The 115,343-nt window shown below is 73.6% G+C and carries 88 protein-coding genes and 1 pseudogene (2 of these 89 only partly in view); 52 read left to right on the forward strand and 37 right to left on the reverse strand.

Annotation, left to right across the window (positions count from 1 at the left end; all coding sequences use genetic code 11):
* Nucleotides 1-856: the 5' end (the start) of a dynamin family protein gene (locus WMF17_RS18755; protein WP_437603439.1), read on the reverse strand. 1,850 nt of this gene lie to the left of the window's left edge; 856 of the gene's 2,706 nt are visible here — the first part of the coding sequence; its start codon is at nucleotides 854-856; its stop codon lies beyond the left edge, outside the window.
* Nucleotides 857-1,019: 163 nt separating this feature from the next.
* Between WMF17_RS18755 and WMF17_RS18760 the strand changes: the two genes are divergently transcribed.
* Both WMF17_RS18760 and WMF17_RS18765 read left to right on the forward strand, forming a co-directional pair.
* A complete protein-coding gene (locus WMF17_RS18760) occupies nucleotides 1,020-6,194 on the forward strand; it encodes a pentapeptide repeat-containing protein (RefSeq protein ID WP_437650641.1) in 5,175 nt (1,724 codons plus the stop codon).
* A 406-nt stretch (nucleotides 6,195-6,600) separates the two neighbouring features.
* Nucleotides 6,601-7,368 (forward strand): hypothetical protein, encoded by a 768-nt coding sequence (locus WMF17_RS18765; RefSeq protein WP_437650642.1) that lies wholly within the window; start codon nucleotides 6,601-6,603, stop codon nucleotides 7,366-7,368.
* Nucleotides 7,369-7,631: 263 nt separating this feature from the next.
* Here WMF17_RS18765 and WMF17_RS18770 read toward each other — a convergent pair whose 3' ends face one another.
* Nucleotides 7,632-9,407: a hypothetical protein gene (locus WMF17_RS18770; RefSeq protein ID WP_437650643.1), complete on the reverse strand. Its 1,776-nt coding sequence runs from the start codon at nucleotides 9,405-9,407 to the stop codon at nucleotides 7,632-7,634.
* A gap of 117 nt (nucleotides 9,408-9,524) precedes the next feature.
* Between WMF17_RS18770 and WMF17_RS18775 the strand changes: the two genes are divergently transcribed.
* Complete coding sequence (locus WMF17_RS18775; protein ID WP_437603443.1) at nucleotides 9,525-9,974, forward strand: hypothetical protein; 450 nt, start codon at nucleotides 9,525-9,527, stop codon at nucleotides 9,972-9,974.
* 10 nt (nucleotides 9,975-9,984) lie between these two features.
* Nucleotides 9,985-10,986, forward strand: coding sequence for a hypothetical protein (locus tag WMF17_RS18780; RefSeq protein ID WP_437650644.1), 1,002 nt, complete (start codon nucleotides 9,985-9,987; stop codon nucleotides 10,984-10,986).
* A gap of 525 nt (nucleotides 10,987-11,511) precedes the next feature.
* Here the strand turns inward: WMF17_RS18780 and WMF17_RS18785 are convergent.
* Nucleotides 11,512-14,382 (reverse strand): serine/threonine-protein kinase, encoded by a 2,871-nt coding sequence (locus WMF17_RS18785; RefSeq protein WP_437650645.1) that lies wholly within the window; start codon nucleotides 14,380-14,382, stop codon nucleotides 11,512-11,514.
* A gap of 232 nt (nucleotides 14,383-14,614) precedes the next feature.
* The gene (locus WMF17_RS18790) at nucleotides 14,615-16,093 is read right to left on the reverse strand and encodes a hypothetical protein (RefSeq protein WP_437650646.1); all 1,479 of its coding nucleotides are present in this window, start codon (nucleotides 16,091-16,093) and stop codon (nucleotides 14,615-14,617) included.
* A gap of 436 nt (nucleotides 16,094-16,529) precedes the next feature.
* On the opposite strand from WMF17_RS18790, the gene WMF17_RS18795 reads away from it, so the two are divergent.
* Entirely contained in the window at nucleotides 16,530-17,264 is a 735-nt protein-coding gene (locus WMF17_RS18795) for a hypothetical protein (protein ID WP_437603447.1), read from the forward strand.
* Nucleotides 17,265-17,285: 21 nt separating this feature from the next.
* Here WMF17_RS18795 and WMF17_RS18800 read toward each other — a convergent pair whose 3' ends face one another.
* Together WMF17_RS18800 and WMF17_RS18805 are read right to left on the reverse strand one after the other, a co-directional pair.
* Entirely contained in the window at nucleotides 17,286-18,341 is a 1,056-nt protein-coding gene (locus WMF17_RS18800; RefSeq protein WP_437650647.1) for an outer membrane protein assembly factor BamB family protein, read from the reverse strand.
* 520 nt (nucleotides 18,342-18,861) lie between these two features.
* A complete protein-coding gene (locus WMF17_RS18805) occupies nucleotides 18,862-19,488 on the reverse strand; it encodes a CDP-alcohol phosphatidyltransferase family protein (RefSeq protein ID WP_437650648.1) in 627 nt (208 codons plus the stop codon).
* Nucleotides 19,489-19,720: 232 nt separating this feature from the next.
* On the opposite strand from WMF17_RS18805, the gene WMF17_RS18810 reads away from it, so the two are divergent.
* Nucleotides 19,721-22,141 (forward strand): PQQ-binding-like beta-propeller repeat protein, encoded by a 2,421-nt coding sequence (locus WMF17_RS18810; protein ID WP_437650649.1) that lies wholly within the window; start codon nucleotides 19,721-19,723, stop codon nucleotides 22,139-22,141.
* A 46-nt stretch (nucleotides 22,142-22,187) separates the two neighbouring features.
* On the opposite strand, the gene WMF17_RS18815 is transcribed toward WMF17_RS18810, so the two are convergent.
* A complete protein-coding gene (locus tag WMF17_RS18815) occupies nucleotides 22,188-22,760 on the reverse strand; it encodes a septal ring lytic transglycosylase RlpA family protein (protein WP_437603451.1) in 573 nt (190 codons plus the stop codon).
* Nucleotides 22,760-23,305 carry a hypothetical protein gene (locus WMF17_RS18820; RefSeq protein WP_437603452.1) on the reverse strand — a complete coding sequence of 182 codons (546 nt, stop codon included), beginning with the start codon at nucleotides 23,303-23,305 and terminating at the stop codon, nucleotides 22,760-22,762. Before WMF17_RS18820 ends, WMF17_RS18815 begins: the two co-directional genes overlap by 1 nt.
* 363 nt (nucleotides 23,306-23,668) lie before the next feature.
* Between WMF17_RS18820 and WMF17_RS18825 the strand changes: the two genes are divergently transcribed.
* The 3 genes from WMF17_RS18825 (at nucleotide 23,669) to WMF17_RS18835 (ending at nucleotide 27,733) form a co-directional block, all read left to right on the forward strand.
* Nucleotides 23,669-24,310 carry an RNA polymerase sigma factor gene (locus tag WMF17_RS18825; RefSeq protein ID WP_437603453.1) on the forward strand — a complete coding sequence of 214 codons (642 nt, stop codon included), beginning with the start codon at nucleotides 23,669-23,671 and terminating at the stop codon, nucleotides 24,308-24,310.
* 61 nt (nucleotides 24,311-24,371) lie between these two features.
* Nucleotides 24,372-25,259: a hypothetical protein gene (locus WMF17_RS18830; RefSeq protein WP_437650650.1), complete on the forward strand. Its 888-nt coding sequence runs from the start codon at nucleotides 24,372-24,374 to the stop codon at nucleotides 25,257-25,259.
* Nucleotides 25,247-27,733 carry a hypothetical protein gene (locus WMF17_RS18835; protein WP_437650651.1) on the forward strand — a complete coding sequence of 829 codons (2,487 nt, stop codon included), beginning with the start codon at nucleotides 25,247-25,249 and terminating at the stop codon, nucleotides 27,731-27,733. The genes WMF17_RS18830 and WMF17_RS18835 overlap by 13 nt, the downstream gene beginning before the upstream one ends.
* Here WMF17_RS18835 and WMF17_RS18840 read toward each other — a convergent pair whose 3' ends face one another.
* A complete protein-coding gene (locus WMF17_RS18840) occupies nucleotides 27,734-28,519 on the reverse strand; it encodes a sigma factor-like helix-turn-helix DNA-binding protein (protein WP_437650652.1) in 786 nt (261 codons plus the stop codon). It lies immediately after the preceding gene.
* A gap of 239 nt (nucleotides 28,520-28,758) precedes the next feature.
* Nucleotides 28,759-29,256 (reverse strand): MerR family transcriptional regulator, encoded by a 498-nt coding sequence (locus tag WMF17_RS18845; protein WP_437603457.1) that lies wholly within the window; start codon nucleotides 29,254-29,256, stop codon nucleotides 28,759-28,761.
* Nucleotides 29,257-29,630: 374 nt separating this feature from the next.
* Here WMF17_RS18845 and WMF17_RS18850 point away from each other — a divergent pair, with 374 nt between their 5' ends.
* The 3 genes from WMF17_RS18850 to WMF17_RS18860 are packed head-to-tail and all read left to right on the forward strand — an operon-like array spanning nucleotide 29,631 to nucleotide 34,317.
* Entirely contained in the window at nucleotides 29,631-30,524 is an 894-nt protein-coding gene (locus tag WMF17_RS18850; RefSeq protein WP_437603458.1) for an alpha/beta fold hydrolase, read from the forward strand.
* Nucleotides 30,521-33,211, forward strand: coding sequence for an ABC transporter substrate-binding protein (locus WMF17_RS18855; RefSeq protein ID WP_437650653.1), 2,691 nt, complete (start codon nucleotides 30,521-30,523; stop codon nucleotides 33,209-33,211). Before WMF17_RS18850 ends, WMF17_RS18855 begins: the two co-directional genes overlap by 4 nt.
* Nucleotides 33,212-33,264: 53 nt before the next feature.
* Complete coding sequence (locus WMF17_RS18860; RefSeq protein ID WP_437603460.1) at nucleotides 33,265-34,317, forward strand: ABC transporter permease; 1,053 nt, start codon at nucleotides 33,265-33,267, stop codon at nucleotides 34,315-34,317.
* Nucleotides 34,318-34,336: 19 nt separating this feature from the next.
* Here WMF17_RS18860 and WMF17_RS18865 read toward each other — a convergent pair whose 3' ends face one another.
* The 3 genes from WMF17_RS18865 to WMF17_RS18875 all read right to left on the reverse strand — a co-directional run bounded on the left by WMF17_RS18865 (nucleotide 34,337) and on the right by WMF17_RS18875 (nucleotide 40,582).
* Nucleotides 34,337-37,162 (reverse strand): response regulator, encoded by a 2,826-nt coding sequence (locus WMF17_RS18865; RefSeq protein ID WP_437650654.1) that lies wholly within the window; start codon nucleotides 37,160-37,162, stop codon nucleotides 34,337-34,339.
* Nucleotides 37,163-37,343: 181 nt separating this feature from the next.
* Nucleotides 37,344-38,882: a serine/threonine-protein kinase gene (locus WMF17_RS18870; RefSeq protein ID WP_437603462.1), complete on the reverse strand. Its 1,539-nt coding sequence runs from the start codon at nucleotides 38,880-38,882 to the stop codon at nucleotides 37,344-37,346.
* A gap of 467 nt (nucleotides 38,883-39,349) precedes the next feature.
* Complete coding sequence (locus WMF17_RS18875) at nucleotides 39,350-40,582, reverse strand: SPFH domain-containing protein (protein WP_437603463.1); 1,233 nt, start codon at nucleotides 40,580-40,582, stop codon at nucleotides 39,350-39,352.
* Nucleotides 40,583-40,929: 347 nt separating this feature from the next.
* Between WMF17_RS18875 and WMF17_RS18880 the strand changes: the two genes are divergently transcribed.
* The gene (locus tag WMF17_RS18880) at nucleotides 40,930-42,048 is read left to right on the forward strand and encodes a hypothetical protein (protein WP_437603464.1); all 1,119 of its coding nucleotides are present in this window, start codon (nucleotides 40,930-40,932) and stop codon (nucleotides 42,046-42,048) included.
* A gap of 130 nt (nucleotides 42,049-42,178) precedes the next feature.
* Nucleotides 42,179-42,610, forward strand: a complete 432-nt coding sequence (gene nikR / locus WMF17_RS18885) for a nickel-responsive transcriptional regulator NikR (protein ID WP_437492845.1) — start codon at nucleotides 42,179-42,181, stop codon at nucleotides 42,608-42,610.
* A gap of 29 nt (nucleotides 42,611-42,639) precedes the next feature.
* Here nikR and WMF17_RS18890 read toward each other — a convergent pair whose 3' ends face one another.
* Nucleotides 42,640-43,467, reverse strand: coding sequence for an SPOR domain-containing protein (locus WMF17_RS18890; RefSeq protein WP_437603465.1), 828 nt, complete (start codon nucleotides 43,465-43,467; stop codon nucleotides 42,640-42,642).
* A gap of 333 nt (nucleotides 43,468-43,800) precedes the next feature.
* Here WMF17_RS18890 and WMF17_RS18895 point away from each other — a divergent pair, with 333 nt between their 5' ends.
* The 4 genes from WMF17_RS18895 (at nucleotide 43,801) to WMF17_RS18910 (ending at nucleotide 48,144) form a co-directional block, all read left to right on the forward strand.
* Nucleotides 43,801-45,204, forward strand: coding sequence for a hypothetical protein (locus WMF17_RS18895; protein WP_437603466.1), 1,404 nt, complete (start codon nucleotides 43,801-43,803; stop codon nucleotides 45,202-45,204).
* Between the two features lie 207 nt (nucleotides 45,205-45,411).
* Nucleotides 45,412-46,029 (forward strand): DUF47 domain-containing protein, encoded by a 618-nt coding sequence (locus WMF17_RS18900; RefSeq protein ID WP_437603467.1) that lies wholly within the window; start codon nucleotides 45,412-45,414, stop codon nucleotides 46,027-46,029.
* Nucleotides 46,030-46,121: 92 nt separating this feature from the next.
* Complete coding sequence (locus WMF17_RS18905; protein WP_437603468.1) at nucleotides 46,122-46,466, forward strand: hypothetical protein; 345 nt, start codon at nucleotides 46,122-46,124, stop codon at nucleotides 46,464-46,466.
* Nucleotides 46,351-48,144 carry an amidohydrolase gene (locus WMF17_RS18910; protein ID WP_437650655.1) on the forward strand — a complete coding sequence of 598 codons (1,794 nt, stop codon included), beginning with the start codon at nucleotides 46,351-46,353 and terminating at the stop codon, nucleotides 48,142-48,144. Before WMF17_RS18905 ends, WMF17_RS18910 begins: the two co-directional genes overlap by 116 nt.
* Nucleotides 48,145-48,363: 219 nt before the next feature.
* On the opposite strand, the gene WMF17_RS18915 is transcribed toward WMF17_RS18910, so the two are convergent.
* Nucleotides 48,364-49,413 carry a helix-turn-helix transcriptional regulator gene (locus WMF17_RS18915; protein ID WP_437603470.1) on the reverse strand — a complete coding sequence of 350 codons (1,050 nt, stop codon included), beginning with the start codon at nucleotides 49,411-49,413 and terminating at the stop codon, nucleotides 48,364-48,366.
* Between the two features lie 187 nt (nucleotides 49,414-49,600).
* Here WMF17_RS18915 and WMF17_RS18920 point away from each other — a divergent pair, with 187 nt between their 5' ends.
* Nucleotides 49,601-50,554, forward strand: a complete 954-nt coding sequence (locus WMF17_RS18920; protein WP_437603471.1) for an SDR family oxidoreductase — start codon at nucleotides 49,601-49,603, stop codon at nucleotides 50,552-50,554.
* A 55-nt stretch (nucleotides 50,555-50,609) separates the two neighbouring features.
* Here WMF17_RS18920 and WMF17_RS18925 read toward each other — a convergent pair whose 3' ends face one another.
* Genes WMF17_RS18925 through WMF17_RS18935 form a run of 3 tightly spaced genes read right to left on the reverse strand, consistent with a single transcriptional unit; the run spans nucleotide 50,610 to nucleotide 53,353 of the window.
* Nucleotides 50,610-51,047 (reverse strand): 23S rRNA (pseudouridine(1915)-N(3))-methyltransferase RlmH, encoded by a 438-nt coding sequence (locus tag WMF17_RS18925; protein ID WP_437492872.1) that lies wholly within the window; start codon nucleotides 51,045-51,047, stop codon nucleotides 50,610-50,612.
* A 6-nt stretch (nucleotides 51,048-51,053) separates the two neighbouring features.
* A complete protein-coding gene (rsfS, locus tag WMF17_RS18930) occupies nucleotides 51,054-51,983 on the reverse strand; it encodes a ribosome silencing factor (RefSeq protein WP_437603472.1) in 930 nt (309 codons plus the stop codon).
* Nucleotides 51,984-52,042: 59 nt separating this feature from the next.
* Nucleotides 52,043-53,353: a glutamate-5-semialdehyde dehydrogenase gene (locus tag WMF17_RS18935; protein WP_437603473.1), complete on the reverse strand. Its 1,311-nt coding sequence runs from the start codon at nucleotides 53,351-53,353 to the stop codon at nucleotides 52,043-52,045.
* A 70-nt stretch (nucleotides 53,354-53,423) separates the two neighbouring features.
* Between WMF17_RS18935 and WMF17_RS18940 the strand changes: the two genes are divergently transcribed.
* The 12 genes from WMF17_RS18940 (at nucleotide 53,424) to WMF17_RS18995 (ending at nucleotide 64,963) form a co-directional block, all read left to right on the forward strand.
* A complete protein-coding gene (locus WMF17_RS18940; RefSeq protein ID WP_437603474.1) occupies nucleotides 53,424-53,792 on the forward strand; it encodes a hypothetical protein in 369 nt (122 codons plus the stop codon).
* Entirely contained in the window at nucleotides 53,789-54,061 is a 273-nt protein-coding gene (locus WMF17_RS18945) for a hypothetical protein (protein WP_437603475.1), read from the forward strand. Before WMF17_RS18940 ends, WMF17_RS18945 begins: the two co-directional genes overlap by 4 nt.
* Before the next feature lie 78 nt (nucleotides 54,062-54,139).
* Complete coding sequence (gene guaA / locus WMF17_RS18950; protein ID WP_437603476.1) at nucleotides 54,140-55,714, forward strand: glutamine-hydrolyzing GMP synthase; 1,575 nt, start codon at nucleotides 54,140-54,142, stop codon at nucleotides 55,712-55,714.
* A gap of 2 nt (nucleotides 55,715-55,716) precedes the next feature.
* Entirely contained in the window at nucleotides 55,717-56,034 is a 318-nt protein-coding gene (locus WMF17_RS18955) for a PEGA domain-containing protein (protein WP_437603477.1), read from the forward strand.
* A 187-nt stretch (nucleotides 56,035-56,221) separates the two neighbouring features.
* Nucleotides 56,222-56,644 carry a hypothetical protein gene (locus tag WMF17_RS18960; protein WP_437650656.1) on the forward strand — a complete coding sequence of 141 codons (423 nt, stop codon included), beginning with the start codon at nucleotides 56,222-56,224 and terminating at the stop codon, nucleotides 56,642-56,644.
* A complete protein-coding gene (locus WMF17_RS18965; RefSeq protein WP_437650657.1) occupies nucleotides 56,641-57,597 on the forward strand; it encodes an RNA polymerase sigma factor in 957 nt (318 codons plus the stop codon). The genes WMF17_RS18960 and WMF17_RS18965 overlap by 4 nt, the downstream gene beginning before the upstream one ends.
* Nucleotides 57,598-58,017: 420 nt before the next feature.
* Nucleotides 58,018-59,697, forward strand: a complete 1,680-nt coding sequence (locus WMF17_RS18970) for a serine/threonine-protein kinase (protein WP_437650658.1) — start codon at nucleotides 58,018-58,020, stop codon at nucleotides 59,695-59,697.
* A gap of 66 nt (nucleotides 59,698-59,763) precedes the next feature.
* Nucleotides 59,764-60,747 carry a hypothetical protein gene (locus WMF17_RS18975; protein ID WP_437650659.1) on the forward strand — a complete coding sequence of 328 codons (984 nt, stop codon included), beginning with the start codon at nucleotides 59,764-59,766 and terminating at the stop codon, nucleotides 60,745-60,747.
* A 72-nt stretch (nucleotides 60,748-60,819) separates the two neighbouring features.
* On the forward strand, nucleotides 60,820-62,193 hold the full coding sequence (locus WMF17_RS18980) for a 3-deoxy-7-phosphoheptulonate synthase class II (protein WP_437603483.1): 1,374 nt from the start codon (nucleotides 60,820-60,822) through the stop codon (nucleotides 62,191-62,193).
* A gap of 322 nt (nucleotides 62,194-62,515) precedes the next feature.
* Nucleotides 62,516-63,166 (forward strand): hypothetical protein, encoded by a 651-nt coding sequence (locus WMF17_RS18985; RefSeq protein ID WP_437603484.1) that lies wholly within the window; start codon nucleotides 62,516-62,518, stop codon nucleotides 63,164-63,166.
* Nucleotides 63,167-63,455: 289 nt separating this feature from the next.
* Entirely contained in the window at nucleotides 63,456-63,839 is a 384-nt protein-coding gene (locus tag WMF17_RS18990) for a ribosome-binding factor A (protein ID WP_437650660.1), read from the forward strand.
* Nucleotides 63,836-64,963: an RtcB family protein gene (locus WMF17_RS18995; protein ID WP_437650661.1), complete on the forward strand. Its 1,128-nt coding sequence runs from the start codon at nucleotides 63,836-63,838 to the stop codon at nucleotides 64,961-64,963. Before WMF17_RS18990 ends, WMF17_RS18995 begins: the two co-directional genes overlap by 4 nt.
* Nucleotides 64,964-64,972: 9 nt before the next feature.
* Here the strand turns inward: WMF17_RS18995 and WMF17_RS19000 are convergent, their stop codons facing one another.
* A complete protein-coding gene (locus WMF17_RS19000) occupies nucleotides 64,973-67,582 on the reverse strand; it encodes a S8 family serine peptidase (protein ID WP_437650662.1) in 2,610 nt (869 codons plus the stop codon).
* A gap of 447 nt (nucleotides 67,583-68,029) precedes the next feature.
* On the opposite strand from WMF17_RS19000, the gene WMF17_RS19005 reads away from it, so the two are divergent.
* The 4 genes and pseudogenes from WMF17_RS19005 (at nucleotide 68,030) to WMF17_RS19020 (ending at nucleotide 71,839) form a co-directional block, all read left to right on the forward strand.
* Nucleotides 68,030-68,662 carry a class I SAM-dependent methyltransferase gene (locus tag WMF17_RS19005; protein ID WP_437603488.1) on the forward strand — a complete coding sequence of 211 codons (633 nt, stop codon included), beginning with the start codon at nucleotides 68,030-68,032 and terminating at the stop codon, nucleotides 68,660-68,662.
* Nucleotides 68,659-69,621, forward strand: coding sequence for an NAD-dependent epimerase/dehydratase family protein (locus WMF17_RS19010; RefSeq protein WP_437650663.1), 963 nt, complete (start codon nucleotides 68,659-68,661; stop codon nucleotides 69,619-69,621). The genes WMF17_RS19005 and WMF17_RS19010 overlap by 4 nt, the downstream gene beginning before the upstream one ends.
* Nucleotides 69,622-69,745: 124 nt before the next feature.
* A pseudogene (locus WMF17_RS19015) lies at nucleotides 69,746-69,987 on the forward strand (glutathione S-transferase); the annotation flags it as partial.
* A gap of 103 nt (nucleotides 69,988-70,090) precedes the next feature.
* A complete protein-coding gene (locus WMF17_RS19020; RefSeq protein ID WP_437603490.1) occupies nucleotides 70,091-71,839 on the forward strand; it encodes a cation:proton antiporter in 1,749 nt (582 codons plus the stop codon).
* 27 nt (nucleotides 71,840-71,866) lie between these two features.
* Here the strand turns inward: WMF17_RS19020 and WMF17_RS19025 are convergent, their stop codons facing one another.
* Complete coding sequence (locus tag WMF17_RS19025) at nucleotides 71,867-72,778, reverse strand: DMT family transporter (RefSeq protein ID WP_437604277.1); 912 nt, start codon at nucleotides 72,776-72,778, stop codon at nucleotides 71,867-71,869.
* Between the two features lie 328 nt (nucleotides 72,779-73,106).
* Here WMF17_RS19025 and WMF17_RS19030 point away from each other — a divergent pair, with 328 nt between their 5' ends.
* Nucleotides 73,107-73,982 (forward strand): MlaE family ABC transporter permease, encoded by an 876-nt coding sequence (locus tag WMF17_RS19030; protein WP_437603491.1) that lies wholly within the window; start codon nucleotides 73,107-73,109, stop codon nucleotides 73,980-73,982.
* Nucleotides 73,983-73,997: 15 nt separating this feature from the next.
* Complete coding sequence (locus WMF17_RS19035) at nucleotides 73,998-74,855, forward strand: MlaE family ABC transporter permease (RefSeq protein WP_437603492.1); 858 nt, start codon at nucleotides 73,998-74,000, stop codon at nucleotides 74,853-74,855.
* 39 nt (nucleotides 74,856-74,894) lie between these two features.
* On the opposite strand, the gene WMF17_RS19040 is transcribed toward WMF17_RS19035, so the two are convergent.
* On the reverse strand, nucleotides 74,895-75,635 hold the full coding sequence (locus tag WMF17_RS19040; RefSeq protein ID WP_437603493.1) for an ABC transporter ATP-binding protein: 741 nt from the start codon (nucleotides 75,633-75,635) through the stop codon (nucleotides 74,895-74,897).
* A gap of 147 nt (nucleotides 75,636-75,782) precedes the next feature.
* Here WMF17_RS19040 and WMF17_RS19045 point away from each other — a divergent pair, with 147 nt between their 5' ends.
* Nucleotides 75,783-76,805, forward strand: a complete 1,023-nt coding sequence (locus WMF17_RS19045; protein ID WP_437603494.1) for an MlaD family protein — start codon at nucleotides 75,783-75,785, stop codon at nucleotides 76,803-76,805.
* A 108-nt stretch (nucleotides 76,806-76,913) separates the two neighbouring features.
* Here the strand turns inward: WMF17_RS19045 and WMF17_RS19050 are convergent, their stop codons facing one another.
* A complete protein-coding gene (locus WMF17_RS19050) occupies nucleotides 76,914-77,129 on the reverse strand; it encodes an acetyl-CoA carboxylase biotin carboxyl carrier protein subunit (protein ID WP_437603495.1) in 216 nt (71 codons plus the stop codon).
* Between the two features lie 482 nt (nucleotides 77,130-77,611).
* Between WMF17_RS19050 and WMF17_RS19055 the strand changes: the two genes are divergently transcribed.
* Genes WMF17_RS19055 through WMF17_RS19065 form a run of 3 tightly spaced genes read left to right on the forward strand, consistent with a single transcriptional unit; the run spans nucleotide 77,612 to nucleotide 79,927 of the window.
* Nucleotides 77,612-78,379, forward strand: coding sequence for a hypothetical protein (locus WMF17_RS19055; protein ID WP_437603496.1), 768 nt, complete (start codon nucleotides 77,612-77,614; stop codon nucleotides 78,377-78,379).
* A 19-nt stretch (nucleotides 78,380-78,398) separates the two neighbouring features.
* Nucleotides 78,399-79,178, forward strand: a complete 780-nt coding sequence (gene pyrF, locus WMF17_RS19060) for an orotidine-5'-phosphate decarboxylase (protein WP_437650664.1) — start codon at nucleotides 78,399-78,401, stop codon at nucleotides 79,176-79,178.
* 2 nt (nucleotides 79,179-79,180) lie between these two features.
* Nucleotides 79,181-79,927 carry a TrmH family RNA methyltransferase gene (locus tag WMF17_RS19065; RefSeq protein ID WP_437603498.1) on the forward strand — a complete coding sequence of 249 codons (747 nt, stop codon included), beginning with the start codon at nucleotides 79,181-79,183 and terminating at the stop codon, nucleotides 79,925-79,927.
* A gap of 464 nt (nucleotides 79,928-80,391) precedes the next feature.
* On the opposite strand, the gene WMF17_RS19070 is transcribed toward WMF17_RS19065, so the two are convergent.
* A complete protein-coding gene (locus tag WMF17_RS19070) occupies nucleotides 80,392-81,564 on the reverse strand; it encodes a cysteine desulfurase family protein (protein WP_437650665.1) in 1,173 nt (390 codons plus the stop codon).
* A 28-nt stretch (nucleotides 81,565-81,592) separates the two neighbouring features.
* Nucleotides 81,593-82,864, reverse strand: a complete 1,272-nt coding sequence (locus tag WMF17_RS19075; RefSeq protein WP_437603500.1) for a hybrid sensor histidine kinase/response regulator — start codon at nucleotides 82,862-82,864, stop codon at nucleotides 81,593-81,595.
* A gap of 310 nt (nucleotides 82,865-83,174) precedes the next feature.
* On the opposite strand from WMF17_RS19075, the gene lnt reads away from it, so the two are divergent.
* Entirely contained in the window at nucleotides 83,175-84,860 is a 1,686-nt protein-coding gene (lnt, locus tag WMF17_RS19080) for an apolipoprotein N-acyltransferase (protein WP_437650666.1), read from the forward strand.
* Nucleotides 84,861-84,938: 78 nt separating this feature from the next.
* Here the strand turns inward: lnt and WMF17_RS19085 are convergent, their stop codons facing one another.
* The 3 genes from WMF17_RS19085 to coaE all read right to left on the reverse strand — a co-directional run bounded on the left by WMF17_RS19085 (nucleotide 84,939) and on the right by coaE (nucleotide 87,807).
* A complete protein-coding gene (locus tag WMF17_RS19085) occupies nucleotides 84,939-85,589 on the reverse strand; it encodes a DUF72 domain-containing protein (RefSeq protein ID WP_437603502.1) in 651 nt (216 codons plus the stop codon).
* Nucleotides 85,590-85,692: 103 nt separating this feature from the next.
* Nucleotides 85,693-87,132 carry a ribonuclease H-like domain-containing protein gene (locus tag WMF17_RS19090; RefSeq protein ID WP_437650667.1) on the reverse strand — a complete coding sequence of 480 codons (1,440 nt, stop codon included), beginning with the start codon at nucleotides 87,130-87,132 and terminating at the stop codon, nucleotides 85,693-85,695.
* A 42-nt stretch (nucleotides 87,133-87,174) separates the two neighbouring features.
* Nucleotides 87,175-87,807, reverse strand: coding sequence for a dephospho-CoA kinase (gene coaE, locus WMF17_RS19095; RefSeq protein ID WP_437650668.1), 633 nt, complete (start codon nucleotides 87,805-87,807; stop codon nucleotides 87,175-87,177).
* Nucleotides 87,808-88,126: 319 nt separating this feature from the next.
* On the opposite strand from coaE, the gene WMF17_RS19100 reads away from it, so the two are divergent.
* Nucleotides 88,127-90,118, forward strand: coding sequence for an EAL domain-containing protein (locus WMF17_RS19100; protein WP_437650669.1), 1,992 nt, complete (start codon nucleotides 88,127-88,129; stop codon nucleotides 90,116-90,118).
* A gap of 58 nt (nucleotides 90,119-90,176) precedes the next feature.
* Here the strand turns inward: WMF17_RS19100 and WMF17_RS19105 are convergent, their stop codons facing one another.
* Both WMF17_RS19105 and WMF17_RS19110 read right to left on the reverse strand, forming a co-directional pair.
* Nucleotides 90,177-90,860, reverse strand: coding sequence for a cysteine hydrolase family protein (locus WMF17_RS19105; RefSeq protein WP_437650670.1), 684 nt, complete (start codon nucleotides 90,858-90,860; stop codon nucleotides 90,177-90,179).
* Between the two features lie 71 nt (nucleotides 90,861-90,931).
* Nucleotides 90,932-92,308 (reverse strand): nicotinate phosphoribosyltransferase, encoded by a 1,377-nt coding sequence (locus WMF17_RS19110; RefSeq protein WP_437603507.1) that lies wholly within the window; start codon nucleotides 92,306-92,308, stop codon nucleotides 90,932-90,934.
* Nucleotides 92,309-92,490: 182 nt separating this feature from the next.
* Between WMF17_RS19110 and folD the strand changes: the two genes are divergently transcribed.
* Genes folD through WMF17_RS19125 form a run of 3 tightly spaced genes read left to right on the forward strand, consistent with a single transcriptional unit; the run spans nucleotide 92,491 to nucleotide 94,841 of the window.
* Complete coding sequence (gene folD / locus WMF17_RS19115; protein WP_437650671.1) at nucleotides 92,491-93,360, forward strand: bifunctional methylenetetrahydrofolate dehydrogenase/methenyltetrahydrofolate cyclohydrolase FolD; 870 nt, start codon at nucleotides 92,491-92,493, stop codon at nucleotides 93,358-93,360.
* Nucleotides 93,357-94,100: a class I SAM-dependent methyltransferase gene (locus WMF17_RS19120; RefSeq protein ID WP_437650672.1), complete on the forward strand. Its 744-nt coding sequence runs from the start codon at nucleotides 93,357-93,359 to the stop codon at nucleotides 94,098-94,100. Before folD ends, WMF17_RS19120 begins: the two co-directional genes overlap by 4 nt.
* A 9-nt stretch (nucleotides 94,101-94,109) precedes the next feature.
* Complete coding sequence (locus WMF17_RS19125) at nucleotides 94,110-94,841, forward strand: hypothetical protein (RefSeq protein WP_437650673.1); 732 nt, start codon at nucleotides 94,110-94,112, stop codon at nucleotides 94,839-94,841.
* A gap of 35 nt (nucleotides 94,842-94,876) precedes the next feature.
* Here WMF17_RS19125 and WMF17_RS19130 read toward each other — a convergent pair whose 3' ends face one another.
* Nucleotides 94,877-95,089 carry a hypothetical protein gene (locus WMF17_RS19130; protein ID WP_437603511.1) on the reverse strand — a complete coding sequence of 71 codons (213 nt, stop codon included), beginning with the start codon at nucleotides 95,087-95,089 and terminating at the stop codon, nucleotides 94,877-94,879.
* 177 nt (nucleotides 95,090-95,266) lie between these two features.
* Nucleotides 95,267-98,656: a hypothetical protein gene (locus WMF17_RS19135; RefSeq protein WP_437650674.1), complete on the reverse strand. Its 3,390-nt coding sequence runs from the start codon at nucleotides 98,654-98,656 to the stop codon at nucleotides 95,267-95,269.
* Nucleotides 98,657-98,727: 71 nt separating this feature from the next.
* On the opposite strand from WMF17_RS19135, the gene WMF17_RS19140 reads away from it, so the two are divergent.
* Nucleotides 98,728-98,901: a hypothetical protein gene (locus WMF17_RS19140; protein ID WP_437603513.1), complete on the forward strand. Its 174-nt coding sequence runs from the start codon at nucleotides 98,728-98,730 to the stop codon at nucleotides 98,899-98,901.
* A 28-nt stretch (nucleotides 98,902-98,929) separates the two neighbouring features.
* Here WMF17_RS19140 and WMF17_RS19145 read toward each other — a convergent pair whose 3' ends face one another.
* Nucleotides 98,930-99,070, reverse strand: a complete 141-nt coding sequence (locus WMF17_RS19145) for a hypothetical protein (RefSeq protein WP_437650675.1) — start codon at nucleotides 99,068-99,070, stop codon at nucleotides 98,930-98,932.
* Nucleotides 99,071-99,277: 207 nt separating this feature from the next.
* On the opposite strand from WMF17_RS19145, the gene WMF17_RS19150 reads away from it, so the two are divergent.
* Together WMF17_RS19150 and WMF17_RS19155 are read left to right on the forward strand one after the other, a co-directional pair.
* Entirely contained in the window at nucleotides 99,278-100,357 is a 1,080-nt protein-coding gene (locus WMF17_RS19150) for a DUF72 domain-containing protein (RefSeq protein ID WP_437650676.1), read from the forward strand.
* Between the two features lie 175 nt (nucleotides 100,358-100,532).
* Nucleotides 100,533-102,098 (forward strand): phytoene desaturase family protein, encoded by a 1,566-nt coding sequence (locus WMF17_RS19155; RefSeq protein WP_437603515.1) that lies wholly within the window; start codon nucleotides 100,533-100,535, stop codon nucleotides 102,096-102,098.
* 67 nt (nucleotides 102,099-102,165) lie between these two features.
* On the opposite strand, the gene WMF17_RS19160 is transcribed toward WMF17_RS19155, so the two are convergent.
* Nucleotides 102,166-103,062, reverse strand: a complete 897-nt coding sequence (locus WMF17_RS19160; protein WP_437650677.1) for a sugar phosphate nucleotidyltransferase — start codon at nucleotides 103,060-103,062, stop codon at nucleotides 102,166-102,168.
* Nucleotides 103,063-103,426: 364 nt separating this feature from the next.
* Here WMF17_RS19160 and WMF17_RS19165 point away from each other — a divergent pair, with 364 nt between their 5' ends.
* From WMF17_RS19165 to gyrA, 3 genes are all read left to right on the forward strand, one after another.
* Nucleotides 103,427-104,200: a hypothetical protein gene (locus tag WMF17_RS19165; protein WP_437603517.1), complete on the forward strand. Its 774-nt coding sequence runs from the start codon at nucleotides 103,427-103,429 to the stop codon at nucleotides 104,198-104,200.
* 492 nt (nucleotides 104,201-104,692) lie between these two features.
* A complete protein-coding gene (locus tag WMF17_RS19170) occupies nucleotides 104,693-105,814 on the forward strand; it encodes a hypothetical protein (RefSeq protein ID WP_437650678.1) in 1,122 nt (373 codons plus the stop codon).
* Nucleotides 105,815-106,108: 294 nt separating this feature from the next.
* Complete coding sequence (gene gyrA / locus WMF17_RS19175; protein ID WP_437603519.1) at nucleotides 106,109-108,739, forward strand: DNA gyrase subunit A; 2,631 nt, start codon at nucleotides 106,109-106,111, stop codon at nucleotides 108,737-108,739.
* A 97-nt stretch (nucleotides 108,740-108,836) separates the two neighbouring features.
* Here gyrA and WMF17_RS19180 read toward each other — a convergent pair whose 3' ends face one another.
* The 4 genes from WMF17_RS19180 to WMF17_RS19195 all read right to left on the reverse strand — a co-directional run.
* Nucleotides 108,837-111,788, reverse strand: coding sequence for a serine/threonine-protein kinase (locus WMF17_RS19180; protein ID WP_437603520.1), 2,952 nt, complete (start codon nucleotides 111,786-111,788; stop codon nucleotides 108,837-108,839).
* Between the two features lie 258 nt (nucleotides 111,789-112,046).
* Nucleotides 112,047-113,246, reverse strand: coding sequence for a saccharopine dehydrogenase family protein (locus WMF17_RS19185; protein WP_437650679.1), 1,200 nt, complete (start codon nucleotides 113,244-113,246; stop codon nucleotides 112,047-112,049).
* A 37-nt stretch (nucleotides 113,247-113,283) separates the two neighbouring features.
* Entirely contained in the window at nucleotides 113,284-114,744 is a 1,461-nt protein-coding gene (locus tag WMF17_RS19190; RefSeq protein ID WP_437650680.1) for an amidase, read from the reverse strand.
* 216 nt (nucleotides 114,745-114,960) lie between these two features.
* Nucleotides 114,961-115,343, reverse strand: partial view of a hypothetical protein gene (locus WMF17_RS19195; protein ID WP_437650681.1) — the final stretch only. The gene runs 640 nt beyond the window's last position; only the last 383 of its 1,023 coding nucleotides appear in the window; its start codon lies beyond the right edge, outside the window — the gene reads right to left on this strand; it ends in the stop codon at nucleotides 114,961-114,963.

Here is a 115,343-nt window from a genome sequence, read left to right on the forward strand (position 1 = left end):
CGAAGGCGAACGCGGCGGCCCAGGTCGGCTCGTCGAGCGCGCCCGCGGCGCGGACGACGCGGCGCACGCGGTCGACGACGAGCACGTCGCGGGAGGCGGCGACGAGCGAGGCGCAGAGCTCCGCCGCGCCGGGGACATCGAGCACGAGCGCCCGCAGCCCGAGGTCGAGCGCCCGCGCCACCTCGGCGGGCGACGGCGCGGCCGCGGGGGCGCCCGGCGCGGCGCCCGCCTCGGCCAGCGTGAGGCGGGCCAGCACGAGGGCGGCGCGCCCCTCGATCGCGGTGGGCTCGCCCAGGATCTCCGCGGCCGCGCGCGCGCCATCGAGGTCACCGTGCGCGAGCGCGCACTCGGCGCGGCGGAGGGCGGCGTCGCGGTCGGGCACGGTGGAGAGCGGCGCCGGGATGCGGTCGAGCCAGCGCTGCGCGCGGGCCGGATCGCCGGCGGCGAGGTCGAGGTCGCAGAGGTCGAGCAGCGCGAGCCGCGCCGCGTCGCGCTCCTCGGGCGCCGTGGTGGCCCGCTCGAGCGCGTCGCGCGCGCCGTCCCAGCCGACGCGCCGCCCTGCGCGCCCGAGGCGGAGCCACACGTCGGCGCGCCAGGGCACGCGCTTCGCGAGGTCGGTGAGCGCGGTGACGACCTCCTTGTCGAGCCACGCGTCCTCCGCGGCGTCGGCCCAGAGCGCGAGCCCGACGGCCGAGTCGGGCAGGACGGAGAGGATGCTGCGGGCGTGCTCGCGGGCCTCGAGCGGCATCCCCTTCGCGAGCGCGGCCTCGGCGGCGCTGCGCTCGTTCTCGAGGCCGAGGGCGAGGATCTCGACCCGCCCGAAGAATCGGTTCAGCGCCTCGACGAGCCTCGCCATGGGCGGGATGAGAGCCTTGCGGGAGGGCGCTCGTCCAAGAAAATCGGCCAGGTCGCGGCCCGGGCGGGGGCGTTCGGGGTGCGGCTCGGGTCGCCCGTCGTGCCGGGCGGGACGAGGCCTCGCCCGCGCGAAGGCGCGCGCGCTTGTTTGTTAGAGTGGCCCGGTGCCGCAGGACCTCCCCACAGGGCGCGTCGACGCGCTCGTCGTGACCGCGCTGCAGGACGAGCTCGAGGCGGTGCTCGCGCTCGGCGAGGGCGGCAGGGACGGCTGGCGCGAGGCGCGGGATGCGGCCGGCTTTCCGTACTACGTCCGCGAGCTCCCGAACGACCGCGGCCAGCCGCTCCGCGTCGCCGCGGCGTGGTCGGGGCGGATGGGCGAGAGCGCGGCGGCGGCGAGGGCGCAGGGGCTCATCGAGGAGCTCGATCCGGGGTGCCTCGCGATGTGCGGCATCTGCGCCGGCAAGCGCGGCGAGGTGTCGCTCGGCGACGTCATCGTCGCGGATCGGGTCTACAGCTACGACGAGGGCAAGCGCGTCGCCGCGTCCGCCGGGGGCGGCGACGGCGCGTTCTTCCACGACATCGAGACGTACAACCTCGAGCGGACGTGGAACATGGACGCCGCGCTCTTCGCGCGCGAGTTCGAGCGGCAGGCGCCGCTCGCGGCCGAGCGCCCGCCGTCGAAGGCGTCGCAGGCGTGGTGGCTCCGGCACGCGCTCTACGCGAGCCAGGTCGAGGGGGGGCCGCCGCCTGTCGCGCGGCCGGAACGCGCGCAGCGATGCCCGGGCTGGGCCGAGCGCATCGGCGAGCTGGAGGCGGAGCGCGTGCTCCGCATCGGCGACGGCGGCCTCGAGCTCACGGAGGCGGGCATGGCGCAGGTCCGCCGGGATCGCCTGATCTACCCGGACGGCCCGCCAGAGGCCCGGCCGTTCCGCGTGCACATCGGCCCGATCGCCACCGGCAAGGCGGTGCAGGAGGACGCCGGGCTGTTCGAGCGGCTGAGGCCGATCGGGCGGAAGGTGCTCGGCGTCGAGATGGAGGCCGCCGCGATCGGCTACGTCGCGGAGCGCCTCGGGCGGCGGTCGATCATCGCGAAGGCGGTCTCGGATCACGGCGATCGCGACAAGGACGACAGCTTCCGCGCGTTCGCGTGCCGCGCGTCGGCGGAGTTCCTCTTCGCCTTCCTGCGGCGCTACCAGGAGCCGGCGCGCGGCGAGCAGGCCGGGCGAGGCCGGAGGCTGCGCCGCTTCCCTGCGCGCGCGGCGGGCGGCCAGGCGAATCCGCACGGCGACGACATCCTCTTGCCGGGCGAGGGGCGCAGCGACGACTTCCTCTCGCGCGTCGAGCGCGTGTGCAGGCTGCGCGAGCCCGAGGGCGTGGACATCGAGTGGTTCGACGCGCCCCTCCCCTTCGGCTGCTACCTGCGCGTCTCGGTCAACGAGGGCGGCATCGTCCGGATCGCGCCGCTCGCGGCGCTCGAGAGCGGCATCTCGACCGAGGCGGTCTCCGCGTTCCTGGAGAGCATCGACGCCTCGTACCGGCGCGAGGATCCCGGCCTCGTGTCCACGCTTGTCTACGGCGGTGAGCCCGCGCCGGAGGAGCTCGTCCGTTACGCGAGCGCGCGGCGCGTGCGCCTCGTGCGGTTCCTTGAGTACCAGGGGCTCATCGACTTCCGCGGCTACCTGGCGTGGCAGAGCGCGCGGCTCGAGCGGGACCCCACCTATCCGCCGGCGCTCTACGTCGATCAGCGCATCGCGCTCACGATGGGCCAGGAGGAGGCGCTGCGCGAGCGCGCGCTCGACGCGTTCGCCGAGCTGCTCGACGCGGAGCACAGCCGGTTCGTGCTGGTGCTCGGCGACTTCGGCACGGGCAAGACGTTCCTCTTGCACGAGCTCGCGCGGCGGATGGGCAAGTCGGGCGGCCCGCTGACGCCGGTGCTCATCGAGATGCGCGCGCTGGAGAAGGCGCGCGATCTGAACGCGCTCATCGCGCAGCACCTCGCGCTCGCGGGGCTCGGCAAGATCGATCTCCCCGCGTTCCGGCACATGCTCGCCGAGGGGCGGATCGCGCTCCTGTTCGACGGCTTCGACGAGCTCGCCTTCCGCGTGACGTACGATCGCGCGGTCGAGCACTTCGACACGCTGATCCAGGCGGCGCAGGGCAAGGCGGCGAAGGTGGTTGTCACGAGCCGGAGCCAGCACTTCATCTCGGAGCAGCAGGTGCGCTCGGCGCTCGCGGAGCGGGCCGCCTTGCTGCCCGGCTACCGGCTCGCGCGGCTCTTGCCGTTCACCGGGGCGCAGATCCGCAGGTTCCTCGTGAACCGGCTCGGCACCGAGGAGGTGGCCGACGAGCGCATGCGGCAGCTCGCGGACGTGAAGGACCTGCTCGGCCTGTCGGCGAACCCGCGGATGCTCGGGTTCATCGCCGAGATCGAGGAGGCGCAGCTCCGGCAGGCGCGGGCGGGCGACGGGGAGATCACGTCGGCGGGGCTGTACCGGCTGCTCCTGGATCGGTGGATCGTCTGGGAGTACGAGCGCGCGCACCCGAAGGGCGCGCAGCCGGGGCTGTCGGTGGCGCAGCGGTGGCGGGCGGTGACGGAGCTCGCGACGCGGCTGTGGCAGCGGACGGAGCAGAGCGTGAGCATCCGCGAGCTGCCGGCGGAGCTCATCGCGGCGCTGCAGGCGCTCGGGCGGCACGAGCTCGATCTGGACGTGACGAGGCACCAGATCGGCTCGGGGACGCTGCTCGTGTGGGACGACCAGGAGAACTTCCGGTTCATCCACCAGTCGGTGCTCGAGTGGCTCGTGGCGCGGGAGGCGGCCGAGGAGGTGCAGCGCGCCGGCGAGGCGGCGGCGCTCGCGCAGCGGGAGGTGAGCGACCTGATGGCCGACTTCTTCGGGGCGCTCGCGGGGCGCGAGGCGGCGGCGGCGTGGGCGCGGAGGGCGCTCGGCGGGGCGTTCGGGGCGGTGGCGGCGGGCAACGCGCTGCGGATCGACGGGCGGATGGGGCTCGGGGTGAGCGAGCGGATGAACCTCGCGGGGGCGGATCTGCGGGGGCAGGACCTCTCGGGGAAAGACCTCAGCGGGTGGGACTTGCGGGGGGCTGACCTGAGGGAGGCGAAGCTCGTGGGGGCCAACCTGAGCGGGGCGCGGATGGCGGGGGCGCAGCTCGACGGGGCGGACCTCTCGGGGGCGGCGCTCTGCGGGGCAGATCTGACCGGGGCGACGGCGGTACGGGGGCGTTTCCTGGGCGCGGACCTGACGGGGGCGAAGCTCGCCTCGGTGAGGCTGCGCGGGGCGAAGCTCGTGGGCGCGCGGGGCGCGCATTTCGACGGGTGCGACACGTTCGGCGCGGCGATGCCGGCGACGGCGCGGTTCGAGCCGACCTGGGTGCAAGGCAGTCGATGCAACGCCGTGGCGATCAGCCGCGATGGAACCCTGCTCGCATCCGGTCATGCTGGCTGGATCGTGCTGCGGGAGCTGGCGACCGGCACCGCGCTGCGCGTCCTGACAGGCCATTCCGATTGGATTACGAGCATCGCTTTCAGCCCTGACGGCGACACCCTCGCCTCGGGCTCGGACGATTGCACCATCCGGCTCTGGGACGTATCGACCGGCAACGTGCTCGGCGTGCTCAAGGGGCACTCGCGTCACGTGACCACCGTCGCGTTCAGCCCTGGCGGTGAGCTATTGGCCTCCGGCGCTCACGACGCCACGGTCCGGCTCTGGCAGGTGGCCACCTTCAGGCAGCTCAGCGTGCTCCAGGGTCATCTGGACGGGGTGACGTCGGTGACGTTCAGCCCCGACGGCGAGGTGCTGGCCTCCGGCGCTCACGATGCCACCGTCCGGCTCTGGACGCTCTCGACAGGCGATATGCTTCGCCTGTTGAGCGGTCACCGGGGTGGCGTGCTCAGCGTCGCCTTCAGCCCGGATGGCGAGATGCTGGCCTCCGGTTCCCTGGACTACGACATTGGCCTCTGGCAGGTGTCGACGGGCGAGGCGCTGCACATGCTGAAGGGCCATACGCGGCACGTGAGGAGCGTCGCGTTCAGCCCGGATGGCACGACGCTCGCTTCCGGTTCGGGCGACGGATCGGTGCGGCTGTGGCGCCAGCTCCGCGTCGCGTCGCACGTGCTCGAGGGCCATTCCGCCGGCGTGAGGAGCGTCGCGTTCAGCCCGGATGGCGCGACGCTCGCCTCGGGATCGAAAGACAGGACGGTGCGGCTGTGGCAGGTGTCGACCGGCGGCGCGCTGCGCGTGCTCGAGGGACAGTCGAGGGCAACCATGGCGATGGCCTTGAGCCGCGATGGCGCGACGCTCGCGCTCAGCTCCGACGATCTCGGCATTCATCTCTGGCGAATGTCGCCATGGAGCGCGCTGCCGCCGTTGATGGAGAGAAGCTGCCCCTCGGCGAGGCCCGCCTTCAGCCCTGACGGCGCAACGCTGGCTTTCGCCGCGTACGACCACACGGTCCAGCTCGCGGAGCTCGACGCAAGTCGCACGAAGCGCGTGCTGAAGGGGCACTCCAACGGCATCACCGATATCGCGTTCAGTCGTGACGGGCGAATGATCGCTTCAGGGGCGTTCGACAGGACGGTGCGGATCTGGCGCGCCGAGACGGCGGAGCCGCTTCGCGTGCTGGCGGGTCACGACGATGTTGTCAGGTGCGTGGCCTTCAGCCCGGATGGCGCGACGCTCGCCTCGGGATCGGTCGATCGAACCGTTCGACTCTGGAAGGTGGACGGCGAGGGAGCCGCGCGCGTGCTGGCGGGTCACGACGATGTTGTCAGGTGCGTGGCCTTCAGCCCGGATGGCGCGACGCTCGCCTCGGGCTCCGACGACTCGACCGTGCGGCTCTGTCCGCTCGTCGAGCGCGGTGTTCCGCGCTCGACGAGCGGCCATACCGGCCGGGTGAACGGTGTCGCCTTCAGCCCTGATGGGGCCGTGCTCGCCTCGGCGTCCGATGACCGGCGCGTCCACCTGTGGGAGGTGGCGACAGGCAACCTCGCGCACGTGCTGCAAGGGCACTCCGATTCGGTCTTGAGCGTGGCCTTCACCCCTGACGGCGGCACGCTCCTCTCCAGCTCCATCGACAGCACCGTCCGCTTCTGGGACGTGCGCACCGGCGCGTGCCTCGCCGTGCTCCTCAAGCTCCCCGAGGGCTGGGTTGCCTGCCGCCCCGACGGTCGCTACAAGCTCGGCGGCAACGTCGTCGGTGCCTTCTGGCACGCAGCCAGCCTCTGCCGTTTCGACCCGGGCGAGGTCGATGCGCTGTTTCCCGGCCTGCGCATCCCGGACGACGAGCCGCTGCTCCCGGTGCGGCCGGCGCTCGACCGGAGCTGAGCGCGGAGTTGTCGCGAGCTCGGCGCGATGGCGCCGATGCCGATCGAGGCGCGTACGTCTTCCGGAACCGCAATTCCCAGGGGCATCGATCGACCGGCTGGACCGCGAGCTCCGCCGTCGCATTCGCCGGACGCCAGCTTCCTCGCCGGAGGGTGCCGATTGTTGACCCCGACCTGGACAGGCGTGTAGACGGCGCCCGATGGGCTCGACCCGGACGGCCTGGCACGTGCTGCTCGTCGCGCTGCTCAGCGAGCGCGGCTCGCGTCGGTTCGAGGTGCGCAGCGAGGTGCCGCTCTCGACGGAGCCGCTCCGCGCAGACTACCTGCTGCTGCGCAGGGGCGCGGGGTCGAGCGGGTCGGCCGGCACGCTCAAGAGACTCTGGGACCTGCTCCCCAGGGACACGATCGTGGAGTTCAAGAGCAGCGGCCGGCCCTACCGCCGGCGCAACTTCGACCGGCTGTACAGCTACCTGCATCTGTACTTCGCCGACGAGACGGAACGGATGGAGCAGCGGAGCGATCTGTGCGGTGTGTTGCTCGTCCCGTCGCGCACCCGGTCGCTCGATGCGGATGTCGCGGACCTCGGCCTCGGATGGAGCGACCTCGGCGGCGGCTACTGGCAGCTCAGGGGCGGAGCCTTCGCGTTGTTCGTCGTCGAGATCGACGCGGCGGCCGAGGCGGAGGACGACGATCTGCTACGCTTGTTCGGGCACGGCGAGGCCCGGACCGTCGAGGCCCGCCGGTGGCTTTCGCAGCAGCTTGGAGCCGAGGAGATCGCCATGGAAATGCACGATTTGGAAGGCTTCGACGAGGTGGTCCGGAAGCTCGTGGCCGCCCTCCCGCCCGAGCGGGTGCTGTCGGCGTATGCTCCCGAGCAGCGCATGGCGGGCCTGCCGCCCGAGCAGCGCATGGCGGGCTTGCCGCCCGAGCAGCGCATGGCGGGCTTGCCGCCCGAGCAGCGCATGGCGGGCCTGCCGCCCGAGCAGCGCATGGCGGGCCTGCCGCCCGAGCAGCGCATGGCGGGCTTGCCGCCCGAGCAGCGCATGGCGGGCCTGCCGCCCGAGCAGGTGTTGCTTGCGTTGCCGGATGAAGTGCTGCAGGCCCTGTCCGATTCCTACCTCGATACGCTCTCGGAGGAGACGCGCGCCGCCATCCGCGCGCGCATCGGACGGTAGCGGCTCGAGGTAGGAATCGGAGCCGGTGCCCGGGAACGGCCTACCCGCCGGCTCGGACGCGGCCCCCCAGGCCCGGCCACCGGTTGCCTGTCGCCTCGGAGACGTGTTTGTAAACCAGATTGCGTCTTCACCGGCGCTTCGAGGGCACTCCGGGTAGCTTCCCCGGCCACGTCCCTGGCTGCACACCGCCGGCCAACTCGCGACACGCCCGCCTGCCGCGTCGACCAGCCCCCGGCGATGGATCGTCTCGCCCTCGCCGCCCCTCACCGGTACGGCCCGCCCCGCCGCTCCCCCCGCATCTCGCGCGCGAGCGCCAGCATGGGCCGCTGCACCTCCTGCGCCGCCGCCGGATCCGCGAGCGGCGCCGCCATCACCACGGAGATCTCCCCCGGCGCCACCGCGACCCCCGCCTCCGCGCCCGCGTCCGCGACGCGCCCGAGGCGCGCCGCCTGCTCCAGGATCGTCGCCGCGATCCGCTGCTCGGCCGCCTTCATGGTCCCGCCCGCGCCCGCGATCGGCGGATCCAGCCGCAACACGAGCCGCGTGCCCGTCGGCGCAGCCCCCTTGAACAGCGTCTCCAGCTCGAACCGCCCCCCCTCGAAGGTCCACGCCAGCCGCATCGACCCGACCCCGAGCGCCCCGGCATTCTCCTCCGCGAAGCGGCGCCACGCGGGCAACCACGCCGCCATCGCCGCCGGCGGCGGCAGCGCCGCGCCGGCCTTCGCGATCGCCCGTGCAAGCGCGTCGACCTGCGCCAGGAAGGCCTCCAGCCCCGGCCCGTCCGACGCCCCCGCGGCGCTCCACACCCGCGCCTCCGCGTCGTCCACGTCGGCCAGGTGGAACGCGCTCAGCGCTCCCCGCAGCGCGGGCGTGAGCGCCGCCAGTACCTGTGCCTCTTCCCGCCCCCGCACCCGGAAGCGCCGGTCGAATCCACCCTCCTCGAAGCCACCCTCCCCGGTCGCCATCCCGCCGAGATCCAGCACGCCTCGTGGCCGCACGCCAAGATGCAGCCCCAAGGGCTCCGCGAACCGCACCGTCGCGCTCAGGCCGGCGCTCGACTCCTTCTCGGCGGGCGCCACCTCCACGGCGCACCCCGCACGCACACCGCGGAGTCGCAGCCCCCGTCCCCCCAGGGAGAGCCCGACCCGCTGCCCCACGCTCGCCCAGACCGCGCGCCAACGATCCGCGCCGACCGGGGGCCGCTTGCCCTCGCGCCCGGTCCGCGGCTCGAGCCGGTCGATCACCACCGGCACGGAGTGCAGCACCCGGCCCCCTACGTGCTCGAGCGTCACCTCCAGCCGGTACTCCAGGGAAACTTCCGCGGCGCTGTAAGAAAACGCGAGCTCACGCGGCAGAGCGATGCGGAATGGCACCTCGGCCCCCTCGGCTACCCCCGCGAGATCTTTGAAAAATGAGAGCTGACGGCCCTCGCTGGAGAGGGTGTGCTGGCTCAGCTGGGCCCGCTCGACGGCGATCAGGGAGACATCGAGCGTGAAAGGGCGGCGCCCGCCGAGATCGCCGAAGGCGATGGCGCCGGCCAGGGGCTCGCCCGGGGCGAAGGTCCGGCGCGGCAGCGACACCTCGACGAAGGCGCCGTGCTCCCGGGAGCTCGCGCTGGTGAACGGCTCGTCTTTCGGCGCCGGAACGGTCGGACGCCCGACGAGGATCACCTCGCTCTCCTCGGCATTGAGCCACCACGGAATGGAGACAAGCACGCTGACCCGGCACCGGCAGCTCGCGAGAGAACCGGCGTGCGACGGCGGGAGATCCACCGGCAGCGCGAACGAGACCCGGTAGCGGTGAACCCCCTCGCCGAGCCGCCCCTTCCCGGCAACGTCCTCGCTGAGAAACAGCAGGTCGCGGGAGACGGGGAGCGTCTGGCTCCCCTGGCTCCCTACCTTCTGCGTGTGCTCCAGGGTCACGCGCACGAAGTCGATCGGCGTCTCCGTTGCGCTGTCGAGCGAGAGCCCGACATCGATCGTCTCGCCCGGGAACACGACCCTGGGCACCTGCAGCCGGATGAGAGGGCGGCTCCTCATGACCAACCTCCGAGCGTAACCGATCGCCATCCCGCGGAGGAGCCCTGCCGCTCAGCCGCTCGGTGGACGACAACGCCCCTGCCCTACCCACCCAGCAACGCCCCTCCGCCCCGCGCCATGTACGTCGCGAACAGCGCCGGCGCGAGCCGCTTCATCGCGCGCCGCGCCTCGATCCTCGCCTCCCCGGACCCGCGCGCCTCCCGCGACGAGGCGCCGCGTGCGCGAGAGCGCCTCTCCCTTCCCGGGCGACCACCGCCGCTCCAGAGCTCCCTCCGACGCGGCAGCGTCCCCGGAGCCCAGCTCGCCGAGCGCGATCTCCACGGGCAGCGGCGGGCGGCGGCAGCACGCCGGTCACGCCGCCGGCTCGTCCTCGATCTCGAGCTCGTCGCGCGCGACGTCGGGCAGGTCACGCACCGCCTCGTCGCGCGCCCTGTCCAGCGCGCCGTGGTTGCGCGGGGATCGCCGGCCGACGAGCGCCGTGCGTCGACGATCTCGACGCGGGCTGGATGCCCGGTCCGACCCGCCGGAGGGTGTCGATTGTTGACCCCGACCTGGACAGGCGTGTAGACGGCGCCCGATGGGCTCGACCCGGACGGCCTGGCACGTGCTGCTCGTCGCGCTGCTCAGCGAGCGCGGCTCGGGTCGGTTCGAGGTGCGCAGCGAGGTGCCGCTCTCGACGGAGCCGCTCCGCGCAGACTACCTGCTGCTGCGCAGGGGCGCGGGGTCGAGCGGGTCGGCCGGCACGCTCAAGAGACTCTGGGACCTGCTCCCCAGGGACACGATCGTGGAGTTCAAGAGCAGCGGCCGGCCCTACCGCCGGCGCAACTTCGACCGGCTGTACAGCTACCTGCATCTGTACTTCGCCGACGAGACGGAACGGATGGAGCAGCGGAGCGATCTGTGCGGTGTGTTGCTCGTCCCGTCGCGCACCCGGTCGCTCGATGCGGATGTCGCGGACCTCGGCCTCGGATGGAGCGACCTCGGCGGCGGCTACTGGCAGCTCAGGGGCGGAGCCTTCGCGTTGTTCGTCGTCGAGATCGACGCGGCGGCCGAGGCGGAGGACGACGATCTGCTACGCTTGTTCGGGCACGGCGAGGCCCGGACCGTCGAGGCCCGCCGGTGGCTTTCGCAGCAGCTTGGAGCCGAGGAGATCGCCATGGAAATGCACGATTTGGAAGGCTTCGACGAGGTGGTCCGGAAGCTCGTGGCCGCCCTCCCGCCCGAGCGGGTGCTGTCGGCGTATGCTCCCGAGCAGCGCATGGCGGGCCTGCCGCCCGAGCAGCGCATGGCGGGCTTGCCGCCCGAGCAGCGCATGGCGGGCCTGCCGCCCGAGCAGCGCATGGCGGGCCTGCCGCCCGAGCAGCGCATGGCGGGCCTGCCGCCCGAGCAGCGCATGGCGGGCCTGCCGCCCGAGCAGCGCATGGCGGGCCTGCCCCCCGAGCAGCGCATGGCGGGCCTGCCCCCCGAGCAGGTGTTGCTTGCGTTGCCGGATGAAGTGCTCCAGGCCCTGTCCGATTCCTACCTCGATACGCTCTCGGAGGAGACGCGCGCCGCCATCCGCGCGCGCATCGGACGGTAGGGCGGCAGCTCCACCGCCCAAGCAGAGGCCGGAGAGGTCGTCTGTTGGGCTGGCGCCGTGGCGAGAGAAGCCTGGACTGACGTCGTGCTGAGTATCCGGCGCGCGGTCGAGGTGCTCCGAGGGCGCGCCGACTAGCTCCCCAGACCCTTCCGCGGGCGCACGCACACCCCGGGCCATGTCGCGACATACCCGCCTGCCTCGCCGACCAGCCGCCGGCCATGTGGCGACATACCCGCCTGCCTCGCCGACCAGCCGCCGGCCATGTGGCGACATACCCGCCTGCCTCGCCGACCAGCCGCCGGCCATGTGGCGACATACCCGCCTGCCTCGCCGACCAGCCGCCGGCCATGTGGCGACATACCCGCCTGCCTCGCCGACCAGCCGCCGGCCATGTGGCGACATACCCGCCTGCCTCGCCGACCAGCCGCCGGCCATGTCGGGACCTACCCGCCTGCCTCGCCGACCAGCCGCCGGCCATGTCACAGGAGTCGATTGGCCAACCGACAGGGAATCGCGCGACCTCTCCTACTCGGCCGCCTCGCTCAGCCACGCCCGCACGAGCTCGGTCGTGCGGGCGTCGTCCGCCACACGCTCGATGCGGCCGTCGTCCGCGGCGCGCTCGAGCAAGCGCGCCTCGCTCTCGACGCGACGGAGCTCGTCCACGACGGCGGGCGCCGGATCGCAGGCGATGCCGCGCGCCGCCCGCGCGAGCGCCGCGCCGGGGTCGTCGCCCCGCAGCGCCTGCCGCGCCGCCGCGAGGTGCGCCGTGGCCGCGCGCGCCGGCTCGCCGCCGCGCTCGAAGTGCTCGGCCAGCGCCCTGGGATCGGCCTCGCCGCGCTCCGCGAGGTAGCCGCCCGCGAGCGCGTGGCCGAGGCGCCGGTCGCCCTCGGTCAGCATGCCGTAGGCGGCCTCCCGGAGGAGCGCGTGGCGGAAGCGATACGCGGCGTCGCCGTCCGCGCCCCGCACGCCGAGCCGCACGATCGCCTCGCGCCCCACGAGCTCGTCGAGCTCGCGCGCGAGCTCCGCGCGGCCCACGAGCGCGGCGACCCCCGCCTCGGAGAACGCCTCGCCGAAGACGCTCGCGGCGCGGAGCACCCGCCGCGCCTCCGGCGCGATCGCGTCGAGCCCGGCCTGCACCATCGCGAGCACCGTCTCCGGCGGCGACGAGATCCTGCCGCGGGCAGCGGCGTGGATCTGCTCCTCCAGGTAGAACGCATTGCCGTCGGCGCGCTCCACGAGCGTCCTCACGAGGTCCGCGCTCGCCCCGGCGCCGAGCGCCTCCCGCACGAGCTGCTCGCCGCCCGCCGGCGGCAGCGGCGGGAGGCAGAGCTCCCGCAGCAGATGCGGCTCCCAGAGGCCCGGAAAGCGCTCGCGCACGCCGGGCCGGGCCAGCGCGAGCACCGCGAACGGCCTGCCCCTCAGGCCGCGCAGCGCCGCCTCGACAAGCGCCACGGTCGGCAGATCGCCCCAGTGCAGGTCGTCGAGCACGAGGAGCACCGGCTGCGCGGCGCACTCGGCATCGAGGAAGCCCTCCCAGGCGAGGCGGAGCGCCTCGCTCACGAGGGGCGGACGCCGCCGCGATGCCCCGAGCTGCGCGTCGCCGTCGTCCGGGGACGGCGCGCCCGCGAGCTCGGCGAGCAAGGGCGAGATGCGCGCGCCGGCGGCGGCGCCGCAGCGGCGCTCGACGCGCGCGCGGATCTCGCGGCGCCTCGACGCGATCGGCTCGACGTCGAGCAGGCCGAGCCCGCGGCGGAGCGCGCGCTGGAGCAGGCCGAAGGCGGAGCCCGCGCTCATCGGGTCGGCCTGGCCGATCCACACCTCCAGGGGCTCGCAGCGCGCCCTGAGCGCGCGGACGAGCTCGTAGCCGAGCCGCGACTTGCCCGCCCCGACCGCGCCGGTCACGAGCACCGCCCCCGGGGACCTCCCGCGGATGCAGGCGTCGAGCTCGGCCACGATCAGCCCGAGCTCGCGCTCGCGCCCGACGTACGGCGTCGGCCGGCCGAGGAGCGCGGGCGGCGCCTCGGGCTCCTCGCGGGGGCCGTGCAGCCAGCACCCCGACGCGTCCCGGGTCGCATCGAACCGCGCGCCGAGCAGGCCCGCGGTCATGTCGTCGATCCGGATGGCCGCCGGGCGGAGCGGCTCGCGACCGCCCTGGACGAGCTGCACAAGGCGATCGATCACCGCGCCGACCGGCAGCCGGGCGGCGACCTCGGCCCGGCCGGTGACCAGGGAGAGCCGCGCGCCGCCGAGCAGCTCGCGGAGCGCGAGCGCGCAGCGGGCCGCCTGCGCCGCGAGATCGGTGGGCGCGGCCGACCCCGAGAGCGTGACGAGCTGCCACCGCGCCTCCAGGAGCTCGACCCGGCCGCGGTGGCGCTCGACGATCCCGCGGATCGCCCGCGACCGGCCCTCGTCCGCGGTATCGGAGAGGGTCGCCTCGGCGTCGGCCTCGTCCTCGCGGGCGAGGATGAGGCACATGACCCTCCGCTCGCTGGTCGTGATCTCGCGCGCGCGGTGCGGCGGAGGGTGCGACGACGAGGGCTGCAGCGGGGGCGTCGGACCCGCGTCGAGGCGCGGATCGAGCGCCTCCGAGGCGAGCGCCTCCGCGACCGCGCCGCCGTCGCGCGGCCGGGCCTCGCGGGCCTTCGACAGCATCCGCGCGACGAGCCGATCGAGCCCGGCCGGGCAGTCGCCGCGGAGCTCCCTGAGCCGCGGCGGCTCCTCGAGGAGGACCTTCATGAGCACCGAGAGCGGGTCGCCGCCGGCGAACGCGGCGCGCCCGGTCAGGCACTCGAAGAGCACGCTGCCGAGCGCGAAGACGTCGGCGCGGACGTCGATCCGAGGCTCGCCGCGGGCCTGCTCCGGGGCCATGTACTGCGGCGTGCCGCGGATCTCGCCGAGCGTCGGGAACTCGTCGTCGTCCCCGGAGAAGCGCGCGGCGCCGAAGTCGATCAGCCTGGCGCGCTGGAGGTCGCCGCCCTCGAGGAGGAGGTTGCCCGGCTTCACGTCGCAGTGCACGAACCCGAGCCGGTGGACGGCGGCGAGCGTCTCGGCCACGCGCGCGGCGAGCATCAGGCTCTCGGCGATCGTGAGCGGCGCGCGATCGAGCCGCTCCGAGAGGGTCTCGCCCTCGAGCCACTCCGTCGCGAGATAGAGCCGGCCTCCCGCGGTCACGCCATGCGCGACGTAGCGGACGACGCCGGGGATCGCGAGCGTCGCGAGGGCGAGCGCCTCGCGCGCGAGGGCGCTCAGCGACGGGGTCGCGGCCGTCTGGAGGAGCTTGAGCGCCACCGGCGCGCCGGACCTCCGGTCGCGCGCGCGGTACACCCGCGCCGTCGCGCCGGAGGCAGCGTGCTCCTCGATCTCGAACCGGTCGTCGACGACCTCTCCTGATTGCATCGACCTGACGCGCTCCTTCCGGGCGCTCTGGCGCTTCTACACAGCCTGCCAGCTGCGCGCGTCCGCCGTCCACTGTCGCCTGCGGCGACGCCGCGCGACGTGACGCGGCGCGCATCCGGCTCGCCGTCGCGGCTCCCTGGCGCCCGCGTCGGTGTCGCGAGCACGCCGGCGCACCTCGGCCGCGCCCACGTCAGCGCCGCATGCACGCTGGCGCACCACCACGGCGACCGCGTCAGCGCGGCGCGGCGCCTGCGACCTCCTCCGCGGTGCGCCGCCGCAGCACCACGTAGCGGAGGTGCGGCACGCCGCTCACCGCCGCCGGCGCGAACGCCTCGCCGGCGCCGGGCAGGCGCGCGAGGTGCAGCTCCACCCCGCGCGCGAACCGCGTCGCGGTCCAGGGCGACGCGAGCGCCTGCCCCTCGGCGAGCAGCAGCACGAGCGCGTCCACCCCGCGCGCGTCCAGCAGCGCGCCGGGGATCCGCTTCGTCGTGTGCCCGCCGGGCAGCGCCGCGATGGCCGGATCCGTGACCCCCGCGAGATCCACGAGCGTCGCGCCGGTCGCGGCCCCGAGCCAGCCGATGTCGAGCGCCGCGACGACCTCGGCCCCGGCGAGCGCTCCACGGAGCTCCTCGACGACGCGCAGGCGGTCGACGCCGACGCGCGCGGCGGTGGGCCCGACCCGGATCATCACGAAGAGCTGTCCCGCGAGCGCGAGCGCGATCCGGAGCGCGGTGGCGCGCGCGTCGGCCACCGAGGCGACGTGGGCCGCCGCGAGGGCCACCGCGGGCAGCGCCGGCACGACGAGGCGCGACAGCGGCATCCAGTCGCCGCCGGCCGCCGCGACCGCGAGGAAGTGCACGGCGATCGCCGCGAGCAGCCCGCGTGGCCACGCCGGCAGCGCCCGCCACGCGACCGGCGCGATCAGCGCCACCGGGCCGGTCAGGAGGAAGCACGCGAGCGCGTACCGGGCCCCGAGCGAGGCGTCCGGCGCCTTCGCGAGGGCGGCGAGCGGCGCCGCCCGCCCGAAGATCGCGAGCCGCGTGACGGCCACCGCGGCGAAGGGCCCGCCCGCGAGCGCGAGCGCGGCGAGCGCGCGGGCCCACGTGGGGCGCTCCGGTCGCGGCGGCGCGCCGCCTGCGCCTTCGGCGCGCGGGGCCGCCTGGGCCGCGAGCGCCACGACGAGCGCGAACGGCAGGAGCTCCGGCCGGAGCGCCGCCGCCGCCCCGGCGCAGGCCGCGCCGGCGAGCGCGCCGCCGAGCGCGGGCAGCGCGACCGAGAGGGCCCCGAGCGCCGCGACGACGCCCGTCTCCATGCCCGCCGCGGACCACGCCGCGAGCGGCGCCGACGCGGGCACGAGCGCGAGCGCCGCGAACCGCACGGGTCGGTCGGACGCCCGATCGATCGCGAGCGCCAGCGCTCCGGCGGCGAGCGTCCACGCGACGACGCCGAGCGCCTTCGCGGCCGCGAGCGCGGCGAGCGGGCCTCCGGCCGCGAACGGCGCCAGCACGAACGCCCACCCGAGCGGCGTCACGCCGTCGGTCACCGGCCCGGCCGCGTTGAAGCGGTAGCCCAGCCCCCGCGCGAGGTGGTGCGCGTAGCGCGCCGTGATCAGCGCGTCGTCGACCGTGAACCCCGAGAGGGCGAGCGCCGGGAGCAGCGCCGAGAGGGCGCCGGCGAGCGCGACGAGCAGCGAGCGCCTCCGCCCCGTCACGCGACCCGTGCGTCCGCGCGACACTGGAACGTGCAGGAGGACCGGACGCGCGACCCGGACCGGCTCCCACGCTCCGCCGCGCGCGCTCCATCGAGGACGCATCGGCGGAGGAGCAGGCGCTCGGGTTGCACGGCCGTCACCACGGCCGGCGATCGTGTGGCAGGCGCACGAGGGACGCAATTGCGCTCGTCCATCCGCGACCGCGTGGACGCGCGGAAGCGGGGCACGCGTCACCGCGGGCACGCGTCACCGCGGGCACGCGTCACCGCGGGCACGCGTCACGAGGAGCCGCGGACGTACGGACCCGGGCGCGCGGACGTCGCGAACGCCCGGGTCCGCCGTGTCGCTCGCGCCGTGTCGCTCGCGCCGTGGACGGCGACGACGACACGGCGCCTCGTGGCAGCCATACGCTCTCGTGGCCGGTATAGTTGCGCGCATGGCACTTCCCGCCGCGCTCCTGGCCGCCGTCGAGCGGCATTCCTGTTTCACCGGCTGCTATCGCAGCGAATCGGAGGTCCAGGTCTGCATCGATCCCACGCAGGCGCTCGTGCCGACGGTGCCTGTCTGTTGCAGCGATTGCCTGAACTTCCACCCGGCGGCGCTCGTGAGCCTCCTGCCGCTCGGCATGACGTCGTACGCGCTGGCGAACGCGCTGACCGCCCACGTCCGATCGCTGCGCGGGTACAGATGGGCGACCGGCGGCTACCACACCGCGGGCACCGGCTTCTGGCTCAACGCCGCCTACTACGGCAACGGCCTCTTCCTCGTCGACGCCGCGCGCAACCGCAACGCGCGCACCGACGTCGACATGTTGATCGAGGCCTTCCAGCACGGCATCGTCCAGCCCGAGGACCCGCGCATGCTCGATCCGGCGCTCTACACGGCCGAGCTCGCCTACATCAACATGTCGCGACCCATCCTGCCGGTCTGCAGCAAGCAGGATCTCCTGGCGTCGCCGCAGCGCAGCGCCACGCCGAGGCAGGGGTTCTCGCGCGTGTCGATCCTGGAGTTCCAGCCGCTCGCCGTCGCCGGCGTCTCCGCGGGCGCGCAGCCGGCGAAGTCGGCGCCTCCGCCCCGCGAGATCAAGCTCGGCGACACGTGCCCGACGTGCGGCGCCGCCGTCATGGAGCGGCCGCTGTTCTCTGGCACCTTCGTCGGCTGTCTCTGCTGAGCGCGCGGACGCCGGGCCGGATCACGGGGGCTGCGGCGCCGTCGCGCGCCACACGGTGCCTCCGGTCGCCGGGTCGATCGCGCGCAGCGCGGCGCCGCTCACCGCGGCGCCGCTCACGACGTACACGTAGGGGCCCGCGGCCTTCGCCGCCACGAGCCGGTCGCCGAGGTAGCCCGCCGCGCGCTCGTACCGGCTGGCCCCGGACGCGGGATCGAGGGCGAGGATCCGCAGATCGGTGCCCTCCACGACGTCGACGCCGAGGACGATGGCGGCGCCGCCGTTCGCGACGAGGAAGAGATCCGGGCGCCCGCCGGAGCGCGGCGCGCGCGCCGGGAGCTCTCTCTTCCAGAGCGACGCGCCGCCGCGCCGCCCCTCGGCGGTGAGGCGCGGCGGCCCCTCGGCCGGCGTCGTGAGCACGACCTCCACGTCGCCGACGTGGACCACCTGGGGGTTCTTCTTGCGCTCCCAGAATTGCCCCGTGATCGCCGACGGCTGCGGCGCCGTCGGGCAATCGGCCACCGCGCCCCCGTCGAGCTGGACGCCGGTCGCCGAGCCGTCCTTCATCACGACGGTCGCGCAGCCCTCGCCTCCGGCGACCTCGTCGGGGACCCCGGGCAGGCTCGCCGCCCAGCGCGCCTTGCCCGTGCGGGCGTCGAGCGCGTGCAGCGTGGCGCTCTCCCCGCCCGCGAGCACCGTGCCGCCCGCGAGCACCGTGCTCAGGTCCGGACAGGCGAGCGCGTCCGGCTTCTCGAGCTCCTCCGAGGCCCAGAGCCACTGCCCGCTGCGTCCATCGACGGCGACCACCCGCCCGCGCGTCTTGCCGTCCTGCCACAGGACCGGGTCGGGCGCGTCGTCGCCGTTCGCGTCGACGAAGCAGAGCGCGTCGAGCTGTGTCGAGAGGTGGCGCGCTTGCGGCGCGGGATCCCGCGGCGGCTCGACGCGCGCGAAGAACATCACCGCGAAGCCGACCCCCACCGCGACCATCGCCACGGCGAGGAGCACCTTCACCGCCCGGGGCGGCCCCGGCGCCGGCGCGGCAGCGGGGGCGCCCGGCTGAGCGGCCGCCGCGCCTGCCACGCCGGGGTTCTCGGCGCCGCAGCGCGGACACGTGATCCCACGACCGCTTGCCTCCAGCGAGGCACCACAGCTCCTGCAGGGCCGCATCGCGCCAGTCTATCGCCGCGGGGGGCCCGCGATCGAGAGCGACGGCGCTCGATGCGCCGCTGAGCGCGCGGCCAGGCTGCGTTCAGCCGGAGCCGTGACCCGCTGCGGCTACTTTGCCCACAGCAGGGAGAGATCGAGCTCGATGGCGTCGAAGGGCTCGACGCGAACGCGCGCGGCGTCGCGGTGGACCACCGCGGGTCCCCAGCTTCGGCGGGACGGCCTCGAGATCGGCGTACGTGGCGCGGCGCGGCTCCTCGGCGGGCTGGCCCGTGACCCGAGCCTGCCCGGGGGGGCGCGCGGCGAGGCAAGGCGGGGAGGAGCAGGCCGGGGCGGTGCGCTCACCGGCGCAGGGCTACGACGGTGAGCGCCAAGGCCAGCCCGAGGGCGTGCGGGGCCGGCGGTGGGCTCGCCAGCATCGTGGTGAGCCTCGCCGCTACGGCTTCGGGATGCGCAGCGTGCCGCTGACCATCGCGCTGCCGCTCACGACGTAGACCAGGCTGAGCGGGTGGAACGCCCAGGGACCGAGCGCGATGGACCCGAGCCAGAGCTGCTCGTGCACGCGCCCCAGCGCGAAGAGCACCCCGAAGAGCAGCACGATGAGCAGGCTCGTGGGAATGGGCGTGCCCTCGTAGTAACGCACCTTCCCGCGATCGTCCGACAGCTCGGCCGCGGTCACGTTGTACCGCGCGAGGCGGCTGATCCCGCAGGCGACGAAGTAGACGAGCGCGGCGGCGTCCCACGGACCGCGCAGGCCGAGCGCGTAACCGAGCACCGCGGGCGCGACGCCGAACGAGACAACGTCGGCCAGCGAATCGAGATCGGCCCCGAGCGGCGAGTGCCGGCGACGCCACCGCGCGATCGTGCCGTCGAGGACGTCGCACGCGAGCGCGAGCGGCAGGAGCCCGAAGACCACCCAGATATAGATGCGCTCGCGCTCGGCCACGTAGTTCAGGCAGAGCAGGATGCTCAGGGTGCCGCTCGCCGCGTTCGCCAGCGTGAAGAAATCGGCCAGCGCGAACGACCGGAGCATCGAGAAATGGGGCGGTCTTTCGGGAGACATGGCGCTCGGGGGCCGGATTGTTGCACGTCCGGTTGGAATGCCAACCGATCTGCGCGCAGCCCGTCGGCGACCTCGGGCCGTCCTCGCGCCGCGGGGCTCGTCGAGCGGCAGCAGCGGCGGGGGCGCCAGGCGCCGGCGCTGTCTAGTCAGGTGGCACGTGCTTGTCCACTCCGCGGCTATCCGCGCACAAAACTTAGGACCCGGCCCCACGATGCCTAGCATCCCTCGACGGATGCCCGGACTGTCACTTGTCGCCGACACCACCCGATGCTCACCGGAGATCGAGCGCACGTCGCTGCACGATGTGCTCGACTTCGTCTTGGAGGGGGCGCGCAACGCGCCTCCTCCACTCGATGAAGCGGCGTTGCCGCTACGCGCCGAGGCCGAGGCGCTGCCGCTGCTCTGCGATCTCGCCGAGGCCGCGGCGGAGCTCGCCTCCGGACGCCGCGCGCGCGCCGTCGTGCGGCTGTGCCTCGAGCCCGACCCCTGGGAGCTCGGGCTGGAGCGCGTGGGCCGCGATCTCCTCGTCACCGTCTTCCACGGCGGCGACGTGCCCGAGGTCGCCCTGCACGAGCGGCGCTTCGAGGGCGAAGCGCTCTGCGCGCGCGTCCTCGCGGCCGTCGATCGGTTCGCCTCGCGGAGGGGCTCGGGCGCGCGCCGCGACGCCACCTTCCCCCGCGACGACGCGGGCCACGGCGGGCTCGGCGAGCACCGGCTCCAGGCCGCGCGGAGGTGCCTCGCCGCCGCCCTGCCGTTCTCGCCCGACGAGGCGGGCGGCGAGCCCGCCATCGTGGGCGTCGAGCCGACCGGCGAGATCCCGATCGCCATCGCGGCCGAGGCGCTCCTGCGCACGTCCCCGGGCGCGGCGCTCGCGCAGCCGGCCGTGCTCCGGGCCGACCTCTTCTCGCTCCTCTTCCGGGGCAAGATCCGCGTGCTCGTGGGCGAGGAGGCGCGCGAGCTGCCCGACGTCTTCATCTTCCCGTTCGCCGAGCAGCTCGCGTCGCTGTCGCTCGAGTCGCTCGACGCGTGGGCGCGGCGGCAGCCCTACCACCGGCGGCTGACCGTCGGCGGCGCGATCCTCGGCGTGCGGCTGCACAGCGAGGGGGCGCTCTCGCTCACGCTCGGCGTGCCCCGCGTGGGCCGCGTCCCGCCCGCCGATCCGCGCGCGCTCGGCCGCGGCTCGCCGTTCGCGGGCGCCGAGGAGCGGGCGAAGACCTGGACGTTCCCCGCCGTCGACGTGGCCGCGCTCGCCCAGGGCGTCGTCGCGTTCGGGAGGGCGCTCGCGCGCAGCCTCGTGCGCCGAGATCGCGGGCAGACGTCGAACCTGCGCCTGTTCGAGTTCCGGGCGCGCGTGCGCGAGCTGGCCGAGCGGCTCCGCGAGCTGACGCGCAACGACGCGAAGATCAACGTGGCCCCGGAGACGTACCGCGCCTTCGCGGCGGCGGCGCGCCCGCAGGCCGCGGCCGAGGACACGTTCGGGCGGACGCGGCTGCGCTTCACGGCCCGGTGGGTCGCGGCGATCCCCTCGCTGGATCTCCGCGCCACCTTCCTCTGCGGCGACGTGCTCGTCGTGGGCTCGACGCGCGAGCTCACCTGCATCGATCGGCGCACCGGCGAGTGCCTGTGGCGCAAGCAGGCGCCGCGCGCGGTCTCGGTGATGACGCCGGTCGGCCTCGGGCGGCTCCTGCCCGACGGCACGCTGCAGCTGCACGAGCTGTCGACCGGCGAGGTGGCCTGGTCGGCGCGGCTCTCGCCGCGCGTCGGCGCGAACGCCTCGGGCGCGGTGGTGAGCGCCCCGGGGCTGCCCCGGATGCTCATCGTGAGCGAGGGGACGCGCCACCTCGCGGCGGTGGACCTCTACTCCGGCGAGGTGCGCTGGCGCTACGCCGCGCGGCGCGGCGAGAACTTCCGGCTGCGCCGCGCGGGCAAGCTCGTCGTGGTCGGCAGCGGCGAGCCTGCGCTCGCGGCGCTCGACGTGCTGAGCGGCGAGGTCGTCTGGCGCTTCTGCGACCGGCTGCCGTTCGCGTCGCCGGTGGCGGTCGATCAGGACGCGCTCTTCGCGCTGGCCGGCGACGGGGCGTTCGTCGGCCGCGGCGGGGCGCGGCTGCACCACCTCGACCCGTGGTCGGGCGAGGCGCGGTGGACGGTCGACCTGCCGAAGCACGTGGCGCCGGTCGGCGCGCCGCTGCTCGGGCCCGAGACGGTGTGCGTGGTGACCCACGGGCGGCGCGGCACCGGGCTCGTGGGGATCGATCGCCGCACCGGGGCGACGCGCTTCGATCTCACCGCGTGCGCGGCGACGGCCTCGTGCCTCATGGTCGACGACGTGGTCGTTGTGAACAGCGAGACGGGCGAGCTCGTCGGGGTCGGCGCGCACGACGGCGCGGTCCGGTACCGGCACGTCCTCGCGGGCGGCGTCGAGGGGGACCGGCCGCGGCGCCTCGAGCCGGTGCTCCGCTCGGGGGCGCTGTTCGTGCCGCAGAGCGAGGTGCACGTCGTGCGGCCACGCGACGGCGCGCTGCTCGGCAAGGTGCCGACCGACCTCATCCCGGATCTCCTGCGGGTCGACGAGCGGTGCGACGTCTACGTCGCCGAGGAGAGCGGCCACCTCGCCGCCTTCGCCGCGGCCCCGCGGCTCAGCCTCGTCCAGTAGCAGCCCGCAGGTCGAAGCCCCCTGGCCGCCCGGCGCCGCGGCGCGATCAGCGCGACCGCCGCGCCGGCTTCCAGATGAGCTCGAGCGACACGTCGGTGACCCCGTCCTTGATGAGCCCGATCCGCTCGGCGGCCCTGCGCGACAGGTCGATGATCCTGCCGCGCTTGAACGGGCCGCGGTCGTTGATCCGCACGCGCACGCGGCGGCCGTCCCGGCGGATCACATCGACGAGCGTGCCGAAGGGGAGCGTGCGGTGGGCGGCGGTGAGCGCGCGGGGGTTGTAGGGCTCGCCGCACGCGGTGGCGCGGCCCTTGAACTTGTCGGCGTAATAGGTGGCGCGCCCGCGCTGGATCGGGACCCCCTTCGTCGCGGCCCGGGCGCTCGCGGGCGCGATCGGCGTGGAGACGCGGCCGCCCGCCTCGTCCAGGTCGTCGTCTCCGGCCCGACCCGGCCCGGGCCCCGCCAGGGGGCCAGGCGGGCGGGAGACCTCGGTGGACAGGGGCGGCGCGTCGCCGCTCGTCCGGGCCGGGATCGGCTGGTGCGCGGAGCAGGCCGGGGTGCAGAGGAGGAAGAGGAGGCCGAGCGCTCTCGCCGCGGCGCGACGTCCCGCCAGCGTCATCACGTCGCCTCGGGCGCGGCGCGGTCGGCCGACGAGGGGTCGAGGGCGGCCGCGGGCGGGGTCACCGCAGCGACGAGGGCCAGCTCGGCGGGCGCGTTCCCCTCCCCGTCCACGAACAGCCCCGCCTGGGCCCTGGCGTTGGACCGCACGAACCTGGCCAGCTCGCGGAACGGCACGCCGGTCGGGCAGATCTGCTCCTTCTCGGCGAGCACCTCCTCCGGCACGTGCGCCAGCGCGAGCGCCGCGGCGTCGAAGTCCGGCATGCTCCGCGAGGACGCGAGCACCACGGTCATGAGCCCGGGGTAGGCCCCCCTGGAGGCGGCGATGCGCTCGGCCTCGCCGAGATCGCAGCGCCCGCACGCGATGCAGCGGGAGAAGCCGGGCAGCGCCGCGCGCTCGGCGGGCGAGAGCGGCGGCAGGCCATCGGCGTCGTAGTTCTCGCGGAAGAGCGCGAGGCCGCTCGGCCCGTCGAAGAGACGGCGCACCACGACCTTGAGGAGCGACCACGCGAGGACCGCAAGGGCTAGAGCACGGCCGGAAAGCACGCTCGGTCCATAACCCGAAACAGGGCCGCGCGCAGACCCCGATGCGCGCCGGCGTCGCCGGAACGGCGCCGGCCCGGGGAGCGCGGCTGGATCTTTCCATCCTGGTAGCGGGCGTCACCTCCTCGCGGCGGGGGGCGCCGCGCGGCGCACCTCGCCCCGCCGCGCGGCGCACGATCGCGGAACGTCGCTCGTACCCGCGGAGATGCGCTTGAAAGCCGCGCCTGCGCGCTGTCCTCGGCGCGCAGTGAACCCTCGTTAACAGCTCGCGAGGTGCGGTCACAGGGCCACGGCCGCACGCCGCCGACGAGCCGCCCTGCTATCCGCGCTGACGGCGCTGGCACGTCGGGTGCTTTGACCTCCGGCATGCCCAACGACTTGCCTCTCTGCGGTAAGGGATGCTCGGAAGACCTCGGCGACGGCGCCGATGGGGTGCTGGTGAAGGAGATGATCGCAGGGAGCGAGCGCGCCTGGCGCGCCTTCCACGCCCGGTACGACCGGCTGGTCCACCGCTGCATCCGCGGCGTGATCGCCCGCTTCTCCGCCGTGGTGGCGCAGGACGACATCCGCGACATCCACGCGACGCTGCTCATGCAGCTGCTCTCGAACGACATGCGCAAGCTGCGGACCTTCGACGCGGACCGCGGCACGCGGCTGAGCTCCTGGATCGGCACGCTCGCCGTCCACTGCGCCTACGACCACCTGCGGGGGGCGCGGCGCGCGCCGCGCTGCGCCCCGCTCGATGACGCGGCGGTCGAGCTCCCCTGCGAGCGCCCCTCCCCGCAGGAGCACGCCGAGCGCCGCGAGCGCGCCGCGATCGTGGGGCAGGTGCTCCACGATTTCTCGGACAAGGACCGCGAGTTCGTCGCGCTCTACTTCGGCGAGGGCCTGCCCCCGGAGCAGATCGCGGAGCGGATGCACATCAGCGTGAAGACGGTCTACTCGAAGCGGCACAAGATCCAGAGCCGCCTCGAGGCGATGCTGTCCGGCGCGAGCCTCGCGGCCTGAGCCACCCCCTCCCTCGAAGGGGGCTCGGCGGCCGTCGGCCCTGTGGTATGAGCCGGAGAGGATGGGCCCCCCGCTCCGCATCACCACCGCGCTCGCCGCCGCCGCCGCCGTGGCCGCCGTCCCGCTGCTCGCCGGGTGCGGCGGCGGCAACGGAGACGCCCCCTCGATCCCCCTCGCCGACGAGCGCGGCGGCGGTGCCCGCATCGCGGATCTCGTCGGCAAGGCCGCGTGGCTCGACGCCGATCCCAGGACCCAGGACAGCGAGGGCTGCGAGGGGGTGCCGGCCGATCGCCGCGTCAGCGTCACGGCCGCGACGCTCATCGCGATCGACCGCTTCGACGAGACCGGCGAGGGGGCGCACGGCAACTACTACGTGCAAGACCGCGCCGACGAGCCGGTCGCCTATTCGGGCATGACGGTCTTCCAGCCCGCGTTCAGCCCCCCGGACCTGCGGCTCTTCCCCGGCGACGTTGTCGACCTGCTCGGCGTGCTCACCGAGTTCCGCGGCCCCTCCTCCGGCCGGTTCCCCGGCTGCCGCACCCTGCCCGAGATCGGCGGGACCATGAGCTTCCGGTTCGAGGACGGCCCCGCGAAGCCGATCCGCGTGCCGCTCGACGCGCTGACGAGCTACGCGACCGCGCGCAGCTACCTCGGCATGCTCGTGCAGATCGAGGGGGTCCAGACCGTCGGCGACCCCACGAGGCGCGACGGCCGGTACACGGCGCGGATCAACGTGGGCGCCGGCGTGCTCGGCGACGACATCCCGAGCCTCTCGAACGAGCTCTACGATCTCGAAGCCGAGGGGCCGCCCCTCGGGGGCGGCGCGTCCTTCGGCTCGGTCACCGGCGTGCTCACCTACTTCCACGGCTTCAAGATCGCCCCGCGATGCCCGGCCGACTTCCAGCTGGAGGGCGCCGCCCTGCCGGCCGACGACGCATGCGCTCCCTGAGGCCCGCGCTCTCGCTGCCGCTCGTCCTGCTCGCCGCCTGCAGCGGCGCGGCGCCCGGCGGCCCGACGGCGCCGGGGCGCGCGCTCGTCTCGACGCCCGAGGGCAGCGTCGGCCGCATCGAGGTGCGCAACCTCGACGCCCGGCCGCGGCTCACGCTCGTCTCCCGCGAGGGCGACCCCGCGCCCGCGCTCGTCGTCTCGGTCGCGACCGATCTCGGCTCGGTCGCGACGACGGCGCTCGCCAGCGTGGTCGAGGCGCGGCTCGTCGCCGCCGGCTTCGACGTGGACGCGCGCATCGACCGCAGCGCCTTCCGCGTGCGCCTGCTCGTCCGGGACGCGGCGCGCGTCGCGCCGTTCCTGCGCGCGCTCTCGGCGGCGTTCGCGCAGCCCATCGCCGCCGGCAGCCCGGAGGTCGCCCGGGCCACGGAGCGGCTCCAGGCGCTCCGAGCGAGCCCCCTCGACGCGCCGGAGCTCTCGCCGGTCGCGGCGTGCACCGGCCGGCTGGGCCTCGCGGGCGCCGAGCCCGTGGTCGACCTGGCGACGCCCGCGGGCGTGCGGGAGCTCGAGGGGTGGCGGACCGCGGCGCTGCACGCCGGGCGCACCTCGATCGCCGTGGTCGGCCCCGCCGCGTTCTGCGCGGAGGCGGCCCGCGCGGCGGAGGGCGTCGACCGCTGGCCCGCGGGCGGCCCGCCCGCGGACGCGTGGCCGGCGGCGGACACGATCGGCGTGTACACGACGAACCAGCTCGATCGGCGGGCCGCCCGCGTCACCGTGGCCGTGCGCGTCGCGAGCCCGCAGGCCGCGGTCGCCGCGGCCGAGCGGCTCGGCGCGCCGGGGTCGCCGCTCCGGGCGCGGCTCTCGGCGCTCCCCTCCCCGTTCCGCACCGTCGAGGTGCTCGGGGTCGCCCGCCCGCGCGGCGGCTGCGTCAGCGTGACCATCGAGGCCTCCGAGCTGCCCGCGGCGCCGCCCGTCGAGGCCTCGGCGGCGCTCGCGGTCGCGGTGGCGCGGCAGGAGATCCGCCGCGGCCTCGCGGCGCCGCCGGGCCCCGCCACCGCCACGCGGCAGATCCTCACCGCGCAGGACCCGCGCGACGCCGGCGCGCGCGCGGCCTGGTGGGCGCTCTCGGGCTCCGCCCCGAACGCGCCGGCCGAGCGGTGGGCGACGGCGCTCGGCCTCCCCCCGCGCGCCGAGCCGCCGAGGCCCGCGGCGCCGGGCGAGGCCGGCGAGCGGCTCTTCGAGACGGAGCTCGGGCGCGCGCTCGCGGCGGAGGCCCAGCCCGCCCTGGAGCGGCGCACGCTGGTCGAGCGCGGGCAAGGCGAGGTCTGGGTCCTGCTCGCGAGCCCGTGCGGCGTCGCGGAGGAAGGGGTGTACGACGCGGGGGCGACGGCGCTCGCCGCGCTCGCCGCCGTGCAGACCCGGCGGCGCGAGCTCGACGTGACGATCGAGCCCTGGGTCACGGCGGACGCCGTCGGAGTCATCGCGCACGCGCCGTTCCGCGACGACCGCGAGACCCCGGCCGAGCTCGGGCGCCGCGTCGCGAGCGCCGCCGCGCGCACGGTCGCGGCGACGACGCCCGGCCCCGAGGCGCTCACGCTGGCGCGCGCCGCGGCGCTCGAGCACCTGGAGCGCCTCTCCGGCGGGCGGGCCGCGGCGCTCGAGGCCTTCGCCTCCGCGATCGCGCCCGACCACCCGTCCTGGGTCGAGCCGTTCGGCGTCTGGGACCGGGTGGCGAGCGGCGCGCTCGAGACGGTGCAGCTCCGCTGGCAGGCGCTCGCGACCGGCCCGCTCCGGCTCGCCGTGCTCGCGAACGCCGACGCGTCGCAGGCGGCGGCAGCGACGGAGGCCGCCGAGCGATGGCTCTCGCCGCGGCTCGCGCCGCGCGGGTGCGCCTCACCGGACGGCGCGGTGGTGCCCCGGCTCGGTCACCACGACGCCCGCCTCCCGGCCGGGACGCCGCTCTCGCAGGCCGTCGTCGGCGCGCGGCTCCCGGCCGCGCGCGAGGCCGCGGCCCGCGAGCTCGCGGAGATCACGGTCGCCGCCCTCAACGGCGAAGGCGGCCTGCTCGCGGCCGCCCTCGGCGCGGCGGCCCTCCCCGCGGCGGACGCCGCGGCCCCGAGGCGGCAGCTCGCGGCCCGCGCGAGCGCGCGCGTCCTCGGCGGCACGCGCGCGGCGGCGCTCGCGGTCGAGATCCGGGCGCCGAGCGCGGAGCTCGACGAGGCCTCGGCCCGCGTGAAGGAGCTCCTCGCTGGCCTCGCGCAGCGGGTGACCGACGCCGACCTCGGTCGCGCCGAGGCCCAGGTCGCCCGGCGCGAGCGCGACGCGCTCGCGGAGCCCCGGCGCCGGCTCATCCACCTGTTCAACGGCCGCGCCCCCCGGACGCCGCCGGCGAAGGCTACGCTGGCCGCGTGGCGCGCCTTTCTGGCGGGCGCGCTCGGCGCGGACGCGATCGTGACCGTGGAGGCCCGGCCCGACTGATCACTCCCCGCTGTCGAAGTCGCCGGCGTCCTCGATCTCCGCAGTCCGCTCGGGGGGCGTCGCCTCGAGGCTTTCGTCCTCCGCGTCGCCCTCGCCCTCGCCCTCGTCCTCATCCTCGTCGAGCGCGACCTCGTCCTCGTCCTCGTCTTCGTCCTCTTCGGGCTGGGTCAGCACCGGGAGCCGGCGCTTGCCGACCGGGCCCTCGTCGACGAACTCGCGCAGCGCCGACATGTCCTTCAGCGCCTCGAGCTTCGCGAGCGCCTTGACCTCGACCTGGCGGATCCGCTCGCGCGTCAGGTTCATGATCGCCCCCACGTCCTCGAGCGTGGTGCCGCCACGATCCGCGACGTCGAGCGCGCACGTCTCGTTCATGTCCCAGACCTCGAGATCGGGGAAGTTGAGCTTGATGGCGCCCGTCCTGGCCGACACGTCGAGATAGAGGTGGTGCTGGCACGAGACGTACGGGCACGGCCTCGGGCCGTCGACGCACTCGGCGCGGGTCCCCGGCTTGTAGTAATCGGTCTCGGGGTACAGCATCCGGCCGATCTCTAGCTCGCGCTTGGTCATGCGCTTGACGCTGATCGTCCGCGCCCGGATCTCGCGCTTCCTCCGGGACCTGCGCTGCTCGCGCGTGATGGGGTTTCCCGGCGCCGCGGGGTCTGCCTGGAGCGCGAGGGCGCCCTCCACGACTGGCTCACTGGAGCCCGCCGGTTCGCAGTCACCCCCCGCCGCATCCGCTCCGTCCAGGCCGAAGATCTCGAGCTCGCTGTCAGACACCGTCGCCATGCGCTGCCTCCGTTTGGTAGCGTCTCCGCTCTCAATCGCGCGCGTCTCCCCACGCGCCCGAGTCCCAGCTCGAGCGCAAAGAGATCCCGCTCCTTGCCCGACGTAACGCCGGATGCCGTCCCTAAAAAATCGCGACGAAACGAGCCACGCCCGTCCCGTCGATCGCGTCAACCCCAGGAGGGGCCGCGCTCGCGGCCCCATTCACTTCACGAAGACGAGAGATCCTGCGACTCGGCCCCTCAAGAGGATGCCGCCTGTTTCGTGAGCCGCGCTTGCGCCATCAAGCGCTCTTCTATCAATGCCAGCTTCGCGACGAGCTCCCGCGCGAGCGTCTCCGCGCTCGCGAGGTCCAGGGCGATCGCCCTGCCGCTCGTCTCGCTCCGCCTCTCTTTGGCGGCGTCCCTGAGCGCATTGAAGACCTTGGTCATCGTGCGCTCGAGCTCCTCGATATCACCTCTCACGAACAGGAATTCACGCTGGATCTCTTCGATGGTGTAGTCCTGGGCCATCATCTCTTTGATGCGCTGAACCTGGCGGACTACCGTGGCCGGATACATCCCCTGTGAGCCCTGATGCTTGCCCTTGCGCCCCACCCGCACGCTGCGCGGGAGGAGGCCGAGCTGCACATATTTCCGGAGCGTCGCCTCGCTGAACTTGATGCCATGCGCCGCGAACAGCTCGAGGATATCGCTCGAGGTAATCCCTTGGGCGTGCTCCCGCTCGATGCGATTCAGCACGTCCTCGGGGATCCTTTGCACCGGTCCTCCCATCGATTGCCGGAGGCCCTACCCAACCGACGCGGGCGACTCTATTCCACTGAATGGAATACAGTCAATTGACGCGACTACGATTATTGTGTGGCTGTCGCGGGACGCGGTGCTTTCCCGGGGTTCTTGACACGCCTCGGACATTTTTCGTCCGTCGGCACCGGGGGTCGTTCCGCTCCGCACATCGGGAACCCGGGTGCGAGGCGGGAAAATTGCGACGCGGAGCGCAACGGGTGGGAGCGAGGAGGCGCCCGTCCCGCAGCGGGGCTCGTGGAGCGGCATGGCCCTCACCCTGACACACATCGGTCCTTTCAGACAAAAGGGCTGATAGTCTCGTCGCCACCATGGCCAAGGCCCTTGCCAGCGAGGGTCGGGGCGCGGCCTCGCCCGCCGCCCCCCGACCCGTCGAGCGCGTCATCAGGGATGTCACCGCCCGGGGTGTCAGGATGCGGGTCCTGGTCGCCGGGGCCGGCAACGGCCCGGCGCTCCTCTTGATCCACAACTTCCTCGTCAGCCACCTGGAGTTCGACGACGTGATCGACGCGCTGGCCCAGCGCTTCCACGTCATCGTCCCGGACCTGCCGGGGTTCGGCGAGAGCGAGAAGCCGAGCCCGGCGCGGTACGCCTACGGGATCGAGACGTTCGCCGAGGCCGTGGCCGATCTCATCGCCGCCTTCGGCGTGGGCCGGGCGCACCTCGTCGGCCACGCCATGGGCGCGGCCGTCGCCATCACGCTCGCGGCCGACCACCCGGAGCTCGTGCAGCGGCTCGTCCTGGAGGACGCGCTCTGTTACCCGTTCCCGATGAGCTTCCGGATGAAGCTCCCGCTCCTGCCGATCGTCGGCGGCATCGTCTTCAAGCAGCTCCACGGCCGCAGGATGTTCCGGTCGTTCTTCCGCGACGACGTGTTCCGCGCGGACGCGGCGGTGCCGCTGTCGCGCGTCGACCGGCACTACGACCTCTTCAACGCCCCCTCGGCGCGCGAGAGCGCCCACGCGGTCATACGCGCGGTGCTCGACGCGCGCCCCGTCGTCGCGCGCCTCACGCGGATCACGGCGCCGACGCTCGTCGTGTGGGGGCGCGACGACCGCATCTTCCCGGCCGCGAGCGCGCAGCGGCTGGCCCGCGAGATCTCGGGCGCGATGCTCGAGATCATGGACGCCGGGCACTCGCCCCACGAGGAGCGGCCCGAGGAGTTCGTCGCGCTCGTGACGCAGTTCCTCGAAGGGAAGCGGTGACGCCGGCGGCGCGCTGGGCCCGGCTCGCTCGCGACGCGGCGCGCGCGGGCGAGCGCGCGGGCCGGGCCCTCCTCGGCGACGACGCGGCGCGGCGCTTCCTGAGCGACCGGTCGGCGCTGCTCGGTCTCGGGATCGTCGCGCTGCTCGCGCTGTTCGCCGCGGCGGGGCCGGCCGTCGTCGGCCACGACCCCAACGCGAGCGACTTCAGCCTGTCCCGCGACGCCTTCGGCGCGCCGCCCGGGCCGTCGGCCGCCCACTGGCTCGGGACGGACCCGCTCTTCCGCGACCTCCTCGCGCGCCTCGCCCACGGCGCGCGGCTCTCGCTCGCCATCGCGCTCTCGTCCACGGCCCTCGCCACGGGGCTCGGCGCGCTCGTCGGCGTCGCCGCCGGCATGGCCGCCGGCACGCGGGCGGGCGCCCTCGACGGCGCGCTCATGCGGCTCGTCGACGTGATCCTCGCCCTGCCCTACCTCCTGTTCGTGACCGCGATCGGCGTCGCGGTGGGGCGCGCGGACGCGGGGACGATCCTGCTCGTGCTCGGCCTCACGGGGTGGACCGGGGCGGCGCGGGTCGTCCGGGCCAAGACGGTGGAGCTCGCGCAGCGCGACTTCGTGGTCTCCGCGCGCGCGCTCGGCGCGGGGCCGCTGCACGTCGTCCGGCGGCACGTCCTGCCGAACGTCGGCGGGACGCTGCTCGCGCTCGCGACGATCAACGCCGGGCAGATGATCCTCGCCGAGGCCGCCCTCAGCTACCTCGGCGTCGGCGTGCAGCCGCCGACCGCGACCTGGGGCCGCATGCTGCACGAGGCGGAGCCGTACCTCGGGGTGAAGCCGCTCCTCGTCGCGGCGCCGGGCTTCGCCATCCTGCTTGCCGTGCTCGGCTTCCACCGCGCGAGCGAGGGGCTCCGCGACGCGCTCGATCCCGCCGGCGCCGAGCTCCCGCGCGGCCGGCGCCTGCCGGTCGATCTGCTCGTCGCGGGCGCGGCGCTGCTCCTGCTCTCGGGCGGCTCGCCGCGCCGCGTGCGCCCTCCCCTCGGCGACGAGGCGGCCTCCGGCGCGCCGGTGCGGGGCGGGACCCTGCGCCTCGCGACAACGGTCAACGCCCGCACGCTCGACCCGTCGATCGCCTACGACGAGCTCTCGAGCGCCATCGCCGAGCTCGTCTTCGCCCGCCTCGTCACGTGGGACCGGGACGGCCGCCTCGCGCCCGAGCTCGCGCGCGCGATCGCGGTCGAGCGCGGCGGCCGGACGTACGTCTTCACGCTGCGCGAGGGCGTGCGGTTCCACGACGGCGCGGAGCTCCGCGCCGCCGACGTGAAGCGCTCGATCGAGCGGACGCTCCACCCGGGGACGCCGAGCCCGGGCGCGAGCCAGTACGACATGATCGAGGGGTTCGCCGAGTTCCACGCGGGCGCGGCGCCGCACCTCGCGGGCGTGCGGGTGCTCGGCGATCACACCGTCGCGATCGATCTGCGCGCGCCGGACGCGACGTTCCTGCCCCGCATGACGCTCGCGTTCATGGCGCCGGTGTGCCCCTCGTCCGGCGCCGTGGTCGACGCGGCGCGCCCCCCGCCGCCGTGCGGTGCGGGCCCGTTCCGCGTCGCGCGGTGGGACCAGGACGGCAGCATCGGGCTCGCCCGGCACGAGGGGTACTTCCGCCCGGGCCTGCCGTACCTCGACGCGATCGAGTGGCAGACCGGGATGCGCGCGACGACCCAGCGCTACAAGTTCGAGGAGGGCGAGCTCGACTACCTGCGCGATCTGACGGCGATCGACGCGTCGACCTACCGCGCCGATCCCCGGTGGCAGGGGCGCATGCGCTGGGTGAACCGGAACCGGACCAACGCCGTCTTCCTCAACACCGAGCTCGCGCCGTTCGACCAGCTCGCCGTGCGGCGCGCGGTCGCGTTCGCCCTCGACCCCTCCGTGCTCGAGAAGGTGCGCCCCGATCTCGTCGCCCTCGACCGGGTGCTGCCGCCGTCGATCCCGGGCCCCCCGCGCGACGAGCCGATGCGGCGGCACGACCCCGCGCGCGCCCTCGCGCAGATGGCCGCGGCCGGCTATGCGTACGACCCGGCGACCGGGAAAGGCGGCTACCCGGGCGTCGTCGACTACATCGCGATCCCTGACACCCTGGAGCAGGCGATCGGCGAGATCGTCCAGCAGCAGCTCGCGACGATCGGCCTCCGCGTCCGCCTGCGGCTCGTCAGCTGGGCGACCTACCTCGCCGAGGCGTCGCGGCGCCGCGCCGTCCCCATGGGCTGGGTCGGATGGCAGGCCGATTTCCCCGATCCGGCGAGCGTCTTCGAGCCGACGCTCTCCACGCGCGCCATCCGCGACGAGGGCTCGCAGAACTACGCCTTCTTCAGCAGCGACGAGCTCGATCGAACGCTCGACGCCGCCCACGCGGAGCAGGACCGCGCGCGGCGCCTCGCGCTCTACGCCCGCGCCGAGCGCGTCGTCCGCGATCTCGCGCCCTGGGTGCCCACGTACACGATGCGCCAGCTCGAGCTCTGGCACCCGTACATGCGCGGCTACGGGCGCTCCGCCGTGATCCCGTGGCACTTCCACGAGGTCTGGCTCGACCCGTCCGCCCGGCCCGCGGCCGGCGGAGGGCCGCGCGCGGGCACGTCCCCCTCCGCCCGGCCGCTCCGCGCGCTGCTCGCGCGCGCCGCCCTTCCGCGATGAGCCCCCCGCACGCGCGCCGCGCCTCCTCGCCTCGATCGGGCCGCGCTCCCGCGATGGGCGCCGCGCTCGCGCACCTGCTCCGGCGCCTCGCGTGGGCGGCGATCCTGATCGCCGGGGTCACCGCCGTCTCGTTCGGGATCGCGTACCTCCTGCCCGGCGACCCGGCGCGGATGCTCGTCGGGCCGCAGGCCTCGGCGGCGGATCTCGAGCGCGTGCGGACGATTTACGCGCTGGACCGGCCGGTCCACGTGCAGTTCGCGCGGTTCGTCCGCCGGCTCGTCCACCTCGGCCCTGCGCGGGGCGACGGCGGCGCCGCTGTCCCGCCCGAGGGCGCGCGCGGCGATCCGGAGCACCGGAGCTGCGCGGCCGGGCCGCTCGGCGTGCACCTCGATCTCGGCTACAGCTTTCATTACCGCAAGCCGGTCGTGGATCTGCTGGAGGCGAAGGTGCCGCGCTCCGTCGAGCTCGCGCTGGCCGCGCTGGTGGTGCAGCTGGCGCTCGGCCTCGCGCTCGGGATCGTCGCGGCGGCCCGCCGCGGGACGGCCTGGGAGGACGCGGCGCTCGGCGCCACCCTGCTCGGCGCCAGCGCGCCGACCTTCGTGATCGGCCCCGCGCTGCAGTACGTGCTCGCCTACAAGCTCCGGCTGTTGCCGTACGACGGGTACGGCGCCACGGCGACCGAGCACATGCGCTCGCTCGTCCTGCCGGCGCTGACGCTCGGCATCTTCGGCAGCGCCCTCTACGCGCGCATCGTCCGCGAGGAGCTCCGGACGCTGCTCCGTCAGGACTTCATCCGGACCGCGCGGGCCAAGGGCGCCTCTCGCCTGCGCGCGCTCGTCGTCCACGCGCTGCGCAACGCGCTGCTGCCGCTCGCCACGCTCGCCGCGCTCGACTTCGGCGCGCTCGCGGGCGGCGCGATCGTCACGGAGAAGCTCTTCCGCTGGCCGGGCGTCGGGAGCATGGCGGTCGAGGCGCTGCAGAACCGGGACGGCCCGCTCATCGTCGGGACGGTGCTCTTCGCCGCGGCCGCCATCGTGCTCGCCACCGTGGCGCTCGACCTCGCGGCCCTGGCCCTGGATCCCCGGCTCAGGTCGCGGTCGCGCTGAGCGCGCGCGGCCCGCGCGATCAGGGCATGCCGGCGAGCGCGCGGCACTCGGCGCCGAGCGGGGAGTCGGCCGAGGAGAGCTCGGCGCACTTGCGGAACGAGGCCCGGCCGCCGCGCCCTGCGGCCTGCTCCGCGGCGCCGCGCAGGTGCCACGCCGTGGCGCTCCCCGGCGAGGCGGACGTGAGCTGCTGCGCGAGCTGCACCGCCTTGCCGGCCTGCCCCGACTCCAGGGCGCGCATCACGCGGGCCGAGAGGGACCCGCCCTCCTCGTCCGGCGCAGCGGGTGGCGGCGCCGGGGCGCTCGGCGGGGCCGCCCGCGCCGGTGCGGCGGCCTGGGCCGCGGTCGATGGGGCGCCCGGCGGCGCCGCCGGGACGGCGGGCGCGGGCGAGCCCTGCTGGACGGGCGCTCCGGTCGGCGCGGCGGGGCTCGCCGCGGCTGGCGCGGCCGGCGCGGCCGGCGCGAGGTCGGCCGGCTCGCTGGTCGAGGTGTCGGCCGGGGTCGCCGTGGAGAGCCCCGCCGCGGCGGTCGGCTCCGCCTCCGGCGCCGCCGGAGCCGCTTCGATCGTGGCGCTGGAGCTCTGCTCCTCCGCCTGCAGGGGCGCGTCGACCGGAGCCGGGGGCACGGGGTGCCGCGTCTGGCTGATCAGCCAGACGCTGGCGGCCCCGATCGCGAGCGCCGTCACCAGGCCGGCGACGATCCGCGTCATGCGCGCCCGGCGCTCCTCCGGGCGGGATCGCCAGAGCGTGGCCTCGACCGCGCCGGCGGTGGTGTCGGTGTCCTCGGCGGAGGGATGCTCCTGCGTCAGGATCCGCTCCGGCGCGTCCACCCCTCCGCCGAGGAAGAAGCGCTCGCTCTCGCTGATCGGCCCGGGGTCGCTCGGGGGCGCGTCGTCCAGCGCCGCCGCGAGGCCCGCCGGCGGCGCCGCGCCGGTCGGCGGCGCCGCGGCGGCGTCGTCGAACGAGCGCGCCTCCGCGGCCGTCGCTTCGCTGCGCTGCGGCGCCTGCGCCTCGCGTGGGATGGTGACGGCCGGCGGCGCGTCGCTCGGCGGGCGGGGCCGGAGCGTGGGCGTCGTCGGCGGAGGTCCAGCGGCGGCGCGCTCGTCGCCGACGGTCGGCGGCGCGGCGGCCGGCTCCGCCGTGGGCTCGGACGGCGTCGACGCGGACAGCTCGGGCGGCCTGGATCGGGGGCGCTGCTCGGCGGGAGCGGTCGCGGCCGCGGGCCTGTCGCTCCTCGCGGCGCGGTGCATCTGCGCGAAGCTGCGCGGCGTCACCAGCGGTCGCGTGAGCGGGGCCTCGTCGCTGCTGGTGAGCGTGGTGTCCTTGTCGATGTCGATCTCGGCACGCGCGCGCAAAGCCTGGACGGCCTCGATGCCCGGTGCGACGCCCCGCGGAGGATCCGACGGCGCCCGGCCCAGTGCTGCGCCGCCCGAGCGCCGCGCGGCGCTCCACGGAGGCTCCGACGGCGCGCGCCCCGCCGTGCGCGGAGGCTCCGACGGCGCGCGCCCCGCCGTGCGCGGAGGCTCCGACGGCGCGCGCCCCGCCGCGCCCGAGCGCCCCGCCGTGGCGTTCGCGACGGTCGCCCGGCCGACCGCCGCGGCCCCGTGGACCGCGCTGCGGGCCGTCACCGGACGCCCGGCGGACTCGGCGTCGGGGTCCGCCGCCGGCGCGGGCAGCTCGTGTCCGGGCCGGGAGCGCGGGAGCATCGCCGGCGACAGCCGGGTCGAGAGAGGCGCCGGAACCACGGCGGCATCCCCGAAATCGTCGGAGCCGGCGTTCCCCGGCACGCCGTCGGGAAAATTGGAGCGCCGCGCCCCCGACGGCGACGAGAGCGGCGAGAACTCGTCGTGGAACGCCGCCTCCGGCTCGCTCGGCACCACGTCGTCGGGCGGGAGCGCCGCGGCGGGGACCAGCAGCCCCTCGAAGTAGAGCTTCGAGATGGTGGAGAGCGTCGAGAGATCCTCGAACGGGGACGCGTCGACCACCTGCATCAGCGTCCGCTTCCCGTCGAACAGGCGCAGGATCCCGTTCAGCTCGTCGGGGATCTCGTTCAGCCGCTCCAGGAGCTCCTCGCTGTCGACCTCGAAGACGGTGGCGAGCGACGGCAGCGCCTCGAGGAGCCGGCCCCACTCGTCGACCCGGCGCATGCCCTCCATGAGCAGGCCCTGGGTCGACGTCTCGATCACGTCGGGGTTGTCGACCTTGCAGAACTCGACCTCGAACGTCCCCTCGTTCCACAGGAGCGCGCGGTAGACGGCCTCCTCGCCGCAGAGCCGACCGAGCGTTGCGTCGACGACCTTGCCCTCGCGGAAGTAGACCTGCGCCTCGTTGTCCCCGTGCGACAGGTGGACGATCCCGCTCTTCCGGCTCACCTCGAACGTCTGCAGAAGATCGACGACGTTCATGTCGAGGATCGACCCGGAGAACCTCGTCCGCCCGGTGGTCGAGAAATGGCGCGTCGTGATCCCCTCGCGCGTCCGCCGCGCGAGCAGCAGCGTCACCCGCGCGATGAGCTCGCGCACGAAGATCGGCTTGGTCAGGTAGTCCTCGACCCCGAGCTCCAGCCCGCGGATCTTGTCCTCGATCGACCGCTGGCTCGTGAGGAAGACAACCGGTATCGACGCCCAGTCGGCGTGCTCTTTCATCTTGCGGACGAGCGCGTAGCCGTCCACGTGGGGCAGGCGGGTGTCGCTGAGGACGAGGTCCGGCGTCGAGACCTCTAGCTTCGCGAGAGCGTCCGCTCCATCCGTCGCGGTGGTCACGCTGTAACCGGCCTTCTTCAGGCTGACCTCGAGGACCCGAACGCTGCGTGGATCCGCGTCGACCAGGAGGAGCTGTTGCTTGGCCACTAGAGGTTTCCGCCTCGCGAAGGATGGCGAGCCCGAGCGGACGCTGTCAAGCGCTCCGCCCGGAGCGTCGCCGCTGCCGTCGATCGCTCGTCCCGCCGCCGTGGGCCCGGCGATCGACGGCGCCCATCGTGCGCACAGGACGCCTGCAAAGGCCAGGTTTCGTCGTGGGCCGCCCGCGCGATCAGTGCTTCCAGGGATCGATGATATCGCCGGTCGCCTGCGGCCTGTCGGGGGACGCGGCAGGCGCGGCCGGGCGGGCCGTCGCCGCGGCCGGCTTCGCCGGGCTCGCGGCGGGCGCCCCGTGCGGGCGGGACGGCTCCTGCGCAGGCGGCGCGGCCGCCGCACTCGGGGCCGGGGCCGCTGCCGCCGCCGCCGCCGCCGCGGGCGGCTCGTCGGGCGCCGCGCCGACCGCCGTCGTCGCGTGGACGGCGCCGGCGGCGGCGGCCTCGGGCGGCACCGCGCGGGTCGAGGCGCGGAGCGCGCGAAAGCCGAAGGCGATCGCGATCGGCACGAGGATTGCCGCGAGCGCGATCGCGACGCGCGCGGCCATCGAGAGCGGCTCCGACGGCTCCCTGGGCACCTGGACGGGGCCGAGCATCTCGTCGTGCGCGCGCAGCTTCAGCGGCTCGCGGCGCGGGTGCTCGTCCTGGAGCATGGTGACGGTCGCGCGCCCCGGCGCCTCGACGGCGAGCTCGATGGCCGCGGCGAGATCGGCCATCGAGGCGAAGCGCTCCTCGGGGTTCTTCGCGAGGCAGCGCATGACGATCGGGCCGAACGCGCCGAGCGCGGAGGCGTCGGGCATCACCTGCTCGAGCGGCTCGGGCGACATGTACATGTGCTTGGTGAGCACGCCCATGTACGTGTCCGCCTCGAAGGGGACGCGCCCCGCGAAGCACTCGTACATGAGGACGCCGAGCGCATAGATGTCGGCGCGCGCGTCGATGCGCTTCCCCTCGGCCTGCTCCGGGCTCATGTAGTGCGGCGTCCCGAACACCATGCCGATGCGGGTGAGCCGCTTGCCGCCCGCGACCTTCGCGACGCCGAAGTCGAGCAGCTTGACGAACTCCTGATCGCCGTTGCGCACGAGGTAGACGTTGTCGGGCTTGAGGTCGCGGTGGATGACGCCCGCCGCGTGCGCGGCCCCGAGCGCCGCGGCGCACTGGAGCATGATCTGGCCGACCCGCTCGGACGGCAGCGTCCGCTCGGTGCGCAGCAGCGACGCGAGGGAGGTCCCGGTGAGGAACTCCATGACGAAGAACGGCAGCTCCGGCTGCCCCGGCTCGACCTCGATCGCGCCGAAGTCGCTCACCGCGACGATGTTGGGGTGGCCGATGGCCGCCGCCGCCTTGGCCTCCTGGATGAAGCGGGCGACGAGCTCGGCGTCCTGCGCGATGTCGCGCCGGAGCACCTTCAGGGCGAAGAGGCGGCCGAGCGACTTGTGGCGCACCTCGTACACCGTCCCCATCCCTCCCTCACCGACCACCGCCTGCACGTCGTAGCGGCCGTCGATCGTGCGCCCGAGCAGCGGATCGGCCGACGGGTTCCAGTCGGGCGCGTCGGCGAGCGGGTCGCCGTCGAACGGGCAGAACCGGGAGTCGCCGGAGAAGGTCAGCTTGCAGGTCGGGCAGCGCCGCGCGCGCGGTACCTGCTTCACCTTCCCCCGGCGCGCAGCGAACCCGTCACTGCGCGCCGGCAGCGGCGGCAGGGGCGGCAGCGCCATGTGGGCCTCGCCGCGCGCCGAGGGCGGCGGGAGCGCCGAGCCGCGTGCAGGGGGCGCCGAGCCGCGTGCAGGAGGCGCCGAGCCGCGTGCAGGGGGCGCCGAGCCGCGTGCAGGGGGCGCCGATCTGTGGACTGACGGCGCCTCGCTGCGCGCAGGGGGCGCCTCGCTGCGCGCAGGGGGCGCCGATCTGTGGACTGATGGCGCATCGCTGTGCGGTGGCGGCTGCGAGGCCAGGGTGTCCCCGTGCGGCCGCGGGATGTCGTCCCGATGGAACAGCTCGGCAGCTTCGGACTCGCCGGCGGTCATCTCAGGCTGAGCATCCCCGGCCATGCGGAGCGTGACGGGCACCTCGGCGAGTCTAGCCGAAAGCGCGTGCGGTGTTTCGGATCAGATGGCGTCGGATGGCGAACGCGGGGGGGCGCCCCCCCGCGTTCGCCGGGCGCGGCGGGCGGAACGGCCGGAAGGACTCAGATCTCCTCCAGAATCTTCGCCTTGCGGGCCTGGAACTCCTCGTCCGTGATGAGGCCCTTGTTCTTGAGCTCCGCGAGGCGCTCCAGGCGCTGCTCGATGGACGGCCCCGCGGCCGGGGCGGCCTGCGGCGCGCCCGGGTAGCCCTGCTGCGGCGCGCCCGGGTAGCCCTGCTGCGGCGCGCCCGGGTAGCCCTGCTGCGGCGCGCCCGGGTAGCCCTGCTGCTGCATGTGCGGCGGCACGAACTGGGGCTGCCCCTGCGCCGCGAACGCGGGGTTCATCGCCTGCGCCAGGCCGGCGCCGATCGCCACCTGGGCGCCCAGCCCCGCGACCCCGCTGCCGTCGCCGCCTTGCGCCATGCCCTGGCCGGCCCCCATCATCGCCTGGCCGGCGGCGTAGTTCTGCCAGTTGCCCGCCAGCTGCTGCACGTACCGCGCGTCCTGCTGGAACCGCTGATCGAGCTCGAACTGCTTCGCGCGGGCGGAGTCCTGCGCGACGCCGATGCCCCGGCGCGCCTCGCCGCGCGCCTTGTTCGCCTCGCGGAGGAGCTTCTGGTCCTCGGCCGAGAAGTTGATGTTGAAGTTGCCGATCTCGAGGATCTTGCAGCCGATCTCCTCGAGATTCGGCGCGGACTGCACGATGCGGGCGCCGAGCTCCATGCTCATGCCGCCGAGGTTGAGCAGGCTCTTCTGCTGCTGCGCGCAGACCTGGCCGATCACGGTCTTCACGCTCATGAAGAACTTGCCCTTGATCCAGCTCAGGACGACGTCGTTGTCGCCGCTGCCGCCGCACTGGCCGTGGTAGCCGACGACGAACCGCACCGGGTCGACCACGACCAGCGAGAACTCACCGAAGATGCGCGGCGTCACGAACTCGTAGAGGGTCGGATCCTCCATCGACTCCAGCGGCCCGCCGAAGGGCACGCCGCGGACCGGCTGCGTCTTGACGAAGAAGATCTCGGCGATGAAGACGTCCCCGCCCGTGAACTTGTTGACGAGGTTGTTCAGGAACGGGATGTTCTGCGTCTGGAGGGTGTGGCGCCCCGTCGGCAGGTAACCCACATATCGCCCGTCCTTGAAGAAGAGGGCACACTCATCGCTGTCGACGGTCAGCTGCGACCAGAAGGGGACGTTCTGGTCCGGGTGCTTGTAGACGATGAGATGCTTCGCTGCGTCCGGGCGCGCGATCATCATCTCGCGGACGCCGCTCTTCACGAAATCGAAAATCCCCATGTCGCGCTCCTCTTCGGTGTGCTGGATGTGACGGGCCTGCCGGTACCCTGCCCCCCGGGACCTCGGGCTCATTTCGGCAGATGGCGCATCTCGGCCTGCGCTGTTCGTTCTACGTTGACGATCGCCGCGCCGTTCAGGCACACAGCGGCCTCAGGATAATCCGCAGATCGCAGGGCAGCAATGCCCGCCGGGGAGGACCGCATGTCCGTCGCTTCGCTCGCGCCACCGGCGCAACCGAGGAAACCCGCGCCGCGGGCGCCGGCGCCATCCGAGATCCCGAGCTCCGCCGCCCGAGAGGCGACGCGCTCGCCCCGCTGCAGCACGGCCGCGCCGGGGAGGACCCCGCGATGATTGCGCCGATCGACGTCGGCGCCCTCTCGGCGCCCGCGCAGAAGATGGCGCAGCCGGGGGCGCCGCAGAAGCTCCGCGACATGGCGGCGCGCGGCATCGCCCCCGGGCTCAAGCCGGGCGAGGTGGTCACGCTGCTCGTCCTGCTCGCGTCACGCGAGGAGGAGCCCGCCCGCGCGGCCGCGGACAAGACGCTGTCGGCGCTCCCCGACCCGCTCCTCCAGGGCGCGCTCGGCGGGGAGCTGCAGCCGCTCGTCATCGACCGGCTGGCCCACCTGTACGCGGACCGCCTCCCGGTCGTCGAGCGGCTCTGCGCGATGCCGGGCATCGCCGCCGACACGCTCGAGGAGCTCGCGCGGACCGGGGGCGAGGCGGTGACCGAGCTCATCGCCGTCAACGAGGAGCGGCTGCTCAAGGGCCCGCGCATCATCGAGCGGCTCTACCTCAACAAGCACACGCGGATGTCGACGGCCGATCGCCTCGTCGACCTCGCCGCGCGCAACGGGGTCGAGCTCACCGGCATCCCGGCGTGGCGCGAGGTCAGCATCGCGATCAAGGACGAGCTCATCGCGGAGCCGTCGCCGGAGCCCACGCCGGACGACGTGCTGTTCGCCGAGACGCAGGCGCTCGCGGAGGCGCTCGCGGCCGAGGAGACGGTCGACACCCACGTCGAGGACGAGGAAGGGAAAGAGGAGATCAAGGAGCAGTACGTCCCGCTCTACAAGCGGCTCGCCGACATGACCATGTCGCAGCGGATCCGGCGGGCGATGCTCGGCTCGCGCGAGGAGCGCATGCTGCTCGTGCGCGACTCGAACCGCCTCGTGGCCAGCGCCGCCGTGCGCAGCCCGCAGATGCAGGAGGAAGAGGTCGTCCTCATCACCCGCAACCGGAACATCTCGGACGAGGTGCTGCGGATCATCGCGACCACGCCGGAGTGGATGAAGAGCTACACGGTGAAGCGGAACCTCGTGGAGAACCCGAGGACGCCGGTGCTCGTCGCGACGCGGCTCGTCCAGCACCTGCGCGAGTCGGACCTCCGGGGCGTCTCGAAGAGCAAGAACGTGACCTCGCCGGTGAAGGACGCCGCGAGGCGGCACCTCGAGCGGCGCAAGAGCTGAGCGGCGCAAGGGCCGAGCGGGCGGCCGAGCGCTCGGCCGGCGCGGCGCTCGCCCTGACGCCGGCCGAGCGCTCTCCGGGTGGCGAGCCCCCTTCCCGCCCGGACCCATGCCCCGCTAGCCTGCGCCCACGATGAGCGACCTGGTCCGCTTCGGCGTGGCGATGGATCGAGCGCTGCTGGCCGAGTTCGATCGGCGCATCACCGCGCAGGGATACGAGAACCGCTCGGAGGCGCTGCGGGATCTGGTCCGCGCGGACCTGACGCGCGCCGCCTGGGACGAGGGCGCCGAGGTGGCAGCGACGCTGACCGTCGTCTACGCGCCCGAGGTGCGGGAGCTCGTGCAGCGCATCTCCGCGCTGGAGGAGCAGCACGCCGGGTCGGTGGTCTCCAGCCTGCTGGTCCGCCTCGACGAGGGCCGGGTGCTCCAGGTCATGGTGCTGAAGGGCCGCGGCGCGGCGCTGTCCGGGCTCGCCGGGCAGCTCGCTGGGGCGAAGGGGGTGCTGTCCTGCGCGCTCACGCCGGCCGCGGCGCTCTCGGAGGCGGCGCGCCGGCCGCGGGGCTGACGCGGCGGGCGCCGTCCCGAGCCCCTGCTCTATGCGTCGTCGCCGGGGCTCGCCGCCACTTTCACCGTGGTCTTCGGCGGATCCACGATGAACGTCACGAGGCGCTCCTTGGCCTCGAACTCCTGCCGGTAGATCACGGCCGAGCGCTTGTACTTGAAGGGACCGATCCGCACGCGGTGCCAGAGGCCGCGGCCCTTCACGTACGCCGGCTCAACGTACGCCTTGTGGCCACGGCGGCGCAGCGCCGCCGCGAAGCCCTCCGCGTCGGCGGGCTCCTTGAACGAGCTCACCTGGAGCTGGTAGCTGCCCGGCCCGCCGTGCTCGATCTCGGGCCCTTCCTCGCGGGAGACGTGGCGAGCCATCGCGGTGAGCGTGTCGTTCGGAGCGACCTCGCCCCCCGAGGGCCCGAGGACGTGCTGCGCCGGCAGCGAGACCACGGGGAGCCGGTCCGCGGCGAGCGGCGGACCGGCGTCAGCGGCCGGCAGCCGATCAGCGGCGGCCGCCTTGGCCGCCCGCGGGTCGCGCACGGCCTCGAGCGCCGTCGTCGGGTGCTCCGCGTCCGACAGGATCGCAGGAAAGGTCACGTCCGCCCCGATCGTGGCGCGGCGCGGGGCCGGCTTCACGCCGGCCGGATGAGCGCGCGCGACAAGATCGCCGAGCGGATCGGCGCTGACCGGCTTCTCGCGGTGCGGCGCGCGCAGGAGCGCCACCGCCGCGAAGACGATGCACGCCCCGCCGAGCGAGGCCAGCACGAGGGCGCCCGCGCGCGACGGGCGAGCCCCGGGATCCTCCTCCTGGATCTCCTCGAGGTTCCGCACCGCCCCGGTGTCCATGCTCTCGCCTTTGCTGCGCCTCATGCTGCCTCCTCAACCCGTCTACCCTGCCCGGCCGATACGCGACAACTTTCGTGTCTTACTTTATCCTACATCCGCCGGAGGGGTCCGATCGCTGCACGAGCGCGCGCTGGATGGAGCGCGCCCGGCGGTGAGCCCGCGCCTCGGCTCGGGCCGGGCAGCCTCGCACGCGTGGCGGCTGCGGGAAAAATTCTCGGCCGGCGACGGGGCGCGCGTGAGCGTCCGGCTCCGCGAGCGTCCGGGGTGCCCAGGGCCGCCTCACTTGCGCGCCGCCACGGGGCCGTCCGGCGCCTCCGCTGGCCTTTCGCGCGGCCGAGGCGCTAAGACTCCGCCTTCATGAAGACCCTGCGCATGGGCCGTGTCCTGCCCGCGATCGGCCTGCTGCTCCCGAGCTGCGCCGACGGGCCGCGGACGCTCACGATCGAGGTCGTGCCAGGGCACGAGGCGGCCGCCTTCCAGGACGACCCGCCCGTCACCCGGATCGAGGTGATCGCGAAGGCGGTCGAGGGGGACGTGGCCGTGTCCGCGTCGGCGGCGCCGGGCGGGGAGCTCGATCTCGGCGAGATCCCGGCGGAGCGGGCGTACACGTTCGAGGTGCGCGGCGTCGACGCGGGCGGGGCGACCGTGGTGCGCGGGCGCTCCGCGTCGGGCATCTACCTCGCCGGGCTGACGGGCGAGGTGCTGCCGCTCTTCGCCCAGCGGATCGGCGGCTGGGCGCGGCCGCCGGGCGAACTCGCGGCGTCGCGCGTCGGCGCGCCCGGCGCGGCGCTGGCGGAGCGTTACCTGATGCTCACCGGCGGCGCCGTCGCGGGGGGCGCCGCGGCGGATGACGTCGATCCGGCGCGGATCGACGGGTACGACCTCGCGGCGTGGGGCGGGAGCGCATCCGGCGGCGCGCTCCCGCGGGCGGCGCGATCGCTCGTCGTCCGGGCGAACCTGCTGCTCACCCTGGACGACGAGGGCGCGACCTGGACCGATGTGGCGTCGGGGCAGAGCGCCGAGGCGTCGCTGCCCGCGGGGCTCGGCTCGTTCGCGGAGGTGGCGGGCGGCCGGACCGTCGAGGCCGCGGACGGGCGCTCGTTCGTGGTGGGCGCGGCGCGCGCGGGGCAGACCGCGGAGGCGCCGGGCGAGCCCTCGGACGCGGTGCTGGTCGTCGGCGCGGACCAGGCGCTCTCGGTGGCGAGGCTCCGGCACGCGCGGGCCGGCGCGGCGGCCGTGTGGGTGGAGGGCGTGGGCCTGGTCGTCGCGGGCGGGGGCGCGGACGTCGCCGGGCTGGAGGTGCTCGGCGACGGCGCGACCGCGTTCGAGCCGCGGCCGTTCCCGCCGGACGCCGCGCGGGGCGCCGGCGCCGCGGTGACGGTGCCCGGGGAGATCGTGCTGGTCGGCGGGGTGCGGGGCGGCGCCGCGGCGCCGACCCGCCGGCTCGCGCCGGGGTGCGTCGGCGCGTGTGCCGCCGTGGAGGTCGCGGGCGCCGCGCTGCCGGCGGCGGTCGTCGACGTCGCGGCATTCGCGCTGCCCGGCGGGCGCCTCCTCGCCGTGGGCTCCGAGGCCGGCGCGGGCGGGCTGACCAGGAGCTTCGTGGTCGACCTCGCGGCGGCGCACGTCGAGGAGCTGCCGCTGCGGGAGCCGCGGCGCGGCGCGACCGTTGTGCCCGCGCCGAACGGGACGCTCGCGCTGCTCGGCGGGGTCCACGCGGAGGGGACGCCGGCGCTCACGGTCGAGACGTTCTTTCCGGAGTGAGCGGCCGACAGGCGGGCTCGCCGGTCCGGAGCAACGGTATCTCGGGCTGCTGCGGTGGTGTCGACGTCGTCGCAGGTGACAGAAGCAAGCGCCGGAGGTGGACCGCGCCAGAGGCGGAGGCGACTCCGACGTTCTGCATTTATCCACGAGGTGCCTTGTTCGTTTGCCCGCATTGACGAGCCCGGCGATGCCGGAGTATCACACGGCATGGGATTGACCCAGGACGCGGTCTTCTTCGACGCCCTCGCCGAGCACGCCCAGAAGAGCGTCATCGCGAGCAAGCTCCTCCTGGACATGCTCGACCGGCTGGAGGACGCCCCGACCATCGCCAGGAAGATCAAGGAGATCGAGCACGAGGGGGACCGGATCACGCACCGCTGCCTCGCCGCGCTGCACAAGACCTGGATCACCCCCCTCGATCGGGAGGAGATCCACGCGTTGATCACCCGGCTCGACGACGTGCTCGATTGCATCGAGGCCGCCAGCGAGCGAATCGTCCTCTTCGAGATCGAGACCACGATGGCGGAGGCGCGCCCCCTCGCGGAGTCGGTGGTGGCCGCGTGCGTCACCATGAGCGCGGCCACGAGCTCGCTCCGCGACGTGAAGGACGGCGCCCGGCTGCTCGAGCTCTGCGTCGAGATCAACCGCCATGAGAACGCCGCCGACACGCACTACCGCGGGGCGCTGGCGGCGCTCTTCAAGCAGGGCACCGACCCGCTGCTCGTGCTGAAGTGGCGTGACATCTACGATCAGCTCGAGAACGCCAGCGACCGCTGCGAGGACGTCGCCAACATCATCGAGGGCGTGGTGCTCGAGCACGCATGACGCCGCGCGTCATCGTCCGGCCCCCGTGAGCGTCGACGAGCGCCGGGGCGACCGTCCAGACCGCCTCCCAGATCTATGGTGAAGAGGACTGGATGGGAGACGCCTTCGAGGCGTTCGGCAACAGCAACGTGAACAAGCTGCCCATCGACCAGCCCTTCGACGCGGCCAAGTGGCAGGACGGCGACATCCCCACGCTGGATCAGGTCGGGTCCTGCTTCGAGCCCAAACGCCGAAGCCAGAAGGTTTGGGCACCGGAGCTTTTCGAGACTGCAAGCGACGTTCCGGGGCCGCGCGCTCGTGGGGTCCTGTTATTCATACCGGATGAGCTGCTGCAGCAATGCATCGTGGAAGCATCTGGTCTCGACCGGCGCGATCACCAGGGAGGCGATAGGTGCGGCGGGGGCGCGCCGGCAGGCGCCGGCCCCATCGACCGCTGATCTGATCTTCGTCAACGGCACCTTCCTGCTCGCCGAGCCGACCGTGGCCGGCGAGCAGGTCACCGCGGTCGCCGTCACTGGCGAGACGATCGTCGACGTCGGCGACGCCGACCGGATCACCCGCGAGGCGAGGCCCGGCGCCGTCACGATCGATCTCGGCGGCGACACCCTCGCGCCCGGCTTCGTCGAGGCCCACGCGCACATCGTCGCGGCGACCCAGACGACGTACAGCGTCGACCTGCGTCACTCACCGGAGCTCGACACCTACGAGAAGGTGCTGGAGAAGATCGCCCGCGAGATCGCGCAGCTGCCGACGGGAGCCTGGAAGTTCTTCATGAACTTCGATCCGTCGCTGCTCGCGTTCGACAGGGAGCTGGGCTTCCCGCAGCTCGGGTTCGATGTTCTCGACGCGCTGCCCAACTCGCAGAACGTCAACGTCTTCGTCGAGAACGCGTCGGGCCACATCGCCTACGCCAACTCGAGCGCGTTCGCGACCTGCAAGATCACCGACGCGGACCACCCGCCGCCCATCGACGGCGGCTGGTACGACGCCAAGGGCGGCAAGCTCACCGGCGTGATGTTCGAGCCGCCGACGTTCAAGCCGTTCCTCGACCATGCCGGCCTCGACCCGCTCGCGGCCATCGACGCGATGTTCGGCTTCCTCCACACCGCGCACATGAGGGGCGTCACCACCGTCGCCGATCCAGCGGTCGGCATCGGCGGCAAGCTCAAGGAAGAGCTCGAGGTCTATCACCTGATGGCGGCGCTGCCGATCTCGACGGACATCGTCGGCTCGATCGATCTCACCAGCCTCTATCCGCCCGGCGGTGAATCGCCGCAGATCGACGGGCTCTTGATGCCGGCCCGCGCCGGCGCGACCGGCTCGTACGGGGCGCTGGTGATCCCGGCGGTGAAGCTGTGGGCCGACGGCTCGACGCAAGGTTACACCGGATACCTCACCGAGGACTATCTGGCGCCGGTGACGCCGGAGGGCCTCCGCCAGCAGACCACGAACGGCGAGGCCGACTGGAGCCAGGACGACATGAACACGCTCATCGGGCGAGCGCGCAACGACAACTGGGGGGTGCTGGTCCATGCGAACGGCGACCAGGGCCTCGACATGGCGCTCAAGGCGATCAAGTACGCCTACGGCGAGGGCTCGGGCTTCCGCAACCGCATCGAGCACTGCACCGTCACGAAGCCCGAGCAGTACAACACGATGATGTCCCTGGGCGTCACACCGACGTACCTCACGAACCACATCGCTATCTGGGGCGACACCTTCCGCGACAACATCCTCGGCGCCCCGCGCGCCGAGCGCCTCGACGCCGTCCGCGACGCGCTCGACCGCGGCATGCCCTTCTCGTTCCATTGCGACTACGCGACGTCACTGCCGGACCCTCTGATGTACATGCAGACCGCGATCACCCGGCAGACCGCCACCGGCGCCGTGCTCGGGGAGGACCTCGCGATCGACACGCTCGAGGCCCTGAAGGGCGTGACGATCTACCCGGCGCGGCAGCTCGGCATCGACGACACCATCGGCACGCTCGCCGCCGGCAAGCGCGCCAACCTGGTCCGCCTCGGCGCCAACCCGCTGACCACACCGGCCGACCAGATCAGGTGGATCCGGATCGTCGGGACCTGGGTGCGCGGCCGCGCGGTGCCGATGGATTGACCTCGCGGGGATCCAGGTGAGTCACCAGGACTCAGGCCTTGCGTCCGGCGAGGCCTGGCGCGGCTCACCACAACGAATGCCAGGGGGAATCTCTCCATGAGAAACGAGTGGACGCTCTCCCCTTCACGCTCGCGCACCGAAGCCCTGTCCCCTGACCCGCTCCGCCGGCATCGCGTGCGCTGATCGCTCCTCGATCACCCACATCCCCTCCGCGCGCTTCTACATCGCCGCCTTCCGGCGTCGCAGCCTCCGCGGCGGCGCCGCCACCCCGGCGCTCGCCTGCGCCCGCGCCGCATCGCGCGCCCCGTACACCGCGCGGAGGTCCGCCGCGATCGCCTCGAGCCGCGCCCGCAGCGCCGCCGGCTCGAGCACCTCGACGCCGCGGCCCAGCCCGATGATCTGCGAGACCGCGATCGCCTCCCGCTCGAAGTCGACCGTCACGGTCCTCGCCCCGTCGCGCCCGCACCTCCCCTGCCCCCACCGCTCGTGCTCGCCGCTGGGCCGGATCCGCCGGAGCGCCGCTTCCCCCTCCTCGGTCACGCGCAACGTCGCCACGTAGCTCGCCCTGCGCTCCGCGAACCGCTGGCACCACGCCCTCCAGCACGCGGCCAGATCGAACCCCTCCGGCCGCGCAAACCCCTCGTCCAGGAGCCGCGCCCCCTCGACGCGCGCCCCACGGAACACGCTCGGCCCCCGCTCCGTCCCGGCCACGAGGTACCAGCGGTCGGCCTTGATCACGAGCCCGTACGGGTCCACCACCCGCTCGCTCGCCACGCCGTCGAAATCCCGGTACGCGAGCCACACCTTGCGATCCTGCCAGACCCCCTCCCGCAGGACCTCGAGGTGCGGCACCACCTCCCTCCCCTGGAACCACCCCGACGAATCGACGTGGAGCCGCTGCCGCGCGTGCTCGGCCGCCGATCGCTGCACCACCGGCAGCGCCGCCGACAGCTTGATCAGCCCGCTCTGCAGCGCCGCCGACAGCCCGATGTCCGCCAGGGCCCCGGGCGCCGCGATCGCGGAGAGCGCCTGCACCTCGGGCTGCGTCAGCCCCGTCAGGCTCGTCTGCCACCCCTCCAGCAGCGCGATCCCGCCGTTCGGGCCGCGGTGCGCATAGACGGGCACGCCCGCGGACGACAGCGCGTCGAGGTCCCGGTAGATCGTCCGCGCCGAGACCTGCAGGCGGCGCGCGAGCTCCTCGGCCGTCAGCTGCCGGCTCTTCGCCTGCTGGAGGAGCAAGAGCAAGCTGAGCAGCCGGTCCGCGCGCATGACTGACCTTCCGTGGCCCCCGCGTGGCGCCGGATACCGATCCGACCCGGCACCGAGGTTACGCGCAATTCATGACAGGAGGTGTCAGGAATCGTCCCGTAGCGTCCCCGGACGACCGAAGCCGCAGCGCCGCACCGCAAGGATCCCGCGCCGCCGCGAGCCCCGGCGCTCAAGGAGGAGACAGCGAATGAGACCGCTTGAAGGACAGATCGCCCTCGTCGCCGGCGCCACGCGCGGCGCGGGGCGCGCCATCGCGTGCGCGCTCGGCGAGGCCGGCGCGACGGTCTACTGCACCGGCCGCAGCGTCCGCGGCCGCCCCGCCACGGGGCAGCGCCCGGAGACCATCGAGGAGACCGCCGAGCTCGTGAGCGCGCGCGGAGGACGCGGCATCGACGCGCAGGTCGACCACACCGACGAGGAGCAGGTCGAGGCGCTCTGCGCCCGGATCCGGCGCGAGCAAGGGAGGCTCGACGTCCTGGTCAACGACGTCTGGGGCGGCGACGAGCTCACCGAGTTCGGCCAGCCGTTCTGGAAGCTCTCGCTGGCCAAGGGCAAGATCTTGCTCGAGCGGGCCGTCACCTCGCACATCATCACGAGCCGCCACGCGGTGCCGCTCATGCTCGAGCGCGACCGCGGCCTCCTCGTCGAGGTCACCGACGGCGACAACTTCGGCTACCGCGGCAACCTCTTCTACGATCTGGCGAAGATGTCGGTCATCCGCCTCGCCTTCGCCATGGCCTGGGAGCTGCGCCGCCACCCCGCCATGACGGCGCTCGCGATCACGCCCGGCTTCCTGCGCTCGGAGGCCATGCTCGACGGCTTCGGCGTGACCGAGGAGAACTGGCGCGACGCGACCGCCAGCGACCCGCACTTCATCGCCTCGGAGACCCCGTTCTACGTGGGCCGCGCCGTCGCGGCGCTCGCCGCCGACCCGAACGTCGCGGCGAAGGCCGGCCGCGTCTTCAGCTCGTGGGATCTCGCCCGGGAGTACGGCTTCACCGACGTCGACGGCCGAAAGCCCCACTGGGGCGAGTACTTCGAGGAGACCTTCGGCGAGTACAAGAAGGCCGACGAGGCCGCCTACGCGTCCTGGTTCAACGGTCCGATGGACCTCGCGTCCCCCGACTGGCCCAGGGAGTGACCGGCCCGAGGGCCGCGGCGCCGGCGGCCGCCGCGGGCCGCCGGAACACCGCGCGTCAGTGGGCGTACGGCTCGCCGCGCAGCAGCGTCATCGCGCGGTAGAGCTGCTCGATCAGCACGAGCCGCGCGAGGCGGTGCGGGAACGTGAGCGGCGACAGGCTCCACCGGTCGTCGGCCGCGGCGGACACGTCGGCCGGCAGGCCGTCCGCGCCGCCGATCAGGAACGTGACCACCCCCTTGCCGCGCGAGCCCCACCGCTCCACCCCGGCCGCGAACGCCTCGCTGCCGAGCGCCTTGCCGTTCACCTCCATGGCGATGACGCTCGCCCCCGCCGACGCGCGCGCGAGCAGCGGCCCGACCTTCGCCGGCGGGCCGTCCGGGATCTCGATCTCGTCGCACGCCACGTAGCGGCGGATGCGGCCGAGGTACTCATCCATCGCCGCGCGCAGCGGCTTGTCCTTCACCCGCCCGACGGCGGCGACGACCAGTCGCATGGGCGCTCAGTCCGGATCGAACCGAGGGGCAGGCTGCGCCCCCGGCGGCAGGCTCTCCTCCGGGACCGGGACGCGGCCCGCGTCGATCCAGAGGCCCTCGATGTCGTACAGGCGGCGCGTCTCTTCCTGGAACACGTGCACCACCACGTCGCCGAAATCGATCAGCACCCAGGTCGCCGCGGCGAGGCCCTCCATCGACAGCGGGGCGAGCTTCTCCTTGCGCACGGCCTCCTCCAGGCCCGTCGCGATCGCGTGGACGTGCCGGTCGGAGCGGCCAGTCATGATCACCAGGTAGTCCGCGTAGTCGACGCGCCCGACGACCTCCAGGATCTCGACGCCGATCGCCTTCTTGTCGAGCCCCGCCGCGGCCAGCGCCAGCGCGAGCTCGCGCGCCGCCGCCGACGGCTCGGGGGCCGGCGGCGGCGCGCTCCGGCGCGGGCCGGAGCGCTTCGGGCCGGCGAGCGGCGACTTGCCCCGCGCCGGCGACCGCCCCGCGAGCGGCAGCATCGCCTTCGCGCCGCCCTCGCCGCCTCGCGCGGGCCGCGGCGCGTCGCCCTCGTCCCGCGCCGGACGCCGCGCCCGCGTCGCCGGCCGATCCGCCGGGATCGGCCGCGCCCGCGTCGCCGGCCGATCCGCCGGGATCGGCCGCGCCCGGCGCTCCAGCGGCTCGACCTCGTCGCCCGCGCCGGCCGCGCGGCGCGCGCGCGCCGCCTTCTTCGCGGCGGCGTCCCCGACGCCCGCGTGCGAGGCGCGGATCCGGGGCGACGCCGGCCGCTTCGTCTTCGCCGTGGACGACGCGCGCCCGGCCGCGCCCGCCTTGGCCGTGCTCGCCTTCTTCCGCGCCGGAGGGCGAGGCTCCGCGCTCTCGTCCGCCTTCGACCCCGACTTCGCCCGCGGCTTGCTGTTCGCCTTGCCTGCGTCCTTCTTCGTCGCCAACGTTCTCTCGCTTTCTTCTGCGCCTGCTCGGTCGCCGGGCGCCCATCGTCTCGCCCGCGTCAGCGGGTCTGGCCCTCGCCGTATGCAATCCACTTGAGCGCCGTCAGGCTCGCGAGCCCCATCGGGCCGTAGGCGTGGAGCTTCGTCGTGGAGATGCCGATCTCCGCGCCGAGACCGAGCTCGCCGCCGTCGTTGAACCGGGACGACGCGTTCACGAGCACGCAGCTCGCGTCGACCTCGCGCAGGAACCGCTGCGCGTGTTCGTAGCGCGGCGTGCAGATGACCTCGGTGTGCAGCGACCCGTAGCGGCCGATGTGCTCGATCGCCTCGTCGAGCGACCGCACCACCCGCACCGCGAGGACGGGCGCGAGGAACTCCTGCCCGTAGTCGTCCTCCGAGGCCCTGCGCGCCGACGGCACGAGCGCGCAGGTGGCCTCGTCGCCGCGCAGCTCGAGCCCGCGCTCCGCGAGCGCGGCGACGCGCCCGAGCAGCGGCGCGGCGACGCTCTCGTGCACGAGCAGGCACTCGAGCGCGTTGCAGACGCCGGGGCGCTGGAGCTTGCCGTTCTCGACGAGGCGGCAGGCCATCTCGACGTCGCACCCGGCGTCGGCGTAGAGGTGGTTCACGCCCTTGTAGTGCTGGATCACGGGGACGCGCGCGTTCTCGGCCACGAACCGGATGAGCCCCTCGCCGCCGCGCGGGATGGCCAGATCGATCATGCCGGTCATGCCGAGCAGGATGCGCGTGGCCGCGCGATCGAGCGAGGGGACGATCTGCACCGCGTCGGCCGGCAGCCCGACCGAGCGCAGCGCGTCCGAGAGCAGCGCGCCGAGCGCCGCGTTCGAGCGCGACGCCTCCTTGCCGCCGCGGAGGATCGCGGCGTTGCCGCTCTTCAGGCAGAGCACCGCGGCGTCGACCGTCACGTTGGGGCGCGACTCGTAGATCATGGCGATCACGCCGAGCGGGACGCGCACCTGCCCGACGAGGAGCCCGTTCGGCCGCCGCTCCATCCCGACGACCTGCCCGACCGGATCGCTCGCGGCGGCGACATCGAGCACCGCGCCGGCGATCGACGCGAGCCGCGCCTCGTCGAGCACGAGCCGGTCGACGAGCGCCTCGGAGAGGCCCGCGGCGCGCGCCGCGGCCACGTCCTCGGCGTTCGCGGCCAGCACGGCGGAGCGCTTGCCCTCGCCGGCCTCGGCGCGCAGCCGCTCGGCGACGGCGCGCAGCGCGCGGTCCTTCTGGGCCCGGTCCAGCGGGGCGAGGGCCCGGGCAGCCGCCCGGGCGCGCACGCAGAGGGCGCGCAGCGTGCTCTCAAGATCGACGTTGCCGAGATCGACGTTGCCGAGATCGACGTTGCTCTGTTCCACAGCGGGAACCTAGCTCGCCTCCCTGCGCGGGCCAACCGTTCTCCTTCGCCTCCGTGCTAGCGTACCCGCCGTGTCCGGCGATCTCCGAAGCTCGAGCCAGGCGTCCTTCGCACCCCGCTCCCGCCCGGCCTGTCGCACGCCTGCGCGGCGCTGGGCGGCGCTCTTCGCCGCGCTCCTCGCGGCGCTCGCGCCTGCGGCGTGCGGCGGCGCGGACGCAGCCGAGGACGCGCCCGCCCCGCCGAGCACGGGCATCCCGCTCGCGGCGCCGAACGCGCGCGGCGCGCCGCTCGAGGCGGCGCCGCCGGCACCCTCCATGCCCTCCTCGCCGTTCACCGATCCGGAGGGCCTCCAGATACCGCCCGATCCGTTCCATGTTCCCGAAACACCGCCGGATCCGGCTCCTTCCGGGAACGCCGGGGGGAGCGGAGTGGAGCTATGACACGCCCTCACCACGCCTCGCAGATCGCCGCGATCGCCGCGCTCCTCGCCGCGGCGTGCTCGTCTTCCGCACCCAAGCCGCTCCCCGCCGGTCCGCCGCCCGAGTACGAGCGCCCGCGCGCCTTCGACGGCGGCGCGCCCGCCGACGGCGCGCCGGCGACGCCCGTTGCTCCGCCGGACGAGCCGGCGGCGACGCCGGGCGCGCCGCTGCTCGCCCCGTCGCCGGACGCGCCGCCGTCGCCCACCCCGCCGCCGCCCACGCAGCCGTGACGCCGGCGCGGCGGGCGGGCGCGCGTTCAGCGCCTCGCAGCGCCTCGGCCGTCCGACTCTGGCGGATCCAGCCCCGCCATGCTAGCGGCAGCCATGCTCTCACCCCGGCGGGACTTCGTCGTCATCCTCGATTTCGGCTCCCAGTACACGCAGCTCATCGCCCGGCGCGTGCGCGAGTCTGGCGTCTACTGCGAGATCCACCGCTTCGATGTGCCCGTCGCCGAGCTGCGCCGGCTCGCCCCGCGCGCGCTCATCCTCTCCGGCGGCCCCGCCAGCGTGTATGGAGACAGCGCGCCCCACTGCTCGCGCGAGGTGCTGGAGCTCGGCGTCCCGACGCTGGGCATCTGCTACGGGCTCCAGCTCATGGCGCACCACCTCGGCGGCAAGGTCGAGCGCGCACACACGGGCGGCGAGTACGGCCCCGCCACGGTGCGGGTCGAGCGCTCGGCGGGCATCTTCTCCCGCCTCACCGAGGGCGACTCCATCGACGTCTGGATGAGCCACGGCGATCGCCTCACGGCGATGCCGGAGGGGTTCGTCGCGCTCGGCACCACGGCCGGCAGCCCGCTCTGCGCCGTCGCCCGCGAGCGCGACAAGCTCTACGGCCTCCAGTTTCACCCCGAGGTCGTCCACACCCCGCGCGGCAAGGAGATCCTCCACGCCTTCCTCTTCGACGTCGCCGGCCTCTCCCCGACCTGGACGCCCGCGTCGTTCGTGGAGGAGGCGATCGCCGCGGTCCGCGAGAAGGCCGGCCAGCACGATCGCGTCATCCTGGGCCTCTCGGGCGGCGTCGACTCCTCTGTCGCCGCGGTCCTCTGCCAGCGCGCCCTCGGCGACCGGCTGACGTGCATCTTCGTCGACAACGGCCTCCTGCGCGAGGGCGAGGCCGAGGCCGTCGAGCGGACGTTCCGCGACCACTTCCACATGAACCTCGACGCCGTCGACGCGTCGGCGCGGTTCCTCGAGGGGCTGCGCGGCGTCGTGGATCCCGAGCAGAAGCGCAAGGTGATCGGCCGCCTCTTCATCGAGGTGTTCGAGGAGGAGGCGAAGCGCGTCCAGGGCGCGAAGTGGCTCGTCCAGGGCACCCTCTACCCCGACGTGATCGAGAGCGTCTCGTTCAAGGGGCCGAGCGCCGTCATCAAGAGCCACCACAACGTCGGCGGCCTGCCCGAGCGGATGAACCTCGGCCTGATCGAGCCGCTGCGGGAGCTCTTCAAGGACGAGGTGCGGGCCGCCGGCGAGGCGCTCGGCATGCCGCGCGAGATCCTCTACCGCCAGCCGTTCCCCGGCCCGGGCCTCGCGGTGCGTTGCCTCGGCGAGGTGACGCCGGAGAAGCTCCGCGTGCTCAGGGAGGCCGACACGATCTTCGACCAGGAGATCCGCGCCGCCGGGCTCTACGAGTCGCTCTGGCAGAGCTTCTGCGTGCTCCTCCCGGTCCGCTCGGTGGGCGTGATGGGCGACGAGCGCACCTACGACGAGGCGATCGCGCTCCGCGCTGTGCACTCGACCGACGGCATGACCGCCGACTGGGCGCGGCTGCCCTACGACCTCATCGCGCGCGCGAGCTCGCGCATCATCAACGAGGTGCGCGGCGTGAACCGCGTGGTGCTCGACGTGTCGTCGAAGCCGCCCTCGACCATCGAGTGGGAGTGACGATGGCCGCCGGGAACGCGAGGCGGACGCGCGCCGCGCTGGCGCTCGTCCTGCTCGGGCTCTCCTCGTGCGTCGCGCGGACCCCGGCGACGGTCTCGCTGCGAGTGCAGGGGAACGTGCCCGACGCGTCGGTCACGATCGACGACCAGTACATCGGCGCGCTCGCCTACGTCGCCGCCCGCGGCGTCGCGCTGCCGCCCGGCACGCACCGCATCACCGTGGAGAAGGCCGGCTACTTCGCCTGGGACCGCCTCGTCGAGGCAAGGAGCGGCGCCCCGCCAATCCAGCTCCAGGTGCAGCTGACGCCCGTGCCGGATTGACGATCTCGCGGACGGACACCGGCCGGTCCATCCCGCCGTCATCGCCGCCACCGCCCGCCGCTCCACTGCCTCGCGGGCGCGCGACAGCACAAGACGAAATCATCTCCAGGCGCTCTCCGTAATCCAGGGAGATGGATGCGCGCAGCACGCATTCATCGTCAACCCCAGGCTGATGGTGGACAGGAACATGCCGAATCGGAGCCCTCCGAAGGCGCTGTCGCGCGCGTCTTCCACGAAGAACATGGCCCGGCGCGCCCGCCGGTGCGCCACCCTCGATGTGTGCGGTCCCGGGAGCTGTCGTCCGGGAGGCCGCCTGTTTCATGCCCTGTGCGATCTCGCCGATCGCTTCCTGCAGCGCCGGGGAGATCAGCGGGCGATGCAGCTCGGCACCGTGTTGTTCTATGTCGCCTTCCACAGCGCTCGCGCGGCCGAGGACGACGACTTCCGCCTCTCACTCCGGACCTCCCTCGACATGCTCGTCGAGCTCGAGCCGATCGAGCGCTGGCTCCGCCCGCCGCCGGCGTTCGATCCGCCGGCCGGTCGGCCCGCGCCGCGCCCCTACCCCACCTGCGCCGGCGCGGATTTCCCGGCGGTACGGGGCGACGGATGACGCCGCCCGCCCCGCCTTCCCCTCCGGCGCGGCCGTCGTTCGAGACGGTCTATGCCGTGGGCCTTCCGTTCCTGCACCGCTCGCTCCGCTGGCTGGGCGTCGAGACGAACGATCTCGACGACGTGCTCCAGGAGGTCTTCCTCGCGGCCCACCGGAGCCTGCCGAGCTACGAGCCGTGGCGCTATCACGCGGCGCCTGCGCCCGGGGCCCCCACGGACGGGCCGCCGCCCCTGCGCATCACGCCCGAGGCGGCGCTGCAGCGGTGGCTGTTCGGCATCGCGTGGCGAAAGACGAGCCACTACCACGCACGCGCTCACCGGCGCCGCGAGATCCCCTCCGGGGCCGGCGCGTCCTGGCCGTTCGACGGGCGCGACCCGACGCCGACGCCGGAGCAATCGCTCGCGAGCGCCGACCGCGCCGAGATCGTGACGGCGCTGCTCCTGAAGGTCGCGCCCGAGCGGCGCGTGATCCTCGTGATGTACGACCTCCTCGGCGTCCCGGTGGCCGACATCGCCCGCGAGCTCCAGCTCAAGGAGAACACGGTCCGCTCCCGCCTGCGCCTCGCCCGCGAGGACTTCCGCGCGGCGGTCGCGCGCCAGTCGTCCGAGCGACGGAGCGCCCTGCGCGCCCTCACCGCGTCGGAGCGCCCCCACCAGGCCGCGGCCGCGTCCCTGCTCCGCGCCGCGCGCGCGTTCCCGCCCGTCCCCGCGCCCGCCGCGCGCGCGCTCTGGCTTCGCCTCCAGCAGCGGATCGCGAGCGACCGACGTACCGACGTTGACGAGCGCGGGAAATACGCAGCGGGCGACCCCACTGACAGCTTGACGCCCCCGCACGTTTGTGTAGTCTCCGCCCCCCTCGCAGAGAAAGTCCTACCATCATGGCCAATACCCCGAAGTGGAATGTCCGCCTGCGTCACGAATGGCTCGCCACCCCGCTCAAGAAGAAGCGCCTGAAGCGCTGCCAGAAAGCGCGGATCGGCCTTCTCGACGCGGAGAAGCGCAAGGCTGCCAAGCAGAAGCCGGCCCCGGCGGAGCAGTCCACGGGCTGACCCTCCGACCACCGTGCGGCGATAACCGGACCGGCCGCGCCAACGCCTCGACATCGCGTGCCGAACACGGTCCGGCATGTCGGCGCCCTCGCGCGGCGCGATCCATGATAGCGTCGCTGTGCGGTGTTCGCCCGCGCGTTGGCGACGAATCGTCGGTCCCCGCCTCCGGCGAGGATCGACCCGGATCCATGGGAGCGAGGCCCTGAGCGTGTCGGATTCGAGCTTTTCGCCCGGTCGCTCGGGCAGCCCTGCCGTACCCTCATCCCGCTCGGCCGGAGGCGCGCCCTCGTCGGCGCCCGAGGAGGGCGATGGACCCACCCGCGTCATGAGCGACACAGAGCGGCAAGCCGCTCTGGCCGCCGTTCGCGCAGCGCAGGCCCAGGCCGCCGCGGCTGCATCCCCCTCCACGACCGCGGAGACGGTCCGTCCTCCTCCTCCCCCTGCGGGGAACGCGGCGGAAGACGACCCGGCCCCGGTGACGGTCCGACCGCATGCTGTCTCCATGGGGCCCGCGGCGGCGGCGCACTACGCGACCGCCGACACCGTCCGTCCACCGCCTCCCTCCCCGGCGGGCGCGGCGGGCGAGCCGCCGGTCGAGGCGGACCCGCTCGTCGGCACCACCGTGGCGGGCGCGTACCGCATCATCCGCCTCCTCGGAGAGGGCGGCATGGGCCGCGTCTACGAGACGCACCACACCCGCATCCCGGGCAAGCGCTTCGCCCTGAAGACGCTCCACCCCGAGCTTGCCCAGCAGGCCACCGTCCTCGCGCGGTTCCAGCGCGAGGCCGAGGCGGCGGCGTCGGTCCGGAGCCCGCACATCGTCGAGATCTTCGATGTGAACCGGCTGGACGACGGCCGGCCGTGCATCGTCGCCGAGTACCTGGACGGCCAGGGGCTCGGCGAGCTCCTCGCGGCGTCCGGGGGACGGCTGCCGGTCGGCACGGCGGTGCGGATCGCGCGCGAGGTCTGCGACGGCATCGCGGCCGCGCACGCCGCGGGCGTCGTGCATCGGGACATCAAGCCGGAGAACATCTTCCTCACGGGCGACCCTGCGTGTCCCACCGTGAAGGTCCTCGATTTCGGCATCTCGAAGACCTCCGCGCCGTCCGCGCTCACGAGGACCGGCATGGTGCTCGGAACGCCGGCCTACATGGCCCCGGAGCAGGCGAAGGGGGACGAGATCGACGCCCGGGCCGACATCTACGCCGTCGGCGCGGTCCTCTACCACGCGCTCACCGGGCAGCGCCCCTTCGAGCGCAGCGACCCGACGGCGATGCTGCTCGCCGTCATGACCGAGGAGCCGCCGGGGCTGGGGACGCTGAACCCGGAGATCCCGCCGGCCCTGGAGCTCGTCGTCCAGCGCGCCATGGCGAAGGAGAAGGAGGCGCGCCACGCCTCGATGAGCGAGCTCGCCGGCGCGCTCGCGCCGTTCGAGGAGGCGACCCCGCCGGGGGGCCCGTCCAGCGCGCGCGCGCCGCTCGCGCGCGCGTCCGTGGTGCTCGGGAAACCTTATACGCTCTCGCACGCCTTCGGTCTGCCCGGCTCGGCCGCGTCCGAGGCGTACCTGACGCGGCAGATGGTCTTCCTCTCGGCGAGCCTGGGCCTCGGGTGGCTCGGCGCCGGCCTCGTCAGCTGCCTTGCCGGCCTCGCGCGCGCGGCGCGGAGCGACGCCGCCGCGCTGTCGGGCCAGGGCGCCACGCTGCTCACGCTCGGGATCCTGTGCGCCCTGTTCGGCGTCGGGCTGCTCGGCGGCTTCTACGTCTTCCGCCACGTCTGGCGCGACGACACGAGGCTGAGCACGCTCGCGCCGCGGCTCACGACGCCCGTCGTGCTCGCCCTCGTGGCCTACGGGGTCGCGTCGCTGCTGGTGCGGCTGCTCGAGGCCGTGTTCCTGCAGCGCGCCATCGGCATCGCGTGGCCGGTCTGGGACGCGCTGCTCTTCCTGATCAGCGTGGGCGCCGCGCTCGCGGCCGCCCTGTTCCAGTGGCGAGCGCAGCGGCGATGAGCCCGCGGCGGGGCTGCGCGACGCCGCCCATGGGCCTCGGCCAGCGCCTGTGTTAGGGGAGCGAGCATGGCACCGCAGGCACCCGGGACGAGCGCCAGCCGGGCCAGCCCTCCCGACCGGCCGGGCTCGCTCCCCGGGACAACCGCCGTGCTCGCCGCGGGCGGCAGCGCCCCGGGATCGCGCGCCGCCCTGCTGACGCGGGCGCCGGCCGCGGCGCAGTGGCTGGGCGCCGGCGCGGCCGTCCTCGTGGCCGTCGTGCTCGCCGCCGCCCTGGTGCGCGACGGCGACTCGCTCGCGCGGCTCGAGGAGGCCGCGAGCGCCGAGCGCGCCGCGCCCGCGGCCTCGACGCTCCGGCGTCCAGTTGTCCCGCGGCCGAGCGATGCGGTCCCCGCCGACGAGCTCGCCGCCGCGACCGCGGGCGGCGTGCTCCCGCTCGAGGCGCTCGCCGTGCGCTACCCCAAGGATCCAGCGATCTTCCGCGCCCTCATGCTGCGCCACGCGCTCCCGCCGCCCTACCACGCCGCCGCGCTCGCCGCGGCGAAGCGGCTCCTGGAGCTCGATCGGGGGGCGGCGTCGGACGATGACGTGAAGCGCGTCCTCTCGAGCGCCGCCGGCGGACCTCCCGAGGCGGCGTCGGCCGCGCTCGAGCTGATGGCGAGCAGCATGGGGAGCCACGGGGCGGATCTCCTTTACGAGCTCTCGGTGGGCACCTCTGCGCTGAAGGAGCGCGCCGCGCGGCGGTTCGCGGAGGCCGCGGTCCTGGAGCGGGCGACGCCCGCGCTGCGCATCGCGCACGAGCTCCGCGTCGCCACCTCCTGCAAGGCGAGGCAGGCGCTCCTGGAGCGCGCGGCGGCGGACGGCGATCGGCGCGCGATCGACGTCCTCACGCCGCTCACCTCCGGCAAGAGCAAGGGGTGCGGCTTTCTGGGAATGAGCCGCTGCGCGGCGCCGTGCGCCTCGATCGCGAAGGAGATCAAGGCGGCAATCCAGGCGATCGAGGCGCGCACCGGGCCATCGCCCGGGGCGGCCGACGCGCCGGCGAGCCGGTGATCGCGCCGGCGGGCCGATCCCGTTGACCGAGGGTTGCGCGGGTGGGAGCCTTGCCATATCAGGGCTCAACTCATGTACGTTCCTGCTCAATCCTGGTCGCCAGATTCATGGCGTGAACGTCCCAACGCAGCGCCGCTCCCTTATGACGATTCCGACGCTGTCGAGGCGGTCGTCGAGAGGCTCCGGGGGCTGCCGCCGCTCGTGACCTCGTGGGAGGTCGAGCGGCTCAAAGGCCATCTGGCCCAGGCGCAGCTCGGCCACCGGTTCGTGCTGCAGGGGGGCGACTGCGCGGAGACGCTCGACGACTGCCGCCCGAACATCGTCACGAACAAGCTGAAGATCCTGCTGCAGATGTCGCTCGTGCTGGTGCACGGCGCCCGCCGGCCGGTCGTGCGCCTCGGGCGCTTCGCCGGGCAGTACGCCAAGCCGCGATCCAGCCAGGTCGAGACGCGCGACGGCGTGAGCTTGCCGAGCTATTTCGGGGATCTCATCAACCGTGCTCCCTTCGAGGCCGCCGCCCGCCGCCCGGATCCGGGCCTGATGATCGCGGGATACCAGCATGCGGGGCTCACCCTGAATTTCATCCGTTCCCTGTCGGAGGGTGGCTTCGCCGATCTGCACCACCCGGAGTACTGGGATCTGAGCTTCCTCGAGCGGGCGGATCTGCCCGGCGAGCTGCGCGAGCGTTACCAGCGGATGACCGATCAGGTCGGGGAGGCTCTCCGGTTCATGGAGGCGCTCGCCGAGGTGCCTGTCGGGGAGCTGTCGCGCGTCGAGTTCTTCACGAGCCACGAGGGGCTCAACCTGCACTACGAGTCGGCGCAGACGCGGAAGGTCGCGCGCCGCCCCGGCTACTACGACCTGACGACCCACCTGCCCTGGATCGGCGAGCGCACGCGGCAGCCCGACGGCGCGCACGTCGAGTTCTTCAGCGGGGTCCAGAACCCGGTGGGCATCAAGCTCGGCCCGAAGACGCTCCCCGCCGAGCTGATCCGCCTCCTCGACCGGCTGAACCCGGCGGACGAGCCGGGCAAGATCATGCTCATCGTGCGCATGGGCGCGGGCCGCGTGCGCGAGGGGCTCCCGGCGCTCATCGAGGCGGTGCGCTCGGCAGGGCGCAAGGTGCTCTGGATGTCCGACCCGATGCACGGCAACACCCAGACGACGGCCGGCGGGATCAAGACACGAAGTTTCGAGGACATCCTCACCGAGATCGAGGCGAGCTTCGAGGTGCACGAGGCGCTCGGGTCCCACCTCGGCGGGGTCCACTTCGAGCTCACGGGCGAGGATGTCACCGAGTGCATCGGGGCGGGTCTCACGGAGTCCGATCTCGACCGGCGCTACGCGAGCCTGTGCGATCCGAGGCTGAATTACCGCCAGTCGCTGGAGATGGCCTTCCGCATCGCCCACCGCATGGCGGAGTCCTCCCGGCGCGCGAGGGGCTGAGCACCGGCTCCCCCACGAGCGGTGCTCGGTCAAGAAGGAGACGCGCCGCCAGGGCGCCAGTGACGCCAAGAGAGAGAGAACTCTCAGCTCTCCTGGCGGCTTTTCTTTCGTCGAGAGCACAGAGCTTTTGCCGTGATTCCCACCGTGGTCTCTCTCGCCGCGTTTCGCCCGTAAAGCGTGCTCCACGCGCTCATCGCCGGGAGCAGGAGACACCCGCTGGCGATCCGTCGAGGCTGCCCCAATGAATCATCGCAGGGGGTAGTTCGCCATGCAGAACATCTCGACAGAACAGGGTGAGAACCGACAGGGAGAGGGACAGGCCATGACGGAGAGCTCCTTCCAGGGACAGCAGCGATCCGCCGCCGGCCCGACGCTGCTCGAGTCTTTCCTGCCGGAAGCCGACATCGTCGTGAACGAGGAAATCGTGGTCATGGCGACGCCGGAGGTCACGTACGCCGCGCTGAAGAGGGTGGATTTCGCGAGGAGCCGCTCTCTCCTGCTGCGCGCGGCCCTCGCGCTCCGCGTGGCCGAAGCGCGCCGCGCCCGGCGCAGGCTGCGCCTCGCGCCGCTGCCCGCGCCCGCGCGCGTGTCGCTCCAGAACGTCGAGGATTACGGCCAGATCAAGCTCGCCGAGAAGGAAGGCTCCGAGATCGTCGTCGGCGCGATCGCGCGCCCGATGAGCACGGAGAGCCTGTTCGCGAGGCGAACCGCCGCCGAGTTCAAGGCGTTCGACTGCCCCGGCCACATCAAGGCGGCGGCCAGCTTCGTCGTGACGCCCTACGGCCAGCGCCGGACGATGCTCTCGTACGAGGTGCGGATCCGCGCGACCGACACGCGGACGCGGCGGCAGCTGTTCTTCTGGGACGCCCTGACGGCGCCGCTCATGAGGGTCATCACGCGCCGGGTGCTCCGCTACGCCGCGAAGGTCGCCGAGCGTCAGTGCGCCGCGCAGACGTATCGCCAGGCCACCTAGCCTCGCCCGCCAAGAGTCCGGCCAGGGACGGCCGGACCTCCGAGCGCCGGAGAGGCAGGCGCGCACGGCTCGCCGCAGCGCGGCCGGGGCGCGCCTTGCGCGCCTGCCCTCGCTCGTGCACCCTACGCGGCGAAGGAGGCCCGCCATGCACCCGATTGCGTCGACGAGCCTCGGTCTGACGCGCCGCTGAGCGCGCCAGCGAGGCTCACATCCCCGAGCTCATCTCGCGTGTCGCTGGAAACCGCGCGGCCGACGCGTTGGTGTGTCGCCGCGCCCTCGGGAGCATGGCATGGGCAAAGATCGATCGCGGAGCCGCGAAGGCGCGGGCTCCGTCGTGGATGCAGGTTCGTTGTTCGGTGGGACGGCGGCGCGGAAGGCGCAGCGCAAGGAGCGCCAGCTCTGCCGTCAGGTGCAGGAGGCGGTGAGCGACGCGCTCGCCGCGCTCCACGATGACGTCCTGCAGGACGTCTGGGTGGTGGAGGTGGAGCCGGCGCCCGACGCGAGCCGGCTCGCGGTGGTCGTGCAGGTCGGGCCGGGCACGCCGCCGGACGTGGCGGTGGCGCGGCTGGAGCGGGTGGCCGGCTACGTGCGCGCGGAGGTGGCGGGAGCGATCACGCGCAAGCGCGCGCCGACGCTCGCCTTCCAGGTGCTGCCGCCGGAGGGAGAGCTGTGAGCGCGCGCATCGCCGCGTGGCTCCCGGACGGCGCGGGCGCGGCGCTCGACGCGTCGCTCGCGCGGCTCGCGCGCACCGAGGACGTCGCGCACATCGCGGTCATGCCCGACGCGCACGTGGCCGACGACGTGTGCGTCGGCACGGTGACCGCCACGACCCGCCGCCTCCTGCCGGCGGCGGTCGGCGGCGACATCGGGTGCGGCATGGTCGCGTTGCGGCTCCACGCGGACGCCGATCTTCTCGCGGATCGCGACCGCGCGGCGCGGCTCCTCTCGGCGCTGTACCGCCGCGTCCCGTACGTCCTGCACGCGGCCGCCAGCGCCCCGCCGCTGCCGGACGATCTCGCCGAGGCCCGGCTCGGTGTGCCTCGGCTCGATGCGATGAAGCGCCGCGACGGCCGGATGGAGCTCGGCACGCTCGGCCGGGGCAACCATTTCCTGGAGGTGCAGCGCGACGAGGAGGGCGCGCTGTGGCTGCTCCTCCACAGCGGCTCGCGCGCCATGGGGCCGGCGATCCGGCAGCACCACGAGGCGCTCGCGGCGCGCGATCCCTCGGGGGTTCGCTTCCTCGAGGCCGACAGCGAGGCCGGGCGCGCGTACCTCGCCGACGCGGCCTGGGCCGCGGGGTACGCGCGGGCGAGCCGCCGCCGCATGGTGGCCGAGGCCGCGGCGCTCTTCGCCGAGCTGTTCGGCGTCGAGGTCGACGCGCCGTCGCGCATGGAGGTCGATCACAACCACGTCCGGCGCGAGGAGCACGGCGGACGCGCGCTCTGGGTGCACCGCAAGGGCGCGATGGGGCTCCGCGCGGGAGATCTGGGCGTCGTGCCCGGATCGATGGGGAGCCCGAGCTTCCACGTGGAGGGGCGCGGCCACCCCGAGGCGCTCGGCTCGTCAGCGCACGGCGCCGGGCGCGCGCTGCCGCGGGGCGAGGCGCGCCGCCGGATCGGCGCGCGGCAGCTCCTGCGAGAGGCCGAGGGCGTGTGGTTCGATCATCGCCTCGCCGACCGGCTGCGCGAGGAGGCGCCCTCGGCCTACAAGGACATCGGCGCGGTCATGCGGGCGCAGCGCGAGCTCGTGCGCGTCGTTCGTCGGCTCTGGCCGGTGCTCGTCTACAAGGCGCCGTGAGCGCGCCCCTCACGGCCGGTCCAGGGTGACGACAGGCGACGTCCACGTGTCCCAGTGCGCCTCGTTGCCCGGATCCCCGAGCGCCCTGAGCGCGCGGAGCATGATCCGATAGCCCCCGTCCGGCACGACCGTCGCCCGCCCGTTCAGCTTCGTCGTGCCCTTCCACCCGTACCGCGTGAACGCGGTCGTCGACGCGCTCTGACCGACGCGCGAGAGCGAAACCGCGCGCCCCCACGGCTTCGCGGTCGCGGCCTCGATGATGTCCAGGGTCAGACGCTCGGCGCCGTGGTCGAGGTGGACCATCACGTACGGGACATCGCCGGACGCCAGCGTGTAGGTCGCGCCGCTCCGCTGCGGGGTCATGCTCGTCCCGCTCAGCTTGCCGAGCCACGGCGCCTCCTGACCCGACAGCTTGAGGACGGGCACGCTCTGGTAATCGCCCTTGAAGCCCGCGTACGGCACCCGCAGCGCGCCGTCGGCCGCGCCGCCCCGCGGGGTGAACACGAGGTAGCCGCCGAACAGGCTGCCGTCCGGGAGCGCGTCGCTCGCCCTGACGGTGGCCGAGACGGTCGCCCTCCCGCGGGCCGGCACGGTGACGCTCGCGGCGCCGAAGTCGACGCGCGCGGCGCCGGTCGTCGCGCTCGCCGGCCTCCAGTGATCGCGCCCTGTCGCGCACGCCGCGGGCGCGTGCGACAGGTCGTAGGTGACGTCGTGCGCGCTCGCGTTCTCGAGCGTCAGCGTGCGCGCGGCGGGGCCGGCCTCGCTCTCGCCGAGCGCGAGCTTGCCGGGGCTGATCACGGTGCTCGCGCGGATCGACCGGTCGACGCGGATCACCCCCGCCCCCTGCCGGTGCGCGCTCTCGGGCACCCCGGCGCTCAGATCGCCGCTCCACGGCGCGGGGACGGCGCTGTTCTGCAGGACGTCGCGCACGCGCGGCGCGGAGAGCTCCGGGCGCGCGTCGAGCACGAGCGCGACGGCTCCCGCCACGTGCGGCGCCGCCATCGACGTGCCGCTGAGCGTGTCGTACGAGCCTTGCTCGACCGGGATCGTCGAGTAGATCGCCCCGCCGGGCGCGGCGAGGTCCGGCTTGAAGGAGAGCGTCGCGCTCAAGCCGTGCGAGCTGAAGCCGGAGATGAGGCCCGCGGTGCGGCTCTCCGCGGCCACGGCCCGGTCGGTCCAGCTGTGGGTCAGCGGCCCCGCGTCGAGGCGCGCGTTGAGCAGCTCGCCGTCGGCCTGCGCGATCCCCACGACCGGGATGGTGATCGAGCCGTCCGCCTCGACCGACGGGCTGAGCACCCCGGCCCTGTCGTCGTAGATCACGACGCCGACCGCGCCGGCGGCCTGCGCGCGCGTGGCCTTCTGGTGGAAGGGGCAGCCACCGCGCCGGACGAGCGCGATCTTGCCTGCGAGGCTGCCCGCGGGGAGCTCGTCGCAGGCGTCGCGCGCGCTGGTGGGCGTCCCGGTGCGCTCCAGCGGGGCGCTCCCCGAGAGCGGCGGGGGCGGGCTCCCGACCGCGCGCGCATAGCCGATCGCCGCGCTGCCAGGCGCCACGGTGAACGACAGGCGGGTCACGCGGGTGCCGTCGACGGACGCGGTGCCGATGACCGCCTCGCCCACGCCGGGCGCGCCCGCGCCCCAGAGCCCCTTCTCGCCGCTGTTGCCGATCGACGCGACGACCACGACGCCGCGCGCGACGAGCGCGGTCGCCGCGGTCGCCGTCGGGTAGTCCGGCCACTGGAACGGTGTCCCGATGCTGATGTTGACGACGTGCATCCCGTCGTCGGCGGCCCGCTCCATGGCCTTGACGATGATGTCGGAGCGCGAGCCGCCGCGGCAGCCGAACACGCGGTAGGCGCCGAAGGTCACGTCCGGCGCCACGCCCTGCACGATCCCGTTCGCCCCGATGATGCCGGCGACGTGCGTGCCGTGGCCCAGGCAATCGTCGGGGTCGCCGTCGGGCGCCGGCTGCTTGCTCGCGTCGCCGGCGACGAAGTCGTCGCCGACGAAATCGTAGCCGAACGCCACGCGGCAGCCCGGCCCGAAGCAGCCGCCGAGATCGGGGTGATGGTAGTCGACCCCGCTGTCGATCACGCCGACGCGGATGTCCGCGCCGGTCACGCCGAGGTCGCGGCGCACGAGGTCCGCGCCCGACATGTCGCTCGCGACGGCGAGATCCGGGTCGACCGAGGTCACGACGCGCGTGGTGTCGAGCTCCACCGGCACGACGGGGTAGACGGCCTTGACCCCGGGCATCTCGGAGAGCGCGGCGGAGCCCCCGCGCGCGACGCGGACGGAGAGGCCGTTCCAGAGCTCCTCGAACGAGAATCGTACTCTGTACCGGAGCCCGCGTTCTTCGGCCGCGCGCCGGAAGCGCACCAGCTCCTCGCCCGCGAGGCCTTTGACGCGCGCGCCCCCGCCGCTCCTCGCGGCCGGCGCGCGCTCGAGCTCCACGAACCAGAGCTCCGTCGGCTCATCCGGCGCGAACGTCGCCTCGCCCGTCTCTGCGCCGTCCTGAGGGGCGGTGTTCTGGTCCGTCGCCTCGCCTCCAGATTCTCCGCTGCACCCTGAAAGAGCGATGTAGAGGGAGGCCAGACCGAACCAGCGCACACCAACTCTCATGAGCCCTCTTCCGCGCGTGCCGATCATCGAGTCAGCTATGTTCGATGGCGCGAATCGGTCAAGCGCGAGCGGGGCGAGAACGGCTCGGGGAGCGAGCCTCACGACGTCATTGTCGTAGACCCTGGAAGAGTGGCTGTTTCACGGCAGCTCTCCTTTCGGGCCGGGCATAACGAGGTGCGCGCCGCCGGCCTCTGTTGCCACCGCGGGAGCGCGCTGGCCCCGGAGTCCAGGGCACCTTGCCGGTCGTCCTGGAGAGGTGTTGTTTTCGTGATCTCGCCGCTGTCCTGTCTGCCCACGGCCTCTCGGCTCCCCGCGCGTCAGAGCGCCGGAGGCGGCCCGCGCCACGCGCGTCGAGCGCGGCGTGGCCCCGGGCGTTGCCGGTCCTCGCGCGCTCGACTAGCGTGGCGCCGTTCTCCGGCGCGTGCGGCGCCGGGGCTCGGATGTGGAATGACGGTCCTCGCGCGCGGCTTGTTCTCCTTGCACCATCGCCTGGTCCACGTGCCTCGCGTGGGCCGCGTCGCGCGGGCGCTGGCCGCGCAGGTGGGCCGCGCGGCGTCGCTGCTCGACGTGGGCGCGGGCGACGGGACGGTCGCGCTCGAGGTCGCGCGCCGGGTGGGCGCGCAGCGCGTCGTCGGCGTGGACGTGAAGGCGCGCCCCGGGGCGGCGCTGCCGGTCGTCGCGTACGACGGCGAGCGCCTCCCCTTCCCCGACGGGGCGTTCGATGCGGTGCTCCTCTCCGACGTGCTGCACCACTGCGCGCGCCCCGGCGCGCTGCTCGCGGAGGCGCTCCGGGTCGCGTCGCGCGTCGTCGCGCTCAAGGATCACTTCCGGTTCGGCCCTGTCTCGGAGAAGGTCCTGCTCTGGATGGATCTCGTCGGGAACGCCGCGCCGGGCGTCGAGGTGCGCGGCACCTACTTCACGCCGGGCGAGCTCGCCGAGCTCGTGCGCGGCGCGGGCGGGCGCATCACCGGCCTCGAGTGGCCGCTCAGGATCCACGACATGCCGTTCCGTCTCGTGACGCAGGATCGCCTGCAGTTCGCGGCGCGGGTCGAGCGCCTGGCCGCGGGAGGCGGGCGATGACCGGGCTCAGGTCGTTCGTCGTCGGCGGCGCCGGGTTCATCGGGAGCCACCTCACGGATCGCCTTGTCGAGCGCGGCCCCGTGACGCTGTACGACAACCTCTCGGTCGGGCGCCGCGCGTTCGTCGCCCCGCACCTCGCCTCCGGGCGCGCGACGCTCGTCGAGGCGGACGCCCTCGATCTGGATCGCCTCACCGAGGCCATGGCGGGCCACGACCTCGTCGTGCACCTCGCGGCGAACCCGGAGGCGCGCTGGGGGCTCGCGCGGACGCGCCTCGACCTCGATCAGGGGACGATCGCGACGTACAACGTGCTCGAGGCGATGCGCCGCGCGGGGGTGGGCCGGCTGATCTTCTCGTCCTCCGGGACGGTCTACGGCGACACGGCGCGGCGGTGCGCGGAGGGCGATCTCGGCGCCTTGCCGATCTCGCTCTACGGCGCGAGCAAGCTCGCGGGCGAGGCGCTCATCAGCGCCTATGTCGAGTGCTTCGGCCTCACCGCGTGGATCTACCGCTTCGGCAACGTGGTCGGGCCGCGCGGGACGCACGGCGCGGCGCTCGATTTCCTGAAGAAGCTGCGCGCCCTTCGGACGGAGCTCGAGGTGCTCGGCGACGGGCGCCAGTCGAAGCCGTACCTCGATGTCCGGGACTGCGCGGAGGGCATCCTGTTCGGCTTCGACCGGGCCGGAGAGCGGCTGAACCTCTTCAACCTCGCGCCCGAGGACGCGACCCGCGTCTCCCGCATCGCGGAGCTGTGCGTGGCGGCGTCGCCCTATCCCGACGCGGTGATCCGGTATCAGGGCGGCGAGCGCGGGTGGCCCGGCGACGTGCCGGTATCGCGGATGGATCCGAGCAAGCTGGCGACGCTGGGCTTCCGGGTGCGCCACACGAGCGACGAGGCGGTGCGCATGGCGGTGGAGGCGCTGGCGAGCGAGGTGTTCGGGGGCGAGCCGGCGGGGTGAGGGGCCGGGCGCGCTGCCGCCCCAGGGGGGCGACGGTGGCGGGCTCTGCACATGGCTGAGCGCACTCTCTACATTGGAAACAGGTCCTCTTCGTCGTGGTCGCTCCGGCCCTGGCTCGTCCTGAATCGCGCGGGCGGTGAGCGCCGAGATGGTGAGCGGCTTCGCCGCCCTCCGCACCGCGCTGCCGATGAACGTGCGGCGGAAGCTCCAGGGCGTGGCGCTCACCGAGGCCGGGTCGCAGGACATCGCGCGCATTCAATCGACCTGGAACGACTGCCGATCTCGCTTCGGCCAGGGGGCGAGTTCCTGCTTGGCCGCTTCAGCGTCGCCGACGCGATGTACGCGCCGGTCGCGGCGCGGGCGCGGATCCGGGGCGCGTGCGGCGCGGCCGACGAGGTCGCACGTCCTTCGTCGCCCCGTCGCGCGGTAGCGGCTGCGGTCGGTGAAGAGAAGCGCTACTAGTGCCGAAATGCCGCACGACCTCGACCTCATCCTCACGCTCACGGGCGGCTTCACCGCTGCGCTCGCGTTCGGTTTCATCACCCAGCGCCTGAGGCTGTCGCCCATCGTCGGCTACCTGCTGGCCGGGATCCTCGTCGGACCGTTCACGCCGGGGTTCGTGGCGGACAAGGGGCTCGCCGACCAGCTCGCGGAGATCGGGGTCATCCTGCTGATGTTCGGGGTTGGCATGCAGTTCCACGTCCGCGAGCTCCTCGCCGTGCGGAAGATCGCCGTGCCAGGCGCCCTCGTCCAGATCGCCGTCGCCACCGCGCTCGGGGTCGTGGTCGGCCGCGCCGCGGGCTGGACGTGGGCCGCGTCGGCCGTCTTCGGCATCGCCATCTCGGTGGCGAGCACCGTCGTGCTCACGCGCGTCCTCAGCGACAGCCACGTCCTGCACACCCCCGCTGGCCACCTCGCCATCGGCTGGCTCGTGCTCGAGGACGTCTTCACCGTGCTGGTGCTCGTGCTGCTCCCCGCCCTGGTGGGCGGGGACGGCAGCGCGGGCGCGACGGGGATCGCCGTATCCGTGGGCCTCGCGGTCCTGAAGCTCGCCGGGCTCGTGGCCTTCGTGTTCATCGTCGGGCAGCGCGTCATCCCCGCGCTGCTCGGGTATGTGGCGAAGACCGGCTCGCGGGAGCTCTTCACGCTGACGGTGCTCGTCGTCGCGCTCGGCGTCGCCGTCGGCTCGGCGAAGCTCTTCGGCTCGTCGATGGCGCTCGGCGCCTTCCTGGGCGGCCTGGTCGTCGGCCAGTCCGACTTCAGCTCGCGCGCCGCCTCGGAGGCGCTCCCGATGCGCGACGCGTTCGCCGTGCTGTTCTTCGTCTCGGTCGGCATGCTCTTCGACCCGACGCAGTTCGTCGCGAGCTGGCCGGTCGCCGTGGCGACGCTCGCGGTCGTGCTGATCGGCAAGCCCCTCGCCGCGCTCCTCGTGGTGGTGATGCTCCGCCGCCCCTTCCAGACCGCCTTCGCCGTCGCGCTCTCGCTCGCGCAGATCGGGGAGTTCTCGTTCATCCTGGCGACGCTCGGCCGGCAGCTCGGGATCGTGCCGGACGAGGCCTCGCAGGCGCTCGTCGTCGCGTCGATCGTGTCGATCACCCTGAATCCCCTGCTCTTCAGCATCCGGGATCGCCTCGCGCGGTCGACGTCGGCGCTCTTCCTGCGGCGCGGCGCCGCGGCGGACGCCGTCGCCGAGGCCGCTCCGGTGGACGAGCCCGCCCACCGCACGGTCGTGGTGGGCTACGGCCCGGTCGGGCGGACGCTGACGCGGCTGCTCCGGGAGAACGGTATCGAGGTCACGGTCGTCGAGCTCAACCTCGACACGGTGAGGCAGCTGCATGACCAGGGCATCCACGCGATCTACGGCGACGCGACGCAGCGGGAGATCCTCGATCGCGCCGGGGTCGGGAAGGCCGACAGCCTGCTGTTCACGTCGGCGGGCGCGCCCGGAGACGGGGTCATCGAGCAGGCGAAGGGCATCAATCCGCGGCTGTTCGTCCTCGCCCGCGCCTTTTATCTGCGCGAGGTGGGCGCGCTGAAGAAGGCGGGCGCGGACGTCGTCGTGACCGGCGAGGCGGAGGTCGCGTTCTCGATGACCGAGCGCCTCCTCGTGCGGCTCGGCGCGACGGCCGAGCAGGTGGAGCGCGAGCGCGAGCGCGTCCGGGGCGAGTTCTTCGGCACCGGCGCGCCGGAGCCTCACCGCGCGACGTCGGCCGGGTGACCTCACGGGCGGGCGCCGAGCTCGATCTCAGCGCGATTTGCCGAGCCAGGTCACGCCGCCCACGACGAGCGCGAGCCCGACGACCTGCTGCCACGCGAACGGCTCCCCCAGGATGACCCATGAGAAGGCGATCGTGAGCACCGGGCCGAGCGTCGAGAACGTCGCGGCCCGGCCCGCGCCGAGCCGCCGGATCGCCTCTGCGAGCAGGACGATGGGGAGCACCGTGCTGATCGTCGCCATCGCCGCCGCGTACCCCCACACCGAGGCCGGGATCTCCCCCAGCCTGGCGGGGCTCCCCGTCGCCGCGTAGTGCGCCAGCACCATCAGGCACGAGGTCGCCCCGCAGTACGCGGCGAGGCGCGTCGAGCCTACCCTGGACGCGAGCTTGCCGACACCGATGTAGTAAAGCGCGTAGGTCACCGAGCTCGCGAACACCCACGCTCCGCCGACGGCGACGGTCCGCACGTCCCCGGTCTGCACGAGATCGTGCCAGACGGCCGCAGCGAGGCCGAGATAGCACACGGCGAGCGCGCCCCAGGCCTTGGCGCGCACCGGCTGCTTCAGCCACACCGCGCCGATCATGAGGACGAGCGTCGGATACACGAACAGGATCAGGCGCTCGAGGCCGGTGCTGATGTACGTGAGCCCGATGAAGTCGAACAGGCTGGACAGGTAGTACCCGAGGAACCCGACGAGCAGCACGCCCCCCCAGAGGCGGGGCGTCATGGGCTCGGCGGCCTCTCCGCGCTCCCTCCGGGCGAGCCACAGGAAGAACGGCAGCGCGATGCCCATCCGCAGCGCGAGCAGCGACACCGCGTCGATCGGGTGCGCGGCGTACGCGAGCTTCACGAAGATCGCCTTCAGCGCGAACGTCGCGGCGGAGAGGACGGCGAACGTCTGCCCATCGTCGAGCAGGCCAGTCGGGAGCCCGCCTGTCATGGCGCGCACGGGCGCGCGATGGGCCGTGGGATCCGCTTTTCTTTTCGTCACGGGCTCGATCCGCTGTCGACCGGACGTCGTCACCAGCGGCGCCCTCCCCGGCCGGCGCTCCTTCGGCGGCGTCCGGCGGCCTCCGGCGTGAGACGCGCCAGCATTACCTGTGGAAGTCCGCGTTTACCATCGCACAGGACGGCTTCGAAGCGAGGCATGCGCTTTTCAGATAGAGGACGATCTCCTGCTTGGGTAGCTGCCGGGGCCGCTGCGCACGCCGGATCGCAGCGGATCGGGCCGCGCTCCCCGGGAGCCTTGGGCTAAGCTCCCTGTTCCGATGACGTCTCCTGCTGGCCCAGGCACCGCCGCGCGCGTCCCGGGTGCGCTCCCCGCGCCCGGCGGGCCGCCCGCGCGGCGGCTGCGCGCGCCGATCGCGCAGGAGCCCACCGGGGTGCACCAGGTCGGCGCCACGTTCCTGCAGATCGCCGCCACGGTGGGCGGCATGGCCGTGCTCGCGGGGCAGATCGCGACGCGCGTGGCCACGCTCCGCGTCGACGGCGCCGAGTTCATGCGCAACCTCTACAAGATGGGCGTCAAGTCGATGCCCATCGTCGCCGTGACCGCGCTCTTCACCGGCGCGATCATGGTCATCCAGGCGGCGCCGCTGGTCGAGCGCTTCGGCGCGCACGGCCTGCTCGGCTGGGGCGCGGGCTTCGGCACGCTCCGCGAGATCGCCCCGCTGCTCACGGCGCTCATGATCAACGGCCGCGTCGGCGCCAACAACACCGCCGAGCTCGGCACCATGGTCGTCACCGAGCAGATCGACGCCCTCCGCGTCCTCGCGATCGACCCGGTGAGCTTCCTCATCGCCCCGCGCTTCCTCGCGATGGTGCTGACGCTGTTCCTCTCCGTGATCTTCGCCGACGCGCTCGCCCTGCTCGGCGCGGCCTTCACCGGCGATCTCCTGCTCGGCGTCGCCCCGGCGGTCTTCTACAACGGCCTCACGAGCGGGCTCCTCGGCATCGGCGACGTCATGAGCGGCCTCGTCAAGAGCGTCGTCTTCGGCGTCGTCCTCGCGCTCTCGAGCTGCCAGTACGGCCTCGGCGTGACCGGCGGCGCCCCCGGCGTCGGCCGCGCCGTCAACGCGACCGTCGTCGCCTCGGCCGCCGGCATCTTCATCCTCGACTACTTCGTCTCGTTCACGCTCGACTGATCGACGGCGCCGCGCATGCCCCCCTCCCACCCGAGCTTCCCGGACCGCGCGAGCGCGGGCCCCCCCTCGAGCGAGCTCCGGGATCTCGCGCCCGAGCAGTCCGGCGTCGCCGCGATCGGCAGCGCCGCGCTGTCCCTCTTCGCGTCTGCGCGCGAGCTCTACTCGCTATTTGTAAGGACGCTTTACTACTGCGCGAAGGGCCGCCACGAGCCGGGCGCCGTGCTCGTCCAGATGTACGAGATCGGCAACAAATCGCTGTTCTTCCTGACGGTCGTGATGGGCTTCATCGGGATGATCATGGTCTTCCAGGCCGGCCAGCAGGCGAAGCGGGTCATCCCGGATCTGACCATGCTGGGCGCGACCTACCTCGAGCTGCTCATCCGCGATCTCGCCGCCTCGATCGGCGCGCTGATGCTCGCCACGCGGGTCGGCGCGGGCATCGCCGCCGAGATCGGCTCGATGGTGGTGACCGAGCAGGTCGACGCGCTCCGCATGTGCGCGGCCGATCCGATCGACTACCTCATCAAGCCGCGGTTCATCGCGAGCCTCCTCATGACCACGTGCCTCATCGTCTGGAGCGCCGCGGTCGCGTTCACCACGGGGATGGTCACCGCCTACAGCATGTTCGACGTGAGCCCCGAGACGTTCATGAACGTGAGCCTCGTCGACGCCGGCGACCTCGCGACCGGCCTCGCCAAGTGCCTGGCTTACGGCGCCGCGATCCCGATCGTCTCCGGCCACTCCGGCCTCTCGACCTTCGGCGGCAGCGAGGGCGTGGGCTGGGCGACGACGCGCGCGGTCGTGAACTCCTCGCTCGCGGTCATCGTCCTCAACATGCTGATCTCGGCGGCTGCCTTCGTGATCTTCCGCTAGCCAGGCCGCCTGCCGCGTCGCCGCGCGCCGCGCGGCGCCTCACTCGATCGGCCCCTCGGCGCTCCCGGTGATGAACTGCTGGACGATCGCGTCCTGCGAGCCCTCGAACACCCCGCGATCTCCGAGCAGGCGGACGAGCCCTTGATAGAGCATGACGATGCGGTCGGCGATCGTGAAGATGCTCACGAGATCATGGCTCACGACGATGCTCGTCACGCCGAGCGTGTCGCTCAGCTCGCGGATCAGCTTGTCGACGCGCCGCGCGCTCACCGGGTCGAGGCTCGTGGTCGGCTCGTCGAAGAGCACGTAGCGCGGGTCGAGCGTGAGCGCGCGGGCGATGGCGACGCGCTTGCGCATCCCGTCGCCGAGCTCCGGCGGGAAGCGGTCCCCGAACTCGCGCATGTGCACCTGCTCGAGCCGCCGCCGCGCCTCCGCGAGCGCCTCCTTCGGCTTGAGCCCCTTGTGCTTGCGGAGCGGGAGCGCGACGTTCTCGGCGCACGTCATCGAGTCGAACAGCGTCGAGTGCTGGAACACCATCGCGCACTTCATCCGGACCGGGTACATCCGGGCCTCGTCGAAGCGGCTCACCTCCTCGCCGTCCAGCCAGATCTCCCCGCCGTCCGGGTAGAGCAGGCCGACGAGGTGCTTGATGAGCACGCTCTTCCCGACGCCCGACTGCCCGATGATGAAGAACACCTCGCCGTCCTCGACGTCGAACGAGACGTCCTTGAGGACCTCTTTGGGCCCAAAGGATTTTCTGACATTTCGGAACGAAATCATCGCGGCCTGGGAGGCAAGTACGGTTGCGTCAGGGCAAAGGCAGCGCGAAGCGTCACGACGCGCGCCGGAGACGATGCGTCAGGGCAGCTGGATCCTGGCCTATTTCCCTCACCTCCCCGCCGCCAGATCGGAGAAGATGAAGACCCCATGGCAAGCCCGCGATCGATCGAGGTCAAGGTCGGGATCCTCATACTCACGGCGCTCGGGCTCCTCGCCACGTTCATCCTCGTGATGGGCGGAGTCAACTTTCAGCCGAAGTACTCCATCTACGTCGAGTTCGATAACCCGGGCGGCCTGCAGACCGGGGCGCCGGTGAAGATCGCCGGGGTGGAGGTCGGCAAGCTCAGCGAGATCCACTTCCGCGGCGGCCAGGTCGGCAAGGACGGCAGGCGCGAGCCGCTCGTGCGGATCCAGCTGCGCGTCGAGGAGCGCTACCAGCAGAGCATCCATGACAATGCCACGTTCTACGTCACGACGCAGGGCGTGCTCGGCGAGCAGTTCCTCGCGATCGAGCCCGGCTCGACCGATCGGCCGGTGCTCCCCGCGAACGCGGTCGTCCGGGGGCTGGATCCGCCGCGCCTCGACATGCTCCTCGCCGAGGGCTACGAGCTCCTGCACGCGACCGTCACCGCGATGCGCGAGCACCGGGAGGAGGTCGGCGAGGCGTTCGACGGGCTCCGGAAGACGCTGAAGGGCACCGGCGAGTTCATGCACCGGAACCAGGACCGGCTCGATCGCATCGCCGAGAACGTCGAGCAGATGAGCCTCGACGGCACGGATCTCGTGAAGGACGCCCGGCAGAAGTACGTGAACAACCCGCAGATCGACCGGATCCTCGCGAACGCCGATCAGGTGAGCAGCACGGCCGCGCGCGATCTGCCGCCGCTCATGACGGACGCGCGCGAGACGCTGGCCAACGCGCGCCGGCTGTCGACCACGGTGGGCGGCGAGACGGAGCAGGCGAAGATCAAGAAGACGCTCGACGACATCGCCGAGATCGCGGGCAGGGCGAGGTCGGCGACCGCCGACGCCCAGGAGGTCCTCGCCCACGTCAAGCGCGGCAAGGGGACAGTGGGCGCGCTGGTGATGGACGAGCAGCTGTTCGACGACCTGCAGGAGCTCGCCCGCGACCTCAAGCACAACCCCTGGAAATTCTTCTGGCGCGAGTGATCGGCGCCGCACCCTCGGGGGCGCGGCCGGGCCCCGCGGCCGTCCTGGCGGCGGCGCGTCGGCGCGGGGCGAGTCCGTGAAAGCGCGGACGCTGGCCGGCCCGGGCGGTCAGGCCAGCTTGATCAGCGGGGCGCCTTCGGTGACCGAGGCCCCCTCGGTGACGAGGATCTCCTCGACGATCCCCTCTTCCTCGGCCTCGACGGGCATCTCCATCTTCATGGACTCGAGAATGACGACCACGGTCCCCTCTTCGACCTTGTCGCCCGGCTTGACCTCGATCTTCCAGACCGTACCGGTGATGTGCGCCTTGATGACGTTTGCCATGGGCGCGCGAACCTACCGGAGAGCCACCGAGAATCCAACGGGAGCGTGGGGCGCGGCGCGGCCTCTGGCGGTCCGTGCTCGGGCGTCCCCCAGGCACCCTCTCCGGACGGTCGAGGTCGCCCGGTGGCGCGGGCACGCGGGACGGCGCGGCTGGGCAGGTGCGCGCGCAACGGACGAGGGGACGTGGGGACGTGGAACGGACGAGGGGACGTGGAGACGTGGAAGGGACGTGGAGACGTGGAAGGGACGGAGCGCTGCGATTTCCGCTGGTACCTGCGGTGCACCACGGCGATAATCTGGCTGACGGTTCCGCGGTTCCTCGACATCGCGAGGGTCGCGGTGATCGCGAATAATTGCGTGAAAGCCGCTCTGCGGGTCAGAATCGTCTTGCTCGGTGGCCCCACCCAGGGCGACCTGCAGGTTCTCCGCGCCGCCCCTTGGTAGCCCAACCGCACGCGCTCGATCGAAGGAGCCACGAGGTCATGTCGGAACAGAAGGAAAGCTCGGTCCTGTTCTCGCTCAAGGAGCTGATGAACCTCGAGGAGGATCGCATCAAGACCGAAGAGGCCCAGAAGGCCGCCGCCGCCGCCGCCGCCGAGAAGGCGCGCGTCGAGGCGGAGCGCGCCGCGCGCGAGGCCGAGGAGCTGCGCATCCGCACCGAGGAGGAGCGCCGTCGCAACGAGGAGCGACGCTCCCGCGAGGAGGCGGCGCGGCTCGAGGCGATCCGGCAGGCCGAGATCGAGAAGGCGCGCGTCGAGGCCGAGCAGAAGGCGCGGCTCGAGGCGATGGCCGCGCAGCAGCACCACGAGCGCTCGCTCGCGGCGCTGCAGCAGGACGAGTCGAAGAACAAGCTGCGCAAGCTCCTCATCGGCGGCGCCATCGCCAGCGCGCTGGTGATCGGCATCGTCACCGTCGCCGCCGTCAAGTCGTCCCAGGACAACGAGGCGCGCATCGCCGCCGAGGCCGCGCGGGCCCGCGATCTCGAGGAGGCGAACAAGCGGCTCGAGGCGCAGTTCAAGGAGTCCGAGTCCAAGATGTCCGGGCTGCGCGACCAGCTCGCGAGCGCCAAGGACGAGGCGACGCGCCTCGCCCTGCAGAAGCAGCTCGAGGCCGAGCAGCAGAAGCAGGAGCAGCTGCGCCGCGGCGGCGGCAGCGGGCGGCCGGCCGCCGGCGCCCACCCGGCGAGCGGCGGCGGCACCAAGGCCCCCTGCAACTGCGCCCCTGGCGATCCGCTCTGCAGCTGCCTCTGACGCGGAACGGGAACACCGAATGGCGAACACCGGCTCCGTCAGGCAGCGGACGAGCCTCGGCGGCAGCTCGCTCGACGAGGCGCGCCGCAGGCTCGTCTTCCCGCTCGATTTTGCGACCCTGGACGAGGCCAGGGCGGCGGCGACCCGCGTCGCTCCCTCGGTCGGCGTGCTCAAGGTCGGCCTGGAGCTGTTCGTCCGCGAGGGGCCGGCCGCGATCGAGATCGGCAGGTCGCTCGGCCTCGACGTCTTCCTCGATCTGAAGCTGCACGACATCCCCGAGACGGTGGCGCGGGCGGTGGCGAGCGCCGCCGCGCACGGGGTCCGTTACCTGACGGTGCACGCGGCCGGCGGCGCCGAGATGCTGACGCGCGCGGCCCAGGAGGCGGCGCGCTCCCAGGAGCTGATCCTCCTCGCCGTCACCGTGCTCACGTCGCTCGACGACGACGATCTCGCCGCGCAGGGCGTCCAGGGGAGCGCTTCGGAGCACGTGGTCCGGCTGGCGCAGCTCGCGCGCGGCGCCGGCATCCACGGGTTCGTCGCCTCGCCGCAGGAGATGCCGGCGCTGCGGCAGGCGCTCGGGCAGGGCGAGCTCCTCGTGACGCCGGGCATCCGCCTCGGCCCCGGCCCGGCCGGCGCGCCCGCCGACGACCAGAAGCGCATCGCCACGCCGTCGGCCGCGATCTCGGCCGGCGCCGATCTCCTCGTCGTCGGCCGGCCGATCCGGGACGCCGCCGATCCACTCGCCACCGCGCGCTCCATCGTCCAGGAGATCGCGCACACACTCCACCCACCGCGCTGACCGTGAGCCGCCTCGTCTACGGTCTTCAGCCGGTCCGGGAGGCGATCCGCGCGCACGGCGCACGGGTCGCCTGGGCCCTCGTCCAGCGCGACGGCGGCCCGAAGCTCGACGCGCTCGCGCGCCTCGCGGAGGGCCAGGGCATCCCGACCGAGCGCGCGCCCCGCAGCGAGCTCGATCGCCGCAGCGCCGGCGGCCGCCACCAGGGCGCCGTCGCGTCGGCGCCCGAGCTCCAGATCGTCGGGGTCGACGCGATCCCGGTCGTCGAGGAGGGCGAGCCCGGCGCCGGCACGATCACGGTGGCGCTCGACGGCGTGATGGATCCGCAGAACTTCGGCGCGGTGATCCGCAGCGCCGTCGCCCTCGGCGCGGGGGCCATCCTGTGGCCCGAGCACAGCTCGGCGCCGCTCACGCCGGCGACGTTCCGCGCCTCCGCCGGCGCGATCGAGCACGCGAGGCTCTGCCGTGTCCGCTCCTTGCCCGACGCCCTGGAGTCCCTCGCCGCCCGCGGCGTCGCCGCGATCGCGCTCGACGCCCAGGGCCCGGCGGAGCTCGGCGATCTGCCCCTGACCGGCCCTGTCTGCATCGTCATCGGCGCCGAGGACAAGGGCACGCGCCGCTCGGTCCGCCGCGTCTGCCAGCACGTGGCCCGGCTCCCGATGACCGGCCCGATCTCCTCGCTGAACGCCTCGGTCGCCGGGGCGATCGCGCTCTACGAAGTCGTCCGGCAGCGCCGCACGTCGCGCGCGTAGTCCGGCAGCAGCCCCCGCGACACCAGCCGCCCGACGACCACGGCGATCCGCGCGCCGCGGGCCCGTCCAGCCAGCGCCGTAGGGCATGCCCGTAGCCTCCCGGGAACATCGCTCGCCGGATTGCGCGCAACAGGTCCGGGCTCGGCGCGACCGCGCGCTGCGAGGTCATCCGGGAACGCCGTAGGTCGAACCCTTAACCAAGCAAAATTAACAACAAATTTGCATAGATACGAACAACATGTGATGCAGATTCGAGCATCGCATCGATGGCTGAACAGGCTCGCAGGAAGATGGCCGATTCGATCCATTCAATGGATCGACAAAAAGAATCCACACCCCCCTCGAAAAGCTCAGTCATTGCGGAGGGTTACCCCTGTGGACTCACCCTTCTCTGCGCGGTTATCCGGAATGGCTCGAGGGATGGTTCAAGAATCGGGGGGGTCCCGGTAAGCGGCTGGATCGGCTCAGCTTCGGGCTGGAAGTGACCGCAGCCGGGAGAGCACGCGGGCCATGCGGAGCGCGGCCTCGGTCAGGTCGGCCTCGGTCGTGTCCTCGCCGATCGAGAAGCGCACGGCGGAGGCCGCGCGCTCGGGGCCGAGCATCGCCGTGAGGACCGGGGACGGCTCGGCGGTCCCGGCGCTGCAGGCCGCGCCGCTGGACGCGGCGACGCCCTCCAGGTCGAGCGCTGCGCAGAGCTCGTCGCCGCGCCAGCCGGGCCAGGAGAGGTTCGTGACGTGGGGGGCGCGCGCGCCGTCCCCGTTGCGGAGGGGCGCGGCGCCGGCCGCGCGCCCAACCTGGGTGAGCGCGGCCTCGAGACGATCGCGGAGCGGGGCGAGCGCCGCGTACCGGGCGGGGGCGCCGATCGCTCGCCGGGCGGCCACGGCGAAGCCGGCCGCGGCGAGCGGGTCCTGTGTCCCGGGACGCATCCCGCGCTCCTGGGCGCCGCCGAGCAGGACGGGCCGGAGCCGGATGCCGGGCCGCACCGCGAGCGCTCCGATCCCCTTCGGGCCCCGGATCTTGTGGGCCGCGACCGACACGAGATCCGCCCCGGCCCACGCCTCCGGCGGGAGGCGTCCCACCGCCTGGACGGCGTCCACGTGGAGCCGCGCCCGGCGGGCATGGACGATCGCCGCCGCCTCGGCGACCGGCTGGACGACCCCCGTCTCGTGGTTGACCGCCTGGAGGCTCACGAGCCGCACGGGCGCGACCGCTGCCGCCCGATCGATGGCGGCGGCGATCGCCTCCGGCGCGACCCGGCCGGACGGCTCGGGATCGACCCAGGCGACGTGCACGCCGCGGCCGGCGAGCCCCTCCGCGGCGCGGGTCACCGAGGGGTGCTCGATCCGCGAGACAACGAGCGCGCCGGCCTCGTCCCCGAAGGCGTGCCAGAGCGCGAGGTTGTTGGCCTCGGTCCCGCCCGAGGTGAGGGTCACGTCGCGCGCGTCGAGCCCGGTCAGCCGGGCGACCGCCTCCCGCGCCTGCTCGACGAACGCGCGCGCCCGCCGCCCCGGTCCGTGCACGCTCGCCGGGTTGGCCCAGGCCACCTCGGCGGCGGCCTGCATCGCCGCCAGGACCTCGGGGTGCGGCGGCGTCGTGGCGTTCCAGTCGAGATAGATGGCGCTGGAGGCAGGGCGCATCAGGACGACGACGGGGAGGCAGGGCGCATCAGGACGACGACGGCTCGGCGGGCGGCACCGAGGGCGGGCCGAGCCGGCCCGGCGAGCTGCCGTCGTCCTGGAGGGGCGCTCGCCGGGCGACGGTCAGAAAGAACGCCGATCCGGTGAGCGTCTCGCCCTCGATCACCTCGTTGCTGGGCGACACGACGCGCACGTCGCCGCCGAGCCCGCGGGCGGTGCGCCGGGCGATCGCGAGCCCGACGCCGACGCCGCCGTAGGCGCGCGTGGCCGAGCCGTCGACCTGGTAGAACGGCTCGAAGATGCGCTGCAGGCGGTCCGCCTTGACCCCGGGCCCCGTGTCGGCGACGCAGAGCTCGTAGTGCCCCGACTGGAGCACGCTGACCCGCACGCCCGCGGTGCCGCCGGCCGGCGTGAACTTCGCGGCGTTCTCGAACAGCTGGATCATCGCCCTCTGCAGCCGGCCCGCGTCGCCCCAGGCGGGGAGCGGGCCGCGCGGCAGGTCCTCGACGAGCTGCACCTTCCCCTCGGCGAAGCGGTCGGCCACCTGCGCGAGGGCGCGCCGCGTGGTGTCGAGGAAATCGTACTCCGAGTGCATGAAGCGCATCCGGCCCGTCTCGATGCCGGTCACGTCGAGCAGGTTGTCGATGAGCGACCGGAGCCTGCGAACGCAGTCCTCCATCGCGAGCAGCGCCTTCTTCTGCGCCTTGTTGAGCGGGCCGAGCTCCTCGTCGGCGAGCAGCTTCACGTACCCGACGATCGGGGTCATCGGGGTCGCGAGCTCGTGCGAGATGTTGCGGTAGAACTCGGTGCGCGCGGCGTCGAGCTCGCGGAGCCGGGCGTTGGCGCGCGAGAGCTCGGCCACCTTCTGCTCGAGGTGGGCGACGATGCGCTGGCTCTGCTCGCGCAGCCGGAGCGGCCCCTGCGACGCGGGGAGCTCCTCGCGCGCGCCGCTGAGGTAGCGGGCGATGACCGCCGAGAAGGAGCGCGCGTCGATCGGCTTCTGGAGAAAGCCGTCGCAGCCGACGGCGAGGCTCGTGTCCCGATCGCCCTCGGCGGTGATCGCGACGATGGGGACGCCGGCGAGCGACGCCTCGCCGCGCAGGCGCAGGGTGACCTCGAACCCGTCGAGGCCGGGGATGTTCAGATCGACGAGGACGAGGTCCGGGTGGAGCGTGCAAGCAAGACGCACCCCTTCGAGCCCGTCGGCGGCCTCGAGGACCTCGTAGCCGGCGCTCTGGAGCAGCTTGCGTACGAGCAGGCGGTTCGCGGGATCATCCTCGATGTGAAGTATCTTCGACATGGGCTCTGCGTGCGCATAGTAGTCGCGATCGACGGGGGCCAGGCACGTTCTGCGTTACTTTCCGCCGCCTGTTCGGGTCCGCCGGCCCGGCCGGGGCCCGGGTCGTCCGCTTGGGTCGCTTGCACCGCGCTTGTTCCTGCGGTCGTGCCGAGCTCGCCACCGCGCGCGCGCCGAGCGGGTTGCCAGGCGAGCGCCGAGCGGGTTGACGACCGGCGGCGCCCATCCAATACGGGGGCGCCATGCCCGGCCCCTTCAGGTTCCACCGCGCCGTCGCCGCGGCGCGCTGCTTCCCCTTCCCCCGGCGCTGCCGATGACGACCGCGCGCCAGCAAGAGAGCGAGGCCGCCGACGTCGGAGGCGGAGCGGCCGAACACCTCCCTCGGCCGGAAGCGCCGCGCAGCGCGAGCGCGGACGGCGCGGTGCGGCCGCTGCCCGCGCGCCTCTCCTACGGGCTCGCGGCGCTCTCCGGCTTCCTCTACTTCCTCGGGTTTCCGGGGATGGATCTCTGGCCGATCTCGTTCTTCGGCCTCGTCCCGCTGATCGTGGCGCTGCGCGGACAGACGCCGCGGCGCGCGGCGCTGCTCGGCTGGATCGCCGGCTTCGTCATGACGATGACCGGCTTCTACTGGCTGCTCGAGATGCTGCGGGTGTTCAGCGGCTTCCCCACGATCCTCTGCACGGTCTTCATGGCCATCCTCTGCGCCTACCAGGCCGGACGGATCGCCCTGTGCGGCTGGCTCTACGGGCGGGCCGAGGCGCGCGGCTGGCCGGGCGCCGTGGCGTTCGCGCTCGCGTTCGTGACGAGCGAGCTCGTCTATCCGCTGCTCTTTCCCTGGTACTACGGCGCCTCGGTCCACAACGCCCCGGTGATGGGCCAGGTCGCGGATCTCGGCGGCCCCTACCTCGTCGGGCTGGTGCTTGTCGCCGCGAACCTCGCGATCGCCGAGCTGGTCAAGCTCCGGCTGGATCGCGCGCCGCGCGCGGCGGGCGGCGACGCCGGCCCGTCGCGGCCCGGCCGCCCGCTGAACCGCGCGGTCGTCGCGGTGGGCGTCGCGGCCCCCGCCCTCGCCGCCGTGTACGGCCTCGTCCGGATGCGCGCCGTGGACGCGGCCGCCGCCGCGGCCGAGCCGATCAAGATCGGGATCGTCCAGCCGAACCTCGCGCTCTTCGACCGCCGGAACGCGGTTAAGATCCACCTGAAGAGGACCCAGGAGCTCGCCAAGCAGGGCGCTGGGCTCGTCGTGTGGAGCGAGGCGGGCGTGCCGCAGGCGTTCCGCGAGTCGGCCTATAAGACCGAGGTCCAGCGGTCGCTCACGGGCCGCCTCGGCGTGCCCACCGTGGTCGGCACGGTCATCCACCGGCTCCCGGCCGACCGGAACGAGCGCGGCGTGAGCTTCAACACGGCGCTGATGGCCGGCAAGGACGGCGAGATCCTCGGGCGATACGACAAGCAGTACCTGCTCGCGTTCGGCGAGTACCTCCCGCTCGGCGACACGATCCCGTACCTCTACACGCTGTCGCCGAACTCGGGCCGGTTCAGCCCCGGCACGTCGCTCGCCCCGCTCGAGTGGGACGGCCACAGGATCGCGACGATGATCTGCTACGAGGACATCCTGCCGCACTTCGTGAACAAGCTGGTCGCCGAGGGCGACCCCGACCTCCTCGTCAACCTCACGAACGACGCCTGGTTCGGCGACTCGACGGAGCCGTGGATCCACCTCGCGCTCGCGAAGATGCGGGCCATCGAGCACCGCCGCTACCTCGTGCGCGCCACGAACAGCGGCGTCTCGGCGATCGTCGACCCGGTCGGCCGGGTCGTCGTGCAAAGCGACACCTTCAAGGAGCAATCGCTCCTCGGCGAGGCGCGGTTCATGCGTGCGCAGACCGTCTACGGGACCGTCAAGGACATCCCGTGGTACGTCGCCGCGGTCGCGAGCGTCGCCATGGCGCTGTTCACGCGGCCCGAGCGCCTGCGCCTCCGGAGCGCCGAGCGCTGAGCCACGCGGCCGGAGCGCCGGCTCCCCGGCGCGCCGGACCTCGCCGCCGGGGCGCGGCGCCCGCGCGGCGCGCCCGCGTCAGATCTTCATCGCCTTCTTGAAGCGCTTCGCGTCGGCGAACATGTCGACGTTCGTGAACACGTACGTCGCGTCGTCGTGCTTCGCGCCGCGCGCGATCTCCGCGAGCCGCTCGATCGCCGGGTCCTCGTAGCGCGACTTGTGCCCCGCCGGGCCGTGCAGGCGGTAGTAGGCGACCTTCAGCCGCGAGAGCCCCGTGGTCAGCGGATCGCGCGCGGCGAGGGCGCCGACCTCCTGGGTGAGCTCGTCGCTCTCGTCCGGATCCCACCCCGGCGGCGGCTCGAAGACGACGCGCTCGAAGCGCTTCTTCACGCTGGCAAGGAACTCGCGCAGGATGGCCTTGTTCGCGCGCGTCGGCGTGAACTCCGGGGGACCGACGAAGACGGCGCTCTTCGCCTCGAGCTCGTCGGCGACGGCCTCGATGCTCTTGAGCGCCGTCTCGATCACCTTTCCGTCCCGGAACCCCTCCTGCCCGATTTCACGCGGACCGAGCAGGGCAAATCGAAAGCCGACCGGAGCTTCGCGCCGCCAGCGCCGGATCGTTCCAGGTCCCGGAAGGGACACATGGGTCTCCTGCACCTCCACGAACATAAACTCGCGGAAATAGCGCGTCGCTGGGACGGGGAAACCGGCACAGCCGACGGTAATCATCGCCCCCACCCTAGCCCACGCACGCCCCGGCGAGAAGCCAGACGGATGGATTTCTCGATCGGCCCGCCCGGAGCCCTGAACCGCGGGACTGCGGGGTGCCCGCTCACTTTTCGCCCTTGCGTCGCGGCGCGGCGGCGGGCAGGGAGCACGGCCGCGCTCCGGCGGCGGCCTCGGCGCGCTCGAACGGCAGCGCGAGCGCGGCGCCGGCGGTGCTGCGATCGAGCTTGCGTCGCAGGCGGGCTCGGCGGCGAGCCAGCGCGGGCTCGGGCTCGGCGGTGCCCTGGTCGGCCAGGTCGAGGGCGCGGGCGAAGGCGCGGACGTGGTGCTCGTAGAGCTTCGCCAGCGCGAGGCGCACCGCGGGATCGTCGATCTCGGCGGCGAGCGCCTCGTAGTCCGAGAGCGCCCGCGCCTTGTCCCCGCGCGCCTTCGCGATGTCGCCGCGCGCGCGGCGCGCGACCGCGCCGCCGCCGCGCTCGACGGCCGCGTCCGCGAGCTCCGCCGCGCGATCGAGCGCGCCCGCCCTGCGCAGCGTCGCCGCCGCCCCGGCGAGATCGCCTGCGGCCAGGCCGCCGAGCGGCTCGCCGTAGAGGCCGACCAGCGCGACCATCGCGAGCACGTCGGCCGCGTTGTGCTCGACGACGCCCAGCAGCGCGTCCTCGTCGCCGGTGCGCAGGAAGTGGGCGTAGCACGCGACGATCTCGCCGCCGGGCACGTCCCCGACGCGCACCCGGCCGAGCACGTCGTGCTCCAGGGCGATGAGCGTGCAGGTCTTGAGGCGCGCCTTGTGGATGCGGCGCGCGACGTGGACGAGATCGAGGTGCGGCAGCTCCGGCGGCGGCGGCAGGCGGTTCATCACGTAGCGCGTGCGCAGGAGCGGCATGTCGAACGCCTTGCCGTTGTACGTGACGATCATCGAGGCGTCGGCGAGGCGCTCGGCGAGCCGGCGCAGGATGGGCTCCTCCTCGCCGAGGCGGCGCAGGAGGAGCTGCTCCATGATGAAGGCGTCGGACGACGGCTCGCCGAGCGGCCCCGCGCCGGCGGCCCCGGGGTCGAACCAGGCGAGGCCGATCAGGAACGGCACGGTGCCCGTGCCGCCGGCGAGGCCCGTGGTCTCCGTGTCGAGGAACAGCGCCCTCCGCAGGTCGCAGCCGGCGAGCGCCGGGTCGAGCGCCAGGAGCGCGAGCATCGCCGGGTCGGCGTCGCGCGCGGCGACGAGCGGCGCGCGGCCGACGCGGGCCGCCGCGAGCGAGCGGGTGCGGCTCACGTAGAGCGGCCCCCCGGGCGTCTGCTCGACATGGAAGGGGAGCTCGCCGCGCGCCGGATCGGCCCTGGGGGTCGGCGGCGCGCCGCGAGCGACGATGCGAGAGATGCGCTCGCGCAGCTCGTCCAGCGACGGTCGAGCGCCGACCGCGGCGGGCGCTCCCGCCGCCGCGACCGGCGGCGGCGACGCCTCGCCTCGTGCGATCGCGCCCGGGACCGCGCCGGCGCGTCGCTCCGCCGGGAGCGGCCCGAGCCGCGCGAGCTTCGACTTGAACGACGTCATCGGCCGGCCGCGAGACTTCCACGCCGGGCACTGCGCATCAAGTCAGCGTCCCGCGCGTTCAGCGCCGCCGCCGAACTTCACCCGGATCGAGGCGAGCACCTCGTCCGCCTGGCGCTCGGTCGCGGCGCGATCGCCGGCGTTGTCGATGACGTGGTCGGCGACCGCGACCTTGCTCGCGAGCGGGAGCTGCGCGTCGAGCCGGGCGCGCACCTGCTCCGCGGTCGCGCCGTCCCGCGCCATCGCGCGCGCGATCTGGATCGCCTCGGGCACCGCGACGACCACGAGCGGACGGAACGCGTCGGCGACCCCGTTCTCGACGAGGAGCGCCGCCTCGTAGCAAGCCAGCGGCTCGCCCCGCGCCTCGAGCGCCGCGGCGCGCTCCAGCAGGAGCGCCGCGATGCGCGGGTGCACGATCGCGTTCAGCTGCCGGCGCTTGCCCGGGTCGTCGAACACCATCGCGGCGACGCGCGCGCGATCGAGCGAGCCGTCCGGCAGCAACACCTCCGGACCGAGGGCGCGGACCACCTCGCCGAGCCCCTCGGTCCCCTCCGCCACCACGTCGCGGGCGAGCGCGTCGGCGTCGATGACCGGAAGCCCCTGCGCGCGAAAGCGCGCCGCCACCGTGCTCTTGCCGGATCCCAGGCCGCCGGTGAGCCCGAACAGGACAAGCCCCATCGATGCCTCAGCCCGCACCGAGCGCGGTCCGCGCTCCCACACCGTCCCTCGATCCCGACACGTCACCACAACGCATCGCGTCAACGCCGCCCTTCGTGGGCCTGTGGCCAGGCGTTTCTTGCTGGAGCTCGACAAATCGCCGCGGCGCCAGCGAGAGGACGGCGGCGCTGGCGCCGAGCCCCGGCCGGGAGCGCCTGCTCTCCTCGTGACCACCCATGACCCGAGCCTACCCCAGCGGTGGGTCGTGGCCGTCGAGTTTCCTCGCCGTCGGCGCTTAAGAAGTCCGCTTCTCCGGGAATGCAACTACCATAACGGGGTGGTGGCAAAGATCGATGACCGGCCGGAGTCGAGCCTGCACGCCGCGTTCGATCGCTCGGACGCGCACCGTGGCTCGCCGGACAAACACCTCGCTGCGTGGCTGTCCGAGGTCGACGTCGGGCTGATCGAGATCGACGCCGAGCAGCGCGTGGTGCGCTGCAACGGCGCGGCCGAGCGGCTGACCGGCTGGTCGATCGTCGAGGCGCGCGGCGCGCTGCTCGATCGCGTGCTCCGCCTGATCCCGGCGGCGGGGACGACGAGCGGAGATCCGGACATCGACGTCGGAGAGATGAACGAGCTGTTCGACGAGGGCGCGCCCGCGAAGCCCGCGCCGCCGCCGGCGCTCACGCCGCGGCGCGAGCCCGCGGTGCCGCTCTCGCCGGTGATCATCGACGAGGGCGCGCTGCGCACGCCGGGCGCGCCGCTCGCCGCCCCCGAGGCGACCCGGCCGCCGGCGCGGTACACCGCGCTGCTCGAGCGCCGCGACGGCTCCGTCATCCCGATCCTCCACACGATCGGCACGATCGCGGGGCGGCCCACGCGCGAAGGCCAGCGCGACTCGAAGCCGCCGCCTCCTCCCGGGCAGATCGTCCTCTTCCGCGAGCTCGGCGCGCCGGGGCCCCTGCCGATCCACCCGGCCAAGCCCCGCTACGACGCGCTGACGCGCCTCCTCGACCGGTACGCGATCATCGATCGCATCGAGGAGGCGCTGAACGACTGCAGGAAGACGGGGACGCCGTACGCGCTCTGTTACATCGACCTGGATCGCTTCCGTCTCGTCAACGCGACCTGCGGGCACGAGGCGGGGGACGATCTGCTCCAGTGGGTCGCGACGCGCGTGCACGAGATCGTCGGCCCGCAGGACGCGGCCGGGCGCATCGGCGGCGACGAGTTCGTGCTGCTGCTCGCGAACAAGAGCGAGCGAGAGGCGGAGCGGATCGCGCGCGATCTGCAGATCTGCTTGCTCGAGTTCCGGTTCGGGTGGGCGGAGAAGACGTTCTCGATCGGCGCCAGCATCGGCCTCGTGGTGCTGACGCCCCACTTCGAGCGGGCGGTCGACGTGCTCGGCGCCGCCGATCACGCGTGCCGGATCGCGAAGGAGAACGGGCGCGGGCGGCTGCAGGTCTACCTCGACGACCAGCAGATGACGACGAGCCGGCGCTCGATGCAGTGGGTCGCGAGCCTGCAGCGCCACCTCGCCGAGGGGCGGCTGCGGCTCTACTCGCAGGGCATCCACCCGCTCGTCATGCCGGGCGCGGCGCCCAGCCCCCACGGCGCGCACTTCGAGGTGCTCGTGCGGCAGCTCGGCGAGGACGGCCGGCTCTACTCGCCCGTGGGCATCATCCAGGCGGCGGAGCAGAGCGGACTGATCCACGTCATCGATCGCTACGTCGCGCGGCAGGCGTTCCGGCTGATCGGCGCGATGCCGCAGCACGCGCTCCGGCGCCTCGACACGTGCTCGATCAACCTGTCGGGCGTGTCTCTCCTGCGCGAGGGCCTGCTCGACTTCCTCGTCGAGCAGCTGCACCGGGCGCAGGTGCCGCCGAGCAAGATCTGCTTCGAGATCACCGAGACGGCGGCGCTCGCCAACCTCGGCGAGGTGCTGTGGTTCATGCAGGAGCTCGGCGCCATGGGGTGCCGGTTCGCGATCGACGACTTCGGCAGCGGGCACGCGTCGTACGGCTACCTGGAGAGCCTGCCGGTCGACTACGTGAAGATCGACGGCATGTTCGTGCGCGATCTGCAGGACAACACGCTCCACCGCGCGATCGTCGAGTCGGTGCACAGGATCGGCGACACGCTCGGCATCAAGACCGTCGCCGAGCAGGTGGAGAACCAGGAGATCGCCGATCTGCTCACGTCGATGGGCATCCACTACGCGCAGGGGTGGCACTTCGACAAGCCGCAGCCGCTCGTCGACCTCTGCGCGTCGCTGCGCGTCCAGGGCGAACCGAGCGATCCCGGCGCGACGGGCTCTCCGGAGGGCCGCTGACGACGCCGTCGCGGGCGCGCCCGGGGGACCGCGCCGCGCGGGGACCCCGCCGGGCTCGCTAGCGAAGCAGGGCGGACGACGTGGTGAGCGTGACGCCGGCGGCCTGCATCCCGGAGAGCGCGGCGGCGACGCCGGCCTCGGTGATGCCGGCGACGGCGTCGGTCAGGAGCGTCGTGCGGTAGCCGCGCTGCGCCAGCCCGAGGGCGGCGGCGCGGACGCAGTAGTCGGTCGCCACGCCGTACACGACGAGCTCCGGCGCGCCGCCGAGCGCCGCGGCGAGATCGCGCAGGAACCCCTCGGCGAGGGGGTTCGCGAAGAGGCTGTAGACCTCCTTCTCGAAGTAGACCGCGTGGCTCGTGCCCGTCGCGAGCTCGCGCACCGCCTCGTCGATGGGCGCGCGCTCGACGTTCGGGAGAAAGCGGAAGCGCGGCGGCAGCGTCCCCTCGACCTTCAGCCAGCCCGGCGTCCCCTTCACGCAGTGGTCCGGGAAGCCCGGCTTGTCGCCCTCCGGGGCCGGGACGTCGTTCGACGCGAACTCCCACGCGTCCCACGCGTGCGAGTCGACCGAGCCGACGATCGGGATCCCGTGCGCGACGGCGTGCGCCGTGAGCCTCCGGAACAGCGCGTTCGGCGAGCCCTTCACGTAGAGCGCGCCCGCCTCCTCGCAGAAGTCTCGCTGCACGTCCACGTCGACGAACACCCTCGGGGGCGGAGCCTGCCGGGTCACGTTGCCACTCGCCATGTCCTCTCTCCTCACGTGCGGCGCGCCGCCGCGCCATCGCCGCCGCGCGCGCGGCGCCTCGCTCGATCTCGCTATCCTACGCCGGAGACGACGCGGGCGCGCACCGTCTCCACGAGCGCGCCGAGCTGCGGTGACACCTCGACCGGGAAGGGCGCGCCCGGCGAGGGGTCGTCGTCGATGCGCCGCAGCGCCTCCGGCAGCCCGGCGATCTCGGCGCGCACGCGCGCCCGGACCGCGTCGAGCCCCTCGGGCGGCGCGACGCGGGCGCCCTGCTTCATCACGGGCGCGAGCAGCGGCTCGGCCCCGGGGCTCGCGGGCTCGCCGTCGAGCGCGATGACGTCGCGGACGAGCCTCCCGGCCGGGTCGCGGAAGCGGTGCACCTGGTGCGCGCCGGGCAGCGTCGCCTTGCCTTCCGAGAACTTCGCGATGGGCGTGCGCTCCCCTCCAGCGCCCGGCTCGACGCCGCCGATCTCCACGAGCTTGTAGACGCCGCCCAGCGCGGGGGCGTCGATCGACGTCACGAGGTCCGTCCCGACGCCGTAGAGATCGATGGGCGCCCCGGCGCGCCTGAGCTCGGCGATCCGGTGCTCGTTGAGATCGCCCGAGGCGACGATCTTCGCCGACGCGCACCCGGCGGCGTCGAGGATCCTCCGCACGGCGACGCTGAGCGCGCCGAGGTCGCCGGAGTCGAGCCGGACCCCCTTCAGCTTGTCGCGCGCGATCGCCGCCGCGCGCGCGGCGCCGACGAGCGTGTCGTACGTGTCGATGAGCAGGATCGCCGCGCTCGGGAAGACGGCGACGTAGCCCTCGAACGCGGCCTCCTCCGACGGGTGGGCCATGGTCCACATGTGCGCGGCCGTCCCGAGCACCGGGATGCCGAAGCGCATGCCGGCCTCCACGTTGGAGGTGCCGACGCAGCCGACCGCGTACGCGGCCCGCGCCGCGTCGAGCGCCGCCTCCGGGTGAGCCCTCCGGGTGCCGAACTCCATGACCCCCGCGTCGCCGGCGGCCAGGACGATGCGCGCGGCCTTCGACGCGATCGTCGTGGCGTAGTTGACCGTGGACAGGGCGAACGTCTCGATGAGCTGCGCCTCGATGATCGGCGCGGTGACGCGCAGGAGCGGCTCGTTCGGGAAGAACACCGTCCCCTCGGGCACGGCCCAGACGTCGCCGTGAAAGCGGAAGTCCCGCAGGTAGCTGCAGAACGCCGGCGTCATCGCGTCCGCGAGGGCGGGGAGCGCGCTCAGGTAGGCGATCTGCTCGTCGGTGAAGCGGAGCTGCTCGAGGTAGCGCAGCACGCGCTCGAGGCCCATCGCGACGAGGAAGCGCCGGTGCCTGGGCAGCCGCCGCACGAAGAGCTCGCACGTCGCGACACGCGAGGCCATGCCGCGGTGGAAGTACCCCGCCGCCATCGTCAACTGGTAGAGATCGGTGTGCAGCGCGTCCACCGCTCATGGCTAGAGACGCTGGACGGAAGGGTCAACCCGAAGATCGCGCCCGGGACGTGGCGGTCGTCTCACGCCGTGGCCCGCGGTCGTTCGTCGCGGCCGGTCGCGGGTCGTCGCGGCCCCGGGCAGGCCGTGCGGGCCGCGCTCCCGCGACGGCCGCGGCTGGTCTAAGCTCCGCGGCCGTGGCAGCCAAGATCCTGGACGGCAAGGCGATCGCTCAGAAGGTCCGCGACGAGGTGCGGGAGGGGGTGGCGCGCTTCGCGGCCGCCCACGGCCGGCCCCCTGGCCTCGAGGTGGTGCTCGTCGGCGAGGACCCGGCCAGCGTGACCCACACGCGGAACAAGGAGCGGGTGTCGAACGAGGTCGGCATTCGGGGCCGGCTCCGCGCGCTCCCGGCCGGGACGACCGAGGCCGAGCTGCTCGCGCTCATCGCGGCGCTCAACGCGGACGACGCGGTCGACGGGATCCTCGTCCAGCTCCTGTTGCCGGGGCACATCCGGGAGCACGCCGTGCTCGACGCCATCGCTCCCGCGAAGGACGTCGACGGCCTCCACCCGGTGAACGCAGGCCTGCTCGCGCTGGGCCGCCCGGGCGGCCTCGCGCCGTGCACGCCGGTCGGCTGCATGCGCCTGCTCGCCGAGGCGGGCGTCGAGCTCGCCGGCGCCCGCGCGGTGGTCGTCGGGCGGAGCCACCTCGTCGGCAGGCCCATGGCGCAGCTGCTGCTCGCGCAGCACGCGACGGTCGCGATCGCCCACTCCCGCACGCGCGATCTGCGGGCGATCTGCCGCGAGGCCGACGTCCTCGTCGCCGCCGCGGGCAAGGCGAAGCTCATCGGGGGCGACTGGATCAAGGAAGGGGCCACGGTGATCGACGTCGGCATGAACCGCGACGACGCGGGCAAGCTGGTGGGCGACGTCGATTTCGAGGCCGCCAGGGGGCGCGCTGCCTGGATCACGCCGGTGCCGGGCGGCGTCGGCCCCATGACGATCGCCTCGCTGCTCGAGGCGACGCTGCGCGCGGCGGAAGCGCGGGTCGCGAAGCAGCGGCCGTGATCGCTCGGGCGCCGGAGCCCCGCGGGCCCGTCGAGGCCCTCGCCCCTGCCGCGAGCGCCGCGGCGTTCGTGGCGCGCGAGACCGCCGTGGCCAGCCCGCCGCTCGTCCCCGAGGTGAGGCTCCACCTCGCGACCGAGGTCACGCCGCTCTGGCACGCGACCGAGGCGGCGCTCGCGCGCGCGGGCGTGCCGCCGCCGTACTGGGCGTTCGCGTGGGCCGGCGGGCAGGCGCTCGCGCGGTACCTGCTCGATCACCCCGCCGCGGTCTCGGGCAAGCGCGTGCTCGACCTCGCCGCCGGCGGCGGCGTCGTCGCGATCGCCGCGGTCCGCGCCGGCGCCGCGCACGTCAGCGCCGCCGACATCGATCCGTTCGCCGCCGCCGCGCTCCAGCTGAACGCGGCCCTCAACGGCGTCGCCGTCGATGTCATCACGGACGATCTCACGGCGAGCGCCGCGCGCGGCGCGTGGGACGTCATCGTGGCGGGCGACATCTTCTACGAGCGCGCGATGGTCGACCGGGTGCTCCCCTGGCTGCGGCGTCAGGCCGAGGGGCCCACGGCGGTGCTCGTCGGGGATCCGGGGCGCGCCTACTGCCCCTCGGAAGGCGTCGAGGAGCTCGCGCGTTGCCTCGTCCCCACGTCGCTCGACCTCGAGGGGCGCGAGGTGCGCGATGCGCGGGTGCTGCGGCTGCTGCCGTTCCCCCGTTGCGCCGAGGTGGATGCAACCCAGGATGGAGAATAGGGGCGTTTCATGGGTCGATCGGCGTTCGTCTTCACGGGCGTCCTGCTCGTCACCGGCTGCGGGCGCGGCGACGTGGCCCCCGCCTCCGCCTCATCGAGGACAGCTGCGGTGTCCCGCGGCGAGAACGGAGCTCAGCCGCCCCCGGCCGCCGCCCCAGCCTCCGGCCAGCCTGCGCCGCGCACGGCGGCCCCCGACGCAGCGGCCGCCGCCGGAAGCCCCGGGGCCGACGGGGAGGCGCCGGGCGACCCTCGCATCGATGAAATCCGGAAGAAATACGAGGAGATCCAGGCGGACAAGGGGCTCAGCACGAGCGAGGTCCGCATGGTGTGCCCGGGGGGCGAGGGGAGCGCCGAGGTCCGGCTGCACCGGAAGAACAACACGGTCTCGAGGGTGGAGCTGAAGGACCACGCCGCGGGAGACGCCGGGTCCACCTACCTCTTCTATTACGACAACGGACAGCTCATCTTCGCCCTGAACGACGCCGAGCCCTTCGGCGGGCTCACGGAGCTCCGCCTTCTGCAGCGCCGGTACTACTACCACCAGGGCAGCCCGATCCTCTGCATGAAGAAGAGCGTGCAGGGGCCCCCCGACGAGGTCGAATCCCTCCTGCACAAGGCGCCGAATGAGCGCGTCGACTGCTCCTTCGCGCCCAAGGTCCAGCGCATCGCTTCGGTCGCGCTGCGGGGCGCAGAGGCGATCGACGAGATGAAGAAGCTGCTCTGCCCGCAGCCGCTCAGGTAGACCGGCGGGTAGGCCGCGTCCGGCGGCGCGGGCCCTCAGAGGCGCTGCCGCCAGAACGACCCCGCGCCGATCGCCCGGGGCCGGGCCGCCGCGCCGCACGCGTCGAGGAGCCACGCGATCCCCACCCCGGCGAGGCCCAGCCCCATGTACAGCGGCATGGCGCGGGCGAATGCGTCCTTGCCGGCCGTCGAGACCAGGACGCGCAGGACGAGGGCGAAGCGGCGCAGCACGTCGGGTGCATGGAACAACCGCGGCGGGCCGGCTCTTCCCACCGCAAACGCTGCCGGGGCCGCGCCGCGCACGATCGCAGCGAGGGGTTCAGGGCCCCCTCGCTGCGACGATGTTCTACCGGGATGGGTTCGGATCGGAGGCGCTTGTCGTGCCGGCGGGCCGGCGGGGGCCGCGTGGCGACCCCGGACGCGATCTCACCGGCGGGCGGGCTCGCGCGCGAGCGCGGCCGCCGTGGAGTCGAACGAGCAGGTCAGGCCGCAGACGTTGTTCGCCGTGCCGACGCAGCGGTCGTCCCACGCGTTGGTGCAGCAGTACGGATCCTGCGCGCAGACCTCGGAGGCGCACCAGTCGCACCCGGCGTCGAGGGCCACGCCTGTGTCGCATACGTCGTGGCTGCAACCGCAGGACAGACCGCACGCCGCCGCCGCCTGGTCCACGCAGCGCGCGTCCCACGCGTTGTTGCAGCAGTAAGGATCCGCCGCGCACACCGCCTGAGCGCACGGATCGCACGCCGGATCGAGCACGTCGCCGGCCGTGCACAGGTCGTGGCTGCACGCCTGCGTGCAGGTCAGCCCGCAGGTGCTCGCGGCCTGCTCGACGCACGAGCGATCCCACGAGTTGTTGCAGCAGTAAGGATCCGCCGCGCACACCGCCTGAGCGCACGGGTCGCACTGCGCGTCGAGCGGGCCCCCGGGCGAGCACAGGTCGTGCCCGCAGGCGTCCTGGCACACGGCCCCGCAGGTCTGCTCGGCGGCCTCGACGCACACGCGATCCCACTCGCTGGTGCAGCAGTACGGATCCGCCGCGCACACGACGCTCACGCACGGATCACCGCACGCCGGATCGAGCGGCGTGCCCGGATCGCAGACCTCATGATCGCAGGTCGGACACGACCCGCAGTCCTGCGGGCAGCTGCCGCAATCCTCGCCCGGCTCGCACACGCCGTCGCCGCACGTCTCCGTCGAGCAGGTCTCGCCGCACACCGTGGTGACCTCGTTCACGCACGCGAGATCCCAGGCGCTCTCGCAGCAGAACGAATCCATCGCGCAGATCGCCGCGACGCACGGGTCGCAGGCCGGATCGAGCGGGCCGCCCTCCACGCACTTGCCGTGCGCGCAGGAGCTCGCCTCCTCGCCGATGATGCGCACGTTGTCGATGTACCAGCCCTCGAGGTCGTTCGCGATCTCGTCGATCGTGTTGAAGCTGAACGCGATGGTGATGCGCCGGTCGGCGAAGCCCGCCAGCGACTCGAGGCGCGGCTCGAACGCGCCGTTGGTCCACGAGGTGGTCCTCGGGAACACCGCCACGTTGGCCGGGTCGTCCACGTCGGTCACGATGACGTCCGCCGTGTCGAAGAACGCGCCGTCCTCGACCTGGATGAACTGATCGACGACGAGGAACGGGCTCGCCACGCCGGTGAGATCGAGGATCGGCAGCGTGAGCGTGCCCCAGCTCGCCGAGCCCGTGTCGTAGTTGCCTGTCTCCTCCTGGCCGTACCAGAACGAGCGCTCGCCCTCGGACGCGCGGCGCGTGGTGATGTGCCACAGGCCCTCGGCGCTCCAGCCGCCCGAGTCGCTCTCGAAGCCCTCCGCGAACACCACGAGGCCGGCCTCGGTGGTGACCTGGACGTTGTTCGACACGGGCCCGGAATTGCCCGCCTCGTCGATGGCGCGCATCGCGACGTACACGGTCGAGGAGGGCGGCAGGCCCTCGATCTGCGCCTGCACAAGCCAGCCGCTCGGCTGCGCAGGAGGCGCCGACGTCAGCTTGGCGCCGGCGAAGTTGCTGTCGTCGAGGGGGGACAGCGACCAGCCGATCTCGTACGCCGTCGGCGTGCCCTCGAGCCCGTCGTCGCCGGGCGAGGTGAACTGGACGAGCGCCGACGTGGCCCCGACGTCCACCACGACCAGGTCCGTGACCTGCCCCGGCAGCATGACGTCCGTGGTGAGCGCGAAGGTGAGCCCGTGGATCTCGGCTGCAGCCCAGAGAGGACCCCAGTGAACCGTCCCGTTCTCCAGGTCGCCGTCGTCGTCGTCGCGCAGGAACACCTCGCGCACGGCCGTCGGGATGTCAGGGGCGTTCGACGGGAAGGAGGGCAGCACCAGGGCGCGCGTGAGCGCGTCGCCGGCCTGCTCGCCGAGCTCGCCGATCAGGTTGGCGCGGGCGTGCCACACGAAGCCGGCCCACGCCTGCGCGAGGTTGTGCGACTCGTCGAAGCCGCCCGGCGGATACACATACTCGTTATCGCACGTGCGGATCAGCTGGCCGTCATCGGTGATGCCCCTGCCGACGGCCGCGTCCTTGAGCAGCAAGCAAGCCAGCGTGTCGCCCCACCCCTCCGACAGACCACCATCGAAGATCCCGCCGAACCGATCATCGACGAAATGGCCGTACTCGTGAACGATCACGCTGTCGATCGCGGAGTTGTTGCAGCCGCCGCCCGACAGGAAGAAGTTGATGCTGATCGCGCCAGGGTCGTAGAACGCGTTGCAGAAGTCGTCCAGGTTGACGTGGGTCGGCAGCGGCTCGCCGAGCGCGTCCGGCGCGAGGCCGTTCGCCTCGAGGAACGAGCGCGCCGCGTCCACGTAACGATAGGCCGTGGCCTGCGCGATCTCCTGCTCGCCCCCGCCCGGCGACGAGAACACGAGGCCGACGCCTGAGGCCGCCGCGCCGGTGGCCACGAGGTTCGGCCCCGACGCGTTCTGCACCGCCGCCGCGCGGCCGTTCAGGGTCCCCTGGAGGGTCGAGCCGAGCGGCACGTCGATGCTGAAGGCGCCTGCGGCGTCGGCGTGGGCGCTGATTCCGGGGCCCGAGATGCGCGTGTGAGGGAGGCTCGTCTGCGCGACCGTGCCGCCGGGCGCGCCCGGGGCGCCGCCGCTCACCGTGAAGCCGGACACCGAGCCGGGGACGACCTCGAACACGCGGTCGTCCAGGGTGAGGCTCCGGCCGGTGGACGGGCCGTTGGCGATCACGAGCACGCGCTCGTAACGGCCGGTGAGGCTGATGTCCCAGACCATCTGGAGCGCACCGGCGATCGGGCGGATCACCTTCTCGGCCTTCGCGACGGGCGCGTCCGGCTGCGCGCGCAGGGCCCTCCGGGCGAGCGCGTGCGCGCGCTCTTCGCCGACGTGATCCCGCGCGTCGACGATGGCCTCCTGGTAGAGATGGTGGCTCGACGCCAAGAGCTTGCTCCCGCCGCTCGCCTCGGCGCGGAGGGTCAGGTTCAGGTACGTGCCGTGGATCGGCACGCCGTCGCGGACCTGACGGTAGCTCACATGGTGGAGGGTGGCGCGGGCCGGGGTGCGCTCGACATGCTGGCTCGCGGTCGCGAAGTCGCTCGCCGTGAGCGGGCCGAGCGCGCCATTCAGCTCGTCCTTGACCAGCGGCAGCACGTCGACGGCGTTGAGCGAGCGCGCGGGCGAGATCGAGGTGCTCCTGCCCTGGTGCACACGGCCGCCCTTCACCTCGCGGCCATAGGTCCTGGCCGCCTGAGGGGGATTGCTGGCCGGAGGCGTGATGGCGGAGGTGGCGTCGTCACCGCCACAGCCGACCCCCATACCGAGCCCCAAAAGAACGAGAGACATCAGTCCACGATAGCTACGCATGCATCTCTCCGATCGTACTTGATCAGGTTCGAGTTAGGACAATTGACCGCATGGCAGCGACGGGCCGGTCCGTCGCCGCGTTGACTCGTGAGCTCGCCATCCGCGCGCCCGGCATCAGCCAGGCGATCGCGCTACCTGCAGGCGGCGGCGAGCTGCCGTTTCAGAAGAAGGCGGCAACGCCATCGCCTGCGGTCTGCGATCTTCGCGGCTCCCTGCGCGCGTAACCTGCGCGCGTAAGAAGAGCGGCGTCGCTCAGGTGAGCTCCGCCCCAGTCTTCACATCCGAGCTCTCCACATCCGAGCTCTTCGCATCAAAGTCGTTGCACACGATGTACCAGCGACATCGCTCGCTCTCCGGCGCCGTGGCCTTCATGAGGTAGAGCCCAAATGACAACGTTCCTTGGACCAGGCGCGCGGGTCACGCGCTGGCCGGCCAGCTGGCCGGCCGAACAGCGACATTGCTCCTTGCGTACTTGAGCAAGAACTTGCGGCAGTTCTTGGAGAAACCGCACCTCCCGCCGCGCATCGCCTTGCGCCCCGGGCAGCGCCGGCCCGCGCAGCCGGTGTCGCGGAGCGCGCCGGAAGCGGTACACTCGCCCGGGTGAGCCGGTCTCCCGGGCGCCGTGGCCCCGCCCCCTCGCAGCTCTCGCTGTTCGCTCCAGCGCCGGAGCCCGCCGCCGAGGCGCCCGAGCTCGACGCGATGGCGGCGGTCCACGACGACGCCGCCCGCCTCGCGGCGCGGCTGCCGGCAGGGCTGCACCTCGGCACGAGCTCGTGGAGCTTCCCGGGCTGGCAGGGCCTCGTCTACGCCCGGCGGCGGAGCACGGAGGAGCTCGCGCGCGACGGCCTCGCCGAGTACGCGCGGCACCCGCTGCTCACGACCGTCGGCATCGACAGGAGCTTCTACGCCCCCATCCCCGACAGCGACTTCCTTCGTTATCGAGCGCAGCTGCCGGACGGCTTCCGCTGCGTGTCCAAGGCGCTGCACGCCGTCGTGTCCCAGACGCTCCAGCGCACACAGACGCCGCCGGACGAGGGCGAAGGCCGCGGCGCGCACCGCGCGCGCGTCGAGCCGAACCCGGACTTCCTGTCGGTCCCGCTCTTCCTGTCGCGCGTCGCCGCGCCGCTGCTCTCGGTCTTCCGGGCGCACGCGGGGCCGGTGCTGCTCGAGCTGCCCCCGGTCGGCCCGCCCCACCGGCTCCCGCCGCGCGCCTTCCTCGAGCGGCTCGACGCCTTCCTCGGCGCGCTGCCGCGCGAGCTCGCCTACGCCGTCGAGCTCAGGGAGCGCGCCTATTTCACCGGCGAGTACCGGGAGATCCTCGGCGCGCACGGCGTCGCCCACGCCTACAGCTACTGGCGCGACATGCCGTCTCCCGGCGCCCAGGCGGACGTGGTGCCCGTCTCGAACGCGCCCTTCGCGCTCGTCCGGCTCTCGCTCAAGCCCGGTCACCGCTACGAGGCAGAGAAGCGGCGGTTCCACCCGTTCAACCGGATCGTCGAGCCCGATCCCGCCATGCGCGCGGAGGTCGCGCGGATCCTGTGCGAGGCCGCGGCGCTGCGCGTCGAGAGCTTCGTGCTGGTGAACAACAAGGCCGAGGGCTCTGCCCCCTTGACCGCGCGCGCCATCGCCGAGGAGGTCGCCGCGGCGTGGCAGGGGCCCACCGCGCGCGCGACGCGGTGAGGACAGGCTGGAAAGGGCCCCCGTGCGGGGGGCCTCGAGGCCGGCGCGGCGCGCTCCTCCCGATTCAAGGGCCCGAAAAGGCCTCTCCTCGCCGCGCCATCCGTGCAACACCTCGCGCGCGGCGGCCCCAGCGCCGGCCGCGGCAGCGGACGCGCACAGCGCTTGGAGGTGCCCAGTGAAACGCAGTGAAGCTCCGGCCCGAGCCGACGTCGTCATCGTCGGCGCCGGCCACAACGGTCTCGTCGCCGCCGTCCTCCTCGCCCGCCGCGGGCTAGACGTGGTGGTGCTCGAGGAGAAGGACGCCGTGGGCGGCGCGGTGAAGACCGAGCACCCCTTCAAGAAGGCGCCGTCCCTCGGCGTCTCGAGCGGCGCCTACCTGCTCGGGCTCGCCCCGCCCGAGCTGCTCCGCGAGGTCGGCGTCACCCTCCCCCTGAGAAGGCGCGATCCGCACTACTTCCTCCCGACGACCGACAGGCGCTACCTGCTCTTCGGCTCGGACCAGGCCGCGATGAAGCGGCAGTTCCTCGAGTTCTTCTCCCAGGAAGACTGGGACGCGAACAGCGCCCTCCAGGCCGAGCTCGCCGCGCTCCGGGACGACATCGCCCCGACGTGGCTCGAGGAGCCGCTCTCCATCGAGGAGACCGCGGAGCGCTACGTGCGGCCCGCCCTCCGGCAGACGTTCGTGGCGCTCTGCCGGGGCACGATCTCGGACTACCTCGCGCGGTTCCCCTGGAAGAGCGATCTCCTCCAGGCGATGTACGCCGCGACCGACGCCTTCTCGGGGCTCGCGGGCGGCTTCGACACGCCCGGCACCGGGATGAACTTCCTCGTCCACAACATGTGCCGCCTCCCCGGCGCCGACGGGACCTGGATGATCGTCGAGGGCGGCATGGGCACGGTCACCCGCCTCTTCGCCGAGAAGGCGCGGGCCGAGGGCGCGACGATCGTGACCGGCGCCCGCGTCGCGCAGATCGAGTCGTCGGGGGGCGCCGTCTCCGGCGTGCTCCTCGAGGACGGCGCGCGGATCGCCGCCGGGGCGGTCGTCTCGAACGCCGATCCGTTCCGCACCCGCGCGCTGGCCGGCAGCGCGGCGATCGGGGCGGCGCTGTCGGCGCGGCTCGACGCGCTCGCGAGGGACGGCTCGACGCTCAAGGTCAACATGGCGCTGACCGGGCTGCCCAGGTTCACGTGCCTCCCGGAGGACCGCGGGCAGTTCGGTCCGACCATCCACCTCCTGCCGGACGAGGACGTCGTGATGGACACGCTGCGCCAGGCCCACCGCGACGCCATGAGCGGTCGCCTCCCCGAGTTCCCTGCGATCGAGTGGTACTTCCACACGCCGATCGACCCGAGCCTGCGCGACGCCGAGGGGCACCACAACGCCGCGCTCTTCGTGCAGTGGGTGCCCTACGCGCTCGCGGACGGCGAGGCGTGGGGCGAGGCCGCGCCGCGCTACGTGAAGCACCTCCTCTCGATCTGCGATCGCTTCGCGCCGGGGATGAGCGACCTCGTGCTGGACACGTTCACGCTGGCGCCGCCGGACATCGAGCGGCACTTCGGGATCACGCGGGGGCACATCCACCACATCGACAACGGCTTCGGCTTCGCCGATCGCGTGCCCTACCGGTTCGGGCTCGCCGGGCTCTACTCGTGCAGCGCCGGCACGCACCCGGCCGGGTCGGTGATCGGCGCGGCCGGGCACAACGCCGCCAGGGCCGCCCTCGCCGACCTCGGCAAGTAGCTCGAGAAGCAATTCGAGCGGCGCGCCCGCGAGCGCTCCCGGTCGTGGGCCGCCCCCGGCCGGGCGATCACCCGGCCGCGCGCACGACGCGTCCCTGCGTCGTCACAACCGCGCGCTCGCACGGCGCGCCGACGTCCACGCCGACGGCGACCCGCGCCCCCGGCCATACCACGCACCCGCGCAGCGCCCCGGCCCCCTCGACCCGCGCTCCGGCGCCGACGACGCTGCCCGTCACGTCCACGCCCTCGGCCACCGACGCCCCCGGGCCGACGTGGCTCGGCAGGCCGCGCTGCGAGAGCCAGCGCGCGCTGGCCGCGAGGTAGGCGGCGATCGTGCCGATGTCATGCCACACGGCGGGCGCCGCGAACGTCGCGAGCGCGCGCCCCTCGCGCAGCCACGGCAGGTACACGTCCCCGACCATGCAGCCGCGCGGCGGCAGCCGCCGCCGGAGCGCCTCGCCGACCCCCTGCACGCCCACGAAATCGCCGCCCGCGACCTCCTCGCCGAAGCGCTCCCCGCGCAGCCGGACCACCTCGCCCCGCGCCCCGACGCCCACCGTCCCCTCCCCGACCGGCCGCGGCGCCACGGCGAGCGTCGCGGCCGCGCCGCGCCCGGCGTGCGCCGCGTGGAGCGCCGCCACGTCGAGGTCGATCAGGATGTCGCCGTTCCACAGGACCACGTCCCCGTCGCCGAGCGCGCCCGCCGCGTTCGCGAGGCCCCCCGCGGTGCCGAGCGGCTCCGGCTCGTGCAGGACCTCGACCGGCACCGGGAACGCCGCGAGGAGATCGCGCGAGAAGCGCTCCGCGAGGTGGGACTTGTTCAGCGCGGCGCGAAGGACGCCGCCCGCGGCGAGCTGATCGGCGATGTGCGCGATGAGCGGACGATCGCCGAGCCACAGGAGCGGCTTCGGCAGCTCGTCGGTGAGCGGGCGGAGCCGGGTCCCGAGCCCCGCTGCCAGGATCATGGCAGAGACCATGCGCCGAGGATCGCCCCTCCGCGAGGAACGTCCAAGAAGCTCGAGCGCGTGATCGCAGGCCGAGGCCGGAAGCCGCCGAGGGGGCCGGATTTGAACATGAAGGCGGAAAGGCGGGAAGAAAAGATCAACGATCTTCATGCCTTCTCGCCTTCGTGGGAATCACTGCGGGGCCCATTCGGACACCACCGCGCGACACGCCCGGGCGCTGCGGCTGCGCCGGCCCGGTTGCGCCTTGGACGCGCGCCGGCGTGCGGGCGGCGGCTTCGGTGTGGGCGCGCCGGTCGCCCTCCCTGCGAGGTGGTGGGCGGCTGAAAATTCGACGCCCTCGGCGGCCACGTGGTAGCTCCGCCGGGTGGGTTCGTCTGCGCTCGCCGTCCTTTCCGCCGCGAGGCGGAGCTCCGCAACCTGGGCCGTGGCCGGGGTGCTCGGCCTCGGGGCCGTGACCCTCGCAACGCAGAGCTGCGGCAACGACGCCGTGGGCGTCGACGCCTGCCGGCAGATCGAGGCGGCCCGGTGCGAGGCCGCCGCCGCGTGCCCCGAGTGGGTCGGCTCGGCCGACGCCGACGAGCGGGTGAAGACCTGCGTCGAGTTCTACTGGGATCAGTGCCTCCACGGCATCGAGAACGACGGCACCGGCGGCGACAATCGCGCCGCGGCGGAGCCGACGGACGGCCAGGTGAAGGCGTGTGTCGACGCCGTCGGCGCGGCGCGCAAGTGCGCCGGCGACAAGGTCGCTTCCATGGCGGAGTGCCCCGCTGCGCCGCTCGCGGAGGGCGTCGATGGCGCGATCAGCCCCTGCGAGGTGATCACCGAGAAGGCGCATGAGCTCGCGGCCTGCGCGTTCGTTGTCGCCCCGACCGGTGGGAGCGGCGGCGCTGGTGAGGGCGGCGGCGGAAGCGCCAGCGGTACCGGCGGCGCCAGCGGTACCAGCGGCGCTGGTACCGGCGGCGCTGGTGAGGGCGGCGCTGGTGAGGGCGGCGGCGGCGGAAGCGCCGGCGGTACCGGCGGCGCTGACGGCAGCGGCGGCGCTGGTGAGGGTGGCGGCACCGCCGGCGGTACCGGCGGCGCTGACGGCAGCGGCGGCGCTGGTGAGGGTGGCGGCACCGCCGGCGGCGCTGGCGGCTGATCCCTGGATCTTCGGGCCTGCATCGCTCGTCTCGCTCGAGGATCTCCTCGAGTCGCTCGTTTCAAGCGTTGAAACGGCCCACTCGTCTCCCGAGTCGCCCGTTTCAAGGCTTGAAATGCCCTCCTGGGGACCCGAGCCGGCGCTCTCGACGCTTGCGATCGCCGCCTCGACCACCGAGTCGGCCATCTCAAGCCTTGAAACGGCCCACTGGCCTTACGAGTCGACGGCTTCAACGCTTGCTTCAAGCCTTGCAACGGCCAGGGCGCCACCTCCACGCATGGCCACGACGCCGCCGGCGGCGCGACGTCGACCCTGGCTCGCTCGAGCGGGCCGGATCGGGCCGCGTTTCATGTGGCGCCGTTCCCCGGCTTGGACTAGTGCCCCCTGCCGATGGGCCGAGCTCGATCTAGTTGTGGAACCTCGTTCGGTGCGGATCGCGGCGCCGGGCTCCCCCCGCGGCTTCGGTCCGTCCGGTATGCCCTGGCGCTCGCCGTGCTCGCGCTCGCGGCCTGCACCAGCGCGAGCGGTGACGACGACGACGACGACGGGCGGCTCCAGACGTCGCTCACCATCGACCCGCTCGCCTTTCTGGGCGACGTGCGGTGCTCGAGCGAGCCGGGGGCGATCCGCAGCTACGTCGCCACGCTCACGGACGAGAGCGCGGAGGGCGGCCCGTTCACCCTCGCCTCGTCGCCGCCGATCCCCTGCTCGTCGCGCGTGTCGTTCACCTACGTCGTCGAGGGGCACGAGTACACGGCGAGGATCGACGGCTACACGCAGCACGCCGAGGAGCTCGCGCCCGTCGGCGACGAGACCTCCGGGAGCCCCCACATGCTCGTCGACGGAGCCCCTGTCGCGCCGCGCTGGACGTGGGCCTGCCCCGGCCCCGGCGCCATGGATGACGCCGGCAAGCTCGTGGCGAAGACGGGCGTCAACGTCGTCGTCCAGGGGTGCGCCTCGGTCGCCGCCCCCGACGACGCGCCGCGCGCGGCCATCCTGCTCGACCCGGCGAGCGCGCTCGGCGCGCTGCGCTGCGGGGCCGACGACCGGGAGGTCGCGTCGTTCGATGTCCTCCCCGAAGACAGCGCGCTCGCGCCGGTGCTCGGCGTCGGCTGTCCGCCGGCCGAGCCGGTCGTCTACGATCTCGGCGCCACCCCGGGCCGAGCCCACTTCTTCCGCCTGGAGGCGAGGAACGCCGCGGGCGACCGCCTGTTCGGTTCGAGCTGCTTCGCGACGGCGAGCGCGGGCATCACGGTGACGGCGACCTGCGCCCCCCTGTCCGACACAGGAGCGCTCGAGCTCGACCTCGACGCCTTCCTCGCGGCGGAACAGCTCGCCTGCGGGGCGGGCGCGTCGAGCTACACGGCGGCCGAGCCGCGGCCCGACAGCGAGCAGCCCGGGACGGAGGTGCCCCACGTGCCCTACGTCGGCCCCGTGCCTTGCGGCAAACGCGCGCTCCTGTCGGCCCTCTCCCCGGGCACGTACACGACGTCCGTCGAGGTGCTCGACGCGAAGGGAACGCCGGTGCGCTCGGCCAGCTGCGCCGGTGAGGTCCGCCCCGGCGCGACCACCCGCGCCACGTGCGCCCCCAGCGCGTCCCGCGCGCCCCGCTGACCCCTTCCGCGGCGCCTCCCAGCGCTGTCCGGCGAGCCTGACGTCACGACGTCTTCAGGCCGGCAAACCCTTTGCGCCGGCCCGCCCCTTGGAGTACCTGAACGCATCCGTCGCATCCCCTGAACAGCGCGGGTCAAGGGCGCTCGGCGGAGGCCGGACTCGACCTCATCGATCGTCGATCGAGGCCGAGAGATGCCTCCACCGACCCGCTCGACGCTCGAGCCGCGCTGGGATGGGCCTCTACGACGGGGTCGTGCGCGCAGCGCCCGCCCCCGTGCCTCGGGTGCAGATCCCATGGAAGAGACGTCGAACATCCAGCAGAAGGTCCCGGTCAGCATCCAGGACGAGCTCCGGACGAGCTACCTCGACTACGCGATGAGCGTGATCATCGGCCGCGCGATCCCGGACGTGCGCGACGGCCTGAAGCCGGTGCACCGCCGGATCCTCTACTCGATGAACGAGCAGAAGATCGGCCCCGGCGGCTCGCACAAGAAGTGCGCGCGCGTCGTCGGAGACGTCCTCGGCAAGTACCACCCCCACGGCGATCTCGCGGTCTACGACGCGCTCGTCCGCATGGGGCAGACCTTCAGCCTGCGCTACCCGCTCATCGACGGGCAGGGCAACTACGGCTCGGTCGACGGCGACTCGCCCGCGGCCATGCGGTACACGGAGTCGCGCCTGTCCCGGATGGCGGTCGAGCTGCTCGCCGACCTCGACAAGGACACGGTCGACTTCGTCCCGAACTACGACGACTCGGAGCTCGAGCCGAGCGTCCTGCCGGCGAAGTTCCCGCAGCTGCTCGTCAACGGCTCCGGCGGCATCGCCGTCGGCATGGCGACGAACATCCCGCCGCACAACCTCGGCGAGATCATCGACGCGACGATCGCCATCATCCGCAACCCCGACATCACGCTGGAGGAGCTGCTCCTCCTGGTCCCGGGCCCCGATTTCCCCACCGGCGGCCTCATCTACGGCAAGAGCGGGATCGTGCAGGCGTACACGACCGGCCGCGGCTCGATCACGATGCGCGGGCGCAGCCAGGTCGAGAAGACGATGAAGGGCGACCGCGAGCAGCTCGTGATCACCGAGATCCCCTACCAGGTGAACAAGGCCCGGATGGTCGCGAAGATCGCCGAGTGCATGAAGGAGAAGCGCATCGAGGGGATCAGCGAGGTGCGCGACGAGAGCGACCGCGAGGGGATGCGCGTCGTCGTCGAGCTGAAGAAGGACATCTTCCCGCAGGTGGTCCTGAACCAGCTCTACCGGCTGACGGATCTCCAGGCGACGTTCGGCGTCATCAACCTGTCGATCGCGAACGGGCGCCCGGCGGTGCTGAGCCTGAAGGACACGCTCGCGCACTTCATCGAGCACCGGCGCGAGGTCGTGACGCGGCGCTGTCGCTTCGAGCTCCGGCAGGCCGAGTCGCAGCGCGAGCTCATCGAGGGGCTCGGGATGGCGACGAGCGACATCGATCGCATCGTCGCGACGATCCGGGCCTCGAGCGACCCGGAGGAGGCGCGGGAGAACCTGCAGAAGCTGCCGCTCCGCGGGCTCGGCGAGTTCCTCCGGCGCGCCGGCCGGCCGGAGCCCGAGTGCGCCGAGGCCGACGGGCGCGGCGACTACTTCCTGTCCGAGCGGCAGGCCAAGGCGATCCTCGAGATGCGGCTGTCGCGCCTGACCGGCCTCGAGCGGGAGAAGCTCGCGAAGGAGTACGGCGAGCTGTCGCAGACGATCGAGCGGCTCCGGGCGATCCTCGCGGACATGGAGCTGCTCATGAACGTGATCGTGATGGAGCTCGAGGAGATCAAGGCGCGCTTCAACGACAAGCGGCGCACCGAGATCGTGCCGGCCGAGGCCGAGATCCAGATGGAGGACCTGATCCAGGAAGAGGACATGGTCGTGACCATCTCGCACGCCGGCTACCTGAAGCGGACGCCGACCTCGACCTACCGGGCGCAGCGCCGCGGCGGCAAGGGGATGGTGGGGATGGAGGCGCGCGAGGAGGACTGGGTGAGCCAGCTCTTCGTGGCGTCGACGCACTCGTACGTCTTCTTCTTCAGCGACAAGGGCAAGGTCTTCGTCAAGAAGGTCTACGAGATCCCGCAGGCGCCGCGGAACGCGAAGGGCCGGGCGATCGTGAACTTCGTCGGGATGGAGCCGGGCGAGAAGGTCGCGGCGATCACGCCGGTGCCGAGCTTCGACGGCGAGACGTTCGTGGTGACCTTGACCCGCCGCGGGCAGATCAAGAAGACGGCGCTCAACGAGTACGAGAACTACCGGGACAAGGGGATCATCGGGGTCCGGATCGAGGAGAGCGACCAGCTCTTCACGGCGGCGCTCACCGACGGCAAGCGCGAGCTCGTGATCGCGACGCGGAGCGGGATGAGCATCCGCTTCCCCGAGGATCAGGTGCGCCCGACCGGCCGCGCGACGATGGGCGTGAAGGGCATCGAGCTCGACGACGGCGACGTCGTGGTGGGCCTCGGCGTGAGCGGCGACGGGCGCGACCGGGTGCTCGCCGTGTGCGAGCGCGGGTACGGCAAGCAGACGCCGCTCGAGGAGTTCCGGCTCCAGAGCCGCGGCGGCAAGGGCGTGATCCTGATCGACGCGAGCGAGCGGAACGGGCCGGTGGTGGGCGTCGCCATGGTGAGCCCGAGCGACGAGGTGCTGATCGTGACCGACCGCGGGCAGATGATCCGCACGAAGGCGAGCGAGATCCGCGAGACGGGGCGCAACGCGCAGGGCGTGCGGATCATGCACGTCGGCCAGGACGAGCGGGTGGTCGCGGTCGAGGCGTTCGCGGCGGACGCGGCCGCGGCCGAGGCCGAGGAGAGCGGCGGGTCGACGCCGCCGGCGGCGGGGGCGGCCGGGACCAACGGGGTCGCGGATCACACGGGCGGGGACGGCGGCAGCGAGGTCAACTAGCGGCTGACCGAGCAGGGGGCCGAGGCCGGCGCGGGGGATCCCGGGCGGCCCGGCCCGAGGGGGGGTTCCTGGGGTCGACCGCCACGAGGAACGCCGGCTACCGGATGTTGCCCATGGTGCGCAGGATGAGCTGCTCCAGCGCCTCCCTGCTGCGGCGCTCGTGCTCGGCCGCCTCCCTGGCCCGCCGCTCCTCGGCGCTGGCCCGGGCCTCGGCGTCGCGGGCCCCGGTCTCGGACGCCCGCGCCATGTAGCGCGCCGCCCGGGCGTCCCGGGCCGCCTTGCGCGCTCGCTCGGCCGCGTCCTCGGCCCTGTACCGCGCCTCCTCGGCCTCCTTCTGCAGGAGCTCGGCCCGCAGCCGCTCGTCCTCCGTGTTCTTCCGGGCCCGCTCGGCCGCCTCGCGGGCCGCGCGCTCGTTGGCGAGCGCCTGCTCGAGGTTGTACTCGGTCAGGCGGATCTCCTCGAGCTGCGCGGTGATGACCTGGTTCTGACGGACCACCTTGATGATCCCCAGGGCGGCCAGGGCGACCAGCAGGGAGAGCCCCGTCATGATGCCGATGATCAGCGTGCGCCGCCTGCGCTGCGCCTGGCTCGCCAGCCGGAGCACCGCGTCGAGATACCGCTGCTCCCGCTCGGGCAACTGGCCTTGATAATAGACCCTCTCGCAAAAGAGGCGCGCCTCCTGGGCGATCTTGCCGCGCCAGAGGGTGTCGTCGCCGCAGCCGCTCGACTCCCACTGCCTCGCCGCCACGCGCAGCTTGTCGAGGAACGCCGCGTCCTTCTGGTTCTCGTCGAGCCAGCGCAGCAGCGTCGGCCAGCGCTCGATGAGCGACTCGTGCACGATCTCGACCCGGTTGCCGGCGTCGTCGCGGCCCGTCTCGACGGCGAGCAGCCGCGCATCCGAGAGGACGTGGACGACCCCCTCGAGCTCGTCCGGCTCCCCCGGCAGCTCGCGGATCTCCCGCAGGCTGGCGATGGCCCTCGTGCGCTCGGGCGTGACAAGGCGCTCGAACACGGCCCGGCAGAGCTTCGCCTGGCGCCCGCTCATCCCGGCCAGCACCGTGTCGGCGTGGCTCGCGAGCGTGCCGGCCACGCCGCCGATCGCCTCGTAGCTCGCCCGCGTCAGGAGCCGGCGCTTGCGATCGCGCAGATCCCACCACCGCGCCGCCATGAACTGCAAGAGCGGCAGCGCGCCGCGGGTGGTCTCCAGCACGTCGAGGATCTCCTCGACCAGCGCCGGATCGTCGATCTCGTACCGCGCCGCCTGGACAGGCCTGGTCAGCGCCTCGCGCAGCCCGGCGCGGCCGATGGGCGGCAGGACCACGAGCCCGCGGGTCACCGCCGTCATGAAATGCCTGTCCTCGGCCACCCGCTCGATGAAGTCCGACCGGATCGACAGGATGACGCGCAGGGGCGACGAGGCGTCGTCCGCGACGCCCCCGAGGCACGAGAGGAACGCGGCGCGCTCTCCGGCGTCGCACGAGAGCGTGTAGAGCTCCTCGAACTGATCGACGAAGAGCGCGACGCGGCGCTGCTTCCGGGCCGACCACGCGCGCAGCTCGGCCCCGAGGTAGCCCGGCTCGGCGCGCAGCCTCTCGAGCAGCAAGCGCCCGCGCGATGACTCGATATCGAGCGACTCCGGCCGCTCCGAGCCGCCCCTCGACAGCAAGGAGGGATGGTTGAGCAGCTCGGCGAGCGCCGCCATGGGCTCGCGCCCGGGCCGGAGGATGAGCGACTCCCACCCTCCTCCCGATCGCTTGAGCGCCGGGACGATCCCCGCCCGGACGAGCGACGACTTGCCGACGCCCGACGCGCCGACGATGGCGAGGAGCGGCTCGCTGCGGAGGCGCGTCACCATCCTGGCGACGTCCTCCGCGCGGCCGAAGAAGCGGTCCGCGTCGGCCTCCTGGAACGCCGACAGGCCCGCGAACGGGCTCTCGTCGGCCCCGAGGACGATCTCGTGACGCCCGGGCAAGAGCGGCAGGAGCTCGGAGAGGAGCTGCTGCGCCGAGGCGGTGCGCTCGGCCTTCCGCTTGCGCAGGCAGCGATCGATGATCGCGCCGAGCGCGCCGAGCTCCGGGCGCTCGCCGTCGAGCTCGGGCATGGGCTGGTCGAGCAGGGCGACCTGCATGAGGCTGTGCACCGTCACCGGCGCGAGCGGGTGCGCGCCGGTGACGAGCTCGTAGAGCATGATGCCCACGGCCCAGATGTCGCTCTGGTGATCGATCCCCTCCCCGAGCCACTGCTCCGGGGACATGTACGGTATCGTCCCCATCATCGCGCCTTCGCGCGTCAAGGTCGTCCGGAGCGAGATAGGAGGCCGATCGATCGAGCCGGCGACGTCCGTGTCGAGCAGCTTGGCGATACCGAAGTCGAGCACCTTGAGGGCGCCGGACGCCTCCAGCATGATGTTCTCGGGCTTGAGATCGCGGTGGACGATGCCGAGCTTGTGGGCGCAGGAGAGGGCGCGCACCACCGGCACCATCATCTCCACGGCCGCGCTCGCGGACACCGGCGCGGTCGCGACCGCCTCGTCCGCGCCGGCCGGCCTGCGCTGATCCATCCAGGCGCGGAGGCTCTGGCCCTCGATGTATTCGAGCACCATGTACGGGTATCCGTCGTGCTCGTTCACATCGTGGATCGTCACGATGTTCTCGTGCTTGCAGAGCGCGGTGGCGCGGGCCTCGACAAGGAACCGCTGGAGCCTGACGCCGGTCAGGGTGGTGACGACCTTGATGCCCACCAGGCGCCCCAGGCGCACGTCGCGGGCGAGGAAGACGGTGCCCATGCCCCCTCGGCCGAGCTCGCGGATGAGCTCGTAATGTCCGATGAGGGTCCCGGCGCGGATGGCCGGACCGGCGTGCCGGCTCGACGTGGGCGATCCGAAGGGCTCCTGGGCCACCGAGGATCGCCGCAGAGGGGCCGTCCTGCTCGCGGAGCTCTCCTCCGGGCGCCGCGCGGGGTCGGTCGACGCGATGGCCAACGCGGACTCCGCCGTCAAGGTGCTCGTCAGGCCACCGCTGCCGGCTACGAGCCCCGGCGACAGGGGCATCGCCGTCTCCTCCCCGCTAAGGCGGGTCTCCTCCGTGCCGGTCACTTTCCCCGAGGATACTCCAGGGACTCAGCCTTTCACAATGTCAGATGGTGGGGTCATTTGAACATGAAGGTGGGAAGGCGGGAAGAAAATCTCAATGACCTTCTCGCCTTCATGTGACCTCTCTCCGGGCCAATGCCCCCACCACCCCGAGATGGGCAGTGCGGCCTGGTACGCTGGGAGTGGCCCCCGTCTTCAACGGATCACCGCCGCCGCTCACCCCTCGAGCAGCTCGAACCGGATCCCCGCCGCCTGCAGCCGCTCGATGAGCCGCTCCCCCATCGCGACGGCCGGCGTGAGGACCCCGGCGCGCGCCGGCAGCCGCTCGCGGTCGAACGCCATGCAGAGCGCCGACTCCGCGACCATCTTCGCCGTCTCCGAGTAGCCCGGATCGCCGCCGCTCACCCGCGTCACCACCCTGCGCGACGCGCTCTTGCCCTGGAAGGTGACCTGGAACCAGCTGCGCGCCCGCTCCTCGGCGCTCGGCCCCTCCCCCGGGCGGCGCACCTTGCGGAGCAGCTCCCGCGCCGGCCCCACCTTGGCGAGCGCCGCGACGGCGCCGAAGCCGGCGATCCCGACCACGAGCTGCAGCCCGGACTTGACCTGCATGTAGTGCCCGTACTGGAAGTCGGGGCCGTAGACGTCGAGCTCCCGCGCGCTCCGCAGCACGACCTGCGGATCGATGCTCGGCATCGGACAGACCCAGGCGCGCAGCCCCTTCTCGTAGCGGATGCGCGCCTTGACCCCCTGCACCTTCCGCGCGCCGGGCGCCCCCTCGGGGCGCGCTTCGCGCTTCCGGCTGCCGCCGCGCGCCATGATCTCGAGCAGCGACTGCCAGGTGCCGCCGGAGAAGCTGGCGTGCGCGCGCACGATGCCCTCCACCACGATCGGCTCGCCCGCGGGGAGCCTCGTCACCGTGAAGAGCGCCCCGAGGTCGTGCGGGATGCTGTCGAAGCCGCAGCAGTTGACGATCCGCACGCCGCGCGCGCGGGCGGCCTCGTGGTGGCGCTCGACGAGGCGGTCGACGAACTCGGGCTCGCCGGTGAGATCCGCGTAGTCGGTGCCCGCGCGGATGCACGCCTCGACCAGCGGCTCGCCGCGGGTCGAGTACGGGCCGACCGTCGTGATGACCACGCGCGCCTGGCTGGCCATGCGATCGAGCGACGCCGCGTCCTCCGACGTCGCCTCGACGACGCCGACCGAGGAGCAGGCCGGATCGATCGCCTCCAGCGCCGCCTTCACCTCGGCGAGGCGCCCCGCGTTCCGGCCGGCGATCGCCCAGCGGATGGATCGTCCTGCAGCGTCGTCCCGGGCAGAGGCCTCCTTGCCCTTGGTGGCGAGATACTCGGCGACGAGGCGACCGGTGAAGCCGGTCGCGCCGAAGACGATCACGTCGTACGTGCGGTCGATGGTCATGGGGGGAGCCTTGATACCACGACCGCGGGCGGGAACGTCACCGTCGGCACCACGACAGAGACGGCGGGACCCAGCCGCCGAACGAGCGCTCCAGGTGCTGCGCCACGGCGATCGTCACGTGATCGTTGCCATGGATCGCCGCCACCTGGACGCCGAGCGGCAGCCCCTCGGCGTTGAGGCCGAGCGGGACCTGCGTTGCCGGCATCTCCATGACGTTGAGCACCGCCGTGTACGTCCACTGGAAGGGCGGCAAGAGAGGCGCGTAGTGCCGCGGCGCGGGCGTCGGATACGACGGGTAGAGCATCACGCCCTGCTCACCGATGCGCGACACGAGCTCGGCGCGGAGCGCCTCGCCGAGCTCCAGGGCGCGCGCGATGCGCGAGGGGACCATCCTGCCGACGTCCTCCAGCAAGGTGAGCCCGAGCGCGGGCAGCGTGTGCGGCGAGCGGCGGATCGACCAGCGCGCGAGCTCGCGCGGCAGGCTGACCGGGCGGCCGCCCCCGAGCAGCGCCCGGAACGTGACGCCACCGGTCACGCCCAGCATCGCCGTCCAGATGTCGAGCGCCCGCGCGAGGAGCGCGATGCGCGCCTTGCGGACCGTCGCCCCGCGCGCGGCGAGCGCCTCCTCCGCCATCCGCTGCGCGGCCACGAGATCGCCGCTCACCCGGTGCACGCCGTCGTCCTCGACCGAGAGCACCGTCAGCCCGCCGAGGTCGACCGAGGCCGGGTCCCCGAGGGGCAGCGGCGCGCAGCTCGGATCGCCCGCGTCGGGGCCCGCGAGGACGCGGAGCACCGGCATGAGATCCTCGGCGCGCCGCGCGATCGGACCGGTCGTCATGAAGCGGAGCCCTCGCTCGCCGGGCAGCGGAAACTGGCCCGAGGTCGGCACGAGCCCGCCGGTCGGCTTGTGGCCGAAGACGCCGTTGAAGAAGGCGGGCATCCGGATGGATCCGCCGATGTCCGAGCCGAGCCCGATCGGCGCGCCGCCCGCGCCGACCACCGCGGCCTCGCCGCCCGAGCTGCCGCCCGCGGTGCGCGTCGGGTCGTAGGGGTTGTTCGTCCGGCCGTAGAGCCGGTTGTTCGTCTCCATCCACATGCACAGCTCCGAGACGTTCGTGACGCCGAGCGGGATGAAGCCGGCGGCGCGCATGCGCGCGACCGTCACCGCGTCCGCCTTCGCGCGCACGCCGGCGCGGGCGACGAGCCCCGCGGAGTTCGGCATGCCCGAGACGGCGAAGCTCTCCTTGATGGAGCACGGGACTCCGAGGAACGGCGGCGCGCCGGCGGCCTCGCCGCGCTCGAGGAGCCCGTCGGCGGCGCGCGCCTCGGCGCGGGCGGCGTCGAATCGGTTCGCCACCATGGCGTTGAGCGTCGGGTTCACGCGCTCGATGTGCCGGATATGGACCTCCACGACCTCGGCCGACGTCACGGCTCGGGCGCGGATCAGCGCAGCCAGCCGCGTGGCAGAGAGCAGGAGCAGCGGATCTCGTGAAAGCATGGGTGGGGTGGGATAAGGGATCAGGCTCGGGACGGCGGCCCAGGTCAAGGGTCTGCCACCTGGAGCCCGACAATGGCTCACCCACCCTGCCGAGCGCCAGCCGCGCGTGGGCCCTCCCGGGGCGCAGCCCCGGCGCCCCCCTCCCCGGGCGCAGCCCCGCGCCCCCCTCGCCTGGGGCAGCCCCGCGGCCGGCGCGCGCGGACGACCGCCGCCCGCCTACTCGCCCGCGGCGGTCCCCGCTGCGGCCGCGCCCTGCGCCGGCGCGGACGCGACCGCGTGTCCCCGCGCCCGCTGCGGGAAGGCCCACCGCACGGCCCCGGTCACCAGCCAGCCGACCGCGCCGCGGCTGTCGATCTGGATGCCCGGATCGACGTACACCTGCACGCGCTCGCTGAGCTCTGCGCCGACCTCCAGCACGCTCGTCGACACGACGCGGGGCGCGCCGCGGTGGTTGAAATGGAAGCTCTGGTCCGGCCCCACCCAGAACCCGCGCGGCAGCTCGATGATCGCGAAGGGCCGCACCACCGACGTCTGGATGTCGTCCCGCCGCGGATCGCCGCCGAACGACACCGCGTGCTGCAGCTGCAGCCCCAGCCGCG

The sequence above is a fragment of the Sorangium sp. So ce362 genome (assembly GCF_051519845.1).
Lineage (GTDB): Bacteria > Myxococcota_A > Polyangia > Polyangiales > Polyangiaceae > Sorangium.

Coding starts and splice junctions, on each gene's coding strand:
- gyrA (WP_437603519.1), top strand. CDS start 106,109: ATGGAAGAGACGTCGAACATCCAGCAGAAGGTCCCGGTCAGCATCCAG.
- guaA (WP_437603476.1), top strand. CDS start 54,140: ATGCTAGCGGCAGCCATGCTCTCACCCCGGCGGGACTTCGTCGTCATC.
- WMF17_RS18860 (WP_437603460.1), top strand. CDS start 33,265: ATGGGCGCCGCGCTCGCGCACCTGCTCCGGCGCCTCGCGTGGGCGGCG.
- WMF17_RS18925 (WP_437492872.1), bottom strand. CDS start 51,047: ATGCGACTGGTCGTCGCCGCCGTCGGGCGGGTGAAGGACAAGCCGCTG.
- WMF17_RS18920 (WP_437603471.1), top strand. CDS start 49,601: ATGAGACCGCTTGAAGGACAGATCGCCCTCGTCGCCGGCGCCACGCGC.
- WMF17_RS18915 (WP_437603470.1), bottom strand. CDS start 49,413: ATGCGCGCGGACCGGCTGCTCAGCTTGCTCTTGCTCCTCCAGCAGGCG.
- WMF17_RS18900 (WP_437603467.1), top strand. CDS start 45,412: ATGGGATTGACCCAGGACGCGGTCTTCTTCGACGCCCTCGCCGAGCAC.
- lnt (WP_437650666.1), top strand. CDS start 83,175: ATGACGACCGCGCGCCAGCAAGAGAGCGAGGCCGCCGACGTCGGAGGC.
- WMF17_RS19185 (WP_437650679.1), bottom strand. CDS start 113,246: ATGACCATCGACCGCACGTACGACGTGATCGTCTTCGGCGCGACCGGC.
- WMF17_RS19010 (WP_437650663.1), top strand. CDS start 68,659: ATGACCGGGCTCAGGTCGTTCGTCGTCGGCGGCGCCGGGTTCATCGGG.
- WMF17_RS19055 (WP_437603496.1), top strand. CDS start 77,612: ATGTCGGAACAGAAGGAAAGCTCGGTCCTGTTCTCGCTCAAGGAGCTG.
- WMF17_RS19140 (WP_437603513.1), top strand. CDS start 98,728: ATGGCAGCGACGGGCCGGTCCGTCGCCGCGTTGACTCGTGAGCTCGCC.
- WMF17_RS18985 (WP_437603484.1), top strand. CDS start 62,516: ATGACGGAGAGCTCCTTCCAGGGACAGCAGCGATCCGCCGCCGGCCCG.
- WMF17_RS19180 (WP_437603520.1), bottom strand. CDS start 111,788: ATGCCCCTGTCGCCGGGGCTCGTAGCCGGCAGCGGTGGCCTGACGAGC.
- WMF17_RS18970 (WP_437650658.1), top strand. CDS start 58,018: ATGAGCGACACAGAGCGGCAAGCCGCTCTGGCCGCCGTTCGCGCAGCG.
- WMF17_RS19050 (WP_437603495.1), bottom strand. CDS start 77,129: ATGGCAAACGTCATCAAGGCGCACATCACCGGTACGGTCTGGAAGATC.
- WMF17_RS19160 (WP_437650677.1), bottom strand. CDS start 103,062: ATGATCCTGGCAGCGGGGCTCGGGACCCGGCTCCGCCCGCTCACCGAC.
- WMF17_RS18975 (WP_437650659.1), top strand. CDS start 59,764: ATGGCACCGCAGGCACCCGGGACGAGCGCCAGCCGGGCCAGCCCTCCC.
- WMF17_RS18990 (WP_437650660.1), top strand. CDS start 63,456: ATGGGCAAAGATCGATCGCGGAGCCGCGAAGGCGCGGGCTCCGTCGTG.
- WMF17_RS18895 (WP_437603466.1), top strand. CDS start 43,801: ATGAAGACCCTGCGCATGGGCCGTGTCCTGCCCGCGATCGGCCTGCTG.
- nikR (WP_437492845.1), top strand. CDS start 42,179: ATGAGCGACCTGGTCCGCTTCGGCGTGGCGATGGATCGAGCGCTGCTG.
- WMF17_RS18805 (WP_437650648.1), bottom strand. CDS start 19,488: ATGTCTCCCGAAAGACCGCCCCATTTCTCGATGCTCCGGTCGTTCGCG.
- WMF17_RS19105 (WP_437650670.1), bottom strand. CDS start 90,860: ATGGCGAGTGGCAACGTGACCCGGCAGGCTCCGCCCCCGAGGGTGTTC.
- WMF17_RS19000 (WP_437650662.1), bottom strand. CDS start 67,582: ATGAGAGTTGGTGTGCGCTGGTTCGGTCTGGCCTCCCTCTACATCGCT.
- WMF17_RS19040 (WP_437603493.1), bottom strand. CDS start 75,635: ATGATTTCGTTCCGAAATGTCAGAAAATCCTTTGGGCCCAAAGAGGTC.
- WMF17_RS18835 (WP_437650651.1), top strand. CDS start 25,247: ATGCGCTCCCTGAGGCCCGCGCTCTCGCTGCCGCTCGTCCTGCTCGCC.
- WMF17_RS18905 (WP_437603468.1), top strand. CDS start 46,122: ATGGGAGACGCCTTCGAGGCGTTCGGCAACAGCAACGTGAACAAGCTG.
- WMF17_RS19025 (WP_437604277.1), bottom strand. CDS start 72,778: ATGACAGGCGGGCTCCCGACTGGCCTGCTCGACGATGGGCAGACGTTC.
- WMF17_RS18830 (WP_437650650.1), top strand. CDS start 24,372: ATGGGCCCCCCGCTCCGCATCACCACCGCGCTCGCCGCCGCCGCCGCC.
- WMF17_RS18795 (WP_437603447.1), top strand. CDS start 16,530: ATGGCACTTCCCGCCGCGCTCCTGGCCGCCGTCGAGCGGCATTCCTGT.
- WMF17_RS18825 (WP_437603453.1), top strand. CDS start 23,669: ATGCCCAACGACTTGCCTCTCTGCGGTAAGGGATGCTCGGAAGACCTC.
- WMF17_RS18910 (WP_437650655.1), top strand. CDS start 46,351: ATGAGCTGCTGCAGCAATGCATCGTGGAAGCATCTGGTCTCGACCGGC.
- WMF17_RS18870 (WP_437603462.1), bottom strand. CDS start 38,882: ATGGCGCTGCCGCCCCTGCCGCCGCTGCCGGCGCGCAGTGACGGGTTC.
- WMF17_RS19125 (WP_437650673.1), top strand. CDS start 94,110: ATGGGTCGATCGGCGTTCGTCTTCACGGGCGTCCTGCTCGTCACCGGC.
- WMF17_RS18840 (WP_437650652.1), bottom strand. CDS start 28,519: ATGGCGACGGTGTCTGACAGCGAGCTCGAGATCTTCGGCCTGGACGGA.
- WMF17_RS18960 (WP_437650656.1), top strand. CDS start 56,222: ATGCCGAATCGGAGCCCTCCGAAGGCGCTGTCGCGCGCGTCTTCCACG.
- WMF17_RS19020 (WP_437603490.1), top strand. CDS start 70,091: ATGCCGCACGACCTCGACCTCATCCTCACGCTCACGGGCGGCTTCACC.
- WMF17_RS18785 (WP_437650645.1), bottom strand. CDS start 14,382: ATGCAATCAGGAGAGGTCGTCGACGACCGGTTCGAGATCGAGGAGCAC.
- WMF17_RS18810 (WP_437650649.1), top strand. CDS start 19,721: ATGCCCGGACTGTCACTTGTCGCCGACACCACCCGATGCTCACCGGAG.
- WMF17_RS18850 (WP_437603458.1), top strand. CDS start 29,631: ATGGCCAAGGCCCTTGCCAGCGAGGGTCGGGGCGCGGCCTCGCCCGCC.
- WMF17_RS19190 (WP_437650680.1), bottom strand. CDS start 114,744: ATGCTTTCACGAGATCCGCTGCTCCTGCTCTCTGCCACGCGGCTGGCT.
- pyrF (WP_437650664.1), top strand. CDS start 78,399: ATGGCGAACACCGGCTCCGTCAGGCAGCGGACGAGCCTCGGCGGCAGC.
- WMF17_RS18770 (WP_437650643.1), bottom strand. CDS start 9,407: ATGAGGAGCCGCCCTCTCATCCGGCTGCAGGTGCCCAGGGTCGTGTTC.
- WMF17_RS19035 (WP_437603492.1), top strand. CDS start 73,998: ATGCCCCCCTCCCACCCGAGCTTCCCGGACCGCGCGAGCGCGGGCCCC.
- WMF17_RS18965 (WP_437650657.1), top strand. CDS start 56,641: ATGACGCCGCCCGCCCCGCCTTCCCCTCCGGCGCGGCCGTCGTTCGAG.
- WMF17_RS19045 (WP_437603494.1), top strand. CDS start 75,783: ATGGCAAGCCCGCGATCGATCGAGGTCAAGGTCGGGATCCTCATACTC.
- WMF17_RS18945 (WP_437603475.1), top strand. CDS start 53,789: ATGACACGCCCTCACCACGCCTCGCAGATCGCCGCGATCGCCGCGCTC.
- WMF17_RS19005 (WP_437603488.1), top strand. CDS start 68,030: ATGACGGTCCTCGCGCGCGGCTTGTTCTCCTTGCACCATCGCCTGGTC.
- WMF17_RS18890 (WP_437603465.1), bottom strand. CDS start 43,467: ATGAGGCGCAGCAAAGGCGAGAGCATGGACACCGGGGCGGTGCGGAAC.
- WMF17_RS19085 (WP_437603502.1), bottom strand. CDS start 85,589: ATGATTACCGTCGGCTGTGCCGGTTTCCCCGTCCCAGCGACGCGCTAT.
- WMF17_RS19030 (WP_437603491.1), top strand. CDS start 73,107: ATGACGTCTCCTGCTGGCCCAGGCACCGCCGCGCGCGTCCCGGGTGCG.
- WMF17_RS18880 (WP_437603464.1), top strand. CDS start 40,930: ATGATTGCGCCGATCGACGTCGGCGCCCTCTCGGCGCCCGCGCAGAAG.
- WMF17_RS18775 (WP_437603443.1), top strand. CDS start 9,525: ATGTACGTCGCGAACAGCGCCGGCGCGAGCCGCTTCATCGCGCGCCGC.
- WMF17_RS18815 (WP_437603451.1), bottom strand. CDS start 22,760: ATGACGCTGGCGGGACGTCGCGCCGCGGCGAGAGCGCTCGGCCTCCTC.
- WMF17_RS19135 (WP_437650674.1), bottom strand. CDS start 98,656: ATGTCTCTCGTTCTTTTGGGGCTCGGTATGGGGGTCGGCTGTGGCGGT.
- WMF17_RS19070 (WP_437650665.1), bottom strand. CDS start 81,564: ATGCGCCCTGCCTCCAGCGCCATCTATCTCGACTGGAACGCCACGACG.
- WMF17_RS18955 (WP_437603477.1), top strand. CDS start 55,717: ATGGCCGCCGGGAACGCGAGGCGGACGCGCGCCGCGCTGGCGCTCGTC.
- WMF17_RS18780 (WP_437650644.1), top strand. CDS start 9,985: ATGGGCTCGACCCGGACGGCCTGGCACGTGCTGCTCGTCGCGCTGCTC.
- WMF17_RS19075 (WP_437603500.1), bottom strand. CDS start 82,864: ATGTCGAAGATACTTCACATCGAGGATGATCCCGCGAACCGCCTGCTC.
- WMF17_RS18980 (WP_437603483.1), top strand. CDS start 60,820: ATGTACGTTCCTGCTCAATCCTGGTCGCCAGATTCATGGCGTGAACGT.
- WMF17_RS18875 (WP_437603463.1), bottom strand. CDS start 40,582: ATGGGGATTTTCGATTTCGTGAAGAGCGGCGTCCGCGAGATGATGATC.
- WMF17_RS19090 (WP_437650667.1), bottom strand. CDS start 87,132: ATGACGTCGTTCAAGTCGAAGCTCGCGCGGCTCGGGCCGCTCCCGGCG.
- coaE (WP_437650668.1), bottom strand. CDS start 87,807: ATGGGGCTTGTCCTGTTCGGGCTCACCGGCGGCCTGGGATCCGGCAAG.